General features: G+C 29.0%; 107 protein-coding genes, 8 tRNA genes and 2 riboswitches (1 of these 117 cut by a window edge). Of the genes, 17 read left to right on the forward strand and 98 right to left on the reverse strand.

Translation table 11 applies throughout. The features are described 5' to 3' along the window. Positions 1 to 54: 54 nt before the first annotated feature. The 26 genes from J1C67_RS03060 to J1C67_RS03185 all read right to left on the reverse strand — a co-directional run bounded on the left by J1C67_RS03060 (position 55) and on the right by J1C67_RS03185 (position 25,063). Complete coding sequence (locus J1C67_RS03060; RefSeq protein WP_089968567.1) at positions 55 to 954, reverse strand: RluA family pseudouridine synthase; 900 nt, start codon at positions 952 to 954, stop codon at positions 55 to 57. 3 nt (positions 955 to 957) lie between these two features. Continuing rightward, positions 958 to 2,319, reverse strand: coding sequence for an LCP family protein (locus tag J1C67_RS03065; RefSeq protein WP_089968564.1), 1,362 nt, complete (start codon positions 2,317 to 2,319; stop codon positions 958 to 960). A gap of 74 nt (positions 2,320 to 2,393) precedes the next feature. Next, positions 2,394 to 2,963, reverse strand: coding sequence for a bis(5'-nucleosyl)-tetraphosphatase (symmetrical) YqeK (gene yqeK, locus J1C67_RS03070; protein ID WP_089968560.1), 570 nt, complete (start codon positions 2,961 to 2,963; stop codon positions 2,394 to 2,396). Position 2,964: 1 nt separating this feature from the next. After that, positions 2,965 to 3,567, reverse strand: coding sequence for a nicotinate-nucleotide adenylyltransferase (nadD, locus tag J1C67_RS03075; RefSeq protein ID WP_089968557.1), 603 nt, complete (start codon positions 3,565 to 3,567; stop codon positions 2,965 to 2,967). A 1-nt stretch (position 3,568) separates the two neighbouring features. Further along, positions 3,569 to 3,880, reverse strand: a complete 312-nt coding sequence (gene yhbY / locus J1C67_RS03080; protein ID WP_089968554.1) for a ribosome assembly RNA-binding protein YhbY — start codon at positions 3,878 to 3,880, stop codon at positions 3,569 to 3,571. 11 nt (positions 3,881 to 3,891) lie between these two features. Further along, the gene (gene obgE, locus J1C67_RS03085) at positions 3,892 to 5,178 is read right to left on the reverse strand and encodes a GTPase ObgE (protein ID WP_089968552.1); all 1,287 of its coding nucleotides are present in this window, start codon (positions 5,176 to 5,178) and stop codon (positions 3,892 to 3,894) included. Between the two features lie 177 nt (positions 5,179 to 5,355). Continuing rightward, complete coding sequence (gene rpmA / locus J1C67_RS03090) at positions 5,356 to 5,667, reverse strand: 50S ribosomal protein L27 (RefSeq protein WP_089968549.1); 312 nt, start codon at positions 5,665 to 5,667, stop codon at positions 5,356 to 5,358. Continuing rightward, positions 5,661 to 6,047, reverse strand: a complete 387-nt coding sequence (locus J1C67_RS03095; protein WP_089968546.1) for a ribosomal-processing cysteine protease Prp — start codon at positions 6,045 to 6,047, stop codon at positions 5,661 to 5,663. Before J1C67_RS03095 ends, rpmA begins: the two co-directional genes overlap by 7 nt. Positions 6,048 to 6,052: 5 nt before the next feature. After that, positions 6,053 to 6,364 (reverse strand): 50S ribosomal protein L21, encoded by a 312-nt coding sequence (gene rplU, locus J1C67_RS03100; protein WP_089968542.1) that lies wholly within the window; start codon positions 6,362 to 6,364, stop codon positions 6,053 to 6,055. A 128-nt stretch (positions 6,365 to 6,492) separates the two neighbouring features. Then, complete coding sequence (locus J1C67_RS03105; RefSeq protein ID WP_167865745.1) at positions 6,493 to 7,941, reverse strand: Rne/Rng family ribonuclease; 1,449 nt, start codon at positions 7,939 to 7,941, stop codon at positions 6,493 to 6,495. Between the two features lie 11 nt (positions 7,942 to 7,952). Then, positions 7,953 to 8,657, reverse strand: coding sequence for a TIGR03936 family radical SAM-associated protein (locus tag J1C67_RS03110; RefSeq protein ID WP_167865746.1), 705 nt, complete (start codon positions 8,655 to 8,657; stop codon positions 7,953 to 7,955). Further along, on the reverse strand, positions 8,641 to 10,494 hold the full coding sequence (locus tag J1C67_RS03115) for a TIGR03960 family B12-binding radical SAM protein (protein ID WP_167865747.1): 1,854 nt from the start codon (positions 10,492 to 10,494) through the stop codon (positions 8,641 to 8,643). The genes J1C67_RS03110 and J1C67_RS03115 overlap by 17 nt, the downstream gene beginning before the upstream one ends. A 189-nt stretch (positions 10,495 to 10,683) precedes the next feature. Continuing rightward, positions 10,684 to 11,544, reverse strand: coding sequence for a site-2 protease family protein (locus J1C67_RS03120; RefSeq protein ID WP_167865748.1), 861 nt, complete (start codon positions 11,542 to 11,544; stop codon positions 10,684 to 10,686). Positions 11,545 to 11,641: 97 nt separating this feature from the next. Next, complete coding sequence (locus J1C67_RS03125; protein WP_167865749.1) at positions 11,642 to 12,334, reverse strand: hypothetical protein; 693 nt, start codon at positions 12,332 to 12,334, stop codon at positions 11,642 to 11,644. A gap of 223 nt (positions 12,335 to 12,557) precedes the next feature. Next, positions 12,558 to 13,685: a rod shape-determining protein RodA gene (rodA, locus tag J1C67_RS03130; RefSeq protein ID WP_167865750.1), complete on the reverse strand. Its 1,128-nt coding sequence runs from the start codon at positions 13,683 to 13,685 to the stop codon at positions 12,558 to 12,560. 129 nt (positions 13,686 to 13,814) lie between these two features. Continuing rightward, positions 13,815 to 14,081 (reverse strand): cell division topological specificity factor MinE, encoded by a 267-nt coding sequence (minE, locus tag J1C67_RS03135; protein WP_089968520.1) that lies wholly within the window; start codon positions 14,079 to 14,081, stop codon positions 13,815 to 13,817. Between the two features lie 14 nt (positions 14,082 to 14,095). Beyond that, the gene (minD, locus tag J1C67_RS03140; protein ID WP_167865751.1) at positions 14,096 to 14,893 is read right to left on the reverse strand and encodes a septum site-determining protein MinD; all 798 of its coding nucleotides are present in this window, start codon (positions 14,891 to 14,893) and stop codon (positions 14,096 to 14,098) included. Positions 14,894 to 14,911: 18 nt separating this feature from the next. Then, positions 14,912 to 15,568 (reverse strand): septum site-determining protein MinC, encoded by a 657-nt coding sequence (gene minC, locus J1C67_RS03145; RefSeq protein WP_167865752.1) that lies wholly within the window; start codon positions 15,566 to 15,568, stop codon positions 14,912 to 14,914. A gap of 215 nt (positions 15,569 to 15,783) precedes the next feature. After that, positions 15,784 to 18,717, reverse strand: coding sequence for a penicillin-binding transpeptidase domain-containing protein (locus tag J1C67_RS19620; RefSeq protein WP_167865753.1), 2,934 nt, complete (start codon positions 18,715 to 18,717; stop codon positions 15,784 to 15,786). Next, positions 18,714 to 19,205 (reverse strand): rod shape-determining protein MreD, encoded by a 492-nt coding sequence (mreD, locus tag J1C67_RS03155; protein WP_089968507.1) that lies wholly within the window; start codon positions 19,203 to 19,205, stop codon positions 18,714 to 18,716. The genes J1C67_RS19620 and mreD overlap by 4 nt, the downstream gene beginning before the upstream one ends. A gap of 10 nt (positions 19,206 to 19,215) precedes the next feature. Then, positions 19,216 to 20,064: a rod shape-determining protein MreC gene (mreC, locus tag J1C67_RS03160; RefSeq protein ID WP_089968504.1), complete on the reverse strand. Its 849-nt coding sequence runs from the start codon at positions 20,062 to 20,064 to the stop codon at positions 19,216 to 19,218. Continuing rightward, the gene (locus J1C67_RS03165) at positions 20,064 to 21,083 is read right to left on the reverse strand and encodes a rod shape-determining protein (protein WP_089968500.1); all 1,020 of its coding nucleotides are present in this window, start codon (positions 21,081 to 21,083) and stop codon (positions 20,064 to 20,066) included. The genes mreC and J1C67_RS03165 overlap by 1 nt, the downstream gene beginning before the upstream one ends. 17 nt (positions 21,084 to 21,100) lie before the next feature. Beyond that, positions 21,101 to 21,790, reverse strand: a complete 690-nt coding sequence (gene radC, locus J1C67_RS03170) for a RadC family protein (protein WP_167865754.1) — start codon at positions 21,788 to 21,790, stop codon at positions 21,101 to 21,103. Between the two features lie 85 nt (positions 21,791 to 21,875). After that, positions 21,876 to 22,442: a Maf-like protein gene (locus J1C67_RS03175; RefSeq protein ID WP_089968495.1), complete on the reverse strand. Its 567-nt coding sequence runs from the start codon at positions 22,440 to 22,442 to the stop codon at positions 21,876 to 21,878. Between the two features lie 322 nt (positions 22,443 to 22,764). After that, positions 22,765 to 23,454 carry an SPOR domain-containing protein gene (locus tag J1C67_RS03180; RefSeq protein WP_167865755.1) on the reverse strand — a complete coding sequence of 230 codons (690 nt, stop codon included), beginning with the start codon at positions 23,452 to 23,454 and terminating at the stop codon, positions 22,765 to 22,767. A 157-nt stretch (positions 23,455 to 23,611) separates the two neighbouring features. Continuing rightward, positions 23,612 to 25,063, reverse strand: coding sequence for an aminoacyl-histidine dipeptidase (locus tag J1C67_RS03185; RefSeq protein WP_167865756.1), 1,452 nt, complete (start codon positions 25,061 to 25,063; stop codon positions 23,612 to 23,614). A gap of 156 nt (positions 25,064 to 25,219) precedes the next feature. On the opposite strand from J1C67_RS03185, the gene pyk reads away from it, so the two are divergent. Beyond that, positions 25,220 to 26,638 (forward strand): pyruvate kinase, encoded by a 1,419-nt coding sequence (pyk, locus tag J1C67_RS03190; RefSeq protein WP_167865757.1) that lies wholly within the window; start codon positions 25,220 to 25,222, stop codon positions 26,636 to 26,638. 126 nt (positions 26,639 to 26,764) lie between these two features. Here the strand turns inward: pyk and rpsA are convergent, their stop codons facing one another. Continuing rightward, positions 26,765 to 27,898, reverse strand: coding sequence for a 30S ribosomal protein S1 (gene rpsA / locus J1C67_RS03195; RefSeq protein ID WP_167865827.1), 1,134 nt, complete (start codon positions 27,896 to 27,898; stop codon positions 26,765 to 26,767). 397 nt (positions 27,899 to 28,295) lie between these two features. Between rpsA and J1C67_RS03200 the strand changes: the two genes are divergently transcribed. Genes J1C67_RS03200 through J1C67_RS03210 form a run of 3 tightly spaced genes read left to right on the forward strand, consistent with a single transcriptional unit; the run spans position 28,296 to position 30,219 of the window. Next, positions 28,296 to 28,865: a hypothetical protein gene (locus tag J1C67_RS03200; RefSeq protein WP_167865758.1), complete on the forward strand. Its 570-nt coding sequence runs from the start codon at positions 28,296 to 28,298 to the stop codon at positions 28,863 to 28,865. Positions 28,866 to 28,891: 26 nt separating this feature from the next. Then, positions 28,892 to 29,542: a PspA/IM30 family protein gene (locus J1C67_RS03205; RefSeq protein WP_167865759.1), complete on the forward strand. Its 651-nt coding sequence runs from the start codon at positions 28,892 to 28,894 to the stop codon at positions 29,540 to 29,542. Positions 29,543 to 29,559: 17 nt separating this feature from the next. Further along, positions 29,560 to 30,219 carry a DUF1292 domain-containing protein gene (locus J1C67_RS03210; RefSeq protein ID WP_167865760.1) on the forward strand — a complete coding sequence of 220 codons (660 nt, stop codon included), beginning with the start codon at positions 29,560 to 29,562 and terminating at the stop codon, positions 30,217 to 30,219. Positions 30,220 to 30,325: 106 nt separating this feature from the next. Here the strand turns inward: J1C67_RS03210 and yaaA are convergent, their stop codons facing one another. The 8 genes from yaaA to J1C67_RS03250 all read right to left on the reverse strand — a co-directional run bounded on the left by yaaA (position 30,326) and on the right by J1C67_RS03250 (position 40,304). Beyond that, positions 30,326 to 31,096, reverse strand: a complete 771-nt coding sequence (yaaA, locus tag J1C67_RS03215; RefSeq protein ID WP_167865761.1) for a peroxide stress protein YaaA — start codon at positions 31,094 to 31,096, stop codon at positions 30,326 to 30,328. A 176-nt stretch (positions 31,097 to 31,272) separates the two neighbouring features. Next, complete coding sequence (locus J1C67_RS03220) at positions 31,273 to 31,695, reverse strand: CBS domain-containing protein (protein ID WP_167865762.1); 423 nt, start codon at positions 31,693 to 31,695, stop codon at positions 31,273 to 31,275. 166 nt (positions 31,696 to 31,861) lie between these two features. Continuing rightward, positions 31,862 to 32,755: a 3'-5' exonuclease gene (locus tag J1C67_RS03225; RefSeq protein ID WP_167865763.1), complete on the reverse strand. Its 894-nt coding sequence runs from the start codon at positions 32,753 to 32,755 to the stop codon at positions 31,862 to 31,864. A 92-nt stretch (positions 32,756 to 32,847) separates the two neighbouring features. Then, on the reverse strand, positions 32,848 to 34,653 hold the full coding sequence (locus tag J1C67_RS03230) for a MutS-related protein (protein ID WP_089968465.1): 1,806 nt from the start codon (positions 34,651 to 34,653) through the stop codon (positions 32,848 to 32,850). Positions 34,654 to 34,930: 277 nt separating this feature from the next. Further along, complete coding sequence (locus J1C67_RS03235; RefSeq protein WP_167865764.1) at positions 34,931 to 35,911, reverse strand: metal ABC transporter solute-binding protein, Zn/Mn family; 981 nt, start codon at positions 35,909 to 35,911, stop codon at positions 34,931 to 34,933. 77 nt (positions 35,912 to 35,988) lie between these two features. Further along, on the reverse strand, positions 35,989 to 38,736 hold the full coding sequence (locus tag J1C67_RS03240) for an AAA family ATPase (protein ID WP_167865765.1): 2,748 nt from the start codon (positions 38,734 to 38,736) through the stop codon (positions 35,989 to 35,991). Beyond that, positions 38,726 to 39,859 carry a metallophosphoesterase family protein gene (locus J1C67_RS03245; RefSeq protein WP_167865766.1) on the reverse strand — a complete coding sequence of 378 codons (1,134 nt, stop codon included), beginning with the start codon at positions 39,857 to 39,859 and terminating at the stop codon, positions 38,726 to 38,728. Before J1C67_RS03245 ends, J1C67_RS03240 begins: the two co-directional genes overlap by 11 nt. Before the next feature lie 181 nt (positions 39,860 to 40,040). Beyond that, on the reverse strand, positions 40,041 to 40,304 hold the full coding sequence (locus J1C67_RS03250; RefSeq protein WP_167865767.1) for an ATP cone domain-containing protein: 264 nt from the start codon (positions 40,302 to 40,304) through the stop codon (positions 40,041 to 40,043). 249 nt (positions 40,305 to 40,553) lie between these two features. On the opposite strand from J1C67_RS03250, the gene J1C67_RS03255 reads away from it, so the two are divergent. Next, positions 40,554 to 41,621, forward strand: a complete 1,068-nt coding sequence (locus J1C67_RS03255) for a glycosyltransferase family 2 protein (protein ID WP_167865768.1) — start codon at positions 40,554 to 40,556, stop codon at positions 41,619 to 41,621. Between the two features lie 206 nt (positions 41,622 to 41,827). Here J1C67_RS03255 and J1C67_RS03260 read toward each other — a convergent pair whose 3' ends face one another. Next, complete coding sequence (locus J1C67_RS03260; protein ID WP_089968444.1) at positions 41,828 to 42,010, reverse strand: alpha/beta-type small acid-soluble spore protein; 183 nt, start codon at positions 42,008 to 42,010, stop codon at positions 41,828 to 41,830. Between the two features lie 413 nt (positions 42,011 to 42,423). After that, positions 42,424 to 42,663 carry a hypothetical protein gene (locus J1C67_RS03265; RefSeq protein WP_089968441.1) on the reverse strand — a complete coding sequence of 80 codons (240 nt, stop codon included), beginning with the start codon at positions 42,661 to 42,663 and terminating at the stop codon, positions 42,424 to 42,426. Positions 42,664 to 42,808: 145 nt separating this feature from the next. On the opposite strand from J1C67_RS03265, the gene rbr reads away from it, so the two are divergent. Next, positions 42,809 to 43,393, forward strand: a complete 585-nt coding sequence (rbr, locus tag J1C67_RS03270; RefSeq protein WP_167865769.1) for a rubrerythrin — start codon at positions 42,809 to 42,811, stop codon at positions 43,391 to 43,393. A 25-nt stretch (positions 43,394 to 43,418) separates the two neighbouring features. Continuing rightward, a complete protein-coding gene (locus J1C67_RS03275) occupies positions 43,419 to 44,291 on the forward strand; it encodes a fused DSP-PTPase phosphatase/NAD kinase-like protein (RefSeq protein ID WP_167865770.1) in 873 nt (290 codons plus the stop codon). Between the two features lie 119 nt (positions 44,292 to 44,410). Here J1C67_RS03275 and J1C67_RS03280 read toward each other — a convergent pair whose 3' ends face one another. The 7 genes from J1C67_RS03280 to J1C67_RS03310 all read right to left on the reverse strand — a co-directional run bounded on the left by J1C67_RS03280 (position 44,411) and on the right by J1C67_RS03310 (position 53,613). Further along, positions 44,411 to 44,662, reverse strand: a complete 252-nt coding sequence (locus tag J1C67_RS03280; RefSeq protein ID WP_089968434.1) for a DUF1653 domain-containing protein — start codon at positions 44,660 to 44,662, stop codon at positions 44,411 to 44,413. 11 nt (positions 44,663 to 44,673) lie between these two features. Further along, positions 44,674 to 46,707, reverse strand: coding sequence for a glucose-specific PTS transporter subunit IIBC (ptsG, locus tag J1C67_RS03285; RefSeq protein WP_167865771.1), 2,034 nt, complete (start codon positions 46,705 to 46,707; stop codon positions 44,674 to 44,676). A 121-nt stretch (positions 46,708 to 46,828) separates the two neighbouring features. Then, positions 46,829 to 48,523, reverse strand: coding sequence for a PTS transporter subunit EIIC (locus J1C67_RS03290; protein ID WP_167865772.1), 1,695 nt, complete (start codon positions 48,521 to 48,523; stop codon positions 46,829 to 46,831). Positions 48,524 to 48,689: 166 nt separating this feature from the next. After that, a complete protein-coding gene (licT, locus tag J1C67_RS03295) occupies positions 48,690 to 49,538 on the reverse strand; it encodes a BglG family transcription antiterminator LicT (RefSeq protein WP_089968425.1) in 849 nt (282 codons plus the stop codon). Positions 49,539 to 49,805: 267 nt separating this feature from the next. Beyond that, positions 49,806 to 50,099 carry a hypothetical protein gene (locus tag J1C67_RS03300; protein ID WP_089968422.1) on the reverse strand — a complete coding sequence of 98 codons (294 nt, stop codon included), beginning with the start codon at positions 50,097 to 50,099 and terminating at the stop codon, positions 49,806 to 49,808. 61 nt (positions 50,100 to 50,160) lie between these two features. Further along, a complete protein-coding gene (locus tag J1C67_RS03305; protein WP_167865773.1) occupies positions 50,161 to 53,391 on the reverse strand; it encodes a ligand-binding sensor domain-containing protein in 3,231 nt (1,076 codons plus the stop codon). 147 nt (positions 53,392 to 53,538) lie between these two features. After that, positions 53,539 to 53,613, reverse strand: a tRNA-Trp gene (locus J1C67_RS03310). A gap of 214 nt (positions 53,614 to 53,827) precedes the next feature. Here J1C67_RS03310 and J1C67_RS03315 point away from each other — a divergent pair. Then, positions 53,828 to 54,895, forward strand: coding sequence for an NAD(P)H-dependent flavin oxidoreductase (locus J1C67_RS03315; protein ID WP_167865774.1), 1,068 nt, complete (start codon positions 53,828 to 53,830; stop codon positions 54,893 to 54,895). Positions 54,896 to 54,972: 77 nt separating this feature from the next. Here the strand turns inward: J1C67_RS03315 and J1C67_RS03320 are convergent, their stop codons facing one another. The 3 genes from J1C67_RS03320 to J1C67_RS03330 all read right to left on the reverse strand — a co-directional run bounded on the left by J1C67_RS03320 (position 54,973) and on the right by J1C67_RS03330 (position 56,641). Beyond that, positions 54,973 to 55,470 (reverse strand): deoxycytidylate deaminase, encoded by a 498-nt coding sequence (locus tag J1C67_RS03320; RefSeq protein ID WP_167865775.1) that lies wholly within the window; start codon positions 55,468 to 55,470, stop codon positions 54,973 to 54,975. A 70-nt stretch (positions 55,471 to 55,540) separates the two neighbouring features. Further along, positions 55,541 to 55,615 (reverse strand) — tRNA-Trp (locus tag J1C67_RS03325). Between the two features lie 51 nt (positions 55,616 to 55,666). Then, a complete protein-coding gene (locus J1C67_RS03330) occupies positions 55,667 to 56,641 on the reverse strand; it encodes a metal ABC transporter substrate-binding protein (RefSeq protein ID WP_167865776.1) in 975 nt (324 codons plus the stop codon). 318 nt (positions 56,642 to 56,959) lie between these two features. Here J1C67_RS03330 and tsaE point away from each other — a divergent pair, with 318 nt between their 5' ends. Genes tsaE through rimI form a run of 3 tightly spaced genes read left to right on the forward strand, consistent with a single transcriptional unit; the run spans position 56,960 to position 58,564 of the window. After that, entirely contained in the window at positions 56,960 to 57,421 is a 462-nt protein-coding gene (tsaE, locus tag J1C67_RS03335) for a tRNA (adenosine(37)-N6)-threonylcarbamoyltransferase complex ATPase subunit type 1 TsaE (protein WP_167865777.1), read from the forward strand. Next, complete coding sequence (tsaB, locus tag J1C67_RS03340) at positions 57,418 to 58,134, forward strand: tRNA (adenosine(37)-N6)-threonylcarbamoyltransferase complex dimerization subunit type 1 TsaB (protein ID WP_167865778.1); 717 nt, start codon at positions 57,418 to 57,420, stop codon at positions 58,132 to 58,134. The genes tsaE and tsaB overlap by 4 nt, the downstream gene beginning before the upstream one ends. Continuing rightward, a complete protein-coding gene (gene rimI / locus J1C67_RS03345; protein ID WP_089968401.1) occupies positions 58,118 to 58,564 on the forward strand; it encodes a ribosomal protein S18-alanine N-acetyltransferase in 447 nt (148 codons plus the stop codon). The genes tsaB and rimI overlap by 17 nt, the downstream gene beginning before the upstream one ends. A gap of 123 nt (positions 58,565 to 58,687) precedes the next feature. On the opposite strand, the gene J1C67_RS03350 is transcribed toward rimI, so the two are convergent. Together J1C67_RS03350 and J1C67_RS03355 are read right to left on the reverse strand one after the other, a co-directional pair. Then, positions 58,688 to 59,266 carry an ECF transporter S component gene (locus J1C67_RS03350; RefSeq protein WP_167865779.1) on the reverse strand — a complete coding sequence of 193 codons (579 nt, stop codon included), beginning with the start codon at positions 59,264 to 59,266 and terminating at the stop codon, positions 58,688 to 58,690. 157 nt (positions 59,267 to 59,423) lie between these two features. Next, a riboswitch (FMN riboswitch) is annotated at positions 59,424 to 59,539 on the reverse strand. Between the two features lie 51 nt (positions 59,540 to 59,590). Next, positions 59,591 to 61,765: a Tex family protein gene (locus J1C67_RS03355; RefSeq protein WP_167865780.1), complete on the reverse strand. Its 2,175-nt coding sequence runs from the start codon at positions 61,763 to 61,765 to the stop codon at positions 59,591 to 59,593. 278 nt (positions 61,766 to 62,043) lie between these two features. On the opposite strand from J1C67_RS03355, the gene J1C67_RS03360 reads away from it, so the two are divergent. Continuing rightward, positions 62,044 to 62,376, forward strand: a complete 333-nt coding sequence (locus J1C67_RS03360; RefSeq protein ID WP_089968395.1) for a hypothetical protein — start codon at positions 62,044 to 62,046, stop codon at positions 62,374 to 62,376. Positions 62,377 to 62,487: 111 nt separating this feature from the next. Next, on the forward strand, positions 62,488 to 63,837 hold the full coding sequence (locus J1C67_RS03365) for a M28 family metallopeptidase (protein ID WP_167865781.1): 1,350 nt from the start codon (positions 62,488 to 62,490) through the stop codon (positions 63,835 to 63,837). Between the two features lie 139 nt (positions 63,838 to 63,976). On the opposite strand, the gene J1C67_RS03370 is transcribed toward J1C67_RS03365, so the two are convergent. The 9 genes from J1C67_RS03370 to recD2 form a co-directional block, all read right to left on the reverse strand. Next, positions 63,977 to 65,953 carry a TraB/GumN family protein gene (locus J1C67_RS03370; RefSeq protein ID WP_167865782.1) on the reverse strand — a complete coding sequence of 659 codons (1,977 nt, stop codon included), beginning with the start codon at positions 65,951 to 65,953 and terminating at the stop codon, positions 63,977 to 63,979. Between the two features lie 366 nt (positions 65,954 to 66,319). Beyond that, complete coding sequence (locus tag J1C67_RS03375) at positions 66,320 to 66,616, reverse strand: nucleotidyltransferase domain-containing protein (RefSeq protein WP_167865783.1); 297 nt, start codon at positions 66,614 to 66,616, stop codon at positions 66,320 to 66,322. A gap of 5 nt (positions 66,617 to 66,621) precedes the next feature. Next, on the reverse strand, positions 66,622 to 67,068 hold the full coding sequence (locus J1C67_RS03380) for an HI0074 family nucleotidyltransferase substrate-binding subunit (protein WP_167865784.1): 447 nt from the start codon (positions 67,066 to 67,068) through the stop codon (positions 66,622 to 66,624). A 49-nt stretch (positions 67,069 to 67,117) separates the two neighbouring features. Continuing rightward, a protein-coding gene (gene prfB, locus J1C67_RS03385) for a peptide chain release factor 2 (RefSeq protein WP_207253558.1) occupies positions 67,118 to 68,219 on the reverse strand; the annotation gives its coding sequence in 2 pieces (ribosomal slippage) (positions 67,118 to 68,146 and positions 68,148 to 68,219; 1,101 coding nt in all). Positions 68,220 to 68,365: 146 nt separating this feature from the next. Further along, on the reverse strand, positions 68,366 to 70,879 hold the full coding sequence (secA, locus tag J1C67_RS03390; RefSeq protein WP_089968379.1) for a preprotein translocase subunit SecA: 2,514 nt from the start codon (positions 70,877 to 70,879) through the stop codon (positions 68,366 to 68,368). A 292-nt stretch (positions 70,880 to 71,171) separates the two neighbouring features. After that, entirely contained in the window at positions 71,172 to 71,711 is a 540-nt protein-coding gene (gene hpf, locus J1C67_RS03395; RefSeq protein WP_167865786.1) for a ribosome hibernation-promoting factor, HPF/YfiA family, read from the reverse strand. Between the two features lie 247 nt (positions 71,712 to 71,958). After that, complete coding sequence (locus tag J1C67_RS03400) at positions 71,959 to 72,606, reverse strand: ComF family protein (RefSeq protein WP_089968376.1); 648 nt, start codon at positions 72,604 to 72,606, stop codon at positions 71,959 to 71,961. Beyond that, on the reverse strand, positions 72,579 to 73,595 hold the full coding sequence (locus J1C67_RS03405; protein ID WP_167865787.1) for a hypothetical protein: 1,017 nt from the start codon (positions 73,593 to 73,595) through the stop codon (positions 72,579 to 72,581). The genes J1C67_RS03400 and J1C67_RS03405 overlap by 28 nt, the downstream gene beginning before the upstream one ends. Before the next feature lie 27 nt (positions 73,596 to 73,622). Further along, on the reverse strand, positions 73,623 to 75,851 hold the full coding sequence (recD2, locus tag J1C67_RS03410; protein WP_089968370.1) for an SF1B family DNA helicase RecD2: 2,229 nt from the start codon (positions 75,849 to 75,851) through the stop codon (positions 73,623 to 73,625). Positions 75,852 to 75,964: 113 nt separating this feature from the next. Between recD2 and nagA the strand changes: the two genes are divergently transcribed. Beyond that, a complete protein-coding gene (nagA, locus tag J1C67_RS03415; RefSeq protein WP_167865788.1) occupies positions 75,965 to 77,101 on the forward strand; it encodes an N-acetylglucosamine-6-phosphate deacetylase in 1,137 nt (378 codons plus the stop codon). Positions 77,102 to 77,276: 175 nt separating this feature from the next. On the opposite strand, the gene metK is transcribed toward nagA, so the two are convergent. The 7 genes from metK to J1C67_RS03450 form a co-directional block, all read right to left on the reverse strand. Beyond that, positions 77,277 to 78,452, reverse strand: coding sequence for a methionine adenosyltransferase (metK, locus tag J1C67_RS03420; protein WP_167865789.1), 1,176 nt, complete (start codon positions 78,450 to 78,452; stop codon positions 77,277 to 77,279). 175 nt (positions 78,453 to 78,627) lie between these two features. Further along, a riboswitch (SAM riboswitch) is annotated at positions 78,628 to 78,752 on the reverse strand. A gap of 128 nt (positions 78,753 to 78,880) precedes the next feature. Further along, positions 78,881 to 78,965 (reverse strand) — tRNA-Tyr (locus J1C67_RS03425). Between the two features lie 5 nt (positions 78,966 to 78,970). Next, a tRNA-Thr gene (locus J1C67_RS03430) sits at positions 78,971 to 79,046 on the reverse strand. Between the two features lie 18 nt (positions 79,047 to 79,064). Then, positions 79,065 to 79,140: transfer RNA gene (locus tag J1C67_RS03435), tRNA-Val, on the reverse strand. Between the two features lie 26 nt (positions 79,141 to 79,166). Beyond that, positions 79,167 to 79,251 (reverse strand) — tRNA-Tyr (locus tag J1C67_RS03440). A 7-nt stretch (positions 79,252 to 79,258) separates the two neighbouring features. After that, positions 79,259 to 79,334: transfer RNA gene (locus J1C67_RS03445), tRNA-Thr, on the reverse strand. Positions 79,335 to 79,354: 20 nt separating this feature from the next. Further along, positions 79,355 to 79,439, reverse strand: a tRNA-Tyr gene (locus J1C67_RS03450). A 278-nt stretch (positions 79,440 to 79,717) separates the two neighbouring features. Between J1C67_RS03450 and yyaC the strand changes: the two genes are divergently transcribed. Then, positions 79,718 to 80,245, forward strand: coding sequence for a spore protease YyaC (gene yyaC / locus J1C67_RS03455; protein ID WP_089968361.1), 528 nt, complete (start codon positions 79,718 to 79,720; stop codon positions 80,243 to 80,245). A 93-nt stretch (positions 80,246 to 80,338) separates the two neighbouring features. Here yyaC and mreB read toward each other — a convergent pair whose 3' ends face one another. The 24 genes from mreB to J1C67_RS03575 all read right to left on the reverse strand — a co-directional run bounded on the left by mreB (position 80,339) and on the right by J1C67_RS03575 (position 102,946). Next, complete coding sequence (gene mreB / locus J1C67_RS03460; RefSeq protein ID WP_167865790.1) at positions 80,339 to 81,373, reverse strand: rod shape-determining protein MreB; 1,035 nt, start codon at positions 81,371 to 81,373, stop codon at positions 80,339 to 80,341. Positions 81,374 to 81,466: 93 nt separating this feature from the next. Continuing rightward, complete coding sequence (gene spoIIID, locus J1C67_RS03465; RefSeq protein ID WP_089968355.1) at positions 81,467 to 81,718, reverse strand: sporulation transcriptional regulator SpoIIID; 252 nt, start codon at positions 81,716 to 81,718, stop codon at positions 81,467 to 81,469. A 111-nt stretch (positions 81,719 to 81,829) separates the two neighbouring features. Then, a complete protein-coding gene (locus tag J1C67_RS03470; protein WP_089968352.1) occupies positions 81,830 to 82,546 on the reverse strand; it encodes a M23 family metallopeptidase in 717 nt (238 codons plus the stop codon). Between the two features lie 162 nt (positions 82,547 to 82,708). Beyond that, positions 82,709 to 83,743, reverse strand: a complete 1,035-nt coding sequence (gene spoIID / locus J1C67_RS03475) for a stage II sporulation protein D (protein WP_244980265.1) — start codon at positions 83,741 to 83,743, stop codon at positions 82,709 to 82,711. Between the two features lie 314 nt (positions 83,744 to 84,057). Further along, on the reverse strand, positions 84,058 to 85,317 hold the full coding sequence (gene murA / locus J1C67_RS03480; RefSeq protein WP_089968350.1) for a UDP-N-acetylglucosamine 1-carboxyvinyltransferase: 1,260 nt from the start codon (positions 85,315 to 85,317) through the stop codon (positions 84,058 to 84,060). 79 nt (positions 85,318 to 85,396) lie between these two features. Then, positions 85,397 to 86,044 carry a hypothetical protein gene (locus J1C67_RS03485; protein WP_167865791.1) on the reverse strand — a complete coding sequence of 216 codons (648 nt, stop codon included), beginning with the start codon at positions 86,042 to 86,044 and terminating at the stop codon, positions 85,397 to 85,399. Positions 86,045 to 86,222: 178 nt separating this feature from the next. Beyond that, positions 86,223 to 86,639: an ATP synthase delta/epsilon chain alpha-helix domain-containing protein gene (locus J1C67_RS03490; RefSeq protein WP_167865792.1), complete on the reverse strand. Its 417-nt coding sequence runs from the start codon at positions 86,637 to 86,639 to the stop codon at positions 86,223 to 86,225. A gap of 13 nt (positions 86,640 to 86,652) precedes the next feature. Next, positions 86,653 to 88,047, reverse strand: a complete 1,395-nt coding sequence (gene atpD, locus J1C67_RS03495) for a F0F1 ATP synthase subunit beta (RefSeq protein ID WP_167865793.1) — start codon at positions 88,045 to 88,047, stop codon at positions 86,653 to 86,655. 15 nt (positions 88,048 to 88,062) lie between these two features. Then, positions 88,063 to 88,914 (reverse strand): ATP synthase F1 subunit gamma, encoded by an 852-nt coding sequence (gene atpG / locus J1C67_RS03500; protein ID WP_167865794.1) that lies wholly within the window; start codon positions 88,912 to 88,914, stop codon positions 88,063 to 88,065. 45 nt (positions 88,915 to 88,959) lie between these two features. Continuing rightward, positions 88,960 to 90,465, reverse strand: coding sequence for a F0F1 ATP synthase subunit alpha (atpA, locus tag J1C67_RS03505; RefSeq protein WP_089968335.1), 1,506 nt, complete (start codon positions 90,463 to 90,465; stop codon positions 88,960 to 88,962). A 10-nt stretch (positions 90,466 to 90,475) separates the two neighbouring features. Continuing rightward, the gene (locus J1C67_RS03510) at positions 90,476 to 91,015 is read right to left on the reverse strand and encodes a F0F1 ATP synthase subunit delta (protein WP_089968332.1); all 540 of its coding nucleotides are present in this window, start codon (positions 91,013 to 91,015) and stop codon (positions 90,476 to 90,478) included. A 1-nt stretch (position 91,016) separates the two neighbouring features. Then, entirely contained in the window at positions 91,017 to 91,496 is a 480-nt protein-coding gene (locus J1C67_RS03515) for a F0F1 ATP synthase subunit B (RefSeq protein ID WP_167865828.1), read from the reverse strand. Between the two features lie 40 nt (positions 91,497 to 91,536). Continuing rightward, positions 91,537 to 91,770 (reverse strand): ATP synthase F0 subunit C, encoded by a 234-nt coding sequence (atpE, locus tag J1C67_RS03520; protein ID WP_089968329.1) that lies wholly within the window; start codon positions 91,768 to 91,770, stop codon positions 91,537 to 91,539. A gap of 25 nt (positions 91,771 to 91,795) precedes the next feature. Further along, entirely contained in the window at positions 91,796 to 92,476 is a 681-nt protein-coding gene (locus J1C67_RS03525) for a F0F1 ATP synthase subunit A (RefSeq protein ID WP_167865795.1), read from the reverse strand. Beyond that, positions 92,477 to 92,842, reverse strand: a complete 366-nt coding sequence (locus J1C67_RS03530) for a hypothetical protein (protein WP_167865796.1) — start codon at positions 92,840 to 92,842, stop codon at positions 92,477 to 92,479. A gap of 754 nt (positions 92,843 to 93,596) precedes the next feature. Continuing rightward, positions 93,597 to 94,781 carry an acetyl-CoA C-acetyltransferase gene (locus J1C67_RS03535; RefSeq protein WP_167865797.1) on the reverse strand — a complete coding sequence of 395 codons (1,185 nt, stop codon included), beginning with the start codon at positions 94,779 to 94,781 and terminating at the stop codon, positions 93,597 to 93,599. Positions 94,782 to 94,955: 174 nt separating this feature from the next. Beyond that, positions 94,956 to 96,104, reverse strand: a complete 1,149-nt coding sequence (gene wecB / locus J1C67_RS03540) for a non-hydrolyzing UDP-N-acetylglucosamine 2-epimerase (protein ID WP_278336657.1) — start codon at positions 96,102 to 96,104, stop codon at positions 94,956 to 94,958. Between the two features lie 277 nt (positions 96,105 to 96,381). After that, entirely contained in the window at positions 96,382 to 97,011 is a 630-nt protein-coding gene (upp, locus tag J1C67_RS03545; protein WP_089968317.1) for a uracil phosphoribosyltransferase, read from the reverse strand. A 24-nt stretch (positions 97,012 to 97,035) separates the two neighbouring features. After that, positions 97,036 to 97,485 carry a ribose 5-phosphate isomerase B gene (gene rpiB, locus J1C67_RS03550; RefSeq protein ID WP_089968314.1) on the reverse strand — a complete coding sequence of 150 codons (450 nt, stop codon included), beginning with the start codon at positions 97,483 to 97,485 and terminating at the stop codon, positions 97,036 to 97,038. A 47-nt stretch (positions 97,486 to 97,532) separates the two neighbouring features. Next, positions 97,533 to 98,582, reverse strand: a complete 1,050-nt coding sequence (locus J1C67_RS03555) for an L-threonylcarbamoyladenylate synthase (protein ID WP_167865798.1) — start codon at positions 98,580 to 98,582, stop codon at positions 97,533 to 97,535. 116 nt (positions 98,583 to 98,698) lie between these two features. Further along, positions 98,699 to 99,286 carry a hypothetical protein gene (locus J1C67_RS03560; RefSeq protein WP_089968306.1) on the reverse strand — a complete coding sequence of 196 codons (588 nt, stop codon included), beginning with the start codon at positions 99,284 to 99,286 and terminating at the stop codon, positions 98,699 to 98,701. Positions 99,287 to 99,421: 135 nt separating this feature from the next. Next, positions 99,422 to 100,507 carry a peptide chain release factor 1 gene (gene prfA / locus J1C67_RS03565; protein ID WP_089968303.1) on the reverse strand — a complete coding sequence of 362 codons (1,086 nt, stop codon included), beginning with the start codon at positions 100,505 to 100,507 and terminating at the stop codon, positions 99,422 to 99,424. A 58-nt stretch (positions 100,508 to 100,565) separates the two neighbouring features. Then, a complete protein-coding gene (prmC, locus tag J1C67_RS03570; protein ID WP_167865799.1) occupies positions 100,566 to 102,326 on the reverse strand; it encodes a peptide chain release factor N(5)-glutamine methyltransferase in 1,761 nt (586 codons plus the stop codon). Between the two features lie 35 nt (positions 102,327 to 102,361). After that, positions 102,362 to 102,946 (reverse strand): thymidine kinase, encoded by a 585-nt coding sequence (locus J1C67_RS03575; protein ID WP_089968298.1) that lies wholly within the window; start codon positions 102,944 to 102,946, stop codon positions 102,362 to 102,364. A 182-nt stretch (positions 102,947 to 103,128) separates the two neighbouring features. Here J1C67_RS03575 and rpmE point away from each other — a divergent pair, with 182 nt between their 5' ends. Then, positions 103,129 to 103,335, forward strand: a complete 207-nt coding sequence (rpmE, locus tag J1C67_RS03580) for a 50S ribosomal protein L31 (RefSeq protein ID WP_089968295.1) — start codon at positions 103,129 to 103,131, stop codon at positions 103,333 to 103,335. Positions 103,336 to 103,595: 260 nt separating this feature from the next. Further along, positions 103,596 to 104,693 carry an MGDG synthase family glycosyltransferase gene (locus J1C67_RS03585; RefSeq protein ID WP_167865800.1) on the forward strand — a complete coding sequence of 366 codons (1,098 nt, stop codon included), beginning with the start codon at positions 103,596 to 103,598 and terminating at the stop codon, positions 104,691 to 104,693. A 48-nt stretch (positions 104,694 to 104,741) separates the two neighbouring features. On the opposite strand, the gene rho is transcribed toward J1C67_RS03585, so the two are convergent. The 9 genes from rho to J1C67_RS03630 form a co-directional block, all read right to left on the reverse strand. Further along, positions 104,742 to 106,361, reverse strand: coding sequence for a transcription termination factor Rho (gene rho / locus J1C67_RS03590; RefSeq protein WP_167865801.1), 1,620 nt, complete (start codon positions 106,359 to 106,361; stop codon positions 104,742 to 104,744). A gap of 189 nt (positions 106,362 to 106,550) precedes the next feature. Next, on the reverse strand, positions 106,551 to 106,853 hold the full coding sequence (locus J1C67_RS03595) for a hypothetical protein (RefSeq protein WP_089973275.1): 303 nt from the start codon (positions 106,851 to 106,853) through the stop codon (positions 106,551 to 106,553). A 211-nt stretch (positions 106,854 to 107,064) separates the two neighbouring features. Continuing rightward, positions 107,065 to 107,478 carry a YwiB family protein gene (locus J1C67_RS03600; RefSeq protein WP_089973272.1) on the reverse strand — a complete coding sequence of 138 codons (414 nt, stop codon included), beginning with the start codon at positions 107,476 to 107,478 and terminating at the stop codon, positions 107,065 to 107,067. Positions 107,479 to 107,493: 15 nt separating this feature from the next. Continuing rightward, positions 107,494 to 108,495: a tRNA 4-thiouridine(8) synthase ThiI gene (locus J1C67_RS03605; protein ID WP_167865802.1), complete on the reverse strand. Its 1,002-nt coding sequence runs from the start codon at positions 108,493 to 108,495 to the stop codon at positions 107,494 to 107,496. Positions 108,496 to 108,596: 101 nt separating this feature from the next. Further along, positions 108,597 to 109,286: a stage II sporulation protein R gene (spoIIR, locus tag J1C67_RS03610; protein ID WP_089973265.1), complete on the reverse strand. Its 690-nt coding sequence runs from the start codon at positions 109,284 to 109,286 to the stop codon at positions 108,597 to 108,599. A gap of 62 nt (positions 109,287 to 109,348) precedes the next feature. Continuing rightward, entirely contained in the window at positions 109,349 to 110,194 is an 846-nt protein-coding gene (gene ispE, locus J1C67_RS03615; RefSeq protein WP_167865829.1) for a 4-(cytidine 5'-diphospho)-2-C-methyl-D-erythritol kinase, read from the reverse strand. A 381-nt stretch (positions 110,195 to 110,575) separates the two neighbouring features. Further along, a complete protein-coding gene (gene cphA / locus J1C67_RS03620; protein WP_167865803.1) occupies positions 110,576 to 113,200 on the reverse strand; it encodes a cyanophycin synthetase in 2,625 nt (874 codons plus the stop codon). Continuing rightward, a complete protein-coding gene (locus tag J1C67_RS03625; RefSeq protein WP_167865804.1) occupies positions 113,181 to 114,017 on the reverse strand; it encodes a cyanophycinase in 837 nt (278 codons plus the stop codon). The genes cphA and J1C67_RS03625 overlap by 20 nt, the downstream gene beginning before the upstream one ends. Positions 114,018 to 114,200: 183 nt before the next feature. Next, a protein-coding gene (locus tag J1C67_RS03630) for a DUF3794 and LysM peptidoglycan-binding domain-containing protein (protein WP_089973255.1) crosses the window boundary here: on the reverse strand, positions 114,201 to 115,343 show its 3' portion. It continues 438 nt past the right edge of the window; only the last 1,143 of its 1,581 coding nucleotides appear in the window; its start codon lies off the right edge, out of view — the gene reads right to left on this strand; the stop codon is at positions 114,201 to 114,203.

Below are 115,343 nucleotides of genomic sequence, written 5' to 3' on the forward strand. Positions count from 1 at the left end.
ATAAAACATAAAAAAACAGGCATTTAAATTATATTAAATTTAAATGCCTGTTTTTTATACTTTTAATAGATTTATAAGGTTTTCTATATCACTTGGTAATGTTGCTCTAAGTTCTAAAACTTCCTTAGTTCTAGGAGATTCTAAATTTAAGCCGTAAGCATGCAATGCCTGCCTATTTATTAACTCATTATCATTTTCATCACCGTAGAATGTATCTCCGTATATGGGATGCCCTAATGCTTTTAAATGCACTCTTATTTGATGAGTTCTTCCAGTTTCTAAAATACATTCAACTATATCAGCATTTTTCAGCCTTTCAACTACCTTATAATGAGTTATACTTCTTTGACCTCTACTATCAATTACTCTTCTTACTGCCCCTTCTCCATCTGGTCTATATATAGGTAAATCTATTGTACCTTCTAGTTTTTCTAAATTACCATGAACAACTGCTATATATCGCTTTTCTATTTTATCTTCACTCATATCTTTTGATAACTGCATATGAGCAAATTGATGTTTTGCAATTATTATTAACCCTGAAGTATCCATATCTAACCTACTTACGAGCCTTACAATACATTTTTGGTTTGTTTCTTTGAAGTAATGCAAAAGCCCATTAGCTAAAGTTCCTGATTTATTATTTTTTGTTGGATGAACAATCATATTAGGTCTTTTGTTAACTACAATAATATCATCATCTTCATAAACAATATCTAAATCCATAGGCTCCGGTGTAATATTTTGACTTTCTTCTTTAAATAAATTAACAACAACATTATCATTTACTTTTAAAAGATAATCCATTTTCACTGGAACTTTATTAACTAATATTCTTTTTTCAATGGACGCACTTCTTATCATTCTTGATGAGATACCAAGATCCTCTTTTAAAAACAATCTTATCTTTTTACCCTTATGCTCTTCTTCTACCTTTTTTTCTATAGTACACATTATTTACTCTCCAGACAAATCATAGTCTTTTCCAAGAACAATTACTACATCATAATTTTGATAGTCTTTTTTAGATAGTTTTTCAACTTTCTTTATATCCGTATCAGTCTTTAAAAAATCTTTGATTTCTTTATTTTCAGTCATTATAACACTTTTATCTTGATGCTCTGTATTGCCAGTCTCAATATTTCCGTATCCTAAATTATCCATTTTATCCTTAACTTTACCAGCTAAACCATTTATACTGGTAGCATTTAACACCATTATTTTCAGATTCGATTTAATTTGTATCTTTGATATATCTACCATATCAGTTTTATCAGAACTATCTACACCTTCTCCTGAATGTAAAGATTTTAAAAGTTCTAAATTCATTTCTTTATCATATATAAAGAAAGATTGATCATAAATATCTTTGGTTTCCCCTTGTACTGTTGCCATTGTAACATCTTCTTTACTTAGCTTTACTAATTGCATTGCATATTTAAGCATTTGGTTTGCATCTAAATTAGTCTCTAAACTAGCCTTTACAACATTCAATATTTTAGGTATTTTAACAACTACTGATGGTGAAATACATTTTTCTATAACTTTTTTAACAAACTTTTGTTGATTTTCAATTCTATCTAAATCACCATTTGCAAATCCTGTACCATCGTTATTTTTTCTCCATCTAAAGAATTCCTCTGCCTTTTTCCCATCCAAATTAACAGTTTCTCCAGCCTTAAAGTTTATATGAAGATCCTGACCATCATCATCATAGTACATATCTTGATCTATATACATTTCTACCCCACCAATAGCATCTATTATATTTCTAAATGCATTATAATCAATTTTTACTAGATAGTTAATTTGGATTTCTAAAATATCCTGTATTTGATTTGTAACTTCTTCATCTCCGCCAATAGCATAAGCCGCATTCATTTTCCAATATTTTTGTAATTTCCCATTTTCACCAACTGCACCATTTACTTCTATCATTGTATCTCTTGGTACCGATACAATTTTCGCCTTTTTAGTAGTTGGATTATAATTTAGAACCATCATTGTATCTGTTCGTCTTCCAACTTCACTTTCTGCTTGATCTGCATCCCCTATGTCCATTCCTAACACAAGAATGTTTACAGGATTTTTACCAATAGGATCTACTGCTCCTGGTAAACTGCTACTATTTAATCCAGATAAGAATGAGTAAATATAAATTCCACCACCTATTATAGCTCCTATAATTAAGGTGATTATTAATGTTGTAATTCGTCTTCTCCTCATCTGTTTTTTCATTTTCATCTTTTTTTTACGTCTTTCAACTTCTTTACTAGTGCTAACTCCAGCTTCACTATACTTCTTTCTATCTCTCCCCATTATAAAAACCTCATTTCTCTGTAAATAATTAATCTAAATGATATATATTTCATTAGATATCTTGAAAAAAATGCTTATTTATTATTTAATATAATAAAATTTCTAGCTTCTATAGTATTAACATCTATACAAAACCCTTTATTTAACAAGTAATTTATAGTATGGTTTAACGCCATTATAAATCCTTTATCTAAATTTTCAAAGGTAGCTTTTCTTAATTCTTCTACCCCTTGAAAGCTCCGTTTTGGCTCTATCATATCTGCCATATAGATAATTTTTTCTAAGGTAGTCATATTTTCTCTTCCTGTAGTATGCCATCTCATAGCATTTAATATGTCCCTATCCTCTATTTGAAAAACTTCTTCTCCAATAATCGGTGCAATAATACTATGCCATAACTCTGGTGTTTTCAAGGTTTCATATGGCAATTTTATATTATGTTCCTCAATTATTTGCCTCATTGTTTCTATATTCATATTCTTAGCTACATCATGAGCTAGAGCCGCTATTTCTGCTTTTTCCAAGTCTATCTTATTTATACTAGCTAAAGCCTTTGCTGTTTCTATAACTCCTAAGGTATGAATATATCTACTTTCTGTTAAATTTTCTTCAAGGTAAGCTTTTATCTTATCTATATCCCACATATTATATCTCCTTATATAGATTTTTTTCTATAATGAAATCTAAAACATCTTTTGGCACAAAAAAATCAATTCTTTTATCTTCTTTAATTCTTTCTCTAATCATAGATGATGAGATTTCTAAATCTATTATATCTAAAAATTTAATATTTGTGTTATACTTTTTTTCTATATTTTTCTTTTGCTCCTGTAATTTCATATTATCATATCCACTTCTTGTAAATACTACAAAAGTACATAGTTCTAATATCTTTTCTGGATACTTCCATTTTTCAATATCCATTAAACAATCTGCGCCTGTTATAAAAAACAATTCACAATCATTTGTTTTAAATTTTTCTAAAGTTTCATGAGTGTAGCTATAACCTATCTTTTGTATTTCATAGTCACTTATCTCAAATCCATCATAAGAAGCTATCGCCTTTTCTACCATTGAATACCTTAAGGAAGCCCTAATTACACCTCTATTATCTTTGTGAGGGGGGCTTCCTGTGGGTATAAAAATCACCTTATCTAAACTTAACTGGTCCTTCGACTCATATGCAATATACAAGTGAGCCAAATGAATAGGGTTAAAGGTTCCACCTATTATACCAACTCTTTTCATACTATTTCTTTTTCTTCTTAACTTCCGGCACTTCTATTTTCGGATTTTTTGATGATTTTTTGTATAAAACTATTTTACTTCCAATTGCTTGGATTCCTTCGCAACCTACAGCTCTGCAGATTTCATCTGAAGCTGCTCTAGTTTCTAATCCACTGTTTTCTAAAACTTTTATCTTAATTAATTCTCTAACTTCTAAAGATTCCTTTATTTGTTTAATAAAGTTTTCTTCTATACCATTTTTACCAACTTGGAATAATGGTGATAAACCGTTAGCTAATCCTCTTAAGTGAGCTCTTTGCTTTCCTGTCAACATTTAATTTCCTCCTATAATATATACTCAAATTCAAAGTCATTAAGGCTTACCATATCGCCATCCTTAATTCCCATTTCTCTTAATTCATCTAATACACCCTTATTCTTTAATACTTTATGGAAGTATCTTAATGAATCGGCATCATGAATATTTACAGTGTTTAATAATCTATCTACGAAACTTCCAATAATGAAGTAAGTATCTGATTCTTCACCCTTTTCTAGTTGAATTGTATAAGTAAACTTCTTCTCTTGTGGGATGAATCTTTCTTCATCTGTTATTTCTAATCCTGTTATTGGTATAGCTTGAAGCATAGCTGCCGCTTCTTTAATAACTTCCTCAACACCAGTTTTAGTAGCTGCTGACATTTTGAATACTTTATCGTATCCAAGTTCATTCATCTTTCTTTTGAATTCTTCATAAACTGAATCATCATAAAGTAAATCTGTTTTGTTAGCAACAATTATTTGTGGTCTATCCCAAAGCTTAACTGAGTATTTTTTAAGTTCTTCATTTATTGTGTTAAAATCTTCAAAAGGCTCTCTACCTTCCATTCCTGAAATATCAACAATATGAATTAATAGTCTAGTTCTTTCTATATGTCTTAAGAAATCAAGTCCTAACCCAACACCGTCTGATGCTCCTTCAATTATTCCTGGAATATCTGCCATAACAAAAGCATTAACACCGCCAGCTTTAACAACTCCAAGATTTGGTCTTATTGTTGTAAAGTGATAGTTAGCTATCTTTGGTTTAGCTGCAGTTACTGTTGATAACAATGTTGATTTACCTACATTAGGGAAACCTACAAGCCCAACGTCTGCAAGTAATTTTAATTCTAAAGTTAACCACATTTCTTCTCCTGGCATTCCAGGTTCAGCAAAATGTGGTGCTTGCCTTGTTGGTGTACAGAACTTACAGTTCCCCTTACCACCTTGACCACCTTTTAAGAAAACAAAAACGTCTTCTTTATCTGAAAGATCTGCTATTACTTTATTACTTTCAAAATCTCTAATAAGAGTTCCAAGTGGAACTGTTATGTATAAATCGTCTGCATCTTTACCGTAGCATTTTGATTTTGAACCTCTTTCTCCATCTTTAGCTACAAATTTCTTAGTGAATTTAAAATCTAAAAGTGTAGTAATACCAGTATCAACTCTGAATATTATACTTCCACCTCTTCCACCATCTCCACCATCTGGACCACCAAGTGGCACGTATTTTTCTCTTCTAAAAGAAACCGCACCATTACCACCATCTCCTGATTTAATAAATATCTTGGATCTATCAATAAACATATGATCACCTATCCTTTTTTGTAAATTTTTTATTTTAATTAATGTTATATCTTATATTATTGCATTACTTATCAATATTTATAATAACATAAATAAAAAAAGAAATTTTGCATTATTACTTTTTATCTTTTTAACATAAAAAGCACCCTAGTGTAGGGTGCTTTATGAAAAATATAATTATTCAGCTATCTTTTCCACTATTTCTTCAACACTTACAGGGTAAATGCTAACCTTTTTCTTGTCTCTACCCAATCTTTCGAATCTTACGATTCCATCTTCAGTAGCAAACAAAGTATCATCTCCACCTCTACCTACATTAGTACCAGGGTGAATCTTAGTTCCTCTTTGTCTATATAGAATATTTCCAGCTAAAACGAATTCTCCGTCTGCAGCCTTAGATCCTAATCTCTTTGAATGTGAATCTCTACCATTCCTTGAGCTACCTACCCCTTTTTTGTGGGCAAATAATTGAAGGTTCATCATTAACATATATCTTGCACCTCCTTTTTAAATAATTTTATATATTCATTACATTTGTTTTTTCCAAAACTAGATTTAAGAGACATAATTACACTTTCCAAACTTTTTTCAAAGGTTAAAAGTAAAATTTGCGCACTCTTAACTTCTTCTTCTTTAAGATTAAATAAATTCATATGTAAGAATCCATCTTCAGTATCATACTTTATTGGTAGTTTTAAAACTTCCGTAAGGCCTATAACAGCACTTTGAGATAATACAGATACTGAATTGCAAATCAAGTCATATACATCACCTGTTTCACTTTCCATCTGTTCTCTAGATAAGGCATGACCTTTTATCTTAAATCCATAAGAAATATTATCTTTTTGAAATATCGTTACTTTAATCATAATAATTAAGCTTCGATTTTTTCAATTAATATCTTAGTATATGGTTGTCTATGTCCATTTTTTCTTCTGTAATCTTTCTTTCTCTTATACTTAAAAACAATTACTTTCTTAGCTTTTCCTTGAGCAACAACCTTAGCTAAAACTTTAGCACCTTCAACCATTGGTTTCCCAACTGTTAAAGTTTCACCATTTGAAACAGCTAATATTTCAGTTAATTCAACTGTTGAGTCTACCTCAGCAATTAATTTTTCAACGAATAATACGTCACCTACAGAAACTCTGAATTGCTTTCCACCTGTCTTTACTACTGCGTACATTAAAACACCTCCTCATAACGGTCTCGCCAACCGAGGTACAAAGTTCTAAACTTTGTTTCTTTAAAAACCTCATATGTGCGGTTTACATCTGCCATTTTATCATATTAACATAGTATTTGTAAAGAAGTTTATTCGCATTTTTCATAACCTTTTATTTTGAAATTTTTAAGGTTTTCTTTTTGACTTTGAAAAATCAAAGGTTCTATTTTATATCCTTCGATTCCACAAGCGAAATTTAGATATATTTCCTTATTTAACCCCTCAATATTTCTTAGAAAATTAAATAAATCTCCAGTTACTATTTCTTCATAGTTTTTATCTAATTCAATATAGAAGTCTTCTATATCGTTATCTATGTTTGATTTTATAATTTCATTTCTCAATAAATTTTCTATGTAAGAAATTTTAAGAACCTCTCCATTTCCCTTACACCTTAAACAAGGTTCTTCTAAATAATCATAAATAGATTTCCCTCTTCTTTTTCTAGCTATTTGAACTAAATCAAGTTCTGTAAATGGAAATATTTTTATATTTCCTTTATCTGGACTTAGAGCTTCTTTTAAAGCATTCATTACAATTGCTTTATGAGAAAAATCTCTCATATCTATAAAATCAATTACTATAATACCACTTAAGTTTCTAAGCATTATTTGTCTACCTATCTCTTTAGCAGCTTCTAGATTTGTTTCTAAAATTATTTTATCAAAAGATCTACCTTTAGTATTTTTACCTGTATTAACATCTATAACGTTCATTGCTTCAGTTTTATCTATTACAATACTTCCTCCGCAATTTAAGTTAACTTTATTATGTCTAAGTTTAATTATTTCTTTTTCTATTCCATAATAATCAAAAAGACTTCTACTTTCATTAAATAAACTTATATTTATATTTTCTTTTTTATTAACTGCCTCTTTTATATCTTTAAAATCTTCTTCATTATCTACTACAATATTAGTTTTATTACCTAAATTTTCTCTTAATATTTTGTTTAATATTAAATTATCGCCATAGATCTTACCAAGGTTTAAGCTATAATTAAGTTTTCTTTCAAGACCACGTACTTCTTCTAAAAGAGTTTGTAGTTCACATAACATATCTTCTTTTGATGCTGATACAGCATCAGTTCTTATAGTTACTTCTAAACCATCAATAGGTTTTATAAATTCTTCTATTTTTTCTTTTGCTTCACTATTACTTATTCTTTTTGAGAATGTAATGCCTTTTCCACCTAATGATAAAACCATAAAACTTCCAGGTATACTCACTTTATTAGTTAACTTAGCACCTTTACTACCTAATGGTTCTTTTACTATTTCAACTAAAATTTCCTGTCCTTTTTTTATACCTTGGCTTTTAATTTCATTACTTAGATACATATATCCTTCTTTTTTTAATCCTATATCTACAAATATAGAATTAATACCTGGAAGTATAGTTTTTACTCTGCCCTTGTATATTTCACCTATTTGGGGTTCCTTGGAACATTCTTCTACAAAGCACTCTGTTAAAATTGCTTTTTCCTTTATAGCTACCCTTAAAAGGTTTTTTCCTCTTTCAATAAATATATCTCTCATGCTAACACTTCCTATATACTTTTATAAAGAGGAATGTATTCTTCATCTCTTAACACATACATTTCTTCTCTTTTTATATCTATAAATTCATCTTCTATTACATTTTCAATGTTACTTTTTATATATCTTGCTAAAAGATCAGGTGATAAATGTTCACGGCTTCCTGTGGCAATTAATGTATTTATTACTAAATTACCACTTTCAACATAACACTTAATATCCTTAACAAAGGGTCTTATATCAGCTTCTTTAGGACCCTTCTTACTCTTTTTCATTGTTACCCAAGATTCTTGTGCTAATATTTCTTCTAGTTTCTTTGTAATACCTTCTTCTGATGAAATAGGCATTTTTATTGTGCATCTAACTGCATCTAAAAGAGCCATTGCTTGTGGAAGTTTCTTTTCGCCCTCTAACACTTCTCTAACCTTCTTAGCTTCAAGAAATCTAATTCCTCTAACTGTTTTTTCATTTAATTTCTCAATTATTTCATTTTCGTTTAATTCTCCATCTAAAACAATATCCATATATTCACCATCTGAATATACTCCCACAGATAGTGGTTGAGCTATAGATATAGCCATATGAGGATTAAATCCCTTTGAATACTTTATTGGTATATCTGTTCTTCTTATAATTCTTTGTATTATTCTCATTAAATCTAAATGAGATATAAATTTTATATCAGCACCTTTAGTATACTTAATTACGTAACGCACCTTGAAAACACTCCCCTTCTTTAAAGCTTACATTAACTCCACAACCAGTACAGCCTTCTATACAGTTTTTTGTAAGTTCTACTCTCTTAGCTTTTTCATTTTCTTGCTGAAGATATTTTTTAGTTACTCCTATTTCTATAAAGTCCCAAGGAAGTACTTCTTCGTAGCTTCTTTCTCTATAAACATAAAATTCAGGATCTAACCCACATTCTTCCATTGCCTCTTCCCATATATGATAATTAAAGTATTCTGACCACCCATCAAATTTAGCGCCATTTTCATAAGCTTTAATTAATACATCACAAACTCTTCTATCTCCTCTTGCAAATACAGATTCCATAAATGAAGTCTTTTGTGAATGGTATTTATAGTTTATAGCCATTGATTTTATAGCATCACGAACTGCACTTATTCTCTCTTGGATTTCTTCTGGTCTTGCCATTGCAGCCCATTGGAATGGTGTAAATGCCTTTGGTATTAATATTGAAGTACTAACATTAATTTTTAATCCTTTATTTCTTTCTGCCTTTGGAATTGAATAATAAATATCTGCTATTTTTTGAGCAAGCTCTCCAATACCAGTAGCATCTGATAATTCTTCATATGGTAATCCAATCATAAAGTAAAGCTTAAGGGTACTCCATCCTGATCTAAAAGCACTTTCTGCAGCTTCTAAGATTTTTTCTTCTGTTAATCCTTTATTTATTATATCTCTCATTCTTTGAGATCCAGCTTCTGGTGCAAAAGTTAATCCAGTTTTTCTAACCTTTTGAATTTCCTTTATTAAATCAACAGAAAAAGCATCTACCCTTATTGAAGGTAGTGCAACTCCAATATTTTTCCCACTATGTTCGTTAATTAAATCTGCAACTATATTTTGTATATCAGAGTGATCACAAATACTTAATGATGCAAGTGATATTTCTTTATATCCAGTTTCATTTACAAGGTCTCTTGCTTGCTTAAGTAATGTTTCCCTAGTTTTTTCTCTAACTGGTCTATATATCATACCAGCCTGGCAGAATCTACATCCATTTGTACATCCTCTAGCTGTTTCTAAAACTATTCTATCATGTATTATTTCTGTGTACGGTACTATCATCTCACTTGGAAATTGTACGCTATCTAAATCTGTAACTATTCTCTTTTTAACAGTTTTAGGCACATCATCATACTTTGGTGTAAATTCCTTTATAGTGCCATCTTCATTATAAGTAACATCATAAAGGGAAGGTACATAAACTCCACCTAACTTTGATATTTCTCTTAAGAATTCTTTCTTTTTACCCTTGTTTTGATATTTTTTATAAATATCTAAAACTTCATTCATTATTTCTTCACCTTCACCAAGTTCAAAGAAATCTACTATATCATACAGGGGCTCTGGGTTATAAGCACATGGGCCACCAGCCATAATTATAGGCTCTTCTTCGCCTCTTTCTGAAGCTCTTATAGTTATTCCTGATAAGTTTAGCATATTTAATATATTTGTATAACTCAATTCGTACTGAAGTGTAAACCCTAAAATATCAAACTTTGATAAAGGGTCTTTACTTTCTAGTGCGTATAATGAAATATTATTCATTCTTAATTGTTGTTCCATATCTGGCCATGGAGTAAATACTCTTTCACAATAAGTATCTTGTCTTTGATTTATTACGTGATAAAGTATTCTTGTTCCTAAATGTGACATTCCAACTTCATAAACATCTGGAAAACAAAAAGCAAACCTTATGTCAACTTCATCTATATTCTTAATTGTTTGATTCATTTCTCCACCAACATATCTAGCTGGCTTTTCAACCTTATGTAAAATATTATCTGTAATTTTATTCATTTAAGTTCCTCCTATATGTCTTCCAATTAAAAAAGAAGTATATTTCTATACTTCTTTAATACCCTAACTATTTTAGCATATATCTTATTCAAAAGTAAGGCATTTAAATAAAATAACAAGCCAATCTACCACGTATAGTGGAAATTAAACTAGTGTATTCCATTATTTTTTTAAAACTTCTTAAATGAATTACAAACTCTCATGTCTTTCTTTTATATATTCCTGCAATGTTATATTTCCATGAATTTTCAATGCTTCTATTAACTCATCTTCATTCAATATGTAAAGAAGCTTCATTTCTTCATCTAATACATAAAAGGTATTAAATTTATTTCTATCTACTAATCCTAAAACATTAACTAGTCCATTCTTATAGTATACAGATAAAGTTTTATTATCAATATAATTATTTTTAATTAATGACTTTCTTTTCTTAACTATGTTTCCCATAATAATATACATAGTATCTCTGCTTTCGCATTTAGTAATATAAATAATTATAATACCAGCTATAACACTACTGATATTAAATTTATGTAGAAATATAAGTCCTACTACGGCTGTAGCAAAGCAAAATGCCGCCATACAATAACTAACTATACTCATTATTTTTTGTGCTTTTTTATACAACATCCTTTTTGATAATAATATTTCATAAATCCTTGAACCATCTAAGGGATATGCTGGCAATAAATTAAAAAATACTAGCCCAATGTTTAAATTTATACTTTCATTTATTATAAAGGATTTTATATTTAATCCTATAATAAAAAGTATTATAGCCATAATACCATTAAATGCTGGACCAGCTATATATATTAGTAGTTTCTTTTTATCTGTAAATTCCTCTAAATCTAGCAGTTCTGCTTTTGCACCAAATATATGCAATTGTATATTATTAAATTTACAGCCTATTAAACTAGCTACTATCATATGACTTAATTCATGCAAAATTACCCATAAAAATGCTAACAAAAAAATATTGTTATAGCTACAAATTATACTAATCAAAACTATTTCTGCTATAAATATTTTTGTCTTTTTATTCATTTATATCTCCCTAAAAATTGATAAATGCTTATGTCTTATAAAATTACAATCTACTTTCAAATACATCAATTTGCAATAGACCACACTAATTTATACTTTAATTAACTTCATCAGAGGTTGTCTCATCATCTAATTTACTGTCTATAACATCTTCTGATTTTGTTTTTATAGCCTCATCTATTTTTAAACTCACTTTAATCTTATCTATTTCTTCCATAAAATTAATTGTTTTAACCTCTTCTATAAACTCTTTATAATCAAAATCTTTATTTACTATTTCTTTGCAAGCTGTATACACTGTCTTTGCTTCTTTATAAGGCAAGCTTTTCATTCCTATTACGCAAATAAATAATACAACTGTTAGTACTAATTCAAAAATAATTCTATTTCCCCATTTCCCTAACAGATTTTTCTCCTCTACCTTACCATTTAAATCATGTACTCCATTATAACCATAATAATTTTTCCCGTTATATCCATCTCCCCCTTTATAACTGTTTGAATTATTATAATTATTTATTCCTCTATAAGTTCCTGTTCCTTTGCATGATTCTCTCTCTTGGCAATCTTCCACTAGGTACTTACTTTTATTTTCTTCCTTTCTATAAATATTGCTGTCTCCATTATTATAGTTTGTTTTAGGGTATATATCCTTAGCTGAGTTTAAATCTAATATTCCTTCCTTTTCTAAATCTGATTCATTTATAGATAATTTATTATCTGATTTAATATTCAATTTAGCTTTTGTATTTGAATAATATTTTCTATATTCCTCTTCATAACTTCCCATTTAAAACCCTCCAAGCATTTAGGTAATTATTAAATTATATTTAACATTATCTATTTTTAGAACATATTAGTCATTTTTTTTAAGATAGATTAGTAGTTTAGTTTGTTATTTTTCGAAGATTTCTTATACCTTCTAGATTCTATAAAACAAATAAAGAGCTAAATAATCATATGATTATTTAGCTCTTTATTTGTTCGATTTTTCCTAAGACTCTTCAAGATTACTAGAAATATATTCTCTTTCGTCTCATACCAATATTAATTACTAATCCAACTGATAGAACAGTAGTTAACAATGATGTTCCTCCATAACTAATAAGAGGAAGTGTTATTCCTGTAATTGCCATAAGCCCTATTGTCATTCCTATGTTTTGGAGTATTGCAAATAAGAAATAGGCAACTAGTCCTACACATATTATTGATCCAAATTTGTCTTTTGCAGTTCTTCCTATAGCTACCATTTTAGAAATTAACATTCCATATAGAAGTAGTAAAAACATACATCCAAGTGTTCCCCATTGCTCTCCTATTGATGCAAAAATGAAATCAGTTTGTACTTCTGGTACATATTGAGCTGCATATCCGCTTGTTTTATTTCCAACTACAGGATTTCTAACTCCTATAAATCCACCTGATCCAATACTTATTAAAGATTGTCTTAGATGATATCCAGTATCAGAACTATCTGCCTCAGGATTTGTAAATGATGTAAGCCTCTTTTTTTGGTAATCTTGAATTAACCCTGAGTTCCATACCAATATAACAACTAATAGTAGTGAAAGTAACCCCCCACCTAGTATCTTTATATCTAATCCACCTACAAAGAAAATTCCTAATACTATAAAAAATAAAACCATTGTCATTCCCATATCCGGCTGTGTAACTATAAACAATGCTGGTATCGCTGCATAAAATGCCATTTTCATAAAGTTTTTAAGCTCATTTATAGTTCCATCCATATCTTCTAATTGTTTTCCTAGCATCATTATTGTAGCCATTTTCGCAAGCTCCGATGGTTGAAAAGATGCCGGTCCTAATCTTATCCAACCTCTTGCCCCATTTATATCTGTTCCTATAAACATAGTTAATATAAGTAATGCAACAGATCCCCAATAAAATAAAGGGGTGTATGCTTTAAATACTGAATAATCTATAGCTATCATAAAATATAGTGCAACCATAGATACTACAAACCATATAAGTTGTCTCTTTAAAAACATAGTTCCATACTCGCTTCTACTAGCTACATATATGTTTAAAATACCAAAAAGTATTAATAATACCATTGAAATTGTCACTGTTTTATCTAGCTGTCTTAACATTTTAAAATTAATTTTAAATTTCGATAACATAATCCATCTCGCTCCTTTGTTACTCTCTAATTATTATATCCTAAAATCAAATATTTCACTATAATAAATTAAGTAAATAAGCTAAATTTAATAAAAATTTAAGAATAAAAAAAAAGTGCAAAAGCACTTTTATCTTCCCTTTACATTCCTAATTGGAATATTTGCAACTAGAGAAGGACTGTTTCCATCAACTGACTCTGATTTACTTACTGCAATTTCCACATCATCAACATCTATCTCTATATACTTAGATATTACTGCTAATATTTCTACTCTTATTTTTTCAAGGGTTTCTTGAGGTAAATCTCCCCTATCATGTATTAGTATTAACTTTAGCCTATCTTTCGCAACTTCTTTTGGTGTTGGTTTATTTGAAAATTTCTTAAAAAATTCCACCCTTTTATACCCCCCTACTTACGTTTAAACAATTTCTTTAACGATGTGAAGAATCCTTCGCTTGGCTCTTTCAAATCCATTAACGGAACATCTATCCCTGTTAATCTCTTAGCAATATTTCTAAATGCTTGCCCCGAATTAGAATTCTCATCTAAGACTATAGGTTCTCCCTTGTTTGTTGAAACCGTTATATTTCTATCATCAGGAACAACCCCTAATAACTCAACTGATAATGTTTCTATAATATCAGATATGTCTAACATATCTCCTCTTTGAGTCATTTCATAGTTTAATCTATTAATTATTACCGCATGATCATCAAGCCCCTTAGCATCAAGCTTCCCTATAACTCTATCTGCATCTCTAACAGAAGTTATTTCTGGATTAACTACAATGATAGCCTTATCAGCACCAATAACTGCATTTTCAAAACCTTGTTCTATCCCCGCTGGAGAATCTATTATTACATAATCAAATTCTTCTTTAAGACTTTTAACAACCTTTAGCATATCTTGAGCACTTATATCATCTTTATCCTTTGTTTGTGCTGTTGGTAATAAGCAAAGACTTGGATATCTTTTATCTTTAATTAAAGCCTGTTTAAGTCTACATCTATTTTCGATTACATCCACAATAGTATAAACTATTCTATTTTCTAGACCTAGTAAAACATCTAAATTTCTAAGACCTGTATCACCATCTACTACTACTACTTTATTTCCAAGTGCAGCTAGTGCTGTTCCAATATTAGCAGTTGTTGTTGTTTTTCCAACTCCACCCTTACCCGATGTAATAACTATAGAAACTCCCATATCATTATACCTCCGATTTTAATATATATATTTATTTGGTAAATAAGGTTCTACAATTATTGTATCATCCTTAATCTTTGCAACTTCTGGATAGCTAGGCTTTTGACTATCATCAGGTGATATTGTTATTATATTAGCAATTTGTAGTACTTCTGGTTGAAGACTTAATGCCGAAATTATAGCTTTTTTATTTCCACCTACACCTGCATGCACTAGCCCTTTAATTCTTCCCATTACAATAATGTTTCCACCTGCATGGACCTCTGCTCCACTATTAACATCACCTATTATTACAATATTACCAGAATAATTTATTAATTGTCCACCTCTTACTGTCTTTTTTAAAAATTTAGTTTTCCCTTCATAAACACCATTAAATATTTTATTTTCTTTTTCTATTTCTTCTTTTTTATCTATTTGGGTTTCTTCAAGGATACAATCTCTAATTAGTATTTTTTCAAATAGAATTGCTTTTAATTTCTCAATATCTACTTCACTTACTCTTTTAAGATTTGCTGTTATTTTAAGGGTAGATCCCCTATAGAAGCTTTTACCAGCTGTTAATTTTTCAATTAATAAATCTAGCATCTCCTCAAAGGTATCAAACTTTTCCATATCTATTATCGCATTTATACCTTCTTTAGTTCCTCTTATTTGTAATCTATCATCATTCATTGGTCACCCTCCACCAATTTTTAAAACCATTATAAATTTAATTTACATACTTATAATTATGTACTTAATAATTATAGCATTAAACAACAATAAATAACATATTTAAATTAACCATAAACCGATAACTTTCGTATTATATAAGAATTTAACTTCATTATATTTTTATATAAAAATAAGGACTTTGCATGCAAAGTCCTTATTTAAAATATTTTCTACTATGGTTTTTTTATTTCCTCTGTTTTCACCGGTTCCAGCGTATCTTTATTGTCCTTATAAGGTGAATCAGTTACATATTTTTTAAACATTGAAGATTTACTTGGATAATTAGGATCCATTTTTATTAATTCATCTTTGAAGTAAGCTTCATATACTGCTCTTGCTGGCATTGATGCAAAACTACCTCTACTAGCATCATAAATAACTGAGAAAACAGCTATTTTAGGATCATCTAGTGGAGCAAAGCCACCAAATGTTGCATAAGGCTGTCTGCCAATTTCTTTATATTTTTCATCATCACTACGAAAATCTGCAGTTCCTGTTTTAGATGCTGTTTTTATAGGAAATCCATCGAATACAGTTTGAGCGTATCCACCTGAATTAGTAACTCTCCGCATACCTTCTTTAATTGCTGCATAATTTTGTGGATCAATATCTACTTTATCAACTTGTTCTGTTTCAAATTCTTTAACAACTTCACCATCTTGTGTAGTTATTTTATCAACTAACCGAACTCTATTTCTTACACCATTATTAGCTAAAGTAGCCATATAGTTAGCTAGTTCAAGAGGTGTGAAATTACTTATCCCCTGACCAATAGCTGCATTTATAGGTTCTGCTATATTTGTCATTTCAGTCTTTTGATCTATTGTAAATAAGGTTACTGCATTTGCTAATTTAGCTACTTCATTTTCTAAATCAACCTTTATTCCCTTTTCCTTTTCATAGCTATCAATAGTCTCTTTGTACTTAGTTGATAACTTCATAATTTTAAGTATCTCCGGTTCAACACTTTTGTTAAATTCATCATCAGTAGCTTTTTCAACATCTACACCTACTAATTCTAATCTTGCTAAAATTTTGTCTTTAAGAGCTTGTTTCGCTGCCTTTAATTCATCTGAATCATCATCTAATTTTTCAATATCAAAGGGTATAAATGTACGCCCAGTATATTCGCCCTTTTTAAATGCATTTACAAATGCATACATTGACGTTGATATTTTAGCTGATTTGTATTCTTCAAAAGAATACATTGTACCTATACGTTCTGGAATTTCTATTCCAGTTCCTAGTTTTTGCTTTCCGTTTGGATCACTTCCAAGTCCAAATTTCCATGCATATTCAGCTAGTTTATTTTGAGCTTCAATTCCACCATTATATTTATTGTATAGTCTATATTCAGTTTCAAAGAAATAGAAATTTGATGATTTTTCTAATGCTTTTTTTATATCAGTATCCTGATTACCTATTCCTCCATAATTTTTAGGTTTATATCCTATCTCTGGATGTATATCAAATATCCCCGTATCAAATATAGTTTCTCCGATAGCAAAAACTCCTTCTTGAAGCCCCGCAACTGCCGTTACTGGTTTAAAGGCTGAACCTGGTGGAATCAATCCAAGAGTTGCATAATTATAGAAACTTCTTGGATAAACATCATTTGAATCGTCTCTAATTCCAGACTCTTCATCTTTATAAAACAACTTATCCAAACCACCTGTAGCACCTGTCTTAGATATAAATTCTTTACCAAACTTCTCTAAATCAGGATTAAAATACTTTTCACTTTGTTCTGGAGTTAATTGCCCTGGTATTGCAAATAAGTTGGGATCATAGTCAGGATAACTAGCTAAAGCTAATATTCTTCCTGTCTTAACTTCTATTGCAACTACTGCACCTCTAGTGGCACTTTTCCATGGTTGTTCTGCATTAACCCCAGTAGTAGTTAATGCATTTATCTGATCTGCAAGAGATTGTTGAGCTGCATATTGTACATCTTTATCAATAGTTAAATGAACATTGTTTCCTTGATATGATTCAAGTTCAAATAATTTTTCAGTTTCTTTACCTTTAGAGTTTACCTTTATGGTAGATCCACCTTTAGTTCCTTTTAACTGTTCTTCAAATGCAGATTCTATCCCTGCAGTACCAATTAAATCTGAAGATGCATCGTATCCTTGTAATTCATAAGTGCTTTCTTCCCAACTACCAATAGAGGACATATATCCTAAAACTGATGAGCCTAAATTTTTATAAGGATACAATCTTATAGGTGTTAAACTAACAGCTATACCAGGAAGATCATTAAGTTTTTGTTCAACTATAAATGCTGTATCTCTTTTGATATTATTTGCAATAGTTACCGCTCTATAACCTTTAAAACTTTGCATTTTTATAGTATCCTTAATAACCATATAATTTCTTAAATCATTAATAGAATATTTTTCTAGTAATAAATCTGTTATTTCCTTACCAGTCATATTTGTATATTTTTTTATTTCAGCTTCTTTTTCTTTTTCTTTTCCTTCTTGGTTTAGATTAGGATTTAAAATCAACTCGTACATATCATATGTTTTAACTAGTTCATAAAAAGTATCTTCAGGTGTCATTTTAAGTAATTCTTCATTAATTTTATCTATTTGCGTATCAGTTAAATCACCTTTTTCATCTTTAAATAATTTCTTTTGAACTCCTTCATGTAAGCCTCTATCTCGCTTAAATAATTTTTCTACGGCTTTTCTACTATCTGCACTAGTTGTTTTAAAGTCGTAATAAAATTTCCCATTACCATCAATTTTCAACAATAAATCATCCTGAAATTTTTCACTATTTTCTGATAATATTTTAAAAACTTTATCCATAGTCTCATAAAATCTTTCTTGTGACTCGTCAGTTTTTGTATATGTTAGTGTATATGTTTGAGTATTAGTTGCTAATATATTTCCTTTACTGTCATATATTTTTCCCCGTGGTGCCTTTTCAGCAACAAATCTTGTTGAACTAACATCAGCTCTTTCTTTATAATCATCATACTTATAAACTTGAAGATACAATAATTTTATAACTATTATCCCAAATATAGTTAACATTATTATATTTAAAACAGTATATCTTGATAACTTTTTTTTCTTTCTTGGCTTTTGAACTATCATCTAAACCTCCATGAACTTTTTTTATATTCTTTATCACAAAGTTTTAAAACAAAATTATACCCAAAGAACAATACAATTGCATTATATACGGACGATAGTAACGCCATTCTAATATTAATATCATTACCATTAACCTTTATAAATATATAGACTACACCAACTTTAATTATTGATACTATAAACATAGTTAATACAGGTATAAGCCTTTTATTTTTGAATATATTTTCTCCTACAAAGGCGGCTAGTACACATAATAATAGATTTGAAAGCGAATTTATCCCCATCCCGTTATAAAAGAATATATCTTGGAGAATTCCACTAAAAGCACCTACTATTACAGCTTCTGTACCACCTTTAACTAAGGAGTAGCTAATAGCAAATATAAATAATAAGCTTGGAAAAGCCCCTCTTATAGCTAAGAATGGCATAAGAGAATTATCTAATATTAATAGTATTATTGAAACTAAAATAACCACCCAATTTTTCATATATTACCTCTTAATCATATTTAATATCCCTTGTTTCACTAGGAATAACAACAAATAATTCTTCTAACTTATTAAAGTCTACATAAGGTTTAATTATTGCACTTTTCATAACCTTAACATTATCAGTTTCAACTGACATAACCTCACCAATTCTTATTTCCTTAGGGTAAATCATTCCAAGGCCTGAGGTCATTATTACATCGCCTTCTTTGATTTTAGAATCTAGAAGAATATTTTCAACTTTAACTATATTATTATTTTTTTTATCTTTATACCCTTTTAAAATCCCAGTTGAATCTCTTGTACTATCAACCATTATCGCAACTGATATATTAGGACTTGTTAAGGTTTCTACTATACTCCAATTGCTTCCTGTTGAAATTACCTGACCTACTAACCCCTTAGCTGATATCACAATCATGTCCTTTGTGATTCCATTTTTTTCACCTTTATCTATAGTATATCCATCTAGAAAGTTTCCACCACTGTCGCCTATAATATTACACCCTAAATAAGTGTAATTATCTTTACTTTCAGTTAATTTGAAAACCTCTCTAAGACGTTCATTTTCTTCTTTTAAATTATTATACTCTAATAATTTATTTTCTAATTCAATATTAGAACTTGTTAGACTTTTATTTTCCGCTTTTACTTCAGAGAAATTTAATAAAAAGTCTGCAAATCCTTTTAATTTACTATTTGCTCCATAAACAATTTTCTGCAAAGGACTTACCACAGTACCTGCGCCACCTGATATTGCACCCTTTTGATCACTTTTTATAGTATAAATAATTATGCCAAAAAAGGCAACTGACAGTACTATTATAGTAACTGCCAGTTTATTTTTAAAAATCTTCATTATTGACCTCTTTGACTCCTATTTAACTCATCAAAATTTTCTAGCGCCTTTCCTGCTCCAAGTACTACACAATCAAGTGGTGATTCTGCAATATGAACAGGCATATTTGTTTCGTTTCTTATAAGTTGATCCAATCCCTTTAATAAAGCGCCTCCACCCGTTAGCATTATTCCTTTATCCATTATGTCTGATGCAAGTTCTGGTGGAGTTCTTTCTAATGTTGTTTTAATAGCCTCTACAATAGCTATTACCGGATCTTTTAATGCATCTCTTATTTGATCTTCTGTTATTACCACTATTTTAGGTAATCCAGTAATCATATCTCTTCCTTTTATTTCCATCTCAATGTTTTCTTCTTCTGTTTTATAAGCTGAACCTATTTCCATTTTGATTTGTTCTGATGTTCTTTCACCTATTAATAAATTAAATTCTTTTTTAACATAAGCAATAATTGATTGATCTAATTCGTCTCCAGCAACTCTTAACGACTTACTAGTAACAATTCCACCAAGTGAAATTATAGCTACTTCCGTTGTACCTCCACCGATATCAACAATCATACTTCCTGTTGGTTCTGCAACTGGAAGACCTGCTCCTATAGCTGCTGCCATTGGTTCTTCCATTAAAACAACATCTCTTGCTCCAGCAAACTTAGCTGCGTCTTCAATAGCTCTTCTTTCAACTTCTGTAACCCCTGATGGATAACATACTATTATTCTTGGGCTTGTGAAAGCACTCTTACTTGTTACTTTTTCTATTAATTTTTTAAGCATTGTTTGAGCTATATCAAAATCAGCTATTACTCCATCTTTTAACGGTCTTATAGCTACTATATTTCCAGGAGTTCTTCCTATCATTAATTTTGCCTCTGCCCCTACTGCTAAAAGTTTTCTAGTTGTAGTATTTATTGCCACAACTGAAGGTTCACTTAAAACTATACCTTTACCTTTTACAAATACTAAAGTATTTGCTGTTCCTAAATCTATACCCATATCTTTATTACTACTGAAAAATCCCATGTGAATTCCCCTTTCTATTATATGATTCCTTTTTCTTTCAAACTTACAAATTTTGTATTTCCTATTATTATATGATCTAATAAATTAATTCCCATAATGCTGCCACATTCTTTAATTCTTATGGTTATATTTATATCTTCTTTACTAGGTGTTGGATCTCCGGATGGATGATTATGACAAATAATTATGTTAGCACTATTTCGCTTTACAGCTTCACTAAATATTTCTCTTGGATGTACTATTGAAGTGTTTAAACTTCCTTTAAAAACATCTTTAATACCAATTACGTTATTTTTAGTATTTAGCATTATTAGTTTTAAAACCTCTTGGTTTAAATCTGACATTTCATTCATTAACATATCTGCAATATCTTTTGGAGAAGATATCTTATAATTTTGATTTTGAGCCCTTAAGGTTTTAAATCTTTTAAAAAGTTCCATCATCGCAATTAATTGACTTGCTTTAATCTTCTTTATCCCTTTGATATTGGTCATTTCAGCATAATCACTTTTTAGCAATCCATCTAAACCCTCTACCTCTGCCAGTAATCTAGTACTTAGTGCAACTACATTTTCACCTCTTACACCTGTCCTTAATATTACTGCTAACAATTCAGCATTATTTAGTACCTCAGGTCCATTAATTAACATTTTTTCTATAGGTCTTTCATTTTCTGGTATATCACTTATCCTAACATTATTATTCATAAAGTTACTCCTTGCTTAAATATACCCCATCCCTATTTTTCCTCTAGACTTGGTGACCTTAATGTAGCTTTTCTAATGAAGCATCTCATATGACATTTTTTATCATTTTATTAAGACTATTCAATGGTAATCCTACCACATTATAATAGCATCCGTTAATTTTTTCAACAAATATACCACCGTAGCCTTGAATTCCATATGATCCTGCTTTATCTAAAGGCTCTCTAGTTTCTATGTATTGTTTTATTTCTTCATCAGTTATTTCCGAAAACTTAACCTCTGTATAAAGACATTTTTTTTCAACTTTTTTATTCTTAGTGTTAATTACAACTACCGCTGAATAAACTCTATGAGTTTTACCACTTAATAACTTTAACATTTCAAAAGCATGATTTTCATCTTTTGGTTTTCCAAGAATTTTATTATCTAGAGTAACAATTGTGTCCGCAGCTATTACTACTGCATCTTCATTAATATTTTTTATTACATCTATTGCTTTGCCTTCTGCAATTTCTATAACGTATTCTTCTACATTTTTTCCTACTCTAACTGAATCCTCATCAAAATTACTTATTATTATATCAAAATCATTTACTATCCTATGTAATAGTTCTTGTCTTCTTTCTGATGCTGATGCTAAAATATATTTCAAATTATCACATCCTACCTATCTATATTATATATTGCCCAAAAATGTGCATTCTACACATTATAATATTTTTTTCAGACTGTCATAATCTGAAGATTAAAGGTTGCAATGACCTTTATACCTACTACCTATATCTTATATAGTTTATCATTTTATATAAAGCCACACAAGTATCTTTGCCATTCTTTATACAAATTTTATTTATTTGTAATATTTTTGGTATTTTTTTGAAGTTCTCTAACTTATATAAAAAAATAATCTACTTAATTTAATTTATGATAATATCATTAATTAAATAAGTAGATTTATATTAAAGGATTATTTTCTATCTCTTAAAATTAATAAGTATTGTATAAATATATTTTAATTCATCAGTTAAATTTTCTTTTTTTAGTTCACTTGGTAATTCTTCAATATGCTTTTTAAATTGTCCAATAATTTCCTTTTTATCACCTTCAGTTATTTCAGGCAATTCTTTTGTCCAACCTTTAAACTCACTTGTGCTAACAGCTTTAACTTCATTATTTTTAAGTGTTGTTACTATTTTAAAATATCCATCTGAAATAGCACTGATTTGCTCTTGTACTTTATCTTCTTCATCAAGAGTAAATTTTACTTTAGCAGCCTCAATTCCTTTTTCTTTTAATTCCTTTAAAGCTTTATCCCCCTCTTCTCCAGTAAATACCCCCGCTAAAACTCTAAATTTTTCTTCATCTTTAACTACAAAAGAATTATAGCTTTTACCTAAACTTTCTAATACTTTATTTGCATTTTCTTCTTTAGAAAAATATCCACATTGTACCGATTCGAAAGCTTCTTTTTTCACTGTTTCATCAGCCACAACCTCTTGACTTGTTCCTCCAATTTTCATTAATTTATTGCCCCATACAGTATTAAATATCATCGTGCCAACAATAAGACCAATGGCTCCTGCTCCTAATATCATCATTACCACAGATGTTAGAAAATTTATTCCATTACTTTTTTTCTTGTACTGATATTTTGTGTATCTCACTTTATTCTCCCCCTATTTCCATGTAATATATTTTTTTAAAAGTTTACTTAGACACCTAATAATATATATTCTGTAGAGTACAATAATATTCATTATGTAATAAAAAAAACATCCATAAAAAAAACCATCCATAAAAAATGGATGGAGTTTATCTGTATTATTTTAATTCTTTTAAAACTGCCTTTAGATATTTCCAAATGCTTTCTACCGATGAAATACTCATATGTTCTTGTGGTGTATGAACATCATATAGGTTAGGGCCAAAACTTATCATATCTAATCCACCTAATCTTTCATTAAATAGTCCACATTCTACGCCTGCATGTATTGCCGCAATTTCTGCTTTTTTCCCATACATGTTAGTATGAACTTTTTGACAAATATCTCTTAGCTTTGACTCTCTATTATATTGCCATTCTGGATACCCAGCTGTTGTTTCAAAATTTGCTCCTACTAATTCTGTTATAGTCTTTACTTTTAATATTATTTCTTCTTTTAATGATGCAACTGAACTTCTTATAGCACTATCAAATCTAACTGCATCTTCAAAAGTAGTTACTACTCCAAGATTTATCGAGCTTTCTACTAACCCTTCAATCTCAACACTTCTTGTATTAACTCCATTTGGATATAAATATAAAAGTTCTACAACTTTTTTAGTACATTCTTTTGTAAATATTTTTTTTGATAAATCTTCTACTACTATACATCCAATCTCGATCTCTGGATCTTGAGTTTTTAACTCATTTAATAATACAGTTTCCCAATTAGCTACTATTTCTTTAACCTTTTGCAAGTCTGAAGATTTTATTGCTATTAATGCATCCATTTCTCTTGGAATAGCATTATCCTTTGATCCACCATTTATTGATTGTATATTAAAATCAATTTTAGATGACATATCTTTTAATATTCTTCCCATAATTTTATTAGAATTTCCTCTTTCTTTATGGATTTCTATACCTGAATGACCACCTTTTAAACCTCTTATTGTTAGTTCAATAATAATTTTATCAATATTATTTTCTAACTCTATATAAACTGAAGATTTAGCTCTTATTCCACCAGCACAACTTACTAATAATTGACCTTCTTCTTCATTATCAAGGTTTATTAACAATTCGCCATCTATGTGTTTTTTTGATACTCCCATAGCCCCTGACATTCCTGTTTCCTCATCAGTTGTTATTAGTATTTCTAATGGTGGATGTGGAATATCATTTGAAGCTACTAATGCTAATCCATAAGCTACCGCTATCCCATTATCTGCTCCAAGTGTAGTGTCTGTTGCATAAACATTATCTCCTACAACTCTTAACTTAAGAGAATCTTTTTCAAAATCATGATTTGTTCCTTTATTTTTTTCACAGACCATATCCATATGACCTTGAATAATAACAGTTTTTGAGTTTTCATAGCCCTTAGTTCCTGGCTTTTTAATTATTACGTTTAAAACTTCATCTTGAATAACCTCTAAATTTAATTTTTTTGCAAATTTAACAAGATAATCACTTATAGCCTTCTCATTTCCTGAGCCTCTTGGTATTTGTGATATTTCTTCAAAATAAGAAAACACTATTTTAGGTTCAACATTTTGTAAAATTTTCATATTTCTCTCTTCCTCTCTTTATTTTATGCTAGAATTATTATATTAAGTTTAGTATATCATAGTATATATAATACTTAAATTCCATTTCACATTTCAAATATTCAGATTATTTTTTATTTTCAATTTTTAACAAAATAAATTAGAGAGGTGTTTATTATGCAAAAAACTAAAATGATTTTTACAATCGGTCCTGCTAGTGATAATGAAGAAACTTTAAGAGAATTCATTAAAATCGGTATGAGTGCCGCAAGATTAAACTTTTCTCATGGTACTCATGAAACTCATAAAGAGAAGATAGATTTGATAAAAAAGGTTAGATCCGATCTTAATTCACCAACTGCTATTATTTTGGATATAAAAGGACCTAAAATCAGAACTCATAATTTTATAAATGATGGCGTGGAAGTTAAACAAGGAGATGAATTTATCTTTATTTGTGGAAGTGAAATTTTAGGTGATACTAATAAATGTTCTATATCCTACGAAGAGCTTTATAAAGATGTTTCAGTTGGTGGAAATATATTAGTAGATGACGGTTTATTAAAATTCCAAATAACTGAGGTTATAGGAAAAGAAATTCATTGCACAACTATAATCGGTGGAATGATTCAAAACCATAAAGGTGTTAATGTTCCAAACGTAAAAATAAACCTTCCTTCAATTACAGAAAAAGATAAAGAAGATTTAGTCTTTGGATGTCAAAACGGCGTAGATTTCATAGCTGCTTCTTTTATTAGAAAAGCATCTGATATTGATGACGTTAGAAAAGTATTAAAGGCTAATGGCGGTGACTCTATACAAGTAATAGCTAAAATAGAAAACCACGAAGGCGTTAACAACATAGATTCAATTATTGCAGTTTCTGATGCTATTATGGTAGCTAGAGGTGATATGGGTGTTGAAATTCCAATAGAAAGAGTTCCTATAATACAAAAAAGTATTATCAGAAAATGTAATGAGGCAGGTAAAATAGTTATTACTGCAACTCAAATGCTTGATTCAATGATAAGAAATTCATTGCCAACAAGAGCTGAAGCATGTGATATTTGCAATGCTATTTTTGATGGAACAGATGCAATTATGCTAAGCGGAGAAAGCGCTAGTGGTAATTACCCACTTGATGCTGCAAGAACTATGTCTAAAATATCCATAGAAACAGAAGATAATCTTGATTATAACTACTTAAATAAAAGATTAAAAGAACCTGCTTTAGATGCATTTTCTGAAGCAATAAGCTACTCAGCTTGTAGAACTTCTAATTTGCTTAATACTAAAGCCATTGTAGCTGCAACCAATAGTGGTGCTACTGCAAAATTAATTTCTAAATATAGACCTAAATGCCCTATAATCGCCATTACTCCTCACGACGAAGTAAGACGTGGACTTTCCTTAAATTTCGGTGTATTTCCACTCCTTTGTGAAATGTTTAATACAACTGATGAAATAATAACTGAAGGAAAAAAAGTTGCTAAAGGCTCCTCCTTTGCTAAGGAAGGTGATGATATTATAATAGCTGCCGGAATGCCCACAACTCAAAATGGCGGAACAAATATGCTTAAAATAGAAAAAATTTAAATTTAGATATTAAAAAATCCCTTGTTAAGTATACATTTATAACTTAACAGGGGATTTTTCAATTTTTATATTAGGAACTTTCAAAAATACTAAACCAATTTGCTAGTCTATTATTTTTTATAGCCTTTAATTAAACATTCCCTTGAATAATTCTCCTAAAGAAACACCATCTTCTTCATCATTATACTGAAGATATTCTTTTGATTTTTCCTCACACTCTTTAATACTTAAAGATAATTTTTTATCTTCTTTATTTACCTTAAGTACTTTAACTTTAACAATTTGTCCTGCTTTTAAAACGTCATCTGGCTTTGATATATGGTCATCACATATTTCTGATAAATGTACAAGACCTTCAACTCCAGGAAACACCTCTACAAAAGCTCCAAAAGCTAATAAATTAGTAACTTTACCTTCTAAAGTAGCTCCAATTTTACATGCATCTGCATTTACTGTCCATGGATCACTATTTACATCTTTTAATATTAATGAAATCCTTTCCTTATCTTCATCTACATTTCCAATAAATACCTCAACACTATCTCCAACATTTACAATATCTTCAACTCTATTAACTTTTCCCCAAGCTAAATCACTAATATGAATAAGTCCAGTAACTCCTCCGATATCAACAATAGCTCCTACTCTAATAATTTTCTTAACTTCACCAGTTCTCTTTTCCCCTGGTTTTATAGTTTCCCATATCTTTTTCTTGTCTATTTGATACTGGGCATCTTCTAATATTCTTCTTGAAGCAACTATTCTTCTATTTTTAAAATCAACTTCTGTTAATTTAACTTCTAAATCTTTTCCTTCTAATTCTTTTAAAACTATTCTTTCTCTTGATGCAAGTGAAGCTGGAATAAATATTCTAGTCTCTCCATAATACGCCACTAATCCACCCTTAACTTCTTCTTTTACTTTAACAGTAATAGTTTTTTCATTTTTAAAAGCTTCTACTAACTCTTCTTTTTCAACAATAGATAAAGCTCTTTTTCTAGAAAGAACAACATAGCCTTCTCCATCATTAGGTGAAATAACATAAACTTGGATTTTATCTCCGCTAGAAATAACATCTAATGGATTTTCTCCTGTGGCTGTTAACTCTTCTCTACTAATAACGCCGTCAAAAGCATAATTAATATTTACAGATACTTCTTTTTCCGATACGTTTATAACTTCCCCATTTAATATGTCGCCTTTATTTATTCTTTTTACATCAAATTCATTTAATAAATCATTCATTGATACTTCTTGCATTTCATTCATAATTATATTCACTCCTCATCATTATGACTATTTAAGGGATCTTCAAAAATAACTAGTCAGATTATTTTATCTCCCTAACTTTACTACTTATAATTTTAAGATAATTTTTACTTTTTTACAAGTATTGAAAAGTATTATTAATTTATTAACTTATTTGTTTAACTAAACCTATGGTATAATAAAGGAAATATTTATGTATTTATAAAATAGTTATTCATAACCTTTAAAAGGTTTGATTTAACTATTAAACAGGAGATATCAAACGATATTTCTATTTACTTTAAGCTAACATCTATTTTTAACTTTAAATGGATGTAAACAATCTAAAATGGACTTTGATAAACTCTATTTTTTACTATAATATATAAGTATACTATTTCTCCAGGGGGTGAATCCTATTAAGCGGTGTAGAAAAAGGTTAATATTAATATTTTTATTAACTTTCATTTTTCTAACTTCTAGTTTTGTATTAGATACTATCTCTATTTTTGACACATTCACTAAGGGAGAAGTAACTGTATCCGCAAAATCTAGTGGTGGTAAATCTAGTACAAAAAAATCTTCTAGCAGCTTTAAGAGTGGTTCTTTTAACAAGAACTCAAAAAGCAGTTCTACTAAAGAATCTACTAGTGGTTCTGGTGGATACAAATCCAGTAGTTTCTCAGAAACTACTAAAGGAAAAGATAGTAGTTCAAAAGGTTTCAAATCTGGGTCATTTTCAACTTCTAAAGATAAGGATAAAGATAAAAAACAAGATTCTGAAGATACAACTAAAGGTGACAGCAATTATAGCTCAGGAAGCTCCCCTACCTATAGTAGAGGAGGCTTTGGAAGATCTCCAATGATGTTCTTTGGCCACAATACTGGCGTATCTTTTAGTAGTATTTTTATAATATTAATTATTTTTATAGTATTAGCAATTGGAATTAAAATTTATTTACGTAAGAGAAAATATTAAATTAAAAATTTTAGGAGGTTTTATCAATGGGAATTTTTACAAGAATGTCAAACATGATTAAAGGAAAGGTGAATGATACTTTGGATGAAATGGAGAATCCAATTGAATTATTAGATCAAAAGGTTAGGGATATGGAAGAACAATTAAGTAAAGCAAAATTAAATTCAGCTCAAGTACTTGGTAACGTTCATGAAATTAAGAAAAAGATGGATAATGCAGTAAGATCTGCTGAAGATTTTGATAGCAAAGTTAAACTTGCTATGTCAAAAGGTAATGAAGACTTAGCAAAAAGAGCCTTAGCAAAAAAGGTTGATTGTGATAGACAAGTTACAACACTACAAACTACCTATGAAGCTTCAAAAATTCAAGCTGACTCCCTTAAGAAGAACTTAGCTGCCCTAGAAGCTGAAATTACTAAAACTAGAAACTACAGAGATGAAGCTGCTGCAAGATATAGCACTGCTGAAGCTAGTAAACAAGTAAATGAAATACTTGCAAATGTTCAAACTAAAACAAATACAATTCAAATAGATAATATTGAAAGAAAAATTCAAAGAAAAGAGTCTTTAGCTCAAGGTTTATCAGAATTACGTAATGTAGATACTTTTGATAGTGAATTTGAGGCTTTAGATACTGTTGATTTAGACTTAGAATTAGAAAAATATAGAAATTCTTAATAATAGGTGGTATTAAAATGGGCAAGGATTTAGATTTTATAAATAAAGAAAGAGATTATTGGGGTAAGATTTATACAGATATAACTTATTCCATAAGCGAAACTTCTCCATTTTTAGAGGAATCAACTTTAATGAAGAGAAAATATTATTCTAAAATCTCAATTCTTAAAGATTATATAAAAAAATTAGATGATAGTGAATTTAAGGATTCAAAAAAGCCTAAATTTCTATCTCTATTTAAAAATGATGATTCTACTAGCACTTTAATAGATTATAAAACTTCTAATAGAGATGCTTTTAAACAATTTGAAAATTGTTCTAAATGTACATGCTTAAATTGTGTTCGTGAATGTGAATTTAAAAGTTGCATGGGTTGTAAACCAAGCTCATTTATAAAGAAATGTACTGATAATAAAATTAACATTAGAAAACATGATAATTTCACTTTAGATTTAACTAATAACGACTCCGGAATTGCAAGTACTTATAAAGTTTTAGCAACTCTTGAAGATTGCAGTTTAGATAAATTATATATTATTCTCGAAAATATAGTGGATACTGATGATAAGTTTATTCTTTATTATTACCCTGGTATTTCTGAAGATAACTTTGGTGAAATAGAAAATGAATCTGAATTTAATTTTGTATTAGAGAGCTTTGAACAATCTGACTATTAAAAAATTAAGCCTATGGATTATTTGAAAATCCATAGGCTTTTTTTGCTGACTTATCATAGTTAAAAATTATAATACTAGTTATTTATTTATTTTTTAGATTCCAAGGCTAATATCTTCTAGTGAATATCCATTCCTTTTCGCTTGATAACTCTTCGTTATATTCATAATCTTCTTCATTAAATTCTTTTAATTCTTCTGGATTATTAATTTTATTTTGAATTATATATCTACTCATTAAGCCTCTTGCCCTTTTAGCTTTCAATGAAATTATTTTATATTCTCCATTTCTAAGCTCTTTAAACATTGGAGTAATAACTTTTATATCATCTTCTTTTTCAATAGCTTCTACTGCTTTAAAGTATTCTTTTGAAGCTAAATTAATTAAGATGCTTTCCTCATGTTTTCTAAGTTCTTCATGAACTGATTTCTTTAATTTATTCTCCCAAAACTCATAAAGATTTTTATTTTCTCCAACTTTTAACTTACTACCCATTTCTAATCTATATGGATTTATTCCATCAAAAGGTCTAAGTACTCCATATAATCCTGATAAAATTCTTAAATTATCATTTGCATAAAACAACTCTTCATCTGTAAAACTTCCTACATCTAACCCTCTATACACATCTCCTTTAAATGCTAATAAGCAGTGCTTACTATTTTCCAAAGTATCTTCCCAAGTCTTAAACCTGTCTTTATTTAAAAGAGATAACTTATTACTTATTTTCATAAGCTTAGCAATGCTATAGCTATCAAACTTCTTTAATTCATCCATTATAAGGTTAGAATCCTGAAGAAACCTAGGTTTTGTCATTGGTAAATTTTTATTTATATTTTCAAATTCCAAAGTTTTAGCTGGTGAAATGACTATTAACATTCAAATCCCTCCTTTTTTTATATCTTAGGGATCTCCCTTATAAATATAATATCACTATCGATAATTATTTTCAATTAATCCCTCTTAGACATATCCAAATAAATAACTAGTCACCATTCTTCTAAACCTTAATGAAAAATGCCAAGAGATACATCTCTTGGCATTCTATAATTTATTTATACTATATCTTTTTTATTTTTCTTTATTTGGTTATAACAATAATTAATTATATCACTTCTTTTAATTATTCCTATAAATATCCCATCATCATCAACTACTGGAACAAAATTTTGATTTGTTGCTAGTGATATTAGACTTTCAACATCTGCACTTATTAATACAGATTTATGATTAACGCGTCTTGTAATATCCTTCACTTTTACTAGCCCAGTATTCTTAAAGTTTAAATCTGGAGTGTTTTTCAACTCCCATAGTAAGTCGCCCTCTGTAAGAGTACCTACATATTTACCTTCCTTATCTATTAAAGGAATCGCTGTGTATCCGTGATGTTCCATTCTTTCAATAACTTGTCTCATCGTAGCATCTAAGTACTCATAAATAACTTCATTCTTAGGTGTTAAAAAAAAGGCTATATTCATAATTTCACCATTCCTCTATTACATTTAGTAATCTTACTAAACTATACATCTATTTTATCATATTCATAATAATTTTAGTATAAATAGCGTGAATTTTAATAAATTATTAAGTATTATTCTTTTTTCTACCAAGTTAAGAAGCTGACTAGTATTTTTTGAAGTTCGCTTATTTATACATTTTATATGTGTAGTTTATATACTCTACTTCATTTACTATAGTAGATGTTTCTTTATATACTTCTTCTCCGCTAAATGTTTTCTTAATTACAACTTCATTAATAACTTTTCTATTGCACTTTGGGCATATACCAAGGGATAGAAACCTCCAATTTATCGGCTTTAATGGATATTCTATAGCCAAACCTACCTTGCATTTAGGACATATTTCCTTAACTTTATTTTCATCCAAATTATATTCCTGTAAATTTTTAACTTCTAAAGCCGGCATATTATATATATCTTTAATTACATAATTTTTTATTATTCTTGAATTATATATTCTCTTAAGAACATAGGATGTATAAACTGCATCATTTAATGCATCATGTAATTTACTCGGATCGATTCTTATTTTTAATTCTTCTAATGCATTTTTTAAACTTAATGAATTTTTATGAGCAAGAATCTTAGTTGAATATTCTTGTATATCCAAATAATTTTTTAACCATTTTAAATCTTCATATTTATGATATATTGCATTACTCATTATTTCTATAATATCATCTTTTGCCCAAGAACATATAATATCATCTTCATCTATAAGAGATCTTAACCCGTCCATTCCTTCTTCAAATGAAATTCCAGAGTCTAAATCTTCTTTTAAAATTTTAGTAATTTCTAAAACTTTTGGGTTTAAAACTGGAATTATAGAAGGCTTTATATACGCCTTATACTCTCCTAGTGGTTTCATATATTTATCTAATTTAATTGCTCCAATTTCTATTATTTCATTTTCGATTTGTATATCCTTTAAATCTGGATTATCATTAAATATATCTGGATAATATTTATTTATTCCATTTAAATTATTAAACTCTAAATCAATTATTATAAACGCCAAATATCTCACCCTCTCACTATTTACTCTCATAGGTATATTATGACATTAAATTGAATAAATTTCATTAATTACTTTCTCTAAATGATTAAATTTTATTTATATTCATTAAAATCAATTCCAGCTAGTTTCATAAGATGAATTGCATTTCGTGTTGTACTTCCACCATCTCTTAATTTATAATCAAATTTTATTTTATTATTATCATAGTATTCTTGGAAATTATAATTTACTAACCAGTTTTTAGTTTTTTCAAGTTCACATAATTCTAAATCATGAGTTGATACCAATCCCATTCCACCACAATTTACTAATTGATTTATTAAAACCTTGGCACCTTCATGTCTATCCATTGAATTAGTTCCTTTAAAAATTTCATCTAATAAGAAAAATACTTTTTCCCCTCTTTTTGCAGCTTCTATTAAATATTTAATTCTTAATATTTCTGCATAGAATGAAGATATACTCTCTTCTAAATTATCTTTAGTTCTCATACATGTATATATATTAAAGGCTCCACAGTTAAAGCTTTCACTGCAAGTTGGTGCTCCAATATAACTTAGTAATATATTTAGCCCTATAGTCCTTAAAAATGTACTTTTACCAGACATGTTTGATCCTGTAATTAAGGCTACTTTTTCTTTTCCTTTTAAAGAGAAACTATTACTAATAGCTTTTTCACCTATCATTGGATGTCCTATGTTTACTCCGTATATTTCTGCTTCATCTAAAATAACTGGATAGGTAAAGCTTTCAAAATTATAGGCAATACCGGAAATGCTTGATAATGCTTCAAACTCGCCCATAACTTTTAGCCATTCTTCTAGATATTTACCATTTTTCCCTCTCCATGATTCTAAATTTCGTATAATGAATGTATCTGAAAGTATAGTAACATTTAATAAAAGATAATATGCATTTGCAGAACTATCTCCAAGCCAATCAATAAGCTTCTTTAGTGATTTCATTTCTTTTTTACAACTTATATTTTCTTTATTATTTATTCTTGATTTTAAATCTTTTAAAAATTCACTATTAAACTCCTCTTCTTCAATTAGCCCAAGTAAGTTACTATAGGCTTCTATATCCTTTTGATGTTTATGAAAAAGATTCACTATTTCTCCTAAATCCTTAGTCAAAATCTTTACAACTAAATAATTAAACATAAATACCAATAGTAAATAACTAAAGGGTATTATTTTCATTATTGTTATTAAAATACCAGCAAGTGTTACTGCAATACATAAATAAGGAATAACTTTTAGGGCAAACCCTACTTTCTTTTTCTCAGTAGCCCAAGTTATTAATTCTTCTACATCATCTTTACATACCTTTTTAAATGTTGATTCTACTATTAATTTTTGTCTCCAATCTACTTTATCTGATAATTCTTTTATAGCACTTTGTCTTTCTATAATTTCTTCTTTTCTTGGGATTTTATTTAACTTTAAAATATTAGCAAGACTTATTCTACCAAACTTTGTATTAGTACTATTTATCCATTGAAAAAGCGAACTGGCTCCAAAGACATCTAAATCACCAGAAAATCCATGAGTATCTTCTAAAAACTCTTCACCTTTATCTTTAAATTCCCTCCATGTTCCATCTATTCTTTTAAGACCTTTTTCGTTAACATCAACAATTATTTGATTTTTTCTTTTTTCTTCAAGTCTATTATTATGAAAATAAGCTACAATAATGAAAACTCCTATATATAAACCTAATTCTATAATTATATATTCAAATATTCTATTTTCATATAAAAAGTACGTTGTTACTATAGCTAAAATAACTATTACTAGCCTTACTATTGCTAGGGCAGTTGTTATTCCTCTTAATCCTTCTAATCTTTTATTACTTTCATTTATATTTTCTTCATAATATAATTTTGCTTTACTCACAATATCCTCCCCTTTCATATTCAATATTTTACCATATTTTTCTTCCTTAGGCACTTTTAAAAAATAATATTTTATTAACTTGGTCTATTATTATTTATTTGGATATGCCTTAAGTAATTTAATTATATATTATTTTTTTAAAGATTCCTAACTTTTATATATTCTTAGTTATCTGTACAAACATAACAAGTCAAAGATTCTGACTTGTTATGTTTTTAAGCTCCCTTAAAATATAAAATAAAGGATCCTACTTAAATGTAGAATCCTTTTGTTTTAATTATTTAAGAGCTTCATATATTTTTTCGTAGTTATATCTAGTTCCTTCTAAATAAGACATATTATCTACTTTTGTTTCTAAGCTATATATTTTTTCAACTTTAGCCCCTGCATCTCTTGCTAGAGCTTCTGATTGACTACTACTTGCTGCTGATTCACTAAATATTGTTTTGATATTATTTTCTTTACAATATTCAAGTATTTCCTTAAAATCTCCAGGTGGTATCTCACCCTCCCCACCATATATTCCTATTAGACTATTTTGAGTTAGTCCAAAATCTCTACAAAGATATCCAAAGGCAGCATGTCCTGTAACAAAATTCTTATTACTTATGTTTTCAAATTTTTTAGCATACTCTTCATAAGTATCATTAAAATCTTTCTTTAGTTTTCGGAAATTTTCTTCGTAATAATCTTTATTAACCTCATCTTTTAAAACTAATGCATTTTTTATGTTTTCTGCTTGTTTTGTAGCTTCTTTTAAGCTTAGCCAAATGTGAGGATCCTGTGTTCCATGATCATGTCCTGCATGCTCTTCAGCAGTTTCATTTGCATGTTCCTCTTCTTCATGCTTTGCATGTTCTTCAGCAGTTTCACCAGCATGTTCGTCTTGGGATATTTCAATTATATCTACTCCGTTACTTGAATTAACTATTTCAACATCTTTATTTTCTATTTGTTTTAAAATAGGATCTATCCATGACTCCATCTTTAATCCGTTGTACACAAATATGTCACTATTATTCAAACTGGCTAAATCCTTTGGCTTAGGTTCAAAACTATGTGGATCACTATTTTGTGGGATAATTGAGAATACCTCAACTTTATCCCCACCTATTATTTCTGCAAATTCCTTTAAAGGGCTTATAGTAACTCCAACTCTTACCTTCCCTGTTTCATTATTATTTTCTTTAGTGCTACATCCAATAGTTGTAACTAAACCTAATACTATCATTACTGTTGCTATTAATTTCTTTTTCATATATCCACCTTTCTAAATGCAAATTATTCGCATTTGCCTTGGTATAATTTTACCTTGCTATATTATTATTGTCAATATCATAATAAAATATAATTGTTTTCTATATTTTTTTTATCTAATATTTCCTTTTCTCTATGTTGACAAGTAAATATGATAAGTTGTCCAAAGGAGTTTTCTTCTAAAATCTCCAATATATGACCTACTCTTTCGTCATCATATTGAACAAAAGCATCATCTAATACTACAGGTACTTCCCCTTCTTTATAAAGCATTGAAATAAATGCTAACCTTAAAGAAATATAAAGTTGATCATTAGCACCATTACTTAAAAGTTCTCCGGCTAGAATACTATTATCATTCTTAACCTTAATTTCATATAAATCTGATACCATAACATCACTATATCTATTATTAGTTAATCTTTTAAAATTATCTAATACTTTTTGATTTAATACTGGTCCAAAGTTTCCCCGTACTTCTCTAAATGCTTCTTGCAGTTTTTCTTGTGCTAATTTAGTTGCCTTTAATTTCATATCATCTCTTTTTATAATTTCCTCTACAGCTCCGATTTCTTCTTCTATAGTCGGAATAGGCCTCTTCCCCATAAACCTAGTGTTTATTTCATTTTCTACATCTTTAATAGATTTTTCAGCTTCTATTAGCTCATGTGATTTATTACTCACCTGTTCATCTATTTCTTCTTCAGTAGTATAAGAATATTTAATATTTTCATTAATTATATCCTTTAACTCTTCTTTTATATGTTCAATGTCTTTACCTTTAGTTAACGCTTTATAAGTTTCTTCTATAGACTGTAGACTTCTTCTTAGTTCTTCTCTTTGTATTAACTTTTTTTTAATTTCTCTAAGACTTTCTTCAAGGTCTATTAAATCCATATCATGTAGACCCAGAACCTCAAGCTTTCCTCTTATTCTTTCTTCTCTAACACTTAGTTCTTTTATAAGCCTATTAATGGCTTCCCTGCTCTTTTTAACTTCTATTTGCAGTGATAGCACTTCTTTATTTTCAATTTCATATTTTGCTATTTTCTCTAATACTTCCCTTACATCTTTAGAATCTGAAATTTCTAGAATCATATCTATCTTTTCTAGATTAATTTTATAGTTACTTTTTAGATTTCTTATATCAATAATCGATAATTGTATTTCTTTTTCTGATATTTTAACTAATTGCTTTTCTTCATAAGAATTAAACTCATCAAATAACCTTATCTTTTTTATAAAGTCTTCATATGTAGTTGCTCCTACTTTCTTTTTATATCTAAATAGTTTTTCTTCTATTTCTTCTATTTCTCTATTAAGATTCTCTAATGTTACTGTTTTATTATTTTTTTCTTCTAGAGATTTCACTTCTATTCCTAATTCGAAAGTTTTCTTACCTAAATAAATAGCTACTAATATTAATAGAATTATTGTCCATAAATTTTCTTTGAACATAACTAAAGCTAATATAATTAAAATAATATCTAAAAATAAAATATATTTATTTTTCCTAAATTTATTTAATAAGCCTTTTTCATTACTTTTACTTCTTTTATGCTCATCCTCATTTTCCATTCTAAATTTTAACTCTTTTAATTTATCTTCATACTCTTTTAACAATGAATCTATATTCATTCTTACATCTTTAAATTCAATTACATTCCCTATTATTTTACTTTTTATAGCTATATCTTCATTAAGGTTTTTTATATCCTTACTTAAATTTTCAAACATACCTATCTTTTCTTTTAAAGATTCCTGTTCCATTGTTGTTCTTAAGAAATTTTCTTTTACTCCCGGTTCTAACTTTTCTATAAATAATAACTCCTTGAATTTCTCTCTTTTTTCGCATAAAATTTCTTCACTTATTTTTAATTCTTCTTCACCTTCCCCTTTTAAATCTAATAGGCTTAAATAAAGAGTATTTTCTTCTTTTATATCATTTATTAAACTTTCATCTATAACACCATCTAAAGAAATAGATTCTTCAATATACCTCTCTTTCTTCTTAAGTTCTTCGCTTTTTTTTAAATACACAGTTATATCTTCATATTCTTTTTGGAGTTTAATTTTCTTTATATATTTTTTATATATATCCAGGTTTTTAAGTTCTTTCCTTAAAAATGACCTTTTATCTTTTAAGTTTATTACAATTTCTTCTTTATGAAGATTTTCTTCTGATAACTTATATCCTTCATATCGCTCTTCTAAAAGGCTAACCATTTTATTCCTTGCTAAATCTAAAGAGCCTGATTTTCTTGTAGTAGTTAAGGATTTTCTTATTCCTTCAAGCTTTTCAATAGCTCTATGAATTGAAACTTTTTCTTCCCCACTACCTAAAAGGTTAGTTGCACGCTCCATGATTTCTTCTTCTCTATCCTTGTTAACTACAACCCCTAATTGGCTTATAAATAAAGTTCTTACAAATGTTGATCCGTTAACCCCAAGAAAATATTTTCCTGGTTCATCATTTGGTATATCTTTTATTACTTCACCAGTTAAAGCATCTAATATTTCACATGTATCTTCTTTTTTAGTAACTCCAAAGGATTTCTTAATTATATATTCTATTCCCTCATTCTCTATATAAAGCTCTCCTATTATTTTTTCACCAGTAATAGGAGCGTATTTTAATCTTTCATTATTTTTTAAATCTTTACTTCTTTTTGGTGATATACCATACAGCCATATTTTAATAAAACTTTGAACTGTACTTTTTCCAGTCTCATTATCTCCATAAACGATGTTAGTATTTCTTTTAAATTCAATAACTTTGTTACTAATTCCAGCAAATGCTATAATATTAATTTTTTTAATAATCATTAAGATTCACCTCTTCTTGAGAAAGACATTGTATCCCTAGCTTCAATGCCATTTTGATAACCTCGATATTCTCTTCATCTTTATTTTCTTCTAATTCTTTTAATAACTTGGCTGCAAAAATTCCTTTTAAGGAATAATCTTTTGACATTTCATCAAAATCTATTTGAATTTCAGTTTTGTCCACTATTTTAATAAAATAAAATTCATCTTTTAACTTCTCAAATATTACATCTTCTTTTAAATTTAAATGAGGCTCTAGTGTACCTACTAAAACTATTTTATAAAAGTTTTTTAACCTATCTTCCTCTTTTACATCTCTTAAAATAATTGCTTTTACTTCCTCATTACTAAATGCCTTAGATATATCAACTTCTCTTACATAATAATTTCTTTTAGATGTTTTAGTGAACTCTAAATTAACTGATCCCTTATAAACTTCACCTAATATAACACCTTTATCACCAACTTCATCAAAACCTCGTCCTTGAGGGCACCCACAGTATGCATAGCAAGTAGAACCCTCTCTTAGTATCCCTGTATAGCTATGTCTATGTCCTAACGCTAAATAATCCACCCCAGACTCTCCTATTTCTCTTAATGTTATTGGATTATACACATTGCCCCCTTCACTTTGTGATATCTCCCCATGTAATACCATTAGGTTTATGTAATTTGTTTGGGCCTTAACTTCTTTTAATAAACTCTCTCTTATATGAGGTTTATTAAATGCAGCTCCCCAAACAATAGTATCTAACTTTTCAATATAAACTTTCTCCATTTCACTTTTAAAAACATGTACATTATTTGGCCATTCTATCATTTTATAAAATGAATTTGTGTTATAAGGATCATGATTTCCTGGTGAAATAAATACTTTTATATTCTCTATTCTTTCTAACTGTTCCCTAATAAAAGCTAATGTTTTTTTATTAACTGTTAGATTATCAAATATATCCCCAGCCATTAACATTATATCCACAGAATTAGTCTTGCATATATTTATAATTGTGCTTAAAACTTCTAATAATTCTTCTTTACTTATACTTGAAAGCTTGCTATTTAACTCTTTAAATGGAGTATCAAAATGCATATCTCCACAATGTAATATTTTAATTTTTTTCATAAAACCACCCTCAACTTCAGAACTTTTGTTCTCATTTTATCACAAACAAATTTTTCTTTCAATTTTAAGTGTTAAACCTTATGGATTCATTTATACTAGCCACCTAAGGGCCTTTTCTTTCAGCTCTCTAACGAATAAAAAGAAGTTCTTATTAAAGAACTTCTTTTTACATTTAATATTATTAAAATTTTATGTAAGATTTAATGACTTGTTTAAATCCAGTTTTCTTTAATACAGAAAGTACTACACCTATAACTTCATAACTTGATGTAATTAATTGTTTTTCTCTTATTTTTAATAATTTAGCTTCTATATCTTGAACTAACATTATTAAATCAGATTCATTTAAAATTATGCCTGCCTCATTTGCTGAATTTTCAATACTAGTCTTTATTTTCTTTGAATTAAATTTTTCTAATTTCCCATCTTTTTTTATTATTTCCATAAACTCACCTACTTCCTATATTCATTTTTTCAAATACTTTATATACTCTTTCATATTTTTTATTCTACTATAAAATCCATATATAAACAATGTAAATACTTTCAGTTCTATATAGGTCATATCCTCTAACAATATAGCTTTTTCAGATTTTATTAATAAATATTTTATATTTCACTTACCATTTAATCAATAATTTTAGATTTAATAATATACTATATAATAATTAAAATTTAATAATGGGGTGTTTTAATGATATCTATAAGTCTTTGCATTATTGTTAAAGATGAGGAAACAGTTTTAGGAAGATGTCTTGCATCTGTACGAGATGCAGTAGATGAAATTATAATAATAGATACTGGATGTACTGATAACAGTATCTCAATTGCGAAAGCATTTGGAGCTGAAATTCATAAATTCACATGGATAGATGATTTTGCTAAAGCTAGAAACTATGCCTTTAGTCATGCAACTAAGGATTATATACTTTGGTTAGATGCTGATGATTATATTACTCGTGATACTCTTGCTAATTTAATCAAACTAAAAGAAACTTTAGCTAACGATGTAGATTCAGTTACTATGCATTATATACTTTCTCAAGATTCTAATGGCAATACTACTAACTCTTTAAGAAGAAATAGATTAGTTAAGCGTTCAAATAATTTTAAATGGATTGGTGTAATTCATGAGTACTTAGATGTTTCTGGTAATATTATAAACTCTGGTCTTAGTGTTATTCACGGCAAGTTAAAATCTTCTATTGGAAGAAACCTAAAAATATATGAATCTATAATTTCAAAAGGAGAAATATTATCTACAAGAGATATGTTTTATTATGCTAACGAACTTTTTGATAATAATCGTATAGATGAATCAATAGTTCAATATAAAGCTTTTTTAGATACAAACCTTGGTTGGGTTGAAGATAATAAAAATGCTTGTTCAAATTTAGTTGATTGTTTTAACTATAAAAACGATACTGAAAATGTATTTAAATATATTTTTAAATCTTTCGAATATGATGTTCCTAGAGCTGATTTTTGTTGCCAATTAGGTTTCAAATTTTTAAGTTTGGAAAAATTTAATCAATCTATTTTTTGGTATGAATTAGCTACTACACTTAAACCTGATGAAAATAATTTAGGTTTTACAAACCATGCTAGTTCAACTTGGCTACCTCACCTTCAACTTTGTGTTTGCTATTCTCGGATAGGGAAACTTAATATTGCAAATGATCATAATGAAGAAGCTGCTAAATATATTCCTGATAGTCCTAAAATAATTCATAATCGTAATTATCTTAAAGATAAAATTTAAGATATAAGACGTCTGCAAAAAAGATTCACTTATATATTTAATATAAATATATAATAAAAATAATTTAATATTTAACGCAAAAGTATGGTAAAAACAATTTAATATTTTTACCATACTTTTGTTTTTAGGTATTCCAATATAACTGTTAACTTAATTAGATATAGCTTATTAATATTTCTATTATTTAAGCTCCCTAATTAAATTGTCTAGAGTGAACTTTCATATTGTTCAACCATTCTTTTTACCATTTCTCCACCTACGGATCCACATTGTCTTGATGATAAATCGCCATTGTAATCACTAAATGGTACACCGATTTCTCTAGCAACTTCATTTTTAAAGGTATTTAACCCTTGTTTTGCTTCTGGTACTAATGCTTTACTTGACATAATGTATTCCTCCTTTCGATTTGGTATTAGGCACCAATCAAAAATAATCCTCTAAATATGATTAGCATAGATGCTATTTATTTTTAAGATGCCCTATAAACAAATTTCTTAAATTAGACAAAAACGACCTAGAAATTAATTTTCTTATTAATTTCCCTCCTAAATGCTTTTTCCTTTTTAAGAAGTTATTTTGTTTATGCTATTATTGTAACCCAGGTTCTATTTTATATTCTGTGTAATTGCAGGGTAATATTCCAATTAAAGTTATTAATACATTTTTAAAATAACTAGTGAAATCGCGCTATATTTTGAGTTATGGTTCTTCTCCTAGCATAAAATATTCTCAGAATTTTTGACTTGTTATTTTCTTTCAGATCCTTAACACTTATTTTTTTATTAATTACTGTATTATTTCATATTTTTATATTCTTTCTTTTTATATAATAATCTCTTCCTATTCCAACTAACAAAGATATTTGATATGAAATAGTTACAGTAATAAGTTGTATTACTGCGAATATATTTGAATGCATCATTATAATTGATGCTACTAGCCAAACTAATCCTGAAATTATTGCGCCTTTTTTGCCACCTAATATTCCACTTAAAATTATTGTTATTAATATAATTATTTGTAATTTTATTATCCCCATATTATTCACCTCTTTTAATTATTCTTTTAGATTATATCCATTTAAAAACATATTTAATCATAATAAATCTACCGATATTTTGAGGGATATTATATTTTTATTAGTAAATACTATTAATGAAAATATTTTAATAAGAGGTGCTAAAATGAAATCATTAAAAGATACAGAAACATCCAAAAATCTACTTAGAGCTTTTGCTGGAGAATCACAAGCTAGAAATAGGTATATGTTCTATGGAGAAGTTGCTAAAAATGAAGGTTACGAACAAATAGCTGATATTTTTAAGCTTACAGGTGAAAATGAACAAGGTCATGCTGAAATATTCTTTAATTATTTAATTAACGATTTTAATAATGAAGAGTTATGTATTGATGCTAGTTATCCTATAGCAAAAGGTGCTACTCTTGCTAATTTGCAGAGTTCTGCAAAAGCTGAGGCTCATGAGCATTCTGAAGTTTATCCAGCCTTTGCAGACATTGCAAGAAGCGAAGGTTTTCCAGAAATAGCTAATAGCTTTACTTTAATTGCTAAAATTGAAAATCATCATAGAGAAAGATTTGATAGACTTGCAACTAATGTTCAAAATAATAAGGTATTTAAAAAAGATGAAAAATCAATTTGGATTTGTAGATTTTGTGGATATGTACTTGAAGGGCTTTCAGCTCCAGAAAAATGTCCTGTATGTAGCCATCCTCAGTCTTATTACGAAATATTAAGTGATAGTTTTTAAACTTTTTTTAGAAATGGAGTTATTTATGAAAAATAATAAAAAGAATTTCCTATCAATTTTATTATCCATAGTTTTGTTTTTATCAGTTACAATTAATGTAGATGCTAGCATTAATTATTTAAACTCTAACACTTTATACAATGATCCATTATCAAATACAACAATGATTATAAGGGATAATAACAGCATAATTCCCTTACCTAATAGATTTAGAAATTTAACAGATTTAAACATTTCTGGTAGTGCTGAATTTGCACCTTTCCAGTTAAAAAATCTTATTGAGGCTTTAAACAATAAAGATTTGTACATAGTTGACTTAAGGCAAGAATCTCACGGATATATTAATACTTTGCCTATAAGTTTTTATAACAAAAAAAATCTTTTAAACAAAGATTTTACTACTACACAAACACTTGAAGGCGAGAAAAAGGATTTAGACTCTATAAAACTGGGTTCTGACGTTAATATTTATAACAAAAAAGGTGAACTACTACAAACATTAAAAGTAAATAAAGTATTTTCTGAAGAAACTTTAGTTAAAGAAAATAATATTAATTATAAACGTTTTGCTGTCCGTGATGGTGGGACCCCTACTTTAGAAGTTACCGATGAATTTGTAGAATTTATAAAAAATAGTCCAGCTACTGCCCATTTACATTTTCACTGCCTTGAAGGGGAAGGTAGAACCACTACCTTTATGTCCCTTTATCAAATGATGAATAACAAAGATAAGCTTCCACTAGATACTATTTTAAAGCACCAACTAGATGCAGGTGGAATTATCTTAACCGATAACAAAGAAAGATCTACCTTTTTACAATCATTTTATAAATATACACTAGAAAATATGGATTCTAACTTTAATACACCTTACTCAACTTGGATTAAGTTAAATTAATACTATTTATTTAAAATCTTAATGGTTATAGTTCCTAAAAAAGATATAGGACTGATAGTTATATTTCTATCAGTCCTATATATTTACTACTATATTAAAATTAGTTCTATTCTTTTATCTTATTTAACGCTTTTAACATCACATTCCTGAAACCTATATTTTTGCCCTGTTGGATTTTCTTTTTCTGATGGTACCTCTTCTATAAACATATTATATGGTCTTACAAATAATCCACATTCACCATATAAAGCTTTATATAATACTAGCTTTTCTCCAGTTTCTGAATGTGTTACAACATCTTGAACTAAATATAAATCGCCTTTAAAATGTCTAAATATCTTTCCTTTTCTCTCCACAATATCTCTATCCATCTTTATCTCCCTTATTTCATGTGAATTTCAATCTTATTTGAATCTTTAGCCTTTACCTTATTACTTCTTTTATAGCATACATATTCATTTAAAGAAATATTTTTAAATATTATTGGAATAATTGGTGATAATTTATTTGCTTTAATACTTTCTAATGGGAATTCTATTAATTTATCTCCTATATTAACTTCATCGCCTACTTTAACAAAGCTTACGAACCCATCACCATTAAGTTTTATTGTATCTATTCCTATATGTATAAATACTTTCATCCCAGTATCTGTGGTTATTGTTATTGCATGGTTAGTTCTTATTAATGAGGTTATCTTACCTTTTACTGGTGAAAGTAACGATCCCTCAGTTGGATCTATTGCAAACCCATCACCTATTAATCTCATAGAAAACACATCATCTGGTACTTCTTCTAAATTAATTAATTTTCCAGATACAGGTATAGCAATTTTTACTCCTGTATCTATCCCTGGCTTTATTTCTTCTATTGTCTTAATTAATTTTTTTTCTATTTCTTTCCCACTTATAACATCTTTAATTTGCTCTTTTAATCTATCCGATTTAGGTCCAAATATAATTTGGATATTTTTTCCTACTTGCATAATTCCCGCTGATCCAAGAATTTTAAATTCATTCTTATCTACCTTACTAAGGTCTAATACTATTACCCTTAATCTGGTTATACATGCATCTAAATGTTTGATATTTGATTTTCCACCTAATGCATCTAAAACTTTAACTGCAAGTTCACCATTATCAACATTTATATCTACTTCTATTTCATCGTTTTCTCTACCTGGCGTTTTAAGATCCAGTTTTCTTATTATGAATCTAAACCCAAAATAATAAATTATTGCAAATATAAACCCTACAGGTATTACTAGCCACCACGCTGTTCTATTTGGAAATACTCCAAATAATAAATAATCTATAATTCCGCCTGAAAAGGTTAATCCTATTTTTACATTTAATATTTGCATTGTCATAAATGAAATTCCTGCAAATATACAATGAACCCCAAATAATACTGGTGCTACAAATAGAAATGTAAATTCTATTGGTTCTGTTATTCCTGTTAAGAAAGAAGTTAGTGCAGCTGAGAAGAATATTCCTGCTACTAATTTTTTTTTGTCTTCTCTTGCTTCATGATACATAGCAAGTGCTGCCGCTGGCAACCCAAACATCATAAATGGATATTTTCCAGTCATAAATGTCCCTGCTGTAAACTCTACTCCATCTTTTAATTGAGCCATAAATATAGCTTGATCTCCAATAATTAATTGTCCTGCCTGATTAGTATATTCTCCAAATTGATACCAGAATGGATTATACCAAATATGATGCAATCCAAACGGAATTAATGATCTTTCTATAATTCCAAAAATTAATGCAGCTACTGTTTGATTTGTATCTATCATACTTCTTGAGAATACTAATAATCCATTTTGAATAGGAGGCCATACAAGAACTAGTGCAAGTCCAACTATTAATCCTGCTACAGAGGTAACTATTGGTATAAATCTCTTCCCTGAAAAGAAACCTAAAAACTGTGGTAATTCTATATTATAGAATTTTCTATATAATATTGATGCCACTATCCCAATTATAATACCCCCAAATACTCCGGTTTGAAGTGTCGGTATCCCAAGAATCATTGTGTACATTGGATTACCTGTTACCATATCAGCTGTTACTCCAGCTCCAATTCCCATAGAAACATTCATTATTAAGAATCCAACTATAGTTGCAAGCCCTGCAACTCCATCTCCATCACATAATCCAATTGCTACACCTACTGCAAATATTAGTGGAAGGTTAGTAAATATTATATTCCCTGAACCAGACATTATTAAGGCTATAGATTGAATCCAATCTATACCTACAGCTGGAAATAAATCTAAAAAATATAAACTTTGTAGCATTGTTCCTATCCCAAGTAGTAACCCTGCTGCTGGTAATAATGCAACTGGTAACATTAAAGCCTTACCTATTCGTTGCAATACCCCAAATGAACCTTTTAATAACTCTCTCATAATTTTCTCCTTAATAAGTAATCTCTATAAAATAACTATCTATTACTGTAGTCTATTTTATTATAGATTCCTAAACTATAAAAGAGTGTTCCAATTTTTTTGGAACACTCAAATTTATAAATTACTCTATATCTAAGATATTGTTAATTTCATTCTTATACGCATCAGCTTTTGCACCGAATATCGCTTGAATTCCATTACCAACTTCAACAACACCGGCTGCGCCAAGTGCTTTAAGTTTAGGTTTATCAACCTTAGATTTATCTTTTACTTCAACTCTTAATCTTGTAATGCAAGCATCTACGCTTACTATATTTTCTTCTCCACCTAAAGCTTCTAAAACTGCTGGAGCTTTTTCAACAATTTCATTATTTTTGTTATTTGCTTTTTTTCCTTTAGCATCTGGGCTTATACCCTTAGCTTCTTGGAATTCAGCTTTACTGTAAAGTTTAGTTTCTTGTTCATTTTCATCTCTACCCGGAGTCTTTAAGTTGAATTTCTTAATCATGAATAAGAATAAGAAGTAGTAAACTACTGCATATACTATACCCACAAGTATTATCATGAACCAACGAGTAGGTACACCTGCTCCTGCTGGTAATAAACCGAATAATGTAAAGTCAATTAGACCACCTGAGAATGTCATACCAACAAATACATTAAGTACATCCATTAACATGAATGATAAACCTGCTAGTAAACAATGAACTCCATATAATACTGGAGCAACAAATAAGAATGTAAATTCTAAAGGTTCAGTAATACCAGTTAGCATAGATGTAACAGCTGCTGATAATAATAATGATCCAACAAGTTTCTTCTTGCTTGGAGCTGCTGCTCTATACATTGCAAATGCTGCTGCTGGTAACCCGAACATCATGAATGGGAATTTACCTGCCATAAATCTTGTAGTACCACTTACTATTGTTGACATTGTTCCTGATGAAGCGCCAACTAAATCGCTCATACTTGATAATTGTGCAAAGTATGCTGTATTAGCTCCTGCAACTGTCTTTAATGTACCATCTACTAAAATTTGACCTTCAACAAATGATCCATACCAGAATGGTGTATAGAATACATGATGTAATCCAAATGGAACTAATGCTCTTTCTATTACTCCATAGAAGAATGTTCCTAGTGGACCTGCTGTTCTAACAAATTCTGAAAGCATTGAAATACCATTTTGAACTACTGGCCATACAAAAGCTAATGCAGCTCCAACAAAAGCCATTACTAATGCTGTTATTATAGGCACAAATCTTGATCCTGAGAAGAATCCGATTACTGCTGGTAATTGAATTGTATGATATTTATCGTGTAATACGGATGTAACTATACCTGTTATAATACCACCAAATACTGACATGTTTAATGTGAATATACCTAAGTTTGTTGTTACATAAGTAGCATATTCACCAGTTGCCTTTACACTCGCTGGAGTTACAACTCCAAGTTGAGTGAATCCTAATGTTAACATAGTTGTGATAACTTGGTTCATTACTAAGAATCCAAATACAGCTGCTAAAGCTGCTGTTCCCTTGTCTTTCTTTGCAAGACCTACTGCAACCCCTACTGCGAATAGCAATGGTAAGTTACCGAATATTATATCCCCTACATTTTTCATTATTGTTAATATTGCATTAACAACTGGAATACTAACAAACGCTATTAATGGTTGATAAACTGCTGGTGCATTTTCTAATCCTGCGATACCTAATAAAGCACCACCAACTCCTAGTAATATACCTGCTATAGGTAATGCTGCGATTGGAAGCATGATAGCTTTACCAATTCTTTGTAAAAATTGTAACATTTATAATTCCTCCCTTTTAAATAAAAATATGAACTTGATAAATAAAAAATAAAGACCCAAATTTATTAGAGTCTTTATCTATATAATTATATATATCTTTAAAGATATATATAATTATATAGATAATCTAACAAATCTAAGTCTTGCCTGCTTAACCAGTAACAATCTAATTATTCTCTTTTAAAACTGAAATTACTCGGTGTATATGCATTGTTAAATATACTATTTCATCACCGTTAACTTGATAGTTATAATTCTTTTCTATATATTGCTTAATTTTCAATACACAATCAAAAGCTTCTGGATAACTTTTTGATACTAATTCTAATAATGTTGTATCACTTTTGTCATATTGTTTATTAGTTATAACTCTTTTAGCAAAATATTTAAGATGTGTAAGTAGCCTATCATAATTTAGGTCATCTATATCAAACTCTACCGAATAATAGTACCTTATTACGTTTAATATGCCTTTAATAATATTTGTGGCTACTAATGAATTATTTGTAGTTTCATTATATCCTGCATTAATTAAATGTAGTGCTATAAATCCTGCTTCATCTTCTGGCAAATCTACATTTAATTTATTATTTAAAAAATCAACAGCCCAAAGTGCTATTTTAAATTCATCTTTATGTATTCTTCTTATTTCATCTAATAAATCATTTTTGATTCTAATATTGTTCTTATATCTTTTTAATGCAAATGCAATGTGATCTGATAATGATATGTAAATTTGCTTATCAAGTTTTTTATCAAGCCTTTTACTGGCATAACAGATAATTTCATGAGATAATTCAAAAATACCATCTGGAATTTGATTAATTAATTTCTTAATTTTATTACCCATTCTCTTATCATCTACCACAAAAGTTTTTTCTACTTTATCCATTTCAATTTCTTGACCAACTTTTTTCTTAAAAGCTATTCCACATCCCATTAATATTATTTCTTTTTTACTTTTTGGATCAATTGCTACAATAACGTTATTATTCAGTACTTTTTCTATTATCATAATTTCTCCTCATGGTGGAAAAATAAATACCCAAATCAAGGTGTAATTATACTACATTCTTAATTTAGGTATTGCCTGCATTTCAGTAACAATCCGTTATTTAATTATGTATTTATATTACCACTCACCGCAACCGTTGTCAATATATTTTTCCTATTATTTTTTTATTTTTAAGAACTTAGTATATACAATATTAAGTCCTTAATTCACCTTATAAATCCTCAAATAAATATTAAGTATTATAGTCTATTTTGTTTCATTTGATAATTATAGTATCCCCTTTATATCTTTTCCTATTAGTTTAATAAATAAATCTAACAATTCTTTTATTTCTAAATCTTCGTCTTCATTTTTACCGCTTTCTAATACATATAAAGGAGCTGCTGAGCAACAATTTCTTATCATAGAATAAACTTTAACATTTACTTCATTATTTTTTATATCTTCAAAAGCAATTGCACTTTTTTCTAAAGCAGCAACAAATTCTCTCATTCCATTACTGAATTTTATATCTATTCCATCATTTCTGCTTGCTATAATTTTAGCATTAACTACTCTCATTTCCATATTCTCCTTGTTATCTTTTTTATTAAGCTTTTTCAAAATTCCCATTATAATTATATTACCTTTGTTTAATAGGTAATATAATTATAAATGTACTTCCCTCTCCACAAATACTTTCTACACTTATTTGTCCATTATGAAGATTCACTAGTTGCTTTGTTAATGTTAATCCAAGACCACTTCCGCCATGTTCTTCTGATATTTTATCATAAACTTGATCAAACCTGTTAAATATAGATTCATGATATTTTTTTTCTATTCCTATTCCTGTATCTTTAACTATTATTTTTACCATATCCCCTAAGTCCAATATTTCAACCTTTATTTCTCCACCATCTGGTGTAAATTTAGTTGCATTTGCAATAAGGTTTATAACACATTTTTCTATTTCCGAATCATCACAATCAATTATTTTTTCCTCCATTTCAGGATCTATAATTAATCCTATCCCCTTATCCTCCACAAAATCTTTCATTGAAAGCACAGCTTCTTCTACTAAATAAACTATATCTACCTTTTTTATATTCAGCCTATATGCCCCAGACTCTATTTTAGATGTATCTATAATATTATTTATAAGATTTAATAATCTATTAGAGTTTCTATTTAAGGTAAGCATATAATAATCTAATTTCCCCTTACTAATTGGCTTATTATTTGTATTTAAATTAGTAATAAGTTGCTGTGTTGATAATATTACATTTAAAGGAGTTCTAAGTTCATGCGAAAGATTCACAAAATAATTATTTTTATATCTTTCAGTCCTAATAAGCTTGGCGTATAGAAGTTCATTTTCTTCTAATTTGTTATTAAGTTCAAAGGTTTTTTGTTTTACTAATCTATCTAACCATTTCATACGATTTAAAACTAATATAATGCCAATTATAACCAATAATAAATATAGAATATATGCAATAGGAGTTTTCCAGAACGGATTATTTATTTTAATTTTAATAGATACCGCATCACTCCATTCACCACTTGAATTTCTTCCTTTTACAAAGAACTCATAACTTCCAGGTGCTAAATTAGTATAACTTGCGTAATTCCTATTTTCGGAAAAAATCCATTCTTTATCTAATCCCCTAAGTTTATATGCATATTGTATCTTGGATTTATTTCTATAATCCGGCATAAAGAAATTTATATATACATTGTTATCTCTATGATTTGCTACTATATCCTCTTTTAAGTTAAATTTTTCTTCTCCCTTTATAGTTATACTTTCTATTATAACGGGTGGAATAAATGTTTTTTCAATAAGATTTTTCGGGTAAAAACTAGTTATACCATTTATTCCTCCAAAGAACATTTCCCCTGATTTACTTTCAAAATATGAATATGCATTAAATTCATTTCCTTGCAATCCATCTGTTACATTAAAGTTTATGAATTTGTTTTTTTTAATATCATATTTAGATATCCCATAATTACTACTTACCCATACGTCATCATTTTCATCTATTAATATTCCATACGTAAAATTATTTGATAACCCATCTTCTTCTGTGTACCTTGTGAACTTTTCAGTTTCCTTATTAAATTTATTAATTCCATAGTGTGTAGCTATCCATAAGTTTCCCGTAGAATCTTCATTAATTGACTTAATTGAATTAAAGCTTAAAGAATTTTTATCAGCTTTATTGTTTTTATAATTTTTAATTTTTCCTGTTTCTTTATTATACTTTATTAATCCTCCATCTATGGCTGATCCAAACCACATTATTCCATCTTTATCTTCATAAATATCTGAAAACATATATTCTCTTATACCATTAGCTTCAAATAAATCCTTATAATTAACAAATGTATCTTTCCTATCAAAACTAGCTAGTCCATCTCTTGTACCTATCCATAATATACCTTCACTATCTATATGCAAGGTTCTTACAGCATCGTTTGGCAAACTATTTTTATCACCTTTAGATTTATAATTAGTAAACTCATTAGTATTTTTATCAAATTTACTGAGCCCATTTTCTGTGGCAATCCATATTTCATTGTCAATTCCAACAACTGTTTTAATATTATTATATATTAAAGATTTTTCATTACCACTTTCATTTACATACCTTTTTATAATATTATTTTTTCTATCTAAAGAGTTTAATCCATTATGTGTTGTGCCTACCCATAGTAATCCCTCATTATCTTCATATATACCTTGTACACTTGCTTCACTTATAGAATTATCATCAGAAGGATTGTTTTTGTATAAACTAAAAATATTTCCTGGATTAAATAAACTTATCCCACCATAAGTTCCAACCCATATAGTTCCGGACTTATCTTCACATAAGCTTAAAATATTTTCGTTTACTATGCTTTGAGAATCATATGTTTTAGATTCATATAATTTGAATTCTTTTTCTTTTTCATCAAACTTAGCAAAACCATCATCCGTTCCAATCCAAACCATGCCTCTACTATCTCTTAAAATAGCCTTGACAAAATTCCCAGGTATTGAACTTTTGTTCTTTGGATCATTTAAATACCTTATTACATCATAACTCTCTGTATCTAATATTGATAACCCCTTATCAATTGTACCAACAAATAATTTATTATCCTTATCCATATATAACTTAAAAATAGCATTTGAGCTTATTGTATTCTCATTGTCTTTATCATGTAAAAATTGCTTTACTTCTCCTGTTTCTTTATTATACATATTTAATCCATTGTCAGTTCCAATCCAATACCTACCCTTTTCATCTTCTGCTATAGAATAAATAAATTGACTTGTTAATTCGTTTGAATTTAATATTCTTTTAAAACTATCTGTTTCCCTATTATATATATTTAATCCATTCTCTGTTGCTACAAAAACATCACCTTTTGAATCTACTAATATTTCACAAATATTATAATGAGATATCCCTTCGCCATTTTCTCCAGGTAAATAAGTGCTTATTTCCTTAGTATCCTGATTTATTTTATTTAACCCTTTAGATGTTCCTATCCATAAATCGCCAGTTTTATCTTCTTTTATTGCAGAAATATAGTTTGCAGCTATAGTTCTTTTCGCACCTTCTTTGTATCTGTAAATTTCAAATTCATGTCCATTATATCTATTTAATCCATCAGCAGTTCCAATCCACATATAACCTTCAGTGTCTTGGTATAGATATTCAATAGATGTTTGTGATAATCCATCTTCTATAGTAATTCTTTTAAAGGTCATATTTGTATCCTTAGTCGATATGCCCTTTACTGTTACTGGTTGTAATAAAATCAAAAATAATATTACTAAAATTTTTAATGTTACCCCTTTAATTTGATTTTTCATGAGCACCCCTTATTGATTTGTTTTCTATTTATCTAACCATCTTCTATTATATCAAATTTCTGCATAATTCGCATCTTATCGCACTTTATTTGTTTGAAAGTTTTATAAACAAAAAAAACAGCAGATAAAAATCTACTGTTTTAAAAATGGCAGGGGTACCAGGACTTGAACCTGAACCAACGGTGTTGGAGACCGCTACTCTACCAATTGAGCTATACCCCTCTAACAAATTTTATTTTATCATGATATATATTTGCTTGTCAATATATATCTAATCTTAACATTATCTTCCTAACCTTTTTGTTAATTTATTCTATTTATATGAATTATATTATTTGCTATTGTAGTTTTTATTGTTTTTTCGTATAATGTTATAAAATAGTTTTATAGTCAAACTATTTTATAATCAAATCTTTTTTAGAAAAGGAGTATTATTATGAATATAAAACCACTTATTATTGGAGATTTAGTCGCAAAACTACCTATTATTCAAGGTGGTATGGGCGTAGGCGTTTCTTTATCAAATTTAGCCGGTGCTGTTGCTAAATGTGGAGGTATCGGTATAATATCTGGTGCTCAAACTGGTTATAAAGAAGCAGATTTTGAAATAAACCCCTTAGAAGCTAATTTAAGAGCTATAAGAAATCATATAAAAAAAGCAAAAAAAATTGCTCCTAAAGGTATTATTGGAGTTAATTTAATGGTAGCAATGAATTATTATGCAGAGCATGTTCAAGCTGCAATAGATGGTGGAGCCGATTTAATTATCTCTGGAGCTGGTCTTCCAGCTAAACTCCCAAAACTTGTTGAAGGACATAATATAAAAATTGCTCCTATTGTTTCTTCAGTTAAAGCTGTAAAAGTTATTCTTAGTATGTGGGATAAACGTAATAACAGAACTGCTGACTTAATAGTAATCGAAGGTCCTAAGGCTGGTGGTCACCTAGGTTTCCATAAAGAAAATTTAGAAGAAGCCTCTGCTAATTTCGATACAACAGTTATTGATATCATAAAAGAAGTTAAAATTTATGAGGAAAAATATAATAAAAAAATTCCTGTTGTTGTTGCTGGTGGTGTTTTTGATGGTTATGATATTGCTAAGTATCTAAAATTAGGTGCAGATGGAGTTCAAATGGCAACTCGTTTTGTCGCTACCGATGAATGTGATGCTGATGTTAAATTTAAAGAAGCATACGTTAATTGCAAAGCTGAAGATATTTCTATTGTTAAAAGTCCAGTTGGTATGCCTGGCCGTGCTATAGTTAATAACTTTGTAAGAAAAACAGAAGATAAGGGTATTAAGGTTAGTAAATGTTATAATTGTTTAATTCCTTGCAACCCAGCGACTACACTATACTGCATAACTGAAGCTTTAATTAATTCTGTTCGTGGGGATTTAGATAACGGATTGATATTCTGTGGAGAAAATGCATCAAGAATTGATAAAATTGTTTCAGTTTCAGAATTACTTAATGAACTTGAATCTGAAATACTAAAAGCCTAGTAATTATAAGTTTAAAAATACCTAATTAACAGTTGCTGTTAGTTAGGTATTTTTTTGAAGTTCCCTAAGACAATATGCTACATATCTTCTATTCTTAATGAAATTATTATTTCTTTAGTTTTAGGAGTTAATTGTGTTAGTTTTACTCCTGACTTTTCAAACATCATCTTTGATGCTTTTATAGAATCTGTTTCTTCATATTTATTACTAATATAAATTACTTCCCTAATACCAGATTGAATAATATTTCTAGCACAATCGTGACAGGGATATAAATTTACATATATACGACATTTATCTAAAGATTTACTTTTAGAATTTAAAATTGCATTTTGTTCTGCATGAACTACAAAAGGATATTTAGTTTGTAGAAAATCTCCTTCTCTTTCCCAAGGAAAATCTTCATCAGAACAACCATTAACAAAGCCATTATAGCCTATTGATACTATACGATTGTCATAATTAACTATGCATGCTCCAACCTGAGTTGATGGATCTTTACTTCTTTGCCCTGAAAGTAATGCTACTCCCATAAAATAATCATCCCATGAAATATATCCTTCTCTTTTGCTCATATCTACACCTTTCCTTTTCCTAAATTTAAAATAGCAAAAAAGCAGTAGATTAAATCTACTGCTTTTAAAATGGCAGGGGTACTAGGACTTGAACCTAGGCCAACGGTGTTGGAGACCGCTACTCTACCAACTGAGCTATACCCCTTCGCAATATAATTTATTATAAACTATACTAGCTCAAAAATCAACTGTTTTTCTATTTTGTCACTATAGGAAGTTTTTTCAATGTATCTGTTACCAGTTTAATGTTTGATAAAGCCAATTCCACTAGAGTTTTTTCTCCATCCCATCTAATTAATTCTACAGACTTAATATCTAATGGTTTTTTGGCTTCAAGCTCTGGGACTTCTAACTTTTCTTCATTTGTTTTTTTAGTTTCTTCTACTTTGTCATCTTCTTTTTTAGTTTCTATTATATTAACGATCTCTATTGGATCCTTTTCTTTTACAAAAATTATCTTATTTTCATCTAATTTCTTTTCGTCTAAAATTTTTCTTGTTACTTCTTTTTTTACATTCACTACTTGTAATCCTAAATCCCTTAATAAATAATCAAATGTATTTGTATTTGTTAAAACAGTATAATCTTTATACTTCTCTAACTCTAGTTTGACCTCTTTTGCAGACTCTTCTATTTTATTAATAACATTAGTATAATTCTCTTCATAGTAGCTTTTATTTTTAGGGTCTTTCTCTTGAATTGCCGATTTAACATTATATAAAGCTATTTTATACTCATTAATTCCTAACCAGTAATAAGGGTTTTCATTTCCATTTTCATAAGTTAAGGTTTTTATACCTCTACTCATATTTATTATACCTAAATCACCTTTCTTTAACTCTGCTATAAAGTCATTAACCCAAGGTTCATTATTAATTCCTGAATATATAAATAAATCTCTTCCGGATATATTATTTATTATGTCTTCATTATATTTAAATTTATAAATTTCGCTCTCATTTTCAGATAAATATTCAACATTATGTTTATTTAAAACTATTGATTTAACCATAGAATATTGATTTTTACTCACAGTTGTTATATTTAAAAGCACTTCTTCGCCTGCTTCTATTTCATTTTCTGTATTAGCTAATAATGGACTTTGAAAAAAACCTAATCCTAAAAACAATATCATTGTAATGATTATTAATCCATAAGTAACATTTTTCACACTATCTCACCCAAGGAAATATCCTTGTCCTCTCTTACTCTTTATAAAGTATATTAATTCATTATAACAATTTATTATAATATCACTAAAATAATAATATTACAAATTTAATTATCATGCTAATAAAATTTACTTTTTATTACAAAATTGAATTTCTATATAATTCTAACTTACTTTTTACATTTTATCAATATAAAAGTATTATTAACATTTATAATATTTTCTTTTCTTTTACTCTATTTTTAGATAGAATATAATAAGCAAGATTTTATGAGTATTAAATTTAAATATTCATTATTTAGAAAGGAGCTTTCATTTATGTATTTCCATGTTGATAGTGTTGAAAAAACTACAGTTCTTGGCTTTAATATTGGTAATCTTTTAAATAGCGGTGATATTATTTGCTTAACAGGAGATTTAGGAACTGGGAAAACTCATATTACTAAAGGAATTGCAAAAGGTTTAAACATAGATGATCATATTACAAGTCCGACTTTTACAATAGTTAATGAATATGATACAGGCCGATTAAAGCTATTCCATTTTGATGTTTATAGAGTTAATGATCCTGATGAAATATGTGCTATAGGATTTGATGATTATATTTTTTCTGATGCTGTTTCAATTATTGAATGGGCAAATTATATCGAAGAAATATTACCTAGAGAATATTTACATATCAATATTGAAAAAGATTTAAATATTGATGAAAATTTTAGAAAAATAACTATAATTGCCTACGGCGACAAATATAACTATATAAAGGAGCTGAAAATATGATAGTTTTAAGTATAGATTCATCATCTTCTGTTGCAACTTGTGCTCTCTTAAGAGATGATTGCCTACTTTCTGAATATGTTATAAATAATAAGCGCGAACATTCAGTACTTATAATGAACATTGTTGAAATGCTTCTAAAAGATAACAACATTGATATTGATGAAGTTGATGGTTTTGTTATTTCAAAAGGACCTGGTTCTTTTACCGGACTCCGAATTGGTATGGCAACAATAAAAGGTTTAAGCTTTGGAACATCCAAACCTTATATAGGTGTTTCAAGTTTAGATGCTTTAGCTTACTCGTCAATAAACTTTGACGGAATAATATGTCCAATAATGGACGCTTTAAGAGATAGTGTTTATACCTGTCTTTATAAAAATGAAAATGGAACCTTAAATCCTTTAATAGATTATTGTGCTCTTGATTTAGAAGAATTAGTTTCTTTACTAAAAGAAAAGAGCGAAAAAATATTATTCACAGGTGATGGTCTTATTAAGTATAAAGCTTACCTTCAAGAACATCTCCCTAATGCTTTATTTGCTCCTAATCATCTAAGTTTAGTTCGTGCTTCATCTCTTGGTGAACTTGGATTAAAACTTTTATTAGAAGGAAAATATGATGATGTGAATTCATCTCCTCTTTACTTAAAAAAACCTCTAGCTGAAAGAGAGCTTGAAAAAAGGATGGCATTAAAAAATGAAAATAACTTATAACCTAATGACTACCAGTGACATAGATGGAGTTTTTGAAATTAGTAAAATTTGTTTTTCTCTACCTTGGTCTAAAGCATCAGTTGAATCCGAACTAAGTAATCCTTTGGCTAAATATATAGTTGCAAAGGATATTGAAACTGGCAACGTAGTCGGATTTATAGGTGTATGGATTATAACTGATATTGGAGATATAACTAATATCGGTGTTCATCCAGATTATAGACGTAATAACATTGCAAGCGAATTATTAAATTCAGTTTTAACTCTTTGTATAGATTTAGATTGTACAATTTTTAATTTAGAGGTTAGGCGTTCAAACTTAATCGCTCAAAATCTTTACAAAAAACTTGGTTTTAAAGAAACAGGTCTTCGAAAAAACTATTATGGTAATAGCGAAGATGCTATTTTAATGCAAAAATACGACTTTTAATGCGCATAATTTTTTCTTATATTTAATTTTTTCTAAAATAAGGCATCTTCAAAAAATAACTAGTCTATCTGCTAGTATATTTTTTAAAGATGCCTAAATTTTTCTAAAAAACTAACCTTTCTTTTACTTTCGATCTAAGGCAGGCTCCACTTTAAATATTGCTCTTGATACTTTTTTATATAAAACATAGGTAATTGCAAATACTAATACAGCTTTTATTCCGTTAAATGGTAATAATCCAACTGTTACATATTGAAGTGTTTGAACTTTATCCATTTGCATTCCAAAGGCTGGTAATAAGAAATAAACATTTGTTATTATTCCGGCTATTTGAACAGATACAAACCCTACTGCCATACCTATTAATGCAGTTTTTCTACTTTTATTTCTATTATATATATATGCGGTTGGTGCAATTAAGGATATTCCTATTATAAAGTTTGCTATTTCTCCAACAAAAGCTGTTCCAGTTCCCTTTACTATTAATATTAATATATTTTTTAATCCCTCTATAACAATTCCTGTCATAGGTCCAAAAGCAAATGCCCCCATTAATGCTGGTACATCGCTTAAATCAATTTTAAGCCATGGAAACATTGGTATTACTGGAAAATCAAAATACATAAGTATTACTGATATCGCCCCTAGTAGTGAGATTTTGATACATTTGTTTACGTCTAATTTTTTGCTTTCATTCTTCATTGTTTTCTCTCCTCCCAAAAGTTTATCCCCTGGGGTATAGGTTACTTATTTTATGCATTAAAAAAGCCCTGATGTATGAATACATCAGGGCTTAAAATACACAAAGAAATAGGTTTATTTATATTGCATTATAAATACACTTAAATAAAACTCTAACCTTTACCTTCTTTCATCCAGACTATACTGTCGGCTTCGGAGTTTAACCGAATCTGCTATTTCTAGCTCGCGGGCTTTACCGCCGGTGGGGATTCACGCCCCGCCCTGAAGATATTATTTAATTATACTTTTATTATATGTATGTTTATAATTTTTTGCAACATTTTTTTATGCTTCTTGTTCTTTTATATCTTTCATTGAAAGAGAAATTCTTTTTCTCTTAGAGTCAACTTCCATAATGCTAACCTTTATAACATCTCCAACCTTTACTATATCTAAAGGATGTTTTACAAATTTGTTAGCCATTTGACTTTTATGAACAAGGCCGTCCTGGTGGACTCCAATATCAACAAATGCTCCAAAATCAGAAACATTTCTAACTGTTCCCATTAACACCATTCCAGGAGTTAAATCTTTTAAATCAATTACTCCTGTTTTTAATATTGGTTTTGGCATTCCCTCTCTTGGATCTCTTCCTGGTTTTTGTATTTCCTTAATTATATCCTTAAGAGTAGGTTCCCCAACTTCTAATTCCTTAAGTAAATTATTTAATCCTTTTTCATTAACTTTTTCTTCTATATCATTTAGTTTTCTATTTTTCAAATCTGCTTTTGAATATCCAAGTAACTCCATTAGTTTTGTAGCTACTTTATAGGATTCAGGATGAACAGATGTGTTATCAAGGGGCTCGCGACTTTCCATAACCCTTAAGAACCCAGCACATTGTTCATATGCTTTTTGTCCTAATCTTTTAACCTTTAAAAGTTCTTTTCTACTTTTAAATTCTCCAACTTCATCTCTGTAAGCCACAATATTATTTGCTATAGCTACATTAACACCTGCTATATGAGTTAAAAGTGAAGGTGTCGCAGTGTTTAAATCTACTCCTACCTTATTTACCGAATCTTCAACAACCCCAGCTAAGGACTCTTCTAACCTCTTTGCAGTTACATCATGTTGGTATTGACCTACACCAATAGCCTTAGGGTCAATTTTAACAAGCTCTGCCATAGGATCTTGAAGTCTTCTACCTATTGAAATAGCACCTCTTATAGTTACATCTAAGTCAGGATATTCCTTAGTTGCAAGTTCTGATGCAGAATAAACAGAAGCCCCAGCTTCTGAAACTATAACGTAAGCTAATTCTTTTCCATTTTCATTTTTAATTTCTGATAACATTTCTGAAATTACTTCTTCAGATTCTCTTGATGCAGTACCATTCCCAATAGAAATAACATCTACATTATATTTATTAACTAATTCTTTTAAAATTCTTTTAGTTCCTTGGGTATCATTTCTTGGCATAGTTGGATAAACTGTCGCCTTATCTAAAAACTTACCTGTATTATCTAAAACAGCAACTTTACATCCTGTCCTAAACCCAGGATCGTATCCCATAACAACCTTCCCTTTAATCGGAGGTTGCATAAGTAATGATTTAAGATTTTCTTTAAAGATTTTTATAGCACCTTGTTCTCCGATGTCTGTAAGTTCATTTCTTACTTCTCTTTCAATAGACGGGTAAATTAATCTTTTTAAAGAATCTCTTATTGCAGTTTCTAAATATTCATCAGTAATAGAATTACCCTTTAAAACATTTCTTTGAAGATATGTTATTATCCTATCTTCCCCTATAGTTATTTTAACTGAAAGTATTTTTTCTTTTTCTCCTCTATTTATAGCTAAAATTCTATGTGCTGGTATGCTTTTTACATCTTCACTATATTCATAATACATTTCAAAAGCAGTTGGAGTATCACTAGATCCCTTAGATTCTATTTTTCCATCTCTTAAAACTAATTCTCTAATCCATTTTCTATATTTAGCCTCTTCTGATATTGCTTCTGCAACAATATCTAAAGATCCTTGAATTGCATCACTATAAGTAATAACCCCTTTTTCTTCATTAATATACTTGTTAGCTTCTAAAGTTATTTCTTCTTTAAATTCTCCATTCATAATTAATTCAGCTAAAGGTTTCAAACCTTTTTCTAAAGCAATTGTAGCCTTAGTTCTTTTCTTTTGCTTATAAGGCCTATATATATCTTCTACCTCTGCCTGAGTATCTGCTTTTTCTAATGATTTAGTTAATTCTTCTGTTAACTTTCCTTGCTCATCTATTAATCTTATAACATTATCTTTTCTATCTTTTAAATTTCTAAGATAATTTAATCTTTCTTGAAAATTTCTTAAAACCTCATCAGTTAAGTCTCCAGTTTGCTCCTTTCTATATCTAGATATAAACGGAACTGTATTCCCATCATCTAATAAATTTATAACATTTTCTACTTGACTTAGTTTAATACCAAGCTCTTTCGCAATTTTCTCTTCTATATTTACCATTTTATCCTCCTAAACTTGACCTGAAATTTTACATAATGCTATTATAATTATAATATTTTTTACAAATAATACAAGTGAATTCAGTTATATATTTAAATTAGAGCTATATAAAAAAATAACAAGTCACTATGTGGTGTATATTGGCTTGTTATTTTTTCAGTGCTCTAAATTTTCAAAACAACTAGAAACTATATATTATGTTTCTATAAATACTCTTGATATTATGTTACTTATTATAGTATAATATAGTTGTTAAAATTTTACATTTGGGTGGTAGTATGGATAAAGTTATTGATAAAATCTTAAGTATATTTCTTATAATGTTTGTGGTTTTTTTAGTCCTAAATGAATATTATGTTATTCAATTTTCAGGTACATTAAAGAACGTCCTTGTATTTTTAACTCTAATATTAATTCTTATGACGTCTATGAAACAACTTGTGACTAACAAATCAGGTCTTGCACGGTTTATAAATGGAGTGATTTTATTTTGCACCATTGTTGGTGGAGTTTTTGCCATTGTAAATAAATCTTTAAATATATTTATTTATGTTTCATTACTATTTGCTATAGTTTTTAGTTTAATATCTTTAGTTTATAAAAAGGGGTAATTATCTTATTTTTTCAATATGTACAACCTAATAATAAATATTTAATCATAATCCGCATCCTCAATTAATAGTATTTAATAAATAAAACTATTAATTGGGAGGGGATTTTTTATGAAGAAAAAACTTTTGTATTGTTTTTCTTTACTAATTTCATTTGTATTATTAGCTGTTTCACTATTTTTTAATTTTACATATTCATCCTTTGACTCAAATAAAGTAAAAGAAGAGGTAGCTAACTTATCTTCATATAACTATGCTGGTCGGTTACCTGGAAGTAATGAGAATTTGTTAATTGGTGAATTAATTAGAAAAAACTTTACGGATTCTAAGCTTGTTCCCTTAAACGAAACTTACAGTGAGGACTTCACTACCTTATGTCCTATTAAAACAAATACCATACCTTACCTAACTATTTCTTCTAATGGTATTGTTATTGAAGATCTTAAATATGGAGTTGATTTTAAGGAAGATATGCTTAATTTCAAAAAAAATTCTGTTACTTTTTCCAAAAGTGATACTGTAAACATTAATACTAATTCTATTGAAGTTATTACTACTGATGCAGAGAAGTATCTATTCTATGTTGCCAAAGATAATGATTTCTCATTTAGAAGTTCTTTTATGAGTGACTTTCCTTATAATATGGCAATTATGATTAATACTAATACTTATAATAAAATCTTAGATTCTGTTCGTGCTGGTTTAGATGTTTCTGTCCACGTACCATTTACTACTGAAGAAAAAACTATTTCTAACATTGTTGGTGTACTTAAGGGATCTAACTCTAAGTTGCCACCACTTGTTATTACATCACATTATGATCATTTAGGCACTGATGGTTTAGGAAACACTTATAACGGAGCACTAGATAACGCTTCAGGCACCTCCTTTATGTTAGAGCTTCAAAGAAGTCTCTCAACCTATGCGAAACCTAAACGTGATATTATTTTTGTTGCATTAAATGCAGAAGAATTCGGACTTCTAGGTTCTAAAAATTTTGCCGAAACCAATAAAGATAAGCTAGAAGGAGCGGAGGTAATTAACTTTGACATGATAGGTAGTGAAAATTACCCTATTACCTTTATGCTTGGTGAAAAAGCTAAGGATACAGATTCTAAACTTCTTAAATCTGTAGAAAAACTTTCAAAAAAATACGATACACCTTATGAAATTGAATATAAAGATTCAAGTGACCATGCAAGTTTTACAAATGCAGGGTTAGATGCTTTAAGTTTCTGTCATAGTGATATGACTAAGATCCATACACCAAATGATAAAGTTGAATTTATAAACACTGATGCAATTGATAGTGTTTATACCATTGTTGAAGCAAAAATTAAAGATTCATCTTATGGAAATATAACTGTATTTTTCCATGATAAATACTCAATACTTATCTTTTCATTCTTATTTGGAATTTTAGTTGCTGCTCCTTTTGCAAATAAAAAGAAGTGTTCCTAATAATATATTTCAAAAAATAACTTAGCTATTATAAAACAAATAACAGACCAAAGATGTTGGTCTGTTATTTGTTTTACGATGATTTAAACCCTAATTACGATTTTTAAATATCATAATTAGGGTTTAAAATAATATTTTTCTAATTTTCTATTCTCTCAACTTTATAACCTTTATCTTCTAGCATTTTAGCTATTCCATCTTTACCTAAAATATAATCTACTGACATAGATATAAAGTAATTTTTATTATCCTTCATATATTGATCTATTTTTGATTCATATAATTTATTTTGATTAGTTAATATAATTTTATCATTCACTCTTATTATTTCAGTTAACTTATTTAAATTTCCCTTTTCGTCTTCCGATACAGTATATGGATTCTCTAAACACTCTTCTACTTTTTGTAAATCTCCTGTTTTCCATGCGTCTAATCCTTCTAAATACTTTTCTGACATCCTGTCAGAATATTGCATTAACTTAACGGATGCATCTTCTACTTCATTAGATACATTGTTATCCACTATACAACATTCATAAATATCATCCATACCTATTATAGGTTTTTTTTGCTGTTTAGCCCTATAACTTAAATAAGCATCAATTCCATATACTAGTGAATATTTATCATTGTTAATATTGTTAGTTATAATAATTTGACTACCAATCCTAGATCTTATCTTCTTATATTGATCTATATTACCGCCTTGTTCCTCTACTTTTTCCTCCATTATTTTCATAGCTTCAGGAGTAATATGTTTATCTAAAGAATCTCCCTCTTCATACATCATTATTTTTCTAAGTTTCTCTCCATCTAGGCCAGCATCATTAAATTGTATAAGTAATCTCTCCGAATTTTTAAATGCTTCTTCAACAACTGGTGCTAGCGGATACATATCTTTTGTTCCAATCATGGAATTCCCATATAAATACATACTGCTATCTTCATCCGAAATCTTCCATAATAGACCCACTATATTAGAAGTTGGTGCATCATCTGCAACATTTATTACATATGGATTCCCTTCTCCCTGAGGTGCTGAATTCAATTTTACTCCAACAAATATAAACAACATCGCTAATGCTAATGATCCAATTGCAAATGTTAACTCTTTCTTTTTATTTGTTGCCTCTGGCTTAACTCTCCTATTTGCAATAAAATATGCAACACAAACCGAAAGTAATGCTACTACTATAAAGTTTACAACACTATTAGTCCCTAGAAACCTTGTATACATAAACATACTCATCATTATAAGTTCATGAACACAATATATCCAAAGACTCATATTCCTAAAAAGATTTGAATTTCTATCACTTATATTTATTTTACATTTTAATGCCCATATAAATATAAATGGCACTAGCAATGCTAATGAAATATATATATTATAATCCGCTGGTATTTTATTTATAATTAAAGTATAAGCTTCAAATCCAAGAATCAGTGAAAATATTGCCATAAATATTATTGGTTTTTTAACCTTTACATCTAAACTATATTTATTTATTAAAGCTCCTATTGTTATAAATGGTACACCAACGCACAACCCATTTCTTGTAGCATCAAATATAAATTTATATGCATTTACTATAGCTTCTAGAGGTGTTCCTTGAATTAAACCAAAATAACTATCTCCCATTAAACCTACTGCAAATAAAATTATACTTATTCCTATTAAAGGTCTTATCCAATTTTTCTTCAAAAATAAATAAACAAATGATATAGATAAAATTAATGCTGGAAAATACCACAGACTTAGTGCAAATCCATTTGCATAAATTGCTTTTAAATATCCAAAACCTCCATTAATCATACTTGTTGCCGTTTGAAATAATAAAACTAAATATAAACTATTAAATATTACATATATAATTAATAGTTTTTTAATATATCCCTTTAAATAACCTTCTCTACTTCCCATTTTCATATAGAAGAAATAACCTGCTGCTATAAAGAAGAATGGTACTGCAATTCTTGCAATTACTAAACTTAAAGTTGCATTTGCTCCTTCTCCTAGAGACCTAAATGCCGAAGTGTGAATTGTAATAACTAAAATTGCACAAATAAACTTCATAATATTGACCATCTGATATTTTTTAACTTCACTTTCCATGATATCCCCCTCAATTCTTCTAAAATATTCTATTAGCTTATTATTATTTACCCAATTTTTTCTAACTTATGAGCCTCTCACCCTTTTAAATAATCTTCTAATGCATTGTAAAATAACAAGAATACTGGTCTATTATTTATTGGGCGATGCCTAAAATTCACAAAACCAATATTTCCCAATCAATATACTAATTATAACCTATTTAGTGATATTTGTTAATACTTTATTTGGATTATTTTACTATTTAACCTAAGAATGTTAACTCTATTGAAAAATAAATATTTATATACTCGAAAATACATACGCCACGCTTCTTTAAATAATTCTCAACTATATTTTTATAAGAAAAAGAGATAGCATAAAATTTTATACTATCTCTTTTTCATATATAATTATTCCATCTCTCTTAATTTGATTTTCTATTTCTTTATTTAAAGAACCTATAAAAACTATATCACAAGAGTAAATTCCTATTACATCATTAACTTCATCAACTACGGTACCTCTATAATTTTCTAAACACTTAATACAAAGATCTATATCTGAATTTGCATTCTCTGTTCCTTTTGCCCTTGAACCAAAAATAACTACTTTTTTTATTTTATTATTATTTTCAAAGTATCTAATTAAGCTCCTATATACCTTTTCATTTATTCCATACATAGCTATCACATCACCTTATACGAAATATTTTTTAATAATTCTTCTATGGCATATATATATACTTCAATTATTCTATTTTTAATATCTTCATAATCTTTCTCATCATAAACATGAGCTGTAGAATTCCTAGATAACAATATTTCATTCCAAATATCTATATCATGTATTAAGCCTTCCTTATATGCTTGTTTATAACAACCTCTAGGATTGTTAATATCTAATCCTGACGCTTTGAAAATTTTAGATAATAACTTCCAAGATAAATCTTCTAAAGTTTCATACTTTTTAATTATTGAATCTCTATATACCTCTGTTGTTATTTCATCTGGACTATCAATTTGTTTAAAATTATCTCTAATATTCTTTAAATGATTTAACATTCTAAAAGTATAATTATAAGTTAACTTTATTGATTCATTATATTTATCTAATATTCCATTTGCATTATCCATAACATTTGTCCCCTCTAATTTATATATATAATTATATCCAATCTCTTTATTAATTTTCTAAATTTAAATAAGCTATTATAAAGTTATCTATATCACCATTCATAACTGCTCCTAAGTTTCCTGTTTCTTCGTTTGTTCTATGGTCTTTAACTAAATTATATGGATGGAATACATATGAACGTATTTGACTTCCCCAACCCATATCTTTAAGCTCTCCAGTTAAATCTTCTATTTTTTCTTTATGTGCTCTATCTTTTAATTCTATAAGCTTTGATTTAAGCATTTCCATAGCTGTATCTTTATTTGAATATTGGCTTCTTTCATTTTGACATTGCACAACTATTCCTGTTTTTATATGAGTTATTCTAATTGCTGATTCTGTTTTATTTACATGTTGCCCACCAGCTCCACTAGCTCTAAATGTGTCTATTTTTAAATCCTCTGGTCTAATTTCTATATCTTGATTTTTAGTTAACTCCGGTAGTACTTCAAGTGATGCAAATGAAGTTTGTCTTTTTCCATTTGCATTAAAAGGTGATATTCTAACTAATCTATGTATTCCTTTTTCTGCTTTAAGATACCCATAAGCATACTCACCTTTAACTTTAAGAGTTACACTTTTTATACCAGCTTCATCTCCAGCTAATATATCAACAGTTTCAACTTTAAAGCCTTTTTTTTCACACCATCTTGTGTACATTCTAAGTAACATCTCTGTCCAGTCGTTAGCATCACTACCACCAACTCCTGTATGAAGAGTTAAAATAACATTATTTTTATCATATTCTCCTGATAATAATGTTTGTATTCTATATTCTTCTACTTCCTTTTCAATAGCTTTTATTTCTGTAATAATTTCTTCAGCTGAAGTTTCATCATCTTCTTCCATTAATTCTGCTAAAACATCTATATCTTCAACTCTTGATTCTAGTGATTCTTGTTTTTCTAGTTTATCTTTAAGACTTTTCGATTCTTTCGTTATCTCTTCTGCTCTTTTTATATCATCCCAAAATCCTTTTTCTTGCATTTTCATTTCTAACTCTTCAATTTCATTTTCTAATCTTCCCTTGTCAAAGTGAAGCCCCCATTTCTTTTATACTATTTTTTATATCATTAAGCTTTAAAAGCTCTGCTTCTAATTTAATTATCATTTAATCACGTCCTATTCTTATTTATTTGGTGATTCCTAAATTCTGCATGTCTGTATTATTGACATTCAGATACTTTAATATTTATAACTCTATTATATATAAAAGAGTGCCCTAAGGCACTCTTTTTTATTAGCTATAAAAATATCTTATGCTTCTCTTCCACAACAATTTTTATACTTCTTCCCACTTCCACATGGGCAAACTTCATTTCTGCCTACTTTATTATCATTTTTAGCAGGTTCTTTCTTTAAACTTTTATCCTCTTCTCCATGAGTTGCTGTAACTTCTTCAGCTACTCTTTCTCTTTCAACAGGTTTCTCTGCTTGAACATGGAATAAGAATTTAACTGTTTCTGCCTTAATTCCTTCTATCATTTCTTCAAACATTGAGCTACCTTCCATTTGGTAAGCTTGAACTGGATCTACTTGTCTGTAAGCTCTAAGCCCTATACCTTGTTTTAAATGATCCATACTATCTATATGAGACATCCACTTTTGGTCAACAACTCGTAATAGAATAACTCTTTCTATCTCTCTTAATCGTTCTTCACCAAATTCTAATTCTTTACCTCTATAAGCATCCATACTAACTGATAATAACTTCTCTATTGTTTCTTCAATTGATAAGTCTACTATATTTTCTACTGTAATACTCCCATGAGGTAAACATATATCTTCTAAGTATTTAATTAACTTACTTATTTCTACTTCATAATTATCCTCTTCTCCGATTAAATGAGCATTAACAGACTCTGTAACTAATTCGCTTATCATTGATTCGATTTGTTCTTTCATATTTTGACCTTCAAGAACTTCGCCTCTTTGTCTGTATATAATTTCTCTTTGCATATTCATAACATCATCATAACCAATAAGTGTTTTTCTTATTTCGAAGTTATTTCCTTCTACTTTCTTTTGAGCATTTTCAATAGTCTTAGTTAATATTTTATGATCAAGAGCTACATCTTCCTCAAGTTTTAATTTTTCCATAACACCTTCTAATCTTTCTGATGCGAATATTCTCATTAAATCATCTTCAAGTGAAATAAAGAATATTGATTCACCAGGATCTCCTTGACGACCAGCTCTACCTCTTAATTGATTATCTATTCTTCTTGCTTCATGTCTTTCTGTACCTATTATCTTAAGTCCACCTACTTCTATAACACCTTCACCAAGCTTAATATCAGTTCCTCTACCAGCCATATTAGTAGCTATTGTAACCATTCCAAATTCTCCTGCTGTGCTAACTATTTCAGCTTCTTGTTCATGATATTTAGCATTAAGCACTCTATGTTTTACATCTCTCTTCTTTAAAAGAGCAGATACGTATTCTGACTTTTCTATGCTTACTGTACCAACTAAAACTGGTTGACCAATGTTATTAGACTTTATTATTTCTTCAACTATTGCATTATATTTACCATTTTGATTTCTATAAACTAAATCTAGATTATCTAATCTTGCTACTTCTCTATGAGTTGGAATCACAATAACATCTAAATTATATATTTCTCTAAATTCATTTTCTTCTGTTAATGCAGTACCTGTCATTCCTGATAATTTTTTGTACATTCTAAAGTAGTTTTGGAATGTTATTGTAGCTAGAGTTTTTGATTCTCTTTCTATTTTAACGGCTTCTTTAGCTTCTATAGCTTGATGAAGACCATCTGAATATCTTCTACCTTCCATAAGTCTTCCTGTAAATTCATCAACTATAATTACTTGACCATCTTTAACCATATAGTCTTTATCTATTCTCATGCTATAGTTAGCTTTTAATCCTTGAGTTATATAATGTTGTAACTCTAAATTTTCAGCATCAGCATAGTTTTCTATTCCAAAAGTTTTTTCTGCTTTTTCAATACCTTCATCAGTTAACATTACAGCACTTGCTTTTTCATCTATTGTGAAGTGTTTATCTGCTACCAATTGTTTAACAAAATTATCTGCTACATTATAGAACTTAGTTGATTTATCTCCAGCACCTGAAATTATAAGTGGTGTTCTAGCTTCATCAACAAGAATAGAATCTACTTCATCTACCACTGCAAAATTTAAGCCTCTTTGAACTTTTTCTTCTTTAAATATAACCATGTTATCTCTTAAATAATCAAATCCATATTCATTATTGGTTCCATAAGTTATATCAGCGGCATATGCAGCTCTTCTTTCTTCTTGAGTAACACCATGAACAATAACACCTGTTGTTAAACCTAAGAATTCATATAATTTTCCCATCCATTCCTTATCTCTTTTTGCAAGATAGTCATTTACTGTTATAATATGAGCTCCATTTCCTGAAAGACCATTTAAATATATTGGTAGCGTTGCAACTAATGTCTTACCTTCACCAGTTTTCATTTCTGCTATTCTTCCTTGGTGTAATACCATTCCACCAATTAATTGTTCTCTATAATGTTTCATTCCAAGAACCCTCATTGAAGCTTCTCTACATACTGCAAAGGCTTCAGGGAGAATATGGTCTAAAGATTCACCCTTGGATATTCTTTCTTTAAACTCTATTGTTTTTCCTTTTAAATCTTCATCTGAAAGTTTTTGCATACTTTCATCTAAATCTTCAATTTCTTTTACTACTGTTAAAAGTCTCTTTACTTCTCTTTCACTATAAGTCCCAAATACTTTATCTAAAAATCCCATATTTAATTCCTTCCAATCATATCTATATTTTATTTTTTTTATTATTACTTCTTTATATTTATAAATTATACCATTCATAGCCTTATTAATTCAACAAAATAACATAATATTAACTTTAAATAAGTAAATTTTTGTAATTATCCTAATATTTTTTTAATTTTTATAAGATAATATGAATAAATTACATCCAAATTAAAATTTAATATTAAATTACAATATATTAATCTTCTTCAAATCAAAAAGAAGTCTCTGTAAATAGAGACTTCTTTTTGATTTTATTATTTCAAATACCTTAACTATATTGAGGTTCTAACAAACCATAATTTCCATCTTTTCTTTTATATATAACACAAATACTAGCTTCATCGATATCTTCATATATAAAGAAACTGTGTCCAAGTAACTCCATTTGTAAAATAGCCTCTTCTGATGACATTGCATTCGTACAGAATTTTTTCATTCTTACAATGCTTGGCTCCTTCTCATTAGCGTCATCGTCTCCAACAGCTACTTCATCAATATATGGGAATTTAAGTGATTCCATACTTCGTCTTGCTAGTTTAGTTTTTTGTTTTCTAATTTGTCTTTCTAACTTTTCTTCAACTATATCAATAGATTTATACATATCATCAGTAGCTTCTTCTCCTCTTAGGATAACTCCATTAAAGGGTATTGTAACTTCAAATATGTGTCTGTTTTTTTGAACTGTAAGTTTAGCTCTTGCTTCTACATGCGGTTCAAAATACTTATCTAATTTTGAAATCTTTTTTTCTACCATTTCCTTTAACGCCGGTGTTAATTCGATATTTTTTCCTATTATTGATATTCTCATAATAAGGTCAACCCCTTCCTTTTCGCTCTAATCTTTGATTAGGAGATTTCAAATTTTTGATATGTTTTCTTTTCTTGTTTATATTCTACTACCTTTTATTTAAATATACAAATGTAATTTTGTTAATTTTCTGAATATTTCGTGCATTTTTCTCTATAACCCTCTTAATAGCTTTGTTTTTTATTAATTCACACTAAAAAATACTAATTAAAACTTATAATATTTTATGGAATTTAAAGGCTATAACTTATATAAAACTTTGAGCAACAGTCACTATATTTATTGTTTTAGCTCCATATTTTTTTAATATTTTTTCACATTCTAAAGCCGTAACCCCTGTAGTTGTTACATCATCTATTAGAATAACACTTTTATCTACTATATCGATCTTCTTTATAATATCAAATGCATCAATAATATTTTTCTTTCTATCTTCTCTAGATAATGTTTTTTGTTCTTTTGTTTCTCTTACTTTAACTAAGGATTTTGAAATAGGAATATTATATCTATCAGCTACTTTTTTAGCTAATATCTCACATTGATTAAATCCCCTTTTTTTCATGGATTTTTTTGATAAAGGTACATACACAATAATATCGCACTTTAAATTATTATCTTCTATTATTTGGCATAAAAATTCACTTAAAATTCTTCCAGCTAAGTAATTTTCTTTATATTTAAATGATAATATTAAAGCCTTTAGTGGTCCTACATAGTACCCGTATGAAAAAACATTACTTTCACTTCTTAGTCGTTTAATCTTTTTAAAACATCTTGGACACAACCCAACATAGCCTTCTTCAAAACATGAAATACAAGTTTCTTCTGGAGGAAATATTATATCTAATATTCCATTTAATATATTTTTTAATAACGTAATAATCCCTTTTCCCATATCTTCTTATTGAAATCTCTAGATATTGTTTTAGATATTTCCATATCACTAGACACATCTCTTGATACCATTAAAACTTCTCCAGATTTCTCATTATCCTTTCCTGCTTCTGCGCATAAATATAATATTTTTTTATAAGAATAAAACCTATTATCAGAAAATAACATTACTATGTCTAAATTATTTATATTATGCAAGTAATGACCATAATAATTAGTTATTATAAATACTGATCTATCTTTAATATTCATAACCTTTTCTAATTCTCTTGTTGATTCACCTCTTGTAAAAGCAACAAGCTTTACATTTTCTACTTTAAGCATTTCATTATAATAGTCATATATTTTCTTAACTTTATCTAAAGTTGGTACATATATAGTAACCCGTCTTTTATTATCTCTAAACCATTTTAAATATTCATACAAAGCATATGGTATATCTTCTTCAAGATTTATTCTTGTTTTTATAATTCTTGGTTCTACAAATGGCCTCTTAGCAACTACAGATGAAAGGTCTAGTCTCTCTCCAATAGCTACTACTTTTTCTACCGAGTATATGATAATCCTTTTATTGTATAAATACATCCCTTCTACAAGTTCTATAATATTTTCTTTGCTCATTAAAGAAAACATACTTATATCATCAATTATACATAAATCATAATATCCTCTAATATTAATTATATTTTTAAAACTAGTAAATGTTATATCTAAATCAGCTTCTCCACTTTTTAAAAATTTATAGGTAACTTTATTATTTTTAAGTTTTATATTATTAATAAGCTCCCTATTTCCCAATTCTTCTCCCCATATATAAAGTATTTTACCATTTTGACTTATAACTTCACTAATTATACTAGAATATATTAAAGTAGTGTTGTAAGGGCTTGTGGTTACTGTAAGCACTTTCGACTGCTTTCTATACCATTGATTTATTTTAGTAACACAATTATTAAACTCTTTGTAATTAAGCATATTCTTATCCCTCATATTTATAGTTATTTATTCTACAATTCCTTATTCGCTTAAATTATCTCCTGCTGTTATTTCTAATATTCTATCTTTAAGAGATGAATATCTCTCACTGCTATTTGTATTATCAACCATATACTTTAGTGCTTTTGGCTTCCCTACAACTACAACTAATTCTTTAGCTCTTGTTATTCCTGTATAAAGTAAATTTCTATTCATTAAAAATGGTGAACCCATAAATGCTGGGGTAATCACTACTTTAAATTCACTTCCTTGACTTTTATGAATTGTTATTGCGTATGCTAAATCTAATTCATCTAAAGATATATAATCATAAATTACTTTTTTTTCATCATCAAAAATTACTATTACATTTTTATCATTTTCATTTATACTTTGGATAAATCCCATATCTCCATTAAATACGCCCTTACCTTCATTATCACCATAGCCATTAATTCTAAACCACTCAATTTGATAATTATTTTTAGTTTGCATAACCTTATCGCCTTCTCTAAAAACAATTTCCTTTATTTCTTTTTCTTTTTTACTTGATGATGGAGGATTTAAACTCTCTTGAAGCTTATTATTAAGGTTTTGAACTCCAAGTATTCCTTTTCTCATAGGTGTTAATATTTGAATATCTTTTAACTTATCTAAACTTGGATTAAATTTAGGTAACCTTCTATTTATTAAATCTATTATTGTATCTAGTATTTCATCATTATCTTCTTTGTGATCAAAAAAGAAATCTCCATCTTTTTTATTTAAACAAGGCATTTCTCCATTATTTATCTTATGAGCATTTGTTACAATCATACTTTCTTTCCCTTGTCTAAAAACAGCATTTAACCTAACAACTTTTATAAAATCACTTTCAATTAGGTCTTTTAGTACATTTCCAGGTCCTACAGATGGCAACTGATCTACATCACCAACTATAATAACTCTTGTACCTAGTTGAATTGCTTTAAGCAAGCTTTGCATAAGCATTATATCTATCATAGATGCCTCATCTATAATTATTACATCTCCTTCTAGTGGAGAGCTCTCCCCTTTTCCAAAGAATGATTTATCATCATCACTTGTTCCTACTTCTAAAAGTCTATGTATTGTCTTAGCTTCTCTTCCCGTTGATTCTGCCATTCGCTTTGCAGCTCTACCTGTTGGTGCTGCAAGTAAAACCTTCATATTATTTTTTTCATAAATTTCAATTATAGATTTTATTATTGTTGTTTTACCTGTTCCAGGTCCACCAGTTATTATTTCAATTCCATTATCAAAAGCCCCAATTATAGCTTCTCTTTGAGCTTCTGCAAATTCTATATTATTATCTTTTTCAAATTGTTCAACTTCAAACTCTACATCTGTATTAATAGTTCTAAAGTTTTCTATACTTAATGTAATAATTTTATTAGTTACGCCAAGTTCGCAATAATAATATGGTAATGAAAATACAGCTTCCACATCATTTATTTTTTCTATTTTAATTTTATTTTCTAAAGTTGCATTATATATGTTCTCTTCTATAAGTTCTTTTGTTACGTCTAAAACATTAACAACTTCCTTAATCAATTCATCCTTTGGCATATATGTGTTTCCTGCTAAGGAAAATTGATTTAATACATATTTAATTCCACTTTGTATTCTAAAATCTGAAGTACTTTCAATCCCTATATTTTTAGCTATTTTATCAGCAGTCATAAACCCTATTCCTGATATTTCATCACTTAAAATATATGGATTCTCAGAAACTATATCTTTTGACATTGGTCCAAATTTTTTATATATTTTTATACATTGATTTGGTGTCATTCCATGTCCTTGAAAATGAATCATTATATCTTTTAAATCTTTTTGTTCTATATAAGATTCATATATTATTTCAAATTTCTTTTCTCCTATGCCCTCTATTTCTTTTAACCTCTCTATATGATTATCCATAATATCTAGAGTTTTATCTCCAAATGCTGCTACTATTTTTTTAGCAGTAACAGGTCCTATACCATGTACAACTCCAGTACTTAAATATTTAACTATTCCTTCTATTGAATCTGGAAGAACTTCTTCGCACTCTTCCACTTTAAACTGTCTTCCAAATTGCTTATGAAGCATCCATTGACCTTTTAACTTTACATGTTGGCTCTCTTTTAAAAACGGTAATATACCAACTATAGCTATTATTTCTTTATTAATTTCTACTTTAGCAACTACATATCCAGTATCATCGCTTTTAAATAGTATAGATTCTACTAATCCACTCAGAACTTCCATATTATCTCTCCAAATCTTATATTGATATTTTAATCTTTAACTTTTTATTATATAATTATAACATAGAAGAAAATTTAAAATTCATTTAGATGAAATAATTTCGGAGGTGTATTATGTTAATAAAAAACTGTAATGTTATTTACTTAGATAAAATTGAAAAAGGTTCTGTTTTAATTGAAGATGGAAAAATAAAAGAAATTAACCCCACTAATGAAATCTCTACTGAGATTATCGATGGAAAAGGTCTTTACCTTTCACCTGGATTTATAAACGTTCATATTCATGGTGCTGCAGGTCACGATACTATGGATGGAACATTTTTAGCTATAAATGAAATATCTAAATCTATAGTTAAAAATGGAACAACCGCTTTTACTCCAACTACTATGACTGTATCTATAGATGCTATAAAAAAATCTATGGAAGTTATAAAAGAAGCTAAGCTTAATGGAACTGATGGCGCTATAGTTTTAGGAGCTCACTTAGAAGGTCCTTTCATAAGCCCTTCTGCTATCGGAGCTCAAAACCCTAATTATTTACAAAAACCTGATATTAATACATATATGAAAATGGTAGGTGATTGTGAAGATGCAGTAATATCTATAACTGTTGCTCCTGAGGTTTGTGGTGCTAAAGAATTAATTAAAGAATTAACCTCTAGAGGAGTTGTTTGTTCAATTGGTCATACAAAGGCCACTTATGAAGAAGCCATGGAAGGTATAAAATGTGGTTGTTCTCACTCAACTCATTTATTTAACGCTATGACACCTTTTGCTCATAGAGAAGCTGGTGTTGTTGGTGCTATATTCGATAGTGAAATTACCACTGAAACTATTAGCGACGGTATTCATATTTCATACCCATCACTTCGAATTGCTTATAAACAAAAAACTACAGATAAAGTTTTACTTGTAACTGATTCTATGATGGCTTGTTGCATGCCAGATGGTATGTATTCATTAGGTGGGCAAGATGTTATAGTTTCTAATGGAGCTGCAAGGCTTACTAATGGTTCATTAGCCGGTTCAATCTTAACTTTAGATAAGGCTATTGATAATGTTAATAAGAACACAGATTTACCTCTTTTCGAAATTGTTAAAATGGCAACATTCAATGGTGCAAAACACTGCAGAGTAGATGATAAAAAAGGTCTTATTAAAGAAGGTTATGATGCAGATTTAGTTTTATTCGATGAAAATATTGATGTTAAAACTGTAATCATTAACGGTAAAGTTGTTCATACCGCTTAATATTAATAATTCTCTATAAGGGATTTGAAGTAATAATAGACTATCAAATTGGTGTATTATTTTTTTTGAAAGTGTCTTATTTAATCCACAGTTATTCTATTAAATAAGATATAACTCACAAAAAGGTCCACTAGCTTTCGCTAATGGACCTTTTCTTAAGCTTCTCCAAATAAATTTAGATATACTTCTTAATTTCTTCAACTTTATTAAGTTGTTCCCATGGAAGGTTTAAATCTAATCTTCCAAAATGACCATATGCTGCTGTTTGCTTATATAATGGTCTTCTTAAGTCTAAATCTCTTATTATAGCTCCCGGTCTTAAGTCGAATGATTTTTCAACTATAGCTACTATTTCTTCTTCTGTTTTCTTACCTGTACCAAATGTTTCAATACCTATTGAAACTGGTTTAGCAACTCCTATGGCATAAGCTAATTGTATTTCTAGCTTATCTGCAACTCCTGCTGCTACTAAGTTCTTAGCAACCCATCTAGCTGCATATGCTGCTGATCTATCAACCTTAGTTGGATCTTTTCCTGAGAAAGCACCACCGCCGTGTCTTCCATATCCACCATAAGTATCAACAATTATCTTTCTTCCTGTTAAACCTGAATCTCCTTGAGGTCCACCAATAACAAATCTACCTGTTGGGTTTATATAATATTTAGTAGCTTCATCTAATAAATCAGCAGGCACAACTGCTCTTATTACATATTCCATTAAATCCTTCTTAATTTGTTCTTGAGACACTTCTGGACCATGTTGTGTTGATATTACTATTGTATCTATTCTAACAACCTTATTATCATCATATTCAACAGTTACTTGTGTTTTACCATCTGGTCTAAGGTAATCTAACGTACCATTCTTTCTTACTTCTGCTAATCTTCTTGATAATCTATGAGCCATAGCTATCGGTAGTGGCATATATTCTTCGGATTCGTTAGTTGCATAACCAAACATCATTCCTTGATCTCCAGCCCCTACTGCTTCAACATTATCCTTTTCACCAGCTCTTGATTCAAAGGCTTCATCTACTCCCATTGCTATATCAGATGATTGCTCATCTATTGAAGTTAAAACTGAACATGTTTCAGCATCAAACCCATATTTAGCTCTGTCATAGCCTATTTCTTTTACCGTTTGTCTAACTATCTTTGGAATATCAACATAACAGTTAGTTGATATTTCTCCCATTACTAATACCATTCCTGTTGTTACTGCGGTTTCACAGGCAACTCTAGCATTTGGATCTTGTGCTAATATACTATCCAATACAGCATCTGAAATTTGATCACACATTTTATCCGGATGTCCTTCTGTTACTGATTCTGATGTAAATAATCTTTTCATCTTATTTCTCCTCTCTTATTGTTTATATTAATTCTATATCAGCTACATTTATTACTTTGGGAATATTTAAAAAACTACAAGATTAGTAATAGTCTATTTTTTATTATATGTCTTTTTGAATTTGGACAATAAAAAAAACCTCTTCCATAAGAAGACGCTCATAATTATAAACTCTTTCTTATCTTGCAGAATCTCTGCAGGAATTGGCACCACGCTTTAATAATCAATTGTATAAATTAATTATATTAGTAGGTTGCCGGGTTTCACAGGGCCCATTCCCTCCACCTCTCTTGATAAGAATCAATATTAAATTTTATATGCGATGATTATATCACTTTTGTTTTTGTTAGTCAATATTAAAAATATCCTTATAATATTTAGAAAACTTTTAAAAAATAAAAAAAGCAAGAGATAAACTCTTGCTTTTTTGGTGGAGAATGGTGGATTTGAACCACCGAAGCGATACGCAACAGATTTACAGTCTGCTCCCTTTGGCCACTCGGGAAATTCTCCGGATTTGGAGCTAGTAATAGGACTCGAACCTACGACCTGCTGATTACAAATCAGCTGCTCTACCAACTGAGCTACACTAGCATATTAATATCAAGGTATTGGTGGGAACAACAGGGTTCGAACCTGTGACCCTCTGCTTGTAAGGCAGATGCTCTCCCAGCTGAGCTATGCTCCCATGCATAATTTTCAAAATAATAAAATTGGTGGAGAATGGTGGATTTGAACCACCGAAGCGATACGCAACAGATTTACAGTCTGCTCCCTTTGGCCACTCGGGAAATTCTCCGATTTTATGGAGCTAGTAATAGGACTCGAACCTACGACCTGCTGATTACAAATCAGCTGCTCTACCAACTGAGCTACACTAGCATGTTAAAAAAGTTAAAAAATGGTGGAGAATGGTGGATTTGAACCACCGAAGCGATACGCAACAGATTTACAGTCTGCTCCCTTTGGCCACTCGGGAAATTCTCCATATTTAACTTTCACTGCCTTGGATTTGTTTTTACAAACTCTCCGCTGACAATGACTAGTATATAATCATTTCTAATATATTTCAAGTCCATAATTACCCTTATGGCTTGATTATAGCTAAACACCTCTATATAGCTAAGTAATCCCTCTATTTATTACCAATATCATTCTTCTACGCTTCTACTTATAAAACAATTGTCACACTTTTCTTTTTTTACACATATTAATTATAATATGTGCATAACGCACATATACATTATGCATAGGAGGTGTGGCACTTGGTTAAACGAAAAATTAATTATAAATCATCTTTAGCTTACTCTGATATTGCTGTCTTTGTTAAAGATTATATTTCCGAGAATACAGTAATAGTTTGTATTGGAACTGATAAATGTATTGGTGACTGTCTAGGTCCATTAGTTGGCACCTTTTTAAAAGAAAGTTTTTTTCCGCTACCTGTTTACGGTACCATTGAATCACCAATACATGCATTAAATATAGATAATCGTATTAACGAAATAAAAAAAATTCATCCTAATGCATCTATCATAGGTATTGATGCCTGCCTCGGAGATACTAAATCAATAGGTGAAATCCACACCAGGGACTATCCAATTCACCCAGGAAAAGGTGTTGGTAAGTCTCTACCTGATGTTGGAACTATTTCTATTATAGGTATTATTGATTCTAGCGATAGTTCTGATTTTTTTACATCTAGAAGTATACGTTTATATTTAGTAATGGAAATGTCTAAAGTTATTACTCACGGTTTAACCCATGCTTATAATTTATTTTTAGACGACTAATATTCTTTCTTATAAATAAAATACGGCTTAATTTAATATAAAAAATAAAAAAGTTTTCTATTATAAAACATAGAAAACTTTTTATTATGTAATTTAATCTATTAGAGTTATTTCTTGTCCTAGTAAGAATGAATCTAATTTATCTAGATATCCCAGCACTTGTCCAGTTCCTTCTACAACTGCTTCTACCGAATTACTAGCGACTGTTACTTGTACTCCTGTTTCGAACTCAATAAGCTTATCTAATCCATCTAATAAGGCTCCTCCACCAGTCATCAAAATACCTTTTTCAATAATATCTGCTGCCAATTCTGGTGGCGTTTTTTCTAATACAGACTTTACACTATCAACTATTAATGTTACAGATTCTAAAATAGCTTCTCTAATTTCTTCTGTTCTTATTTCTAATTTATCTGGTAATCCTGTTACTAGATTTCTACCTTTCATTGTTGTTAACAAATTTCTTGATCCTTTAAATGCAGATCCAACTGATATTTTTAAATCTTCGGCCGTCTTTTCACCTATCATTATTTTATATTTAGTTCTTATATATTTTATTATAGCTTCATCAAATTTATCACCAGCTACCTTAATTGAATCTCTAACTACTACACCACCTAATGATATCACTGCTATGTCAGTAGTTCCTCCACCAATATCTACTACCATAGAGCCATTAGGCTTGGTTATATCAAGACCAGCACCTATTGCTGCAGCTAGTGGTTCTTCTATAAGATGAACCCTTTTAGCCCCAGAATTCCTTGCTGCATCCATAACAGCTCTCTTCTCTACTTCTGTAGCTTGTGATGGTACACATACCATTACATTTGGAGTTGTAATTTTACCTTTACCACAGGCTTTTTTTATAAAAGCGTTAAGCATTTTTTCTGTTATATCATAATCAGATATAACTCCATCTCTTAAAGGACGAACTGCAACTATGTTTCCAGGAGTTCTACCTATCATTTTCCTTGCTTCTTCCCCAACCGCAAGTACTTTATTATTATTCTTGTTTATAGCAACTACCGACGGTTCTTTTAATATCACACCTTTTCCTTTAGCATATACTAATACGGTTGCTGTTCCTAAATCAATTCCCAAATCAGTCCCACTTTTCCAAAACCACATTCCTTTTCACTCCTATTTCCCCACTATTTTTTATAATATTATAAAGTTTTACATAATTAACTTCTATTAAATATTATATATGGAATGTGGTAATCAATCAATAGCTTTATACTTTAATTTAGTGGCTGTTCCACCTCTAATATGTCTTTCTGCCTTATTTATTTCTAAAATAGTATGAGTTTCTTCCGCTATTACCGGATTAATCTTTGGCAATCTTTCTGTCATGTCCTTGTGTATTGTACTTTTGCTTACCCCAAACACCTTTGCTGTTTTTCTTATTGTAGCTTTTGAATCAATGATGTATTGTGCTACTTCAAGTACCCGTTCTTCAATATAGTCCTTCAAAATGCTACCTCCTTACTTCGCTATAATTATTAATATGCGGCATTAAACCTTTAAATTCTTAACACCAGTCATTTTCATAAGAAAATGACTGATGAATTTTTTATTTTCTAACTATGCTTTATAGTTAAAATATTTAGTTGGATCCATTTGTTCATCCTTTGAATTTAGCACTTGAATATTTATATGTTCACCAAAATCTTTATTGCTAAATATCTTAGAGCTATCTCCAACCTTACCAATAACTGTTTCAGAAGTTACTTTGTCGCCTTTTTTAACTAAAATTGCTTTCTCTAAATTAGCATATTTAGTTTTTATCCCATTAGCATGAGTTATTATTATAAATGAGCCTTCTTCAACATCATTTGTAATAACTTCAACAACACCTTCAGCTGATGATTTTACCGGTGTTCCAACCTTAGTTTCTATGTCTATCCCTTTTATGTTTCTAAACGAACCATCTTTCATTTCCTTTGGTTTAGGATATGAAAATTCTCTAGCTATAGTTCCTTCAACAGGGTTTGTAAACTTGACTTCTGTAGTTGTTCCTGCTGCAACATTAACATCTTCTGCTGTTGTTGCATCAGCTACCCTTTCAGTTTCAGTTTCACTTTTAACCCTTTCAGCATTTTGCTTTTCTGTTGAAACATCATTGTTATCAACATTTAAAGAAAATTCCTGTGCAGGCTTTTTCGCTTGCTCTACTTTTTTATTGCTCTTCATAGTTACAGCTGCCACTGTAGCAACTATACATAAGCAAAAGAATAGAGCTACATAAAAACCTTCCTTTCTAAAAAAGTCTTTTACCTTATCTTTTTTCTTGTTGTCCATATCAACACCTCCTTTTTGTATTCTTGCCTTTTGTTTTAAAATAATACAGTTTATCTATTATTTATTTACACCAAATTTCTACATCTCATGTCGAAAGTTAGTAATTTTATATACAAATAAAAAACGCCATTATCTAAACGGCGTTTCAAATATAAAATATATTTATTTAAACTCTAAATCTACAATATCTACTCCTGTGTAATAATGTTTTAGTATATAATCATATTTCTGTCCCTCTTTTGCCATTACATTCGCACCCCATTGGCTCATACCTACACCATGGCCATAGCCCTTACAGCTAAATTTAACTTCACTTTCAGTTATTTCAAATTTAAAATTAGTCGAATTCAACTTTAATAACATTCTAAAATCTGTTCCTTTTATTTTTTCAGTTCCAATCCTTATCTCCTTAACTCCACCTGATTCACTTCTACTTATAATTTCGATATTACTCTTAATATTTTCCCTTGTAAGTCCAGCCTTATTATATTTTGTATTAATAATATTAATGAATTCATCAATGTTAATACTTAAATCTGTTTCAAATTTAGGCGCAATTTCTTCTCCACTACTTTCTGCTGAAACTAAATATGGTAAATCATTTGAGAATACATCAATAGCTTTTTCTGTTTTTCCTGAGCTTGTTGAAAAAAACTGTGGATACATTACTAACTCCCCATTATAACTCAAAACCTTACCTTTCGTTGCATCAACTGCTTCTTTGATTTTTTCCCAATTACCTTTACCGTCGGAACCTGCCCATTTTTCAATTCTACTTTCCTTATTCATATAAACCTGACAATGAATCGAATCACATATCTCCCCACCAGATGCCTTTTCACAAGGTTTAACCTTTTTAGTAGCAAGATAGGTTCTCGCAGCTATTGCTTGTGCTTTAAGGGCCTCTGTTTCAAAATTTGCAGGCATCTCACTTGAAACTACACTTATTATATATTCTTCTAAATCTACTTCTTCAACTTTATTCTCTGCAGTTATGAAAACTTTAACTGTAGATTCTCCATCTAATTGCACAGATGTATTTTTTGAAATTACTCCATCTTCAATTTTCGGTTTAGGATTTTCTTTGCTCGAAGCCTTTATCGCCATCATTGGCATGGCTATAGTTGCTATTATCACCACTATACTAACACCTAGTAATAACATTAATCCCTCTGGTAAATTTATATTTTTTTTCACAGCAATGCCCTCCTTTAATAGCTTGTACGATTAAATATATGTAACAATTTGATAAATATACTTTATTTTTTATTATATATTTTTAGACACTTGAAAAAAATAACAGACTATAAATTGGTGTATTATTTTTTGAAAGTGATATATTTAAATTTATTAAATATATTACTAATCAATGTATTTATATTGATTTTATTAATTCAATATAAAATTAAAGAACTTGGATTAATTCATCCAAGTTCTTTAATTTAAATAATTGATTTTTAAAAATAATTATTTAATATATTAATATTTTTTCAAATTCTTAAGCTAATATTTTATTTATCTACTCTATATATATCTGCACCTAATTTTCTAAACTTCTCTTCTATATTAGTATAGCCTCTATCAATATGATATAATTCTCCTATTTCAGTTTCTCCATGAGCTACAAGCCCTGCTAGTATCATAGCTGCTCCAGCCCTTAAGTCGGTAGCTTTAACTTCACATCCTGTTAGGTTACTTACTCCATCCAATATAGCCGTTCTACCATCAATTTTAATACTAGCACCCATTCTTACTAGCTCAGCTACATGCATAAACCTATTTTCAAAAACAGTTTCTGTAATTACGCTTGAACCTTCTATTAAAGACAATAAGCTCATCATTTGTGGTTGCATATCTGTTGGAAACCCTGGATACGGTAAAGTCTTAATATCTACCGGTTTTTTCTTCCCTGTGCCATCTACTATCATACTATCACCATTAACCTGAATTTTAACACCACACTCTTTCAGTTTTTCTATTGTTGGCCTCAAGTGTTCCTCATTTACTCCATTTATGGTTATAATACTATCAGTTATAGCTGCTGCTACCATAAATGTTCCAGCTTCTATTCTATCGTATATAGGTTTATATTCTATTCCCTTTAAGGATTCAACCCCTTCAATTGTTATTCTTCCAAGTCCTGCCCCTTCTATTTTAGCTCCCATTGAGTTTAGAAAATTTCCTAAATCCCAAATTTCTGGCTCTTCAGCTGCATTTTCTATAATTGTTGTGCCTTCTGCAAACACAGCTGCCATAAGAAGATTTTCTGTAGCTCCAACAGATGGAAAATCTAAATAAATTCTATTTCCTTTTAATTTTTTTGCTTTCGCTTCTATAAAACCATGCCCAATTTCTATTTCTGCACCTAAAAGTTTAAAGCCTTTCAAATGAAGATCTATAGGTCTACTTCCAATATTACAGCCTCCTGGCAATGAAATTTTACAACTTCCAAACCTAGCAAGCATCGGTCCCATTATTAAAAATGAGGCCCTCATTTTTCTTATTAAATCACTATTTGAACTTATTGGTTGTAAATTTGCTGTATTTAGTTTTAATTCTCCAGTTTCATGAGAAAAATCAACTTCACAATTTAAATCTTTTAATAAATTAACTAATACAGTTACATCTTCTAAAACTGGCGTGTTTTTAATTATTATTTCATTAGGACTTAAGATACTCGCTACTATTATTGGTAAAACAGAATTTTTCGCTAAACTAATATCTACCTCACCTTTAAGTTTCTTTCCACCTTTTATTACTATTTTTTCCATATTATCCTCCATCATAAATTGTTAGGCACTTGAAAAAATAATAGACTAAGCAAATTGGTCTATTATTTTTGAAAGGGCCTTAGTATGTTACGAAAATTATTGGTGTTCCAATAATTATCTGTCTTCCTGAATCGTATTTCATATATCCTATATTAACTCTTTGGTTATCCTTAAACCTTGCCGTAGCTACATAACCATTTTGGATATCTAATTCTTCTAATGTATTTTTTTTGATGCTATCCATTAGCATTTCTTTTGTTTTTTCATAACTTTCTTCTTCTATCTTTCCCTTTATAAAAGCAAAATAGTTTTCTTCATTAGAATTATTATTTTGTAATTTTTCCAATTCCTTCTTTAATGACAAAGAACTCTTTGAACTATTCTTATTAATAACAATTATTTCTACCATAGTTTTATTATTTTCTTTCCACAGTATTACTTTAATATCCTTACTAGAGTCTTTATACATTATTTTATTAGTGCTAAACTGTAAATTTTCAGTTTCACTCTTCTTAAATTCTTTTAATAATCTCTTGTATTCTGTTTCTATATCTACTTTTGAACAATAGTTCATTTTTACACCATTTTCTATAAAATTACCATTTTCTATAATGGCTTGTTCGTTTAAATCAAAAAAAGATGGTGAATTGAAGTTTTTTAATGGTCTAGCTCCAATTAACAATAAAGAAAAGATTACCAGAGGTACTATGCAGATTTTCTTTTTCATAAAATCCCCCCCTACTCTTATTCTAATTATTGTCCCATTTTTTATATTTTATTCATCTGGTGCTATATTATAATATATAAAAATATGTAAAATTTGTGATAGCTTGTCATCATTTATACTAAAACTTATTTAAATTAAAATAAAAAAAATGGTATAATCCAAAAGGATTATACCATTTTTAACTTTTATATATATTTACAGCTTCTATTCTAGACATAGATCTTGCTAATGCCAGTTTTAATCGGTCCTCATCTATATCTTCACTTTTATCTTCTTTTAATCTAACCTCAGCTCTTTCTTTAGCTTGCATAGCTCTATTAAAATCAATCTTGTCTGGTGTTTCTGCACTATCACAACAAAAATTTATTAAGTTATCTTTAATCATAATTATTCCTGATGAGGTGAAATATATTGCATTACTACCATCCAATTTTATAATTTTAGTTACAGTTGGTACTGTACTTAAAATTATAGGTGTATGATTTGCTCTAAATTCTACTTCACCATCTTGACTTCTAGTATGTAGTGCTTGTATTTCTTCAGTAATTGTTGGTGCTCCTGGGGTAATTATATTTACTTTTAAAGTTTTATCCATAACTATCCTCCCCTTACACTAAGGTTTTAGCTTTTTCTACTACGTCTTCTATATTTCCTACAAACAAGAATGCTGATTCAGGTATATCATCATACTTACCTTCTAATATTTCCTTAAATCCTCTTACAGTTTCTTTAACTGTAACGTACTTACCTTTCATTCCAATAAATTGTTCTGCAACAGTAAATGGTTGTGATAAGAATCTTTGAACTCTTCTTGCTCTTGCAACTACCTTTTTATCTTCATCTGAAAGTTCATCTACGCCCAGAATTGCAATAATATCTTGTAATTCCTTATATCTTTCTAATATGTTTTTAACTTCTGTCGCAACATCATAATGTTCTCTACCAACAATTCTAGGATCTAATATTCTTGATGCTGATTCAAGAGGATCAACAGCCGGATATATACCTAGTTCTGCTATACTTCTTGATAAAACTGTTGTTGCATCAAGATGTGAGAACGTTGTTGCTGGTGCTGGATCTGTAAGATCATCAGCTGGAACATATACAGCTTGAACCGATGTTATAGAACCATTCTTAGTTGATGTAATTCTTTCTTGAAGTGCTCCCATTTCAGTTGCTAGTGTTGGTTGATATCCAACTGCTGATGGTGTTCTTCCAAGTAGCGCTGATACTTCTGAACCAGCTTGAGTAAATCTAAATATATTATCTATAAATAATAACACATCCTGACCTTTATCTCTAAAATACTCTGCCATAGTTAAACCAGTTAAAGAAACTCTCATTCTAGCTCCTGGTGATTCATTCATTTGACCAAACACTAAAGCAGTTTTATCTATAACGCCTGATTCTATCATTTCCTTGTATAAATCATTACCTTCTCTTGATCTTTCTCCAACACCTGTAAATACAGATAATCCACCATGTTCTTTAGCTATATTATTTATAAGTTCTTGAATTAAAACAGTTTTTCCGACTCCAGCGCCTCCAAACAAACCTATTTTACCACCTTTTTGATAAGGTGCTAACAAATCTATAACTTTAATTCCAGTCTCAAACATTTCTGGTTCTAAAGATTGCTCTTTAAAAGTTGGTGCCTTTCTATGAATAGGATAATATTCAACTTCCCCTTCTACAGGACCTTTATTATCTATAGTATTTCCAAGCACGTTGAATAGTCTTCCAAGTACAGGCTGGCCAACAGGAACTGTAATACATCTTCCTGTATCAATAGCCTTCATACCTCTTCTTAAGCCTTCTGTTGCTTCCATAGATATTGTTCTAACAATATCATCACCTATATGCTGCTCTACTTCAACTACTAATTGTTTTTCCCCCATATCTATTTTAATTTCATTATAGATATTTGGTAAACCATCAGTATCGAATTTTATATCAACTACTGGTCCAATAACTTGAACTACCTTCCCTATTTTATTAGCCATAGTAATACCTCCTTGCTATTTTTGAGCTGCTGCTCCACCTACTATTTCTGATATTTCTTGTGTAATTGCACTTTGTCTTATTCTATTGAATTTAATTTTAAGTGCCTTTAATATATCATCCGCATTTTGAGTAGCTCCATTCATAGCTGTCATTCTATAGCTCTGTTCACTAGCTTTTGAATGTAACATAGATCTTCTTAATCTACTCTTAAAATATACATCTAAACTTGAATTTAATACTTCATCCATACTAGGTTCTATTAAAAAGTTTCCATTATTTCCTTTAGTTCTATCCATTGGTAATAATTTATCTATTTTAACCTCTTGCTTCATTGGTGATATAAACTTTGTATAAACTATATTAACCTCACATATATCACCTTTCTTAAACATATAAAGTGCATCTTGGTATATAGCTTTAATTTCCCTTACAGTTGGAATATCTGAAATTTCTACATACTGTCCTACAACATCAAACTTGTATCTATTCATGTACGAAATTCCTTTACTCCCAACTATTATTACCTTTGCTCTAGCTTTATCTTTAATAAATAAATTTAGATTATTTGCTACATTTCCATTAAAGCCGCCGCAAAGTCCCATATCAGATGCCATTACAATATATAATTTATCAGAAGTTTTGCCTTTACTTTTTAAATAAGGATTATCAAAGTCCTCAGGTATAACTCCCATTAATTCATTTACTATATCTTCACATAAACTATAATGTTCTTCGCTTGAAGTAAGTTCTTTCCTAGATTTTCTAAGTTTAGAAGTGGCTACAAGACCCATAGCTTTGGTTATTTTTCTTGTACTTTCAACTGACTTTATTCTTCTTTTAATGTCAATAAGTCCTGCTGCTCCCAAAATTCCACCTCCTAAAGAAGTGCATAGCTTTTGAAGCTATGCATCTTATAAAAATATTTTCTTAAATTCTATAACACAGGCTTCTATTTTAACTTTTATTTCATCTGTTAAAATTTTTCCTACAGCTATTTCTTTTAATAAGTCTCTATGATGAGTATCTACATATTCCAAGTATTCTTTTTCAAATTTTCTTATATCCGAAACCTTGATATCTGATAAGAAATCATTAATTACCACATATAGAATTATTACTTGATTTTCAACAGACATTGGAATATATTGATCTTGTTTTAATATTTCTAATAATCTTTTACCTTTTCCAAGTCTCTTTTTTGAATCCTTGTCTAAATCAGATCCAAATTGTGAAAATGCTTCAAGTTCTCTATATTGAGCCAGTTCAAGTCTTAAAGTACTTGTAACTTGCTTCATTGCTTTAATTTGAGCATTTCCTCCAACTCTTGATACAGATATACCTGCATTAACAGCTGGTCTTTGTCCTGAATTAAATAATCCTGATTCTAAGAATATTTGTCCATCTGTAATTGAAATTACATTAGTTGGTATATATGCTGTAACATCACCTGCTAATGTTTCTATTATTGGTAGCGCCGTTAAAGATCCGCCACCTTTTTCTTTTGAAAGCTTAGCCGCTCTCTCAAGCAGTCTTGAATGAATATAGAATACATCTCCAGGATACGCTTCTCTACCCGGTGGTCTCTTTAATAATAATGACATTGTTCTATAAGCTACTGCATGTTTCGAAAGATCATCATATATAATTAATACATCTTTTCCTTGATCCATGAAATATTCTCCCATGCTACATCCAGCATATGGTGCTAAATATTGCAAAGGTGCTGTTTCAGCAGCTGTTCCTGCTACTATTATAGAATAATCTAAAGAACCCATTTCTTCTAAAGTATTAACAATATGAGCTACTGTTGATTGTTTTTGGCCTATTGCAACATAAATACATATTACATCTTTACCTTTTTGGTTCAATATAGTATCTATTGCTAATGCAGTTTTACCAGTTTGTCTATCTCCTATTATAAGCTCTCTTTGTCCTTTACCTATTGGAATCATAGAATCTATAGCTTTAATACCAGTTTGAAGAGGTTCATTTACTGAACTTCTATCTATTATGCTAGGTGCTGGTACTTCTATTGGTCTATATTCAGCAAAATCTATTGGTCCTTTTCCATCAATTTCTTGACCTAGTGAGTTAACTACTCTACCAAGTAATGCTTCACCTACTGGAACCTCAACGATTTTATCAGTTCTTTTTACTATATCGCCTTCTTTTATTCCATTTTCATCTCCTAAAAGAACACATCCAACATTGTCTTGTTCTAAGTTTAAAGCCATACCGTAGACTCCGTTAGGAAATTCTAATAATTCACCTTGCATACAGTCATCTAATCCATAAACTCTAGCAATTCCATCCCCTATTTGTATAATAGTTCCTGAATCTACTGTTACAATCTGTTTTTCATATCTTTCTATTTCTTTTTTAATTATAGACGTTATTTCTTCAGGCTTAATATTCATGACTTCACCTCTATTCCGTTTTAAGCATTAATTCTTCTAATTCTTCTAATTTTGACTTAACTGTTCCGTCAATAACATCATTATTAACTCGAACGTATATCCCACCTAAAATACTTTTATCTATTACCTGCTCTAGGATAATATGTTTATTATATTTGGCTTCTAATTTAGAAACTAGAGTATTAAACTCTTCTTCTTTTAAAGGGACTGTTGTCTTAACAATTCCTTTTAAAGTGTTTTTACGCTCTAAATCTACTTTTTCCATTTGATTAAGTTTTTCTCTTAAAAAAAGTATTCTATCTTTTTCTATAAGAATTAATAAAAATGATAATAATTCTTCATCTATTTTACCTTTAAAGATATTAATAAATGTTTTCTTTTTTTGTTTAGTCCCTATTTGAGGATGTCTAATTACTTCATAAAATTCTTTATTTGTATCTATAATTTCACAGATTTCTCTTAAATCCCTTAGATACTCTTGAACTTTACCTTTTTTTTCTGCTACCTCATAAAGTGCTAAGGCATATCTTCGATCTAGATATTCATGCATACTAGCTACCTACCTTAGATATAAAATTATCAATTAATTCTCTATTTTTTTCTTCATCGATGTTTTTTTCAATTACCTTTTTAGAAATTTCAATAGCTAAAGTTATAGCTTGCTTCTTTAACTCATATTCTGCTTTTTCTTTCTCTCTATTGATTTCTATTTTAGCTCTTTCTAAAATTATTTTAGCTTCAGTGTGAGCCTCACCTATAATTTCTTCATATATTGATTCTGCTTTCTGCTTTTCTCTCTCAGTAATTTTCTTACCTTCTTCTCTTGCAGATTTAAGCATTCTTTCATTTTCTATTGCTAACATTCTTGATTTTTCTTGTTCTTCTTCTGCATTATCTAATTGCTCGTTTATAAGCGCTTCTCTTTCATCAATAATAGCCTTGACCTTATCAAAAAAGAAATATTTTAATATTGCTAACAAACCAATGAAATTAATTATGGTTGCTATTACTATTGAAGGATTTAATTCCATCATATTATTACCTCCTCCTCTCTGGAGTCACTTAAAGCAACTATTTTATTCCAACAAATATTAGAATAATTGATATTAATAATCCATATATAGCTGTTGCTTCTGCGAAACCCGCACCTATAATTAATGCTGTTGTTATTTTTCCGCTTGATTCTGGATTTCTTGAAATACCCTCTACTGCTTTACCTGTTGCTATTCCTATTCCTATTCCTGCTCCTGCTCCTACTAATACTGCTATTGCAGCTGCTATTGCTCTCATTCCTATTGCATCCATTGTTATTTTCCTCCTTAAATTTTGTTTAATGTTCTGATACTATTTTTATATTTATCATGGTCAACATTACAAATATGACCACTTGTATTACCCCATCAAAGATATCAAAATATCCATGTAGTGGTATTGGTAAACCTATTTGTGCTATCCAAGCTACACTGCCTAGAGCTTCATAAACTAATTCTACTAAAATTGTAGCTGCTAATATGTTCCCAAATAATCTTAATGCTAATGATACTGGAAACATTACTCTTTCCAATAAATTTATAGGCAACATTATCGCTACTGGCTGTGCATATCCTTTTAGATATGATCCTATGCCATGATTTTTAATTGCATAGAATTGAACAACAAAGAACGATATTAAACCTAATGATACTGTTACGCTAAAACTTTTGGTTGGCGGTGATATTCCTATAAGACCAACCATATTCATCATAAATATAAATACTGCTGTTGTTCCTATAAACGGAAGTATGTCTAAATACTTCTCTCCAACATTATTTATAATTAATCCCTTTAACGATTTATAAATTGTTTCTACCACAGTTTGCTTTTTACTAGGTTTTATTGATAAGTTTCTTGTAGTCCACCAACATAATAGAGCTATAAAAATAATTATGCCCCATTGAACTACCATCTCAGGAGTTACGTCTATTTTAAATCCTCCTAATGTAAAAGAAACTATAGGCTCTAGAGTTTCCACCTAATCACTTCCCTTCTCACTTTTTACCCAATATATTGTTAGGAATACAAAATGTGATATGTATCCTGTAATATATGCTATTAGATTAATTAACTTACTCATAAAAGGTACTGCTATTCCAACTATTATTAATATCCTTATAAGACCACTTATCGGAAATAACATACCACCTCTTTTTTTTCCTAGCATATTTTTCATAATTTTTCCACCTATAAAAAAATTAGCTAGGGAAACTATAATTCCAAGAAAATAAATAATTGAAAATTTAGTATTAACTGTTATTGATAATATAAGAGAAAGAATAATTCCTCCATACAAATCATATTTTATCATTTCATTAAGAAATTTATTCACGTCTTTACTCATACATCAATACCCCCTAATGACTGTCCTAATTATAATCCTCAAAAAAAATTAAAGGAAACCTCATTTTTAATCAAATTACCTATATTTTGATTGAATTTACTGTCTACATAGGTTTATTCTCAATTTCCTTAACTACATTCATTATTAATAACTTTTGCTAAGTTTATAGTTTTAATTATACAAGCTATATTCATTTAACTGAATTTTCTGTTTTTCTGTTTTTTCTTTCAATTTAATGTTAACATTTTCATTCACGTTTTTTTATCTCTTTTATTCTATTTGAAGTTATTTTTTTAAATAGAATACTTTAACAAATAATTTAATTCAATTCAACCTTTTCACTAAATGAATAAATTTGAATATTAATTATTCATTTTTTTATTTTTTTATTTTTATTTTCGACATTTAATTTACTATTATAATTAAATATTCATATATTAATGTCTATATAGACTAATATCTAGTTTATATAAGTTTTATATACGTTTCACATAAGTTTTATATACGTTTTGCATAAGTTTTATATAAGTTTTATTTGCAATTATTATCCTTTATACAATATTGTTTTTACCAAATTTAATATACCTATTATAAGTTTAATATTATTAAAGTAAAAAGTACTAATTACTATATTTTTTCACATTAATATTTTTATTATTCTCTTTTTTTTAATATTAATTCATGAAATTCTATTTAAGAAATATAATACACACAAAAAAAAAGATCCTAATTAAAGGATCTTTTCAAAATAACATTAGTCTCTTGAAACTATTAATGCTGTTCCCATTCCGCCACCTATACATAAAGTAGCTAAACCAGTTTTTGCATCTCTTTTTTGCATTTCATGAAGTAATGTAACTAATATTCTTCCACCTGATGCTCCAACTGGATGTCCAAGTGCAATTGCTCCACCATTTACATTTACTTTATCCATATCAAAGTTTAAATCTTTTGCTACAGCTAAACTTTGAGCTGCGAAAGCTTCATTAGCTTCGATTAAATCTAAATCTTCAATCTTAAGGTTTGCAACTTCTAAAGCTTTTTTAGTTGCATGGAATGGTCCATAACCCATTATTGATGGTTCTAAACCTCTTTGACCATATGAAACTATTTTAGCTAAAGGAGTAATTCCAAGTTCTTTAGCTTTATCAGCGCTCATTACTACGAAAGCTGCTGCTCCATCATTTATTCCTGAAGCATTTCCTGCTGTTACTGTACCATTTTTTTTGGCAAATGCTGGTCTTAATTTTGCCATCCCTGCCATTGTAGCACCGTATCTTGGAAATTCATCAGTATCAAATACTTTTGGTTCTCCCTTTCTTTGAGGAATTATAACTGGAACTATTTCATCTTTAAATCTTCCAGCTTTAATAGCATTTTCAGCTTTAACTTGAGAATTAACAGCAAATTGATCTTGCTCTTCTCTTGTTAGATTCCATTGTTTAGCTATATTTTCAGCTGTTACACCCATATGATAATTGTTAAATGAATCCCATAGAGCATCATTTATCATTGTATCTACCATTTTACCGTCACCCATTCTTTGTCCCCATCTTGCATCTTTCAATACATATGGTGCTTGTGACATATTTTCCATACCACCTGCAACAACTATATCAGCATCTCCCGCTTTTATCATTTGTGCAGCTAATGCTACAGTTCTTAATCCAGATCCACATACTTTATTTATAGTCATAGCTGGAACTTCTACTGGCAATCCTGATTTTATAGCTGCTTGCCTTGCAATATTTTGTCCAAGACCCGCTTGTATTACATTACCCATTACAACTTCATCTACTAATTCACCACGAACGCCAGCCTTCTCAATAGCTGCTTTAATTACAAGAGCACCTAAATCTGCTGCAGAAACATCTTTTAATGCTCCTCCAAATGCCCCAATTGCTGTTCTTACTGCACTTACAATAACTACTTCTCTCATATTCACAATACCTCCTAATTTTCATCGTTTGAATTGTCCAACTTGTTAAACAATTAACACAATTCAATTATAACACTTTTAATTCTATAATCAACTAAATTTTAGTTTTTTTTCCCACTTTAAGATATAAAAATAACTAGTCGCGTAAACAACTAGTTATTTTTATGATTAATACTATCTCTTAAATTCTTCTACTTCTTCTTCTCTTAACCCGTAGTATTTTTCAATGGCATCTGCAATTCTTTTTGAAGCATTACCATCACCATATGGATTAACTGATTTACTCATTTTTAAATATTCTTCTTCGTTATTTAATAAAGTGTTTGCATTTTCTACTATTGTTTTTATATTAGTTCCTACCAATTTAACCGTTCCATAAGATACTGCCTCTGGTCTTTCAGTTACATCTCTTAAAACTAATACTGGTTTACCAAGATGTGGTGCTTCTTCTTGAAGCCCGCCAGAATCAGTCATAACCATAAATGATTTATTCATTAAGTTATGTGTTTCTTTAGTATCTAATGGCGGTAACAAGTGAACTCTTTCTATTCCGCCTAATTTTCTATAGACTACATCTTTAACAACTGGGTTTAAGTGCACTAAATAAACTAATTCTACATCCTTATTAGCTTCTACAATAGCTTTTAAAGACTCACAAATATTATTTATACCCTCTCCCCAATTTTCTCTTCTATGAGCTGTAATCATAATAACTTTCTTATTTTGAAAATCTATTTTATTTAATTCTTCATTTTCAAATATATAACCATCTTTCACAGTATGAAGCATTGCATCTATTACAGTATTTCCTGTTATATATATTTCTTCTTCCTTTACTCCTTCTCTTAGAAGATTATTCTTTGAGCCACTTGTTGGTGCAAAGTGTAAATCTGCTAATCCTCCAGTAAGTTTTCTATTCATTTCTTCTGGAAATGGAAAATATTTATCAAAGGTTCTAAGCCCAGCTTCAACATGACCAACTTTTATTTGTTGATAAAACGCAGCAAGTGCGCCTGAAAATGTAGTTGTTGTATCTCCATGTACTAATATCATATCAGGTTTTTCATTTATAAAAACCTCTTCAAGTCCTTCTAAAACTCTATTAGTTATTCCAGTTAAGGTCTGCTTTGTTTTCATTATATTTAAATCAAAATCTGGAATAATATCAAAATACTCTAAAACTTGATCTAACATTTCTCTATGTTGTGCTGTTACACACACCTTTATATCTATGCCCTCTCTAGTTCCAAGTTCCTTTACTAATGGAGCCATTTTTATAGCCTCTGGCCTCGTTCCAAATATTGTTATAATTTTCTTTTTCAATGAAATCACTCCTTAATATATCAATACCCTTTTTATAACTTCTATAATTATACACTCTATCTATTGCACAATACAAATTTTCAAAATATTATTTAATTAATTAATTTTCAAACTTTAATAATCTTAAATAAAAGTTTAAATTATAATATATATTTTGAGCCATACTATGATATAGAGTTCACCGATAGTTGTACTATCAGTGAACTCTATTAAGCAAGTATGATTCAAAATAGAATATAATATTAACTATTTTTTTGAATATACTATAATTATTAAATTATTTTGTTCCGTATAATCTATCCCCAGCATCTCCAAGACCTGGTATTATATATCCCTTTTCATTTAACCTTTCATCTATCCCAGCTACATATATGTCTACATCTGGATGAGTTTCTTGTACAAGTTTAATACCTTCTGGTGATGATATTAAACATACAAGTCTTAGGTTCTTAGCACCCTTTTTCTTTAATAAAGTAAGAGCATCTGCAGCCGATCCTCCTGTTGCAAGCATAGGGTCTACAACCATTACATCTCTTTCTGCAATATCTTGTGGTAATTTACAGAAATATTCTACTGGTTGAAGCGTTTCTTCATCTCTGTATAAACCTATATGTCCAATTTTAGCTGCTGGAATTAGTTTTAACATTCCATCCACCATACCAAGACCTGCTCTTAGTATTGGAACTATAGCTATTTTCTTTCCTGATAACATTTTACACTTTGTTTTGCAAATTGGTGTTTCGATTTCTACTTCTTCTGTAGCCAAATCTCTAGTTACTTCATATGCCATAAGCATTGAAACTTCTTCAACTAATTCCCTAAAATCTTTAGCACCTGTATTCTTACTTCTTATAAAAGCTAATTTATGAAGTATTAATGGATGTTCTACTTGTATTACTCTGCTCATTAAAAATTCCTCCAATATGTTTTATTATTTAATATATTTTTTTTCAATAGCTGTTATTTTATCAATTCTTGCTTGATGTCTGTCACCTTCGAATTTAGCATTTAAGAAAGTTTTAACTATATCTAATGCTAACCCTGGGCCTACAGATCTTGCCCCTAATGCTAATATATTTGCATTATTATGTTCTCTAGTTGCATGTGCACTAAAGGTATCTGAACATAAAGCAGCTCTTATTCCTGGCACCTTGTTTGCAGCAATGCTTATACCTATACCCGTACCGCATACTAATATACCAAATTCAAATTCTTTAGCCACTATAGCTTCCGCCACTTTCAACGCATAATCTGGATAATCGCAAGATGCCTTGCTATTTGTCCCAAAATCTTTTACATCATAGTTCTCTGATTTTAAAAAGTTTATTATTTCCTCTTTTAAATCCACTCCACCGTGGTCTGACCCTATTGCTATTTTCATAATAAGAGATCCCTCCTAATTATTAAGGCACTTCAAAAATCAAATGCCTAAACTTCTATTATATCAAATCCGGCTGCCTTATTTAGCCTATTCATAATAGCTACTCCTACACCCTTTTCTTCAAAAGCTTCACATAGAATTAAATCTACACCTAAATCATCACAACTTCTAAGAGCCTCAAAAATATTTTTAGCTATCTCAGCTAAAATAAATTCACTTCCTAAAGAAATAATTTTACCCTTTGGAAATTTATTCGCATTTTCGTCTGTGCATAAAATAGCTACATTTTTATTTTTTTCTATATAATTGTCTACTATTTCTTTAATTTTATCAATAGTTTTTTCTTTATTTCCACTTATTATTTTAAGTTTAGCCCTTGGTGCATAGTGTCTATATTTCATTCCTGGTGCCTTTGGCTTTAAATCAGGGCTAGGTTTTCCTTTAATTGACTCATCAATATTTATCCCAGGATGGAACTCTCTTAACATTTCTAGGGTTATTCCACCAGGTCTTAATACCACCGGTGGGTTAACAGTACAATCTACTATTGTGGATTCTACCCCAATCTCGCTTCTATTTCCACCTAATATGTAGTCAACCTTACCATATAAATCTTCAACACATCTTTCAACTTCTGTTGGACTTGGTCTACCTGATATATTAGCAGAAGGTGCTGCTATTGGTCTATTTGACATCTCTATTAACTTTAATGCTATTTCATTATTCGGCATCCTTATACCTATTGTACTAAGTCCTGCACTTGTTGCATCAGGAATAATATTATTTTTTTCTAATATTATTGTTAAAGGACCTGGCCAAAATTTATCAATAAGTTTTTTTGCAATTTCTGGTATGTTTAAAACTAAACCACTTATATCCTTATTTGCAACATGTACAATTAATGGATTATCTTGAGGTCTACCCTTTGCCTTAAATATTTTTGAAACAGCTTGAGGATCTAATGCATTTGCTCCTAGCCCATAAACTGTTTCTGTTGGGAATGCTACTGTACCATTATTTTGAATAATGTTTGCGGCTTCTTTTATATATTTATTATCATTTTCTATATCTTTTATTATAGCTACCTTTGTTTGCAAAATATCTACCTTCTTTATTTTAGGCACTTGAAAAAATAATAGACTAACAATTGGTCTATTATTTTTTTAAAAGTGTCTTAATGTTCTTCTATAATCGGGATTATTTTTTCAGTTGCCTAAATATCAATTTGACCTCTAGCTATTTTTATATTTTCAATAGCTGATGAGGTATATGTAGCTCTAACACAATTTTTATAAATAGCATCAAGTAACTCGTACTTTTTAAGAGCACCTTTTCTAACTACCTGAAAATAAAATACATGTTCAGGTGTTAATTTTTTTATTTTTAAATATTCTTCTGCCCCTTCGGAATACTTCTTTATAAATCCTTGTGTTATAGGTTTTAATCCTCTATTTTTAAAATTTACTGCTGTAACAATAATAATTTCTAATTCATCCTTTTCTTTACTAGTATGAACTAATGCAACTTTATCACATAATATTAAACTTTCTTTTATAAATAATCCACTTTTTATTTTTAGTCTATTATTATTACATACAAATTTTAATCCATGATAATTTAACTTTATTATAATTTTCAATATTATCAACAACTCTATAAATCCTAAATATATCCATAAAAATAGAGATTGTATTCCTGATAAATAGGCTGTTAAAGGAAGAGTTATGAAAAGTAATATCATCACTGTAAATAATTGATTCTTACTTTTACTTTCTTTTTTCAAAGCCTTATTTATATTCATACTTTACCTCCAATTATTCTAAAAGCCCTACGTTTTATAACGTAAGGGAGCTTCAAAAAAATAACTAGTAAGATTAGATTCTCTGACTTGTTATTTTCTTTCAGCTCCTTAAGGATTTTTAGATGCCAACTAATACTAAATAGTATCAGTATTTCCCATTTTCTTCATTTTCTCTGCTTGATCTGCTGTAATTAATGCATTAATTACTTCTTGTATATCTCCACTTAAATAACTTTCTAATTTATATAAAGTTAATCCTATTCTATGATCAGTTACTCTTCCTTGTGGATAGTTATATGTTCTTATTCTTTCACTTCTATCCCCTGAACCAACTTGACTTCTTCTATCTTCAGCAATCCCGGCTGATCTCTCTGCTTGTGCTGCATCAAATAATCTTGATCTTAAAACCTTCATAGCTTTTTCTTTGTTTTTAAGTTGTGATTTTTCATCTTGACATGCAACAACAACTCCAGATGGTATATGAGTTATTCTTACAGCTGAATCGGTTGTATTTACACATTGACCACCGTTACCTGAAGATCTGTACGTATCTATTCTTAAATCTTTATCTTCTATTTTTATTTCAACATCGTCAACTTCTGGAAGAACAGCTACAGTTGCTGTAGATGTATGTATTCTACCACTTGATTCAGTCTCTGGAACTCTTTGAACTCTGTGCACTCCACTTTCATATTTAAGTTTTGAATATGCTCCATTTCCCTTAATCATAAATACTACTTCTTTGAATCCACCGATATCATTTTCGTTTAAACTCATTATTTCAGTAGTCCATCTTTGCGTTTCTGCATATCTTGTGTACATTCTAAAAAGATTATATGAGAAAAGAGCGGCTTCATCACCACCAGCTCCACCTCTAATTTCAACAAAAACATTTTTATCATCATTAGGGTCTTTTGGTAGTAATAAAATTTGTATTTTATCTGCTAATTCTACCTCTTTTTTTGTAAGGTCAGAAATTTCTTCATTTAGCATTTCTCTCATTTCTCTATCACTTTCATCATTTAGCATTTCTTTATTTGATTGTAATTCTTCTGTTACATCTCTATACTCTCTATAAGCTGTAACTACAATTTCTAAATCTGAGTGCTCCTTGCAAAGCTTTCTCCATTCATTTTGATTTGCCATAATTGAAGGGTCTGATATTTTCACTGATAATTCATCATATTTATTTTCTATAAAAGCTAGTTTATCTAATAACATGCTATCACTCCGTACTCTATTTTTTTACATTGCTGTATTATATCACAATAAGCCTCTACTAATCAACTATTAGAGCCCCTATTGCAACTCTGTCTAATCCTGATAAATCTTTAATGACTCTAATATTCTTAAAACCAGCATCCGTCATTAATTTTTTTAGTTCCTCTGCTTGATCATGGCCTATCTCAAATGATAATATTCCATTTTCATTTAATACATTTTTACTTTCGTCTATTATTCTCTTATAGAAGCATAACCCATCCTCTCCACCTGATAAAGCTGTATGAGGTTCATAATTTTTTACATCATCCATCAATGTATCTATAACTTTTTCTTTTATATATGGTGGATTTGAGACTATTAAATCATATTTTTTATTATCTTCTATAGGTTTTTCTAATAGATTACTTTTTATAAATGTTGCTCTCTCATTTAAATTATGTCTATTTAAATTTTTTATAGTTATTTTTTCTGGCACTTTATAATAATCTATCAAATCTATGTTTATATTATTTCTATAATGTGCAAGTGCTATACCTATTGCACCACTTCCACAACATAAATCACAAACTTTTACTTCTTTATCCTTAGAAATTAACTTTAATACCTCTTCAACTAACACTTCAGTATCAGCTCTTGGTATTAATACACCTTCTTCCACATATAAATCTAGACCCATAAATTCAGTTTCACCTAATATATAACTTATAGGCATCTTTTTAACTCTTTTGTTTACTAACTCTAAATAATCTTTTTTAAACTTATTATTTATTTTTTCATCTCTATTAGTTATAAGATATATTCTATTACGTTCTATAATCTTACCTAATAATAATTGGGTATCTAAAATATAAGTATCTATTTCTACTTTTTTAAGTTTTTCCACTCCAAATTGTAACAATTCTCCAATTGTCTTTTCCGGTTCTTCAAGACCTTCTGCTGCTAGAAGTGCTGCAATAGCAACCTCTATTTGTGAATCATCAGGTTCCCTAGTTGTTAATCCTTGCAATTTTAAACCTGGATATGAAATTATTTGTGCCAATTTGCTATTACTTTTACCTAGCCATTTAATAATTTCATAAGTTATACCTGATATTATAGGAATCAAAACTATTCTTAGCCCTAATCGTTGTATAAAACTTCCCCAACCTGTAAATGTAAAAATAACTACACTTACCATCATAATTAAGAACAGAAAATTTGTTCCACATCTTGGATGGAATCTACCATATTTCTTAACATTTTCTACAGTTAGCTCTTCTTCAGCTTCATAACAAAATATTGTCTTATGTTCTGCACCATGATATTGGAACACTCTGAATATATCCTCCATTTGGCTAATTCCATAAATATAAGCGATTAATATTATAATCCTAATTACTGCCTCTATTAAATTAAGTGCTATAGGTGTTAGTCCAAAGCCCTTAAACAAAGATGCTACCCCTGTTGGTATTGCCATAAATAATACTACTGCAATCACCATTGATAATGTCATTGTCATTCCAATAATTATATCATTACTTTTTTCTCCAAATTTACCTTTAAGCCAGTCTTCAAATTTTGATGGCTCTGTCTCTTCAAAAAATGAAGCTGAATAATTAAGAGTTTTTATTCCTATTATTAATGAGTCTATAAGTATAAATATCCCTCTTATAAAAGGTATATTTAGAATCTTATGTTTCTTAGTTATTGAAACCACTTTTTGAAAATCTATCTCTATATTTCCTTTTGGAGTTCTAACTGCTGTAGCAAGTCCGCTGCTGCCGCGCATCATTACACCTTCAATAACAGCTTGACCCCCAACACTAGTCTTTTTCATATAAATCCCTCATTCCATTAGTTTTTTGAAACTCCCTAACTTTTCTTATATTTAAAGAAGCAATGCCCACAAAGAGATTCATATTCTACGTTATCTATATTATCTATGGCTATTTGTTGACCTTCAAATACAAATTTATCGTTTATTTTTCTTCCATTAAACAAAGCCTTTCTGCCACACTTACATATAGTTTTCATTTCTTCTATTGTATGAGCAATTAAAAGTAATCTTGTACTGCCCTCAAACCCCTGTGTTTTGAAATCTGTTCTTAATCCATAACATATAACAGGTATATCTAGCCCTACTGCCACCTCAAATAATTGATCTATTTGTATACTTTTTAAAAATTGAACCTCATCTACAAGTAAACAATCAATTTTACCTTTTTCTTTATACAATGCTTCAACATTTTTAAATATATCATCGTCCTCTGCTACAAGTATATCTACTTTTCTTTCTACTCCAAGCCTTGAAACTACCTTTTCCCCACCTTTTTTATCTGTAGATGGTTTTAAAAGTAAAGAATTCATTCCTCTTTCTTTATAATTATGAGCTACTTGCATAAGATGTGTTGATTTACCTGAATTCATAGCTCCATATCTAAAATATAATTTACTCATTTAAAATTTCTCCTTTATCACTGCGTATATATATCGATTATAGCATTTAAATATCCCTTTAAAAAGACATTTTTTTGAGTATTAACCACTTCAAAACTTGACTGTTTTTTGACCATATGCTATAATTTAAAAGTTATTTGAACAAACCGTAAGGTCACAAATTTAGAAACGAGGTGAAAAATATGAGAGAAGGCATACATCCAGAATATAACCACAACGCAGTGGTTAAGTGTGCATGTGGAAATTCCTTTGAAACTGGTTCAGTTAAAGATGAACTTAAAGTAGAAATATGCTCTAAATGCCACCCATTCTTCACTGGCAAGCAAAAACTAATTGATATTGGTGGAAGAGTTGATAAATTCAACAAAAGATTTAATCTTAACAAATAAGAATAAGAAATTCTGGGAAAGACATGTTCTTTCCCATTTTTCTTATCTAAAAATATTCTACTACTATTTAATAGATAATAATGTTATATTATACTAATTAATGTTAAAATAAATAATAAGACATATCAACATATTGACTATTTTTTTGAAGATACCTTATTAAAAATAATTAAGGCACTTGAAAAAAATAATAGCCTATCAAATTGATCTATTATTTTTTTGAAAGTGCCTAAGTTTATGAAAAGTGAGTGTAATGATATATGAAAAAGATTTTAATTTTAACAGCTTCTACAGGAGAAGGTCATAATCAAGCTGCTAATTCTATTGCCGAAAATTTTAAAGCAAGAGGATATGAAGTAATAAAAAATGATTTTTTAAAAAGTAATGGTAAATTTTTAGACACTATTTTAGTGGGGGGTTATGAAGTTCTTGCCTCTATATTTCCTAAACTTTATGGAATTTCTTATAAACTAACTGATGGTCCATTCAATAATAAGCTTTTATCATTACTTTTTTTATTTACAAATAAAAAAGTTCTAAAACTTATTAATAAAATTAAACCAGATGTAATATTACTTACACACCCATACGCAGTAAACATAATTGGAACCTTAAAAAGAAAAGGCTTAAATATACCTGCAATTTCTATAGTAACTGATTTTAAGGCTCACGGCACTTATATAGATAGTAATATTAATGTTTATATAACTGGTAGCGAAAACACAAAGGAAAGTCTTATTGAAAAAGGTATAGACTCCAATAAAATTTTTGCTTATGGAATACCTGTAAAAGAAGAATTCCTTAATATAGTTCCTGGACTCCTATCTACTAAAGATGAAGATTACTTTAACATTCTTTTAATGAGCGGAAGTATGGGGCTTAAAAATATATCCTACGTAGTTAAAGAATTACTTAATAATTCTCATAAACTTAGAATTACAGTAGTATGTGGAAATAATAATAAATTAAAGGACAGTTTATCTAATGAATATAATAATAGAATAAAAGATAAAAAACTTCATATTCTTGGTTTTTCTAAAGATATTGCATCCTTAATGGATTATTCAGATTTAATAATAACTAAACCTGGTGGCTTAACCATAACTGAAGCCATTAATAAAACCTTACCTATTATAATTCCGTTTTGTATTCCAGGCCAAGAAATGCAAAATACAGATTTTTTAACTTCAAATGGATATGCCCTATATGTAGATAATCTTTTAGAATTGAATCTAAATGTAGACAATCTTTTAGATAACCCTGCATTATTAGAACAAATGCGTAATAAACTAGCTAAGCTAGCTTCAACTTATTCTAAAGAAAAAATAGTTGATATTGCAGATGACCTTATAAAATAGAAATTTTCAAAAAAGACTAGTTGTTTTTTAAACAACTAGTCTTTCTTATTACTTTTTATCTATTCCATTTTTTGAAAATATATTGATAAATTCTTCATTATCTTTTGTCTTTGATAGCATATTAATTAATTTTTCAGTTACGTTACCTATATTTCCTTCTTTATACATAACCTTTCTAATATTGTATGCCACATCTCTTTCTTCATTGTTTAATATTAATTCTTCTTTTCTAGTACCTGATTTATATATATCAATAGCAGGGAATATTCTTCTTTCTTGTAATTTTCTATCTAAGTGAACTTCCATGTTCCCTGTACCCTTAAATTCTTCATAAATCATATCATCCATTCTTGATCCAGTATCAACAAGCGCTGTAGCTAATATTGTTAAACTACCACCCTCTTCTATTTTCCTTGCTGCTCCAAAGAATTTCTTTGGCATAATTAAAGCACCTGGATCTAATCCACCAGATAATGTTCTTCCAGTCGGATTTATTGTTAAATTATAAGCTCTTGCAAGCCTAGTTAAACTATCAAGTAGTATCACTACATCTTTCCCATGCTCAACCATTCTCTTAGCTCTTTCTAAAACCATTTGCGCTACTTTAGCATGATTTTGTGGTTCTTCATCAAAAGTTGAATAAACAACATCTCCATTTATTGAACGTTTCATATCTGTTACTTCTTCTGGTCTTTCATCAATAAGTAACACTATCAAAGTTACTTCTGGATAATTAGTAGATATATTTTGAGCTATTTTTTTTAATAATGTAGTTTTCCCAGCTTTTGGAGGAGCAACTATAATACCTCTTTGTCCTTTACCTATTGGACAAACTATATCCATTAATCTTGAAGATAAATCATTCTCATTATTTGTTTCTAATCTTAATCTTTCTTTTGGATATATAGGTGTCAATTTCTCAAAATATTTTCTGCATATAGCGCTTTCTGGATGATCTCCATTTACTTTTTCAACAAAAAGTAAGGCTTTGAACTTTTCGCCATCCTTAGCCTGTCTAATCTTACCTAAAACTTCATCTCCAGTTCTTAAATTAAATCTTCTTATTTGTGCTGGTGATACATAAATATCGCCTTCACCTGTTAAGTAATTATTGCATCTTAAGAAACCAAAATTATTACTTTCTAATATCTCTAAAATACCCTTTTCACTCGTTGATTCATCTATCATAGCTTTTAGTCTTTCTTGCTTTTCTTCTGCAAGCTGCCTTGAATTAGTTTCTTCTGTTTTTGTATCTCCCATTTCATTTCTCCTAGTTTCACTAGTCTTAAATGGATAATCTACAGCTTCATTTTTTCTAGTTTCACTAGTTTTAAATGGATAATCTACAGTTTCGTTTTTTCTAGTTTCACTAGTTTTAAATGGATAATCTACAGTTTCATTTTTTCTAGTTTCACTAGTTTTAAACGGATAATATGGAGCTTCTATAGGCTTAGATTCTTCTTTAACCGCTATTATTTCTTCTCTATTTTTAGGCGCTATATTTTCTTTTAATATAACCCCATCTTTTTCAACACTATTTGGAGCATTTTGTACAATTTCTTCTACAAGCTCACTTTTTTTTAACTTACTAATATTTTTTATTCCCATGTCTTTAGCTACTTCTTTAAGTTCTACTAAAGTCATCTTTGTATACGCTTCTTTTGTCACTACGAAACCTCCAATTAGATAAAATATTTTATTTTTGTTTGAAATTATATTAAAGAGCTTATTCTAAGATTTGCACTCTAAGATTTGATTGCATAAGATTTTTTATGTGTAAATTATATTGTGTGTAAGCTATATTATGTCCTACTTTATTTAAATTTTCAAGTAATTTTATTATTTTTTGAAAGCACCTTATATTATTTGTTCTAAATATTTTTCAATTTTAAAATAGATTTCTCTAAAATCTCTATTTATTAAGAGCTTTTCTTCTGCTTTTTTTATATTATAATTTACACTCTTTTCACTACTTATATTAAACATTAACTTTATTTCTTCCCTATTTAAACATTTATAATTCTTTAATAACAATAATAATAAATATCTATTTTCTTTTTTCTTTATAATATTTTTAATTTCCTCAAAGTCTTCACCTAAATAACTACTTAAAACACTAATAATTATTGTTGTTTTATTTAATTTAGTTATATTATTCAAATTTATCACTCCACATTGTTTTTTAAAAGTATATCCTTTAAACTAATTATTATACATTGTTTGGAAGTTTATTTATTTGAAATACCCTAAGATGATCAAAGAGAATATTGATTAATTCTCAATATCCTCTTTATGTAACTGAACTAAAATAACAAGCTAGTCTATTTGGTGCCACACGTCTCCCTTTGACTTATTGTTTTTTTTAAATTCCTTATAATTTTATATTAATCCAAATTTCTGTTATTATAGGTGGTTGACCTGAAAACCCCATATTATATTTTGCCCTAATATCTCCACCATTTTCATCAACATTTATTTCCAATTCTTCTGTATGTATTTGTAAATCCATTACACCATATGGTGTACTATATAAGGATATTGCTGTTTTATCTAATTCAAACTCCATTTTTGTATTAGTTGTTCCTGTTCTTTCTAAAATGAAATTTTCTTCAAAAATATTAATTGTAGTTACAGTTCCTTTCATCCCCGAAAGCTCAGTTTCTTTATAAATCGCTTTAAAGATTCCATCTTCAATTATAAAGTCTCCAGGAGTAATAACTTCTATACTATCTTTTTTATCTAGTTCAGAAATACTCTTAACTGAAATAATCGCCTTTTTTTTCATAGCTACTCCCCCTTATTATTTAGCTCCAATTATAAATGTTTGTAATTCTTCATCATTTATAGGCTTCACTGTTACTTCTGATGTAAACTTCTTACCATATTGTCCATATTTCACTTCTACCATTTCTTCATTTCTCCCCTTACTATATCTTGCTGTTATTCTTGCTGCTATTTCTATATCTTTATCAGTTCCTTCTCCAGTTAATACTACTAAAGCTCCTGTAAAGTTAGATGCATAAAATGCTATGTACTTATTATTAATATATTCTTTTATTTTTATTCCTTCATCTCCAGTTCTAGCTGCTATTACCTTAACCTTACCAGCAAGTCTAAAATGTCTCCCAAATCTTAATAATTCAATTTCATTTTCGTCTAAATTTTCTTCTGAATTCTCTTTAAAGCTTAACATTTCCTTTAATCTAATAGCATAATTTGGTTCTGTTAACCTACATCCACCTGCTGGCGATGGATATTCTGTTATTCCCCATTCTTCTGCTAATGCCATTTGCGGTTTTCTACTTCTACCCATTATATCTAATAACTTCTCTCTATCTACTAGCCCATTAGTCTCCATTTCAGTTTCATCTAAATTCTTAGCACATAAAGGTCTTAGTATTTTATTTGCAAATCCTGACGCTTTCTTTACTGTATTTAAAGCTTGTCTATTTTGAGACATTGGCCTTTGATTTAAAACTTCTCCAGTTATTATAAAATCTGCATTAAACTTTTCTAATAACTCTCCTGAATATTTCATCATCATGGCATGACAATCTATGCATGGGTTCATATTTTTTCCCCATCCATGTTTAGGATCTCTAACCATCTTCATATGTTCTTTTGAAAAATCTATTACTTCTAAAGGAATATCTATTTGTTTAGTCATTCTCTTAGCACTTTCTTCACTAAAGAAATATGATTTAAAGCATATCCCTATTACTTCAATTCCTTGATCCTTAATTAATTTTGCGGCTAATATGCTGTCTAATCCGCCAGATACCATTGCTAATGCTTTTGTCATTTTATTTCCCCCTGAAATCAAATTTGTTCTATATCTATTGTATAGTTTAATTTTATTAATCAAATATATCAAGGATTATATGAATTTTTTATTTTTTCATTTTAATTTCCCTTCAACATTTCTAATAATTTAGACTTGAATTTTATCTTTTGTTTATTATCTACATTATCTTCTTGATCTGAATCTTTACTTTTATCAATTATATTTCCCTTATCGCTATCTTTGTCTTTATCTATTACTTTTTCTAAGCTTTCTTTAGTTTCATCTGAATTAACTGCCTGTTTGCTCTCATCTACAAAACATAACGGTGGAAACATTACACACCACCAATTTTGACCATTTGCTTCTCCAATTAGTATTCTAAAAGCTTCATAGTTTCCTTGTGGAAAAAGTGTGTCTCCATACATTTTATCAGGAAAATTTTCTCTTGATAATTCACTTTTTACTCCATAGCTATATCCATTTTCCTCAATTACTTCTTTTGCAATAGAATTTACTTCATCCATACTATCTAACATTATTTTTCTAGCATCATCAATATTGCTAATCCCAATAAATTTACTTGCCATATTTTCTATTACTTTATCTCTAACCTTAAGTTTTAACTTTTGGTCCTCTTCTGTATCACTGTTCGCTAGTACATGAAACCTTATTATTTCATTTTGTATATCTTCTAAAACCAATTGTTTTCCATTAAGACTACCTTGTCCACTTTCACTGCTTACACACCCATTTAATAAACCTATTGTACCTATAATTACTAATATTATTATACTTAACCTTCTTCTCATAATATAAAAACCCCCTTTATAGCTTAATTATTGCCATAAAATCGAGGTCTATACATAAAGTTTTATATTGTTCTAGTTATAAATACATCATCATACTTATCTTTCATCTTTTCAAAACATCTTTGAGCTTTAAGCATATCATCAAAGATTGCAAATACTGTTGGCCCACTTCCACTCATCATTGACCCTTTAGCTCCAAGAGCTTTCATTTCCTCTTTTATGCCAATTATCATCTTGTGCTTTCTTAATGTTACATTTTCAAGTAGATTCTTCATATTATCACAAACATAATTTAAATCATCATTTTCCATTGCCTCTATTAATTCTTCTGTCTTTGGATGATTTAATACTCTTTCTAAATTAAATTCTTGATAAACAAATTTAGTTGATACTCCAAAAGGGGGTTTAACTAAAACAAGTATCTTGTCCTTAAAAGATTTTAAACTTGTAACCTTCTCCCCTATGCCTTCACATAGAGCCGTGCCACCTTTTATACAATAAGGTATATCCGCACCTAGTTTAAGACCTATTTCCATTAATTCTTCATCACTTGCATTAACATTAAATATTTCATTCATTACTTTTAAAACCGCTGCCCCATCTGTACTTCCTCCAGCTAGTCCAGCTGCTACAGGAATATTCTTCTTTATATTTATAGATACACCTTCTTCTATATTGAAAGTTTCTTTAAATAATTTTGCAGCCCTATAAGCTAAATTCCTTTCATCTGTGGGTACATAAGGTTTATTGCACTTAATATTTATTCCAGACTTTTGTTTTTCAATTATTATTTCATCATATAAATCTATATTTTGCATTATCATTCTTAATAGATGATAGCCATCACTTTTTCTTTTTTCTATTATATCCAAGGATATATTAACCTTAGCATACGCCTTAACCTTCATATCTTCAAATCCTTTCAATGATGTATTAAGTCATTTTCAAAAAAATGACTGTCTCTAAACTTGTATGCTAATTATATATTTTTTTTATCTACTAGTAAACATAATATGGATGCTAAAACAAATAACTAGTCAAATTCTGATACATTTTGAGCTATGATTCATCACCATAACCTTTACACAGGCTTACTATGCACAGGTTATGGTTCTTTCCTAGCACAAAAGATTCTAATAATATTTGACTTGTTATTTTCTTTCAGCTCTATCTAATTCAACCTAATACCTGTTAGAATAACTCACACTTCATTTATAAGACATATATCACTCATCGTTAATAGATATTTTGAAAATTATCAAGGCCTCTTCAATAAAATAACTTGCCTTTTATAATGAACTTATTAGTTTATCATCTGCTTCGATTACTTTTAAATAGTCATTTTTTATTATTTCAATTAAAGGCTCTATTTCTTCGTAAAATACAACTATAGTATCTCCAACTTTAGCCTCGTCCATAGCTTTTCTAAAAGCCTCTTTCTCATCTAAAATTATTTTACTTTGTATTTTGTTATGTGAAGATTTTATCCCGCTCTGAATCAACTTACTAATTTCTCCACTCTTCCTTCCCCTTTTATCCTTATCCTCTTTAATTATTATACTATCTAAGAATTGACTACAAATATTACCTATTTCAATTGATACTTCATCACTTCTATCCCCAGGAATCCCTACAACACCATGTATTTTACCAGAATGCATAGATTTTATTGATGATAGAACCGCTTTATACCCTTCTATATTATGACCATAATCTAAAATTACGTTTACTCCATTAACTGAGTAACAATTAAATCTACCTAAATTCTTCTCAGAATTTAGCAAAAAGCTTTCTACACCTCTTTTTATCATACAATAATCAACTTCCATACCTACTAAAGCTCCACAAACAGCTAATATATTTTCTATATTAAATATTAATTTTCCACCTAAAGTTATTGGTATGTTATTTATTTCAGATACTTTAAATATTTTTCCTTTATTATTTACAGTAATCCAATTATTTTCTATATATATAGCTATTTTACCTTCATCTATATTCTGTTTAATTAACTTATTTTCTTTATTTTTAGAAAAATAGATTTTATTAGCTGATATTCTTTCTATGATACTTTTGCTCCATTTATCTTCTGCATTAATAACAACATATCCATTAGGTTTAACAGCTTCACCAACTAAAGATTTAGCAAAACATAGTTCCTCCATAGTATTTATTCCATCTATGCCTAAATGATCTTCTGTTATATTAGTAATAACAGCTACATCTGCTAAGTCATAAGCTAACCCTTTTTTTATTATTCCCCCACGGGCTGTTTCTAAAACAGCTATATCCACATCTCTATTTAATAAAATACTCTTTGCACTTTCAGAGCCACTATCATCACCTTTATCTATACATTTTTCATTTATATATATTCCAGATGTACTTGTCATCCCAATTATATATCCCATTTTAGCTAGTGTATGACTAATAACTCTTGTTGTTGTTGTTTTACCATTTGTTCCCGTTACTGAAATAACCGGTATGTTTTTTGGGTTACCTTTGTATAGCATATTAACTATATCATCACCAACATCCCTTTTCTTGCCCTTACTTGGATATAAGTGCATTCTTAAACCCGGAGCTGCATTTACTTCCATAATTATTCCACCATTATATATAGGCTTTGAAATATCTTCTGCACATATATCTATTCCACATATATCTAATCCTAATGTCTTTGCTGCTCTAATACAAACATCTTTATTTTCATCACATATGATATCTGTACAATCTATAGCGTTTCCTCCAGTTGAGAGGTTTGCATTTCTTCTTAATAAGATTTTTTCATCTTTTTTAATAATGCTCTTTTCGTTATAATTCATATCTCTTAAGCATTCTATTAATTCAATATCTATTTGCACACGAGTAAGAGGTTTTTCATGACCATATCCTCGTAATGGATTTTCATTTAAAATATTTATTAATTCAAAAATAGTACTTTTACCATCTCCAATTATATATGGAGGATTTCTTAAAGACCCTGCCGTAACTTTATAATCTACAACACAAATTCTATAATCATTTCCTCTATGGTATTTTTCTATTATTAGATCTTTAAATTTTCCTTTTAAGGCTTCATAAGCACTAATTAATTCTTTTTCATTACTAATATTTAAGATTATGCCCTTTCCTTGATTTCCAAATTGGGGTTTTAACACTAAGGGATATCCTATATATTCACCTTCATTAAGAAGGTTTATTACATTATAAACTTTAGCACCTTTAGCTACTGGCAAATTCTGAAGTTTTAATAATTCTTTTGTTAACAATTTATCTGAAGCCATATCTACTGATATACAACTAGTTTGATATCCGATAGCCGACTCAATTATTCTTCCTTGTTTCCCATATCCTAACTGATAAAAATCACTTTCTCCAAGTTTTATTACAGGGATATCTCTCCTTTTAGCAGCATTACATATAGCTTCCGTAGTCGGCCCTATACATTCTTCATTTAAAAATTCTTTTAATAACTCTATTCTTCCATCATAATTTATAATTTCTTTATTTATTAAAGCATTTATTATATCAGCTGCCAGTTTTGATGTCTCTACTGCTGTATTTGCATATTTATATTCAAATATAATATAATATAAATCATCTTTTATTTCTCTTGATTTACCATAAGAAACTTCTACTCCTATTTTATTTTGAATAGAAATTATTATATGCTCACATATGTGAGCTAGATAAGTTCCTTCTTTTAACCTTTTAATAAAACCTTCATCTTCATCTATTCCACATCTATGTGTTCTAAGCTCCGGTATCATATTTACCAAATTAAAGTTAAAATCTTCTATTTCTTTACTAGGTATTTCACAGTACCCTTCTAAATCTATATCCATCCTAATACATTTTTTATGTGAATAGATATTTCTACCTTCATATATTTTAGTTTTTATTACTCTCATTGCTACTAATTTCCTCCTCAAAAGGTGCCTTAGCTAAAATATTAAATTTATTACCTTCTTTAAGCACATGAAGTTTCACATTATACATACTTAAAACCTCATCGCAATATTGTTCTGATACATTACTATGAGTAATCCCACTTCCATCAACAAAGTAAACAGCTCCGCTTCCTATTACTTCTGCCATCCCTTCATCCGTAACTATAATTGCAGTATCTTCATCTATTCCAATTCCTAAAACTTCAGGATTTTGAGCTATGCCTGTCAGTAGCCTTCCTATTCTTCCTCTTTGATCAAAATGTTGATCTATCATTATATTTTTTACAAACCCAAGGCCTGGTGCCATCTTTAAAGTACACTTTCTAGGTGATTCTTCATCATCCCCTTGAACAATCATAGTATCGCTCATAACAGAAGCTCCCGCTGATGTTCCAACTATTATGCAGCCCCTTTTACTAGCCTTTTTTAAAGCATCATAAATAGGAGTTCCTCCAACTATACTTGTTATTCTTAATTGGTCACCACCTGTAAAAAATATAAGTGCTGCTTCATTAATAGAATTTAAATTTTCTTCTTCAAATGCATGAACTCTATTACTTATATCTAACCCCTTTATATTTTTCACACCTAATTTTGTAAATACCTCTTTATATTTCTTCAACGCTTCCCTTGGATATTCTGTTGCTATTGTTGCAACTAATATTGTGTCATTATCTTTATTTATAAATTCACAAACCTTTTTCAGGATCTCTTTTTTACCCTCTTTATCTTCTGCGCCACCTATTATTATTAAATTCCCATTTATTTTTTCACTCATTCTATCACCTCTAATCATACATATATTATTTTATCCAGCCTCCATTATTCTTATTCATTTTTAACTAATTTACTTTATATATTTTTTAAAGCTCCTTTAGCATAAAAAAAGAACCACGTTTATAAACGCGGCTCCTCTTAGACATTTTTTTTTAATAACAAGTCAATATACCTTAGTGTTTTTTTAAAATATAGCTCTACCTGGAATTATTAATTTTTCTCCACATTTTAATTCTTCTGGATTTTCCATATCATTTAGCTTCGTTAGTTCTTCCATAGTAGTATTATATTTCTTAGCTAACTGCCATAGTGTATCTCCAGCTCCAACTACATATATAGTAATCGATGCTTTCTTTTCTTTCTTTTCATCTCCACCATCTACTATATCAACTACCCATTCTTTATTTACTTTATGACATACTTTTGAAGATGTAATTACTGTTGCACGAATAGCTATTGTATTTGCTTCTATACTTGCATCTATATTTTCTAATGATGCTTTAACTACTATATCCATACCTTCTTTAGCACCTTTTATTTCTGCTGATGCTAAGAATGGTATTTCTCCAGATACTATGGCATAACAATCTTCTTCATCCATAGCCTTATATAATACATTTACTTTTACTATTCCTTCGATTTTAACTCTATCATTTTCTACAATTTTATCTGTGATAGCAGCACTTCCACTTACAGAAATTATTTGCTCAATTTTAGTATTTTCATTTTTCAAATAAATATTATCTTTAACCATTGATTCATTATTTGCACTACCTTGAACAATTCCTATTTCGTGATTACCAATATTTAATTCCATATTCATAGTAGGTGAATATGCATCTTTAATTAATTCTATTTTTTCTTTTGAGAATACCTTAACCTTTCCTTTGATTACAAATTCAAGGTTAACTACTCTACTTTCTCCTAAATCGTCAGCAGTAATAGTATATTCACTATTATTAACATCCATATTCATAGAACTCATCATTTCATTAGTTATTCCTACTAATTCCTCTTCCTTTGATAAATATACATCATCCTGTAAAGTCATTATATCTGAGGTATCTTTACCCTTATATAAAACTTCTATTTTACAATAGCACCCTATATAAATTTTATCTTCACCAATTTTAATTTCTTTTTTATGAAGATTCATTGAACAATTAAGAATATCTTCGATTTCTGGTTTATCCATAGTTACTTTCATCATAGATTTACCTACTAATTCAATCTCCTTTTCACCCTTAACACCATTTAGTACTTCTTGCTTTTTAAGTACTTGAATATCTTCTTTTCCTTCTACATCTTTTACATATTCAAATTCTCC

Origin of the sequence: Clostridium gasigenes (assembly GCF_017348895.1) — a bacterium.
Lineage (GTDB): Bacteria > Bacillota > Clostridia > Clostridiales > Clostridiaceae > Clostridium > Clostridium gasigenes.

Bases quoted from the DNA above. Each gene is read 5' to 3' on its own strand.
- J1C67_RS03120 (WP_167865748.1), bottom strand. From the start codon at position 11,544: ATGAATAAAAAGACAAAAATATTTATAGCAGAAATAGTTTTGATTAGT.
- J1C67_RS03245 (WP_167865766.1), bottom strand. From the start codon at position 39,859: ATGAAAAAAATTAAAATATTACATTGTGGAGATATGCATTTTGATACT.
- rpmA (WP_089968549.1), bottom strand. From the start codon at position 5,667: ATGTTAATGATGAACCTTCAATTATTTGCCCACAAAAAAGGGGTAGGT.
- secA (WP_089968379.1), bottom strand. From the start codon at position 70,879: ATGGGATTTTTAGATAAAGTATTTGGGACTTATAGTGAAAGAGAAGTA.
- J1C67_RS03490 (WP_167865792.1), bottom strand. From the start codon at position 86,639: ATGGATAAAACTTTAAAAGTAAATATAATTACCCCAGGAGCACCAACA.
- atpA (WP_089968335.1), bottom strand. From the start codon at position 90,465: ATGAATATTAAGCCTGAAGAAATAACGTCTATAATTAAAAAAGAAATA.
- nagA (WP_167865788.1), top strand. From the start codon at position 75,965: ATGTTAATAAAAAACTGTAATGTTATTTACTTAGATAAAATTGAAAAA.
- J1C67_RS03305 (WP_167865773.1), bottom strand. From the start codon at position 53,391: ATGAAAAATCAAATTAAAGGGGTAACATTAAAAATTTTAGTAATATTA.
- J1C67_RS03625 (WP_167865804.1), bottom strand. From the start codon at position 114,017: ATGAGTGAAAAAATAAATGGGAATTTAATAATAATAGGTGGCGCAGAA.
- minC (WP_167865752.1), bottom strand. From the start codon at position 15,568: ATGAATGATGATAGATTACAAATAAGAGGAACTAAAGAAGGTATAAAT.
- J1C67_RS03165 (WP_089968500.1), bottom strand. From the start codon at position 21,083: ATGGGATTTTTCAGTAGTAATAAAGATATGGGTATAGATTTAGGAACA.
- J1C67_RS03470 (WP_089968352.1), bottom strand. From the start codon at position 82,546: ATGGACAACAAGAAAAAAGATAAGGTAAAAGACTTTTTTAGAAAGGAA.
- hpf (WP_167865786.1), bottom strand. From the start codon at position 71,711: ATGAGAATATCAATAATAGGAAAAAATATCGAATTAACACCGGCGTTA.
- J1C67_RS03105 (WP_167865745.1), bottom strand. From the start codon at position 7,941: ATGAGAGATATATTTATTGAAAGAGGAAAAAACCTTTTAAGGGTAGCT.
- J1C67_RS03515 (WP_167865828.1), bottom strand. From the start codon at position 91,496: ATGGAATTAAATCCTTCAATAGTAATAGCAACCATAATTAATTTCATT.
- rodA (WP_167865750.1), bottom strand. From the start codon at position 13,685: ATGTTATCGAAATTTAAAATTAATTTTAAAATGTTAAGACAGCTAGAT.
- J1C67_RS03405 (WP_167865787.1), bottom strand. From the start codon at position 73,595: ATGAGGGATAAGAATATGCTTAATTACAAAGAGTTTAATAATTGTGTT.
- obgE (WP_089968552.1), bottom strand. From the start codon at position 5,178: ATGTTTATTGATAGATCCAAGATATTTATTAAATCAGGAGATGGTGGT.
- J1C67_RS03210 (WP_167865760.1), top strand. From the start codon at position 29,560: ATGGGCAAGGATTTAGATTTTATAAATAAAGAAAGAGATTATTGGGGT.
- J1C67_RS03400 (WP_089968376.1), bottom strand. From the start codon at position 72,606: ATGGGAAAAGGGATTATTACGTTATTAAAAAATATATTAAATGGAATA.
- minD (WP_167865751.1), bottom strand. From the start codon at position 14,893: ATGGGAGTTTCTATAGTTATTACATCGGGTAAGGGTGGAGTTGGAAAA.
- J1C67_RS03375 (WP_167865783.1), bottom strand. From the start codon at position 66,616: ATGTATGGAATAAATGAAAAGGTATATAGGAGCTTAATTAGATACTTT.
- J1C67_RS03255 (WP_167865768.1), top strand. From the start codon at position 40,554: ATGATATCTATAAGTCTTTGCATTATTGTTAAAGATGAGGAAACAGTT.
- prfA (WP_089968303.1), bottom strand. From the start codon at position 100,507: ATGTTATTAGATAAACTAGCTTTTATAGAAAATAAATATGATGAATTA.
- J1C67_RS03535 (WP_167865797.1), bottom strand. From the start codon at position 94,781: ATGAGAGAAGTAGTTATTGTAAGTGCAGTAAGAACAGCAATTGGGGCA.
- J1C67_RS03300 (WP_089968422.1), bottom strand. From the start codon at position 50,099: ATGAGAGTAGTTAATGCTAAAATTATAGCAAGCAGAAATGATGGAATA.
- J1C67_RS19620 (WP_167865753.1), bottom strand. From the start codon at position 18,717: ATGATAGTTCAAAAGCCAAGAAAGAAAAAAAAGTTATCAAGATATACT.
- upp (WP_089968317.1), bottom strand. From the start codon at position 97,011: ATGAGCAGAGTAATACAAGTAGAACATCCATTAATACTTCATAAATTA.
- J1C67_RS03380 (WP_167865784.1), bottom strand. From the start codon at position 67,068: ATGGATAATGCAAATGGAATATTAGATAAATATAATGAATCAATAAAG.
- J1C67_RS03530 (WP_167865796.1), bottom strand. From the start codon at position 92,842: ATGAGTAAAGACGTGAATAAATTTCTTAATGAAATGATAAAATATGAT.
- rpmE (WP_089968295.1), top strand. From the start codon at position 103,129: ATGAGAGAAGGCATACATCCAGAATATAACCACAACGCAGTGGTTAAG.
- J1C67_RS03265 (WP_089968441.1), bottom strand. From the start codon at position 42,663: ATGGGGATAATAAAATTACAAATAATTATATTAATAACAATAATTTTA.
- mreB (WP_167865790.1), bottom strand. From the start codon at position 81,373: ATGTGGTTTTGGAAAAGTGGGACTGATTTGGGAATTGATTTAGGAACA.
- pyk (WP_167865757.1), top strand. From the start codon at position 25,220: ATGCAAAAAACTAAAATGATTTTTACAATCGGTCCTGCTAGTGATAAT.
- licT (WP_089968425.1), bottom strand. From the start codon at position 49,538: ATGATAATAGAAAAAGTACTGAATAATAACGTTATTGTAGCAATTGAT.
- ptsG (WP_167865771.1), bottom strand. From the start codon at position 46,707: ATGAGAGAGTTATTAAAAGGTTCATTTGGGGTATTGCAACGAATAGGT.
- yaaA (WP_167865761.1), bottom strand. From the start codon at position 31,096: ATGTTAATAGTCATTTCACCAGCTAAAACTTTGGAATTTGAAAATATA.
- rpsA (WP_167865827.1), bottom strand. From the start codon at position 27,898: ATGCAAGAAGTATCAATGAATGATTTATTAAATGAATTTGATGTAAAA.
- J1C67_RS03370 (WP_167865782.1), bottom strand. From the start codon at position 65,953: ATGGAAAGTGAAGTTAAAAAATATCAGATGGTCAATATTATGAAGTTT.
- J1C67_RS03355 (WP_167865780.1), bottom strand. From the start codon at position 61,765: ATGGTAAATATAGAAGAGAAAATTGCGAAAGAGCTTGGTATTAAACTA.
- J1C67_RS03280 (WP_089968434.1), bottom strand. From the start codon at position 44,662: ATGGATAGAGATATTGTGGAGAGAAAAGGAAAGATATTTAGACATTTT.
- J1C67_RS03185 (WP_167865756.1), bottom strand. From the start codon at position 25,063: ATGAAAATTTTACAAAATGTTGAACCTAAAATAGTGTTTTCTTATTTT.
- J1C67_RS03290 (WP_167865772.1), bottom strand. From the start codon at position 48,523: ATGTTACAATTTTTACAAAGAATTGGTAAAGCTATCATGCTTCCAATC.
- J1C67_RS03275 (WP_167865770.1), top strand. From the start codon at position 43,419: ATGAAAAATAATAAAAAGAATTTCCTATCAATTTTATTATCCATAGTT.
- J1C67_RS03350 (WP_167865779.1), bottom strand. From the start codon at position 59,266: ATGAAGAATGAAAGCAAAAAATTAGACGTAAACAAATGTATCAAAATC.
- atpE (WP_089968329.1), bottom strand. From the start codon at position 91,770: ATGGATGCAATAGGAATGAGAGCAATAGCAGCTGCAATAGCAGTATTA.
- J1C67_RS03360 (WP_089968395.1), top strand. From the start codon at position 62,044: ATGGATAAAGTTATTGATAAAATCTTAAGTATATTTCTTATAATGTTT.
- J1C67_RS03365 (WP_167865781.1), top strand. From the start codon at position 62,488: ATGAAGAAAAAACTTTTGTATTGTTTTTCTTTACTAATTTCATTTGTA.
- J1C67_RS03485 (WP_167865791.1), bottom strand. From the start codon at position 86,044: ATGAAAAAGAAAATCTGCATAGTACCTCTGGTAATCTTTTCTTTATTG.
- rplU (WP_089968542.1), bottom strand. From the start codon at position 6,364: ATGTACGCAGTAGTAAAGACAGGTGGAAAGCAATTCAGAGTTTCTGTA.
- yhbY (WP_089968554.1), bottom strand. From the start codon at position 3,880: ATGTTGACAGGAAAGCAAAGAGCTCACTTAAGAGGATTAGCTAACGGT.
- spoIIR (WP_089973265.1), bottom strand. From the start codon at position 109,286: ATGAGAAGAAGGTTAAGTATAATAATATTAGTAATTATAGGTACAATA.
- tsaE (WP_167865777.1), top strand. From the start codon at position 56,960: ATGTATTTCCATGTTGATAGTGTTGAAAAAACTACAGTTCTTGGCTTT.
- J1C67_RS03600 (WP_089973272.1), bottom strand. From the start codon at position 107,478: ATGAAAAAAAAGGCGATTATTTCAGTTAAGAGTATTTCTGAACTAGAT.
- J1C67_RS03235 (WP_167865764.1), bottom strand. From the start codon at position 35,911: ATGAAAAAGAAATTAATAGCAACAGTAATGATAGTATTAGGTTTAGTT.
- J1C67_RS03240 (WP_167865765.1), bottom strand. From the start codon at position 38,736: ATGATTATTAAAAAAATTAATATTATAGCATTTGCTGGAATTAGTAAC.
- J1C67_RS03115 (WP_167865747.1), bottom strand. From the start codon at position 10,494: ATGAATAAAATTACAGATAATATTTTACATAAGGTTGAAAAGCCAGCT.
- rimI (WP_089968401.1), top strand. From the start codon at position 58,118: ATGAAAATAACTTATAACCTAATGACTACCAGTGACATAGATGGAGTT.
- J1C67_RS03320 (WP_167865775.1), bottom strand. From the start codon at position 55,470: ATGAGCAAAAGAGAAGGATATATTTCATGGGATGATTATTTTATGGGA.
- J1C67_RS03250 (WP_167865767.1), bottom strand. From the start codon at position 40,304: ATGGAAATAATAAAAAAAGATGGGAAATTAGAAAAATTTAATTCAAAG.
- J1C67_RS03585 (WP_167865800.1), top strand. From the start codon at position 103,596: ATGAAAAAGATTTTAATTTTAACAGCTTCTACAGGAGAAGGTCATAAT.
- J1C67_RS03260 (WP_089968444.1), bottom strand. From the start codon at position 42,010: ATGTCAAGTAAAGCATTAGTACCAGAAGCAAAACAAGGGTTAAATACC.
- J1C67_RS03575 (WP_089968298.1), bottom strand. From the start codon at position 102,946: ATGAGTAAATTATATTTTAGATATGGAGCTATGAATTCAGGTAAATCA.
- nadD (WP_089968557.1), bottom strand. From the start codon at position 3,567: ATGAAAAGAGTTGGTATAATAGGTGGAACCTTTAACCCTATTCATTTG.
- tsaB (WP_167865778.1), top strand. From the start codon at position 57,418: ATGATAGTTTTAAGTATAGATTCATCATCTTCTGTTGCAACTTGTGCT.
- recD2 (WP_089968370.1), bottom strand. From the start codon at position 75,851: ATGGAAGTTCTGAGTGGATTAGTAGAATCTATACTATTTAAAAGCGAT.
- J1C67_RS03220 (WP_167865762.1), bottom strand. From the start codon at position 31,695: ATGAATATAGCCTTTTTTTTAACACCTAAGAATGAAGTTATTTATGAG.
- J1C67_RS03315 (WP_167865774.1), top strand. From the start codon at position 53,828: ATGAATATAAAACCACTTATTATTGGAGATTTAGTCGCAAAACTACCT.
- J1C67_RS03560 (WP_089968306.1), bottom strand. From the start codon at position 99,286: ATGAATATAAATAAGGCTTTGAAAAAAGAAAGTAAAAGTAAGAATCAA.
- metK (WP_167865789.1), bottom strand. From the start codon at position 78,452: ATGAAAAGATTATTTACATCAGAATCAGTAACAGAAGGACATCCGGAT.
- mreD (WP_089968507.1), bottom strand. From the start codon at position 19,205: ATGAAAAATTGGGTGGTTATTTTAGTTTCAATAATACTATTAATATTA.
- ispE (WP_167865829.1), bottom strand. From the start codon at position 110,194: ATGAAGGTTAAGGCGTATGCTAAGGTTAATATATCCTTGGATATAATA.
- cphA (WP_167865803.1), bottom strand. From the start codon at position 113,200: ATGAGAGTAATAAAAACTAAAATATATGAAGGTAGAAATATCTATTCA.
- rpiB (WP_089968314.1), bottom strand. From the start codon at position 97,485: ATGAAAATAGCAATAGGGTCAGACCACGGTGGAGTGGATTTAAAAGAG.
- J1C67_RS03060 (WP_089968567.1), bottom strand. From the start codon at position 954: ATGTGTACTATAGAAAAAAAGGTAGAAGAAGAGCATAAGGGTAAAAAG.
- mreC (WP_089968504.1), bottom strand. From the start codon at position 20,064: ATGAAGATTTTTAAAAATAAACTGGCAGTTACTATAATAGTACTGTCA.
- J1C67_RS03125 (WP_167865749.1), bottom strand. From the start codon at position 12,334: ATGGGAAGTTATGAAGAGGAATATAGAAAATATTATTCAAATACAAAA.
- prmC (WP_167865799.1), bottom strand. From the start codon at position 102,326: ATGAAAAAGACTAGTGTTGGGGGTCAAGCTGTTATTGAAGGTGTAATG.
- J1C67_RS03510 (WP_089968332.1), bottom strand. From the start codon at position 91,015: ATGCATGAATATCTAGATCGAAGATATGCCTTAGCACTTTATGAGGTA.
- yqeK (WP_089968560.1), bottom strand. From the start codon at position 2,963: ATGTGGGATATAGATAAGATAAAAGCTTACCTTGAAGAAAATTTAACA.
- murA (WP_089968350.1), bottom strand. From the start codon at position 85,317: ATGGAAAAAATAGTAATAAAAGGTGGAAAGAAACTTAAAGGTGAGGTA.
- atpD (WP_167865793.1), bottom strand. From the start codon at position 88,047: ATGGCTAATAAAATAGGGAAGGTAGTTCAAGTTATTGGACCAGTAGTT.
- rbr (WP_167865769.1), top strand. From the start codon at position 42,809: ATGAAATCATTAAAAGATACAGAAACATCCAAAAATCTACTTAGAGCT.
- radC (WP_167865754.1), bottom strand. From the start codon at position 21,790: ATGAATAATAATGTTAGGATAAGTGATATACCAGAAAATGAAAGACCT.
- J1C67_RS03205 (WP_167865759.1), top strand. From the start codon at position 28,892: ATGGGAATTTTTACAAGAATGTCAAACATGATTAAAGGAAAGGTGAAT.
- J1C67_RS03095 (WP_089968546.1), bottom strand. From the start codon at position 6,047: ATGATTAAAGTAACGATATTTCAAAAAGATAATATTTCTTATGGATTT.
- J1C67_RS03605 (WP_167865802.1), bottom strand. From the start codon at position 108,495: ATGACAAAAGCATTAGCAATGGTATCTGGCGGATTAGACAGCATATTA.
- J1C67_RS03065 (WP_089968564.1), bottom strand. From the start codon at position 2,319: ATGGGGAGAGATAGAAAGAAGTATAGTGAAGCTGGAGTTAGCACTAGT.